Annotated in this window: 95 protein-coding genes (2 of these 95 running past the window's edge); 73 read left to right on the forward strand and 22 right to left on the reverse strand. The window is 36.4% G+C overall.

Annotation, left to right across the window (positions count from 1 at the left end; genetic code table 11):
* From dnaK to BUA71_RS06590, 4 genes are all read left to right on the forward strand, one after another.
* Positions 1–784, forward strand: the final stretch of a protein-coding gene (gene dnaK / locus BUA71_RS06575) for a molecular chaperone DnaK (protein ID WP_072877935.1). It extends 1,148 nt beyond the left edge of the window; the window shows 784 of its 1,932 coding nt (coding positions 1,149–1,932); its start codon lies off the left edge, out of view; the stop codon is at positions 782–784.
* A gap of 239 nt (positions 785–1,023) precedes the next feature.
* The gene (locus BUA71_RS06580) at positions 1,024–2,589 is read left to right on the forward strand and encodes a hypothetical protein (protein ID WP_072877937.1); all 1,566 of its coding nucleotides are present in this window, start codon (positions 1,024–1,026) and stop codon (positions 2,587–2,589) included.
* A gap of 344 nt (positions 2,590–2,933) precedes the next feature.
* The gene (locus tag BUA71_RS06585; protein WP_072877938.1) at positions 2,934–3,323 is read left to right on the forward strand and encodes a hypothetical protein; all 390 of its coding nucleotides are present in this window, start codon (positions 2,934–2,936) and stop codon (positions 3,321–3,323) included.
* Positions 3,324–3,396: 73 nt separating this feature from the next.
* Positions 3,397–4,029 (forward strand): hypothetical protein, encoded by a 633-nt coding sequence (locus tag BUA71_RS06590; RefSeq protein ID WP_072877940.1) that lies wholly within the window; start codon positions 3,397–3,399, stop codon positions 4,027–4,029.
* Between the two features lie 197 nt (positions 4,030–4,226).
* Here BUA71_RS06590 and BUA71_RS06595 read toward each other — a convergent pair whose 3' ends face one another.
* A complete protein-coding gene (locus BUA71_RS06595; protein ID WP_072877942.1) occupies positions 4,227–4,862 on the reverse strand; it encodes an alpha/beta hydrolase in 636 nt (211 codons plus the stop codon).
* A gap of 131 nt (positions 4,863–4,993) precedes the next feature.
* On the opposite strand from BUA71_RS06595, the gene BUA71_RS06600 reads away from it, so the two are divergent.
* From BUA71_RS06600 to BUA71_RS06620, 5 genes are all read left to right on the forward strand, one after another.
* Positions 4,994–5,413: a PaaI family thioesterase gene (locus BUA71_RS06600; protein WP_072877944.1), complete on the forward strand. Its 420-nt coding sequence runs from the start codon at positions 4,994–4,996 to the stop codon at positions 5,411–5,413.
* A 3-nt stretch (positions 5,414–5,416) separates the two neighbouring features.
* On the forward strand, positions 5,417–6,562 hold the full coding sequence (locus BUA71_RS06605; RefSeq protein WP_072877946.1) for a chorismate-binding protein: 1,146 nt from the start codon (positions 5,417–5,419) through the stop codon (positions 6,560–6,562).
* 107 nt (positions 6,563–6,669) lie between these two features.
* Positions 6,670–8,403: a 2-succinyl-5-enolpyruvyl-6-hydroxy-3-cyclohexene-1-carboxylic-acid synthase gene (gene menD, locus BUA71_RS06610; RefSeq protein ID WP_072877948.1), complete on the forward strand. Its 1,734-nt coding sequence runs from the start codon at positions 6,670–6,672 to the stop codon at positions 8,401–8,403.
* A 66-nt stretch (positions 8,404–8,469) separates the two neighbouring features.
* Positions 8,470–8,814: a DUF2853 family protein gene (locus BUA71_RS06615; RefSeq protein ID WP_072877950.1), complete on the forward strand. Its 345-nt coding sequence runs from the start codon at positions 8,470–8,472 to the stop codon at positions 8,812–8,814.
* Positions 8,815–9,090: 276 nt separating this feature from the next.
* The gene (locus BUA71_RS06620; protein ID WP_072877952.1) at positions 9,091–9,927 is read left to right on the forward strand and encodes a CvfB family protein; all 837 of its coding nucleotides are present in this window, start codon (positions 9,091–9,093) and stop codon (positions 9,925–9,927) included.
* Between the two features lie 318 nt (positions 9,928–10,245).
* Here the strand turns inward: BUA71_RS06620 and BUA71_RS06625 are convergent, their stop codons facing one another.
* Positions 10,246–10,734, reverse strand: coding sequence for a hypothetical protein (locus BUA71_RS06625; protein ID WP_072877954.1), 489 nt, complete (start codon positions 10,732–10,734; stop codon positions 10,246–10,248).
* Positions 10,735–10,840: 106 nt separating this feature from the next.
* On the opposite strand from BUA71_RS06625, the gene BUA71_RS06630 reads away from it, so the two are divergent.
* From BUA71_RS06630 to BUA71_RS06640, 3 genes are read left to right on the forward strand one after another with little or no spacing between them, the layout of a single operon-like run.
* Complete coding sequence (locus tag BUA71_RS06630; protein ID WP_072877956.1) at positions 10,841–11,680, forward strand: 1,4-dihydroxy-2-naphthoyl-CoA synthase; 840 nt, start codon at positions 10,841–10,843, stop codon at positions 11,678–11,680.
* The gene (locus tag BUA71_RS06635) at positions 11,668–12,195 is read left to right on the forward strand and encodes a PH domain-containing protein (protein WP_072877958.1); all 528 of its coding nucleotides are present in this window, start codon (positions 11,668–11,670) and stop codon (positions 12,193–12,195) included. The genes BUA71_RS06630 and BUA71_RS06635 overlap by 13 nt, the downstream gene beginning before the upstream one ends.
* Entirely contained in the window at positions 12,185–13,696 is a 1,512-nt protein-coding gene (locus BUA71_RS06640) for a PH domain-containing protein (protein ID WP_072877960.1), read from the forward strand. Before BUA71_RS06635 ends, BUA71_RS06640 begins: the two co-directional genes overlap by 11 nt.
* Positions 13,697–13,794: 98 nt before the next feature.
* Here the strand turns inward: BUA71_RS06640 and BUA71_RS06645 are convergent, their stop codons facing one another.
* The 4 genes from BUA71_RS06645 to uvrA all read right to left on the reverse strand — a co-directional run bounded on the left by BUA71_RS06645 (position 13,795) and on the right by uvrA (position 22,941).
* Complete coding sequence (locus tag BUA71_RS06645; protein ID WP_072877962.1) at positions 13,795–16,197, reverse strand: alpha-ketoacid dehydrogenase subunit alpha/beta; 2,403 nt, start codon at positions 16,195–16,197, stop codon at positions 13,795–13,797.
* 203 nt (positions 16,198–16,400) lie between these two features.
* A complete protein-coding gene (locus BUA71_RS06650; protein ID WP_072877964.1) occupies positions 16,401–19,214 on the reverse strand; it encodes a gluzincin family metallopeptidase in 2,814 nt (937 codons plus the stop codon).
* A 75-nt stretch (positions 19,215–19,289) separates the two neighbouring features.
* Positions 19,290–19,979, reverse strand: a complete 690-nt coding sequence (locus BUA71_RS06655) for an LOG family protein (protein ID WP_072877966.1) — start codon at positions 19,977–19,979, stop codon at positions 19,290–19,292.
* Positions 19,980–20,109: 130 nt separating this feature from the next.
* The gene (uvrA, locus tag BUA71_RS06660; protein WP_072877968.1) at positions 20,110–22,941 is read right to left on the reverse strand and encodes an excinuclease ABC subunit UvrA; all 2,832 of its coding nucleotides are present in this window, start codon (positions 22,939–22,941) and stop codon (positions 20,110–20,112) included.
* A 351-nt stretch (positions 22,942–23,292) separates the two neighbouring features.
* Between uvrA and BUA71_RS06665 the strand changes: the two genes are divergently transcribed.
* The 12 genes from BUA71_RS06665 (at position 23,293) to BUA71_RS06720 (ending at position 39,748) form a co-directional block, all read left to right on the forward strand.
* Positions 23,293–24,117, forward strand: coding sequence for an outer membrane protein assembly factor BamD (locus BUA71_RS06665; protein ID WP_072878400.1), 825 nt, complete (start codon positions 23,293–23,295; stop codon positions 24,115–24,117).
* A 10-nt stretch (positions 24,118–24,127) separates the two neighbouring features.
* Positions 24,128–24,460, forward strand: coding sequence for a DNA-directed RNA polymerase subunit omega (locus tag BUA71_RS06670; RefSeq protein ID WP_072877970.1), 333 nt, complete (start codon positions 24,128–24,130; stop codon positions 24,458–24,460).
* A gap of 3 nt (positions 24,461–24,463) precedes the next feature.
* Positions 24,464–25,669 (forward strand): bifunctional phosphopantothenoylcysteine decarboxylase/phosphopantothenate--cysteine ligase CoaBC, encoded by a 1,206-nt coding sequence (gene coaBC, locus BUA71_RS06675; protein ID WP_072877972.1) that lies wholly within the window; start codon positions 24,464–24,466, stop codon positions 25,667–25,669.
* The gene (porD, locus tag BUA71_RS06680; protein WP_072877974.1) at positions 25,662–26,549 is read left to right on the forward strand and encodes a type IX secretion system protein PorD; all 888 of its coding nucleotides are present in this window, start codon (positions 25,662–25,664) and stop codon (positions 26,547–26,549) included. Before coaBC ends, porD begins: the two co-directional genes overlap by 8 nt.
* Before the next feature lie 63 nt (positions 26,550–26,612).
* The gene (recN, locus tag BUA71_RS06685; protein ID WP_072877976.1) at positions 26,613–28,265 is read left to right on the forward strand and encodes a DNA repair protein RecN; all 1,653 of its coding nucleotides are present in this window, start codon (positions 26,613–26,615) and stop codon (positions 28,263–28,265) included.
* Positions 28,266–28,423: 158 nt separating this feature from the next.
* Positions 28,424–29,251, forward strand: coding sequence for an enoyl-ACP reductase FabI (locus BUA71_RS06690; RefSeq protein ID WP_072877978.1), 828 nt, complete (start codon positions 28,424–28,426; stop codon positions 29,249–29,251).
* Positions 29,252–29,386: 135 nt separating this feature from the next.
* The gene (locus tag BUA71_RS06695; RefSeq protein WP_072877980.1) at positions 29,387–30,388 is read left to right on the forward strand and encodes a glycosyltransferase family 2 protein; all 1,002 of its coding nucleotides are present in this window, start codon (positions 29,387–29,389) and stop codon (positions 30,386–30,388) included.
* Positions 30,388–31,344 (forward strand): YbbR-like domain-containing protein, encoded by a 957-nt coding sequence (locus BUA71_RS06700; RefSeq protein ID WP_072877986.1) that lies wholly within the window; start codon positions 30,388–30,390, stop codon positions 31,342–31,344. Before BUA71_RS06695 ends, BUA71_RS06700 begins: the two co-directional genes overlap by 1 nt.
* On the forward strand, positions 31,341–31,931 hold the full coding sequence (gene coaE / locus BUA71_RS06705) for a dephospho-CoA kinase (RefSeq protein ID WP_072877988.1): 591 nt from the start codon (positions 31,341–31,343) through the stop codon (positions 31,929–31,931). The genes BUA71_RS06700 and coaE overlap by 4 nt, the downstream gene beginning before the upstream one ends.
* Positions 31,932–31,998: 67 nt before the next feature.
* Positions 31,999–33,570 carry a sensor histidine kinase gene (locus tag BUA71_RS06710; RefSeq protein WP_072877990.1) on the forward strand — a complete coding sequence of 524 codons (1,572 nt, stop codon included), beginning with the start codon at positions 31,999–32,001 and terminating at the stop codon, positions 33,568–33,570.
* 3 nt (positions 33,571–33,573) lie between these two features.
* Positions 33,574–34,296 (forward strand): response regulator transcription factor, encoded by a 723-nt coding sequence (locus BUA71_RS06715; protein ID WP_072877992.1) that lies wholly within the window; start codon positions 33,574–33,576, stop codon positions 34,294–34,296.
* 493 nt (positions 34,297–34,789) lie between these two features.
* Positions 34,790–39,748: an Ig-like domain-containing protein gene (locus BUA71_RS06720; RefSeq protein WP_175545939.1), complete on the forward strand. Its 4,959-nt coding sequence runs from the start codon at positions 34,790–34,792 to the stop codon at positions 39,746–39,748.
* Positions 39,749–39,795: 47 nt separating this feature from the next.
* Here BUA71_RS06720 and miaA read toward each other — a convergent pair whose 3' ends face one another.
* The 7 genes from miaA to BUA71_RS06755 form a co-directional block, all read right to left on the reverse strand.
* Positions 39,796–40,731: a tRNA (adenosine(37)-N6)-dimethylallyltransferase MiaA gene (gene miaA, locus BUA71_RS06725; RefSeq protein WP_245812548.1), complete on the reverse strand. Its 936-nt coding sequence runs from the start codon at positions 40,729–40,731 to the stop codon at positions 39,796–39,798.
* Positions 40,682–41,515 carry an ion transporter gene (locus tag BUA71_RS06730; protein WP_072877997.1) on the reverse strand — a complete coding sequence of 278 codons (834 nt, stop codon included), beginning with the start codon at positions 41,513–41,515 and terminating at the stop codon, positions 40,682–40,684. The genes miaA and BUA71_RS06730 overlap by 50 nt, the downstream gene beginning before the upstream one ends.
* 65 nt (positions 41,516–41,580) lie before the next feature.
* On the reverse strand, positions 41,581–42,954 hold the full coding sequence (locus BUA71_RS06735) for an exonuclease domain-containing protein (protein WP_072877998.1): 1,374 nt from the start codon (positions 42,952–42,954) through the stop codon (positions 41,581–41,583).
* A 197-nt stretch (positions 42,955–43,151) separates the two neighbouring features.
* Positions 43,152–43,805 (reverse strand): YggS family pyridoxal phosphate-dependent enzyme, encoded by a 654-nt coding sequence (locus BUA71_RS06740; protein WP_072877999.1) that lies wholly within the window; start codon positions 43,803–43,805, stop codon positions 43,152–43,154.
* 14 nt (positions 43,806–43,819) lie between these two features.
* Positions 43,820–45,055, reverse strand: coding sequence for a DUF1015 domain-containing protein (locus BUA71_RS06745; protein ID WP_072878001.1), 1,236 nt, complete (start codon positions 45,053–45,055; stop codon positions 43,820–43,822).
* Between the two features lie 27 nt (positions 45,056–45,082).
* Positions 45,083–45,970: a 3-hydroxyacyl-CoA dehydrogenase family protein gene (locus BUA71_RS06750; RefSeq protein WP_072878005.1), complete on the reverse strand. Its 888-nt coding sequence runs from the start codon at positions 45,968–45,970 to the stop codon at positions 45,083–45,085.
* 55 nt (positions 45,971–46,025) lie between these two features.
* On the reverse strand, positions 46,026–46,991 hold the full coding sequence (locus tag BUA71_RS06755; RefSeq protein ID WP_072878007.1) for a Gfo/Idh/MocA family protein: 966 nt from the start codon (positions 46,989–46,991) through the stop codon (positions 46,026–46,028).
* Between the two features lie 133 nt (positions 46,992–47,124).
* Between BUA71_RS06755 and BUA71_RS06760 the strand changes: the two genes are divergently transcribed.
* From BUA71_RS06760 to BUA71_RS06795, 8 genes are all read left to right on the forward strand, one after another.
* Entirely contained in the window at positions 47,125–47,766 is a 642-nt protein-coding gene (locus BUA71_RS06760) for a protein-L-isoaspartate(D-aspartate) O-methyltransferase (RefSeq protein ID WP_072878402.1), read from the forward strand.
* 538 nt (positions 47,767–48,304) lie between these two features.
* Entirely contained in the window at positions 48,305–49,321 is a 1,017-nt protein-coding gene (locus BUA71_RS06765; RefSeq protein WP_072878008.1) for a response regulator transcription factor, read from the forward strand.
* Between the two features lie 218 nt (positions 49,322–49,539).
* Positions 49,540–50,529 carry a hypothetical protein gene (locus BUA71_RS06770; RefSeq protein WP_072878010.1) on the forward strand — a complete coding sequence of 330 codons (990 nt, stop codon included), beginning with the start codon at positions 49,540–49,542 and terminating at the stop codon, positions 50,527–50,529.
* A 102-nt stretch (positions 50,530–50,631) separates the two neighbouring features.
* Positions 50,632–52,092, forward strand: coding sequence for a hypothetical protein (locus BUA71_RS06775; RefSeq protein WP_072878011.1), 1,461 nt, complete (start codon positions 50,632–50,634; stop codon positions 52,090–52,092).
* 119 nt (positions 52,093–52,211) lie between these two features.
* Positions 52,212–53,837 carry a thrombospondin type 3 repeat-containing protein gene (locus BUA71_RS06780; RefSeq protein ID WP_072878013.1) on the forward strand — a complete coding sequence of 542 codons (1,626 nt, stop codon included), beginning with the start codon at positions 52,212–52,214 and terminating at the stop codon, positions 53,835–53,837.
* Between the two features lie 376 nt (positions 53,838–54,213).
* Entirely contained in the window at positions 54,214–55,245 is a 1,032-nt protein-coding gene (locus tag BUA71_RS06785) for a M12 family metallopeptidase (RefSeq protein ID WP_072878015.1), read from the forward strand.
* Positions 55,246–55,804: 559 nt separating this feature from the next.
* A complete protein-coding gene (locus BUA71_RS06790; protein ID WP_139277069.1) occupies positions 55,805–57,301 on the forward strand; it encodes a hypothetical protein in 1,497 nt (498 codons plus the stop codon).
* Between the two features lie 132 nt (positions 57,302–57,433).
* The gene (locus tag BUA71_RS06795; RefSeq protein WP_139277070.1) at positions 57,434–59,098 is read left to right on the forward strand and encodes a hypothetical protein; all 1,665 of its coding nucleotides are present in this window, start codon (positions 57,434–57,436) and stop codon (positions 59,096–59,098) included.
* Between the two features lie 99 nt (positions 59,099–59,197).
* On the opposite strand, the gene BUA71_RS06800 is transcribed toward BUA71_RS06795, so the two are convergent.
* A complete protein-coding gene (locus tag BUA71_RS06800; RefSeq protein WP_072878023.1) occupies positions 59,198–59,779 on the reverse strand; it encodes an acyl carrier protein phosphodiesterase in 582 nt (193 codons plus the stop codon).
* Between the two features lie 119 nt (positions 59,780–59,898).
* On the opposite strand from BUA71_RS06800, the gene glmM reads away from it, so the two are divergent.
* Positions 59,899–61,284 carry a phosphoglucosamine mutase gene (glmM, locus tag BUA71_RS06805; RefSeq protein ID WP_072878025.1) on the forward strand — a complete coding sequence of 462 codons (1,386 nt, stop codon included), beginning with the start codon at positions 59,899–59,901 and terminating at the stop codon, positions 61,282–61,284.
* Between the two features lie 56 nt (positions 61,285–61,340).
* On the opposite strand, the gene BUA71_RS06810 is transcribed toward glmM, so the two are convergent.
* Positions 61,341–62,222, reverse strand: a complete 882-nt coding sequence (locus tag BUA71_RS06810) for a lysophospholipid acyltransferase family protein (RefSeq protein ID WP_072878026.1) — start codon at positions 62,220–62,222, stop codon at positions 61,341–61,343.
* Between the two features lie 52 nt (positions 62,223–62,274).
* Between BUA71_RS06810 and BUA71_RS06815 the strand changes: the two genes are divergently transcribed.
* The gene (locus BUA71_RS06815) at positions 62,275–62,922 is read left to right on the forward strand and encodes a rhomboid family intramembrane serine protease (RefSeq protein ID WP_072878028.1); all 648 of its coding nucleotides are present in this window, start codon (positions 62,275–62,277) and stop codon (positions 62,920–62,922) included.
* A 55-nt stretch (positions 62,923–62,977) separates the two neighbouring features.
* Positions 62,978–63,673, forward strand: coding sequence for an SIMPL domain-containing protein (locus BUA71_RS06820; protein WP_072878030.1), 696 nt, complete (start codon positions 62,978–62,980; stop codon positions 63,671–63,673).
* A 430-nt stretch (positions 63,674–64,103) separates the two neighbouring features.
* Here BUA71_RS06820 and BUA71_RS06825 read toward each other — a convergent pair whose 3' ends face one another.
* Entirely contained in the window at positions 64,104–65,225 is a 1,122-nt protein-coding gene (locus BUA71_RS06825) for a TlpA disulfide reductase family protein (RefSeq protein ID WP_072878404.1), read from the reverse strand.
* Between the two features lie 136 nt (positions 65,226–65,361).
* On the opposite strand from BUA71_RS06825, the gene BUA71_RS06830 reads away from it, so the two are divergent.
* The gene (locus BUA71_RS06830) at positions 65,362–67,737 is read left to right on the forward strand and encodes a GAF domain-containing protein (RefSeq protein ID WP_072878032.1); all 2,376 of its coding nucleotides are present in this window, start codon (positions 65,362–65,364) and stop codon (positions 67,735–67,737) included.
* Here the strand turns inward: BUA71_RS06830 and BUA71_RS06835 are convergent.
* Entirely contained in the window at positions 67,729–68,913 is a 1,185-nt protein-coding gene (locus tag BUA71_RS06835; RefSeq protein ID WP_072878039.1) for a Pycsar system effector family protein, read from the reverse strand. The two genes, BUA71_RS06830 and BUA71_RS06835, sit on opposite strands and share 9 nt — an antisense overlap.
* Positions 68,914–68,967: 54 nt before the next feature.
* Between BUA71_RS06835 and BUA71_RS06840 the strand changes: the two genes are divergently transcribed.
* Positions 68,968–72,687 (forward strand): metallophosphoesterase, encoded by a 3,720-nt coding sequence (locus BUA71_RS06840; protein ID WP_072878051.1) that lies wholly within the window; start codon positions 68,968–68,970, stop codon positions 72,685–72,687.
* 813 nt (positions 72,688–73,500) lie between these two features.
* Here BUA71_RS06840 and BUA71_RS06845 read toward each other — a convergent pair.
* From BUA71_RS06845 to BUA71_RS17605, 4 genes are all read right to left on the reverse strand, one after another.
* A complete protein-coding gene (locus BUA71_RS06845) occupies positions 73,501–74,379 on the reverse strand; it encodes a mechanosensitive ion channel family protein (RefSeq protein ID WP_072878053.1) in 879 nt (292 codons plus the stop codon).
* Between the two features lie 13 nt (positions 74,380–74,392).
* Entirely contained in the window at positions 74,393–74,884 is a 492-nt protein-coding gene (locus tag BUA71_RS06850) for a Dps family protein (protein ID WP_072878055.1), read from the reverse strand.
* A gap of 99 nt (positions 74,885–74,983) precedes the next feature.
* Positions 74,984–75,304 (reverse strand): phosphoribosylpyrophosphate synthetase, encoded by a 321-nt coding sequence (locus BUA71_RS06855; RefSeq protein ID WP_072878057.1) that lies wholly within the window; start codon positions 75,302–75,304, stop codon positions 74,984–74,986.
* Between the two features lie 262 nt (positions 75,305–75,566).
* The gene (locus tag BUA71_RS17605; RefSeq protein ID WP_175545940.1) at positions 75,567–75,719 is read right to left on the reverse strand and encodes a hypothetical protein; all 153 of its coding nucleotides are present in this window, start codon (positions 75,717–75,719) and stop codon (positions 75,567–75,569) included.
* Between the two features lie 524 nt (positions 75,720–76,243).
* Between BUA71_RS17605 and BUA71_RS06860 the strand changes: the two genes are divergently transcribed.
* The 27 genes from BUA71_RS06860 to BUA71_RS06990 all read left to right on the forward strand — a co-directional run bounded on the left by BUA71_RS06860 (position 76,244) and on the right by BUA71_RS06990 (position 103,186).
* Entirely contained in the window at positions 76,244–77,251 is a 1,008-nt protein-coding gene (locus BUA71_RS06860; RefSeq protein ID WP_072878059.1) for a LacI family DNA-binding transcriptional regulator, read from the forward strand.
* A gap of 256 nt (positions 77,252–77,507) precedes the next feature.
* Positions 77,508–78,587, forward strand: coding sequence for a dTDP-glucose 4,6-dehydratase (rfbB, locus tag BUA71_RS06865; RefSeq protein ID WP_072878061.1), 1,080 nt, complete (start codon positions 77,508–77,510; stop codon positions 78,585–78,587).
* Between the two features lie 33 nt (positions 78,588–78,620).
* Positions 78,621–79,022, forward strand: coding sequence for a GxxExxY protein (locus BUA71_RS06870; RefSeq protein ID WP_072878063.1), 402 nt, complete (start codon positions 78,621–78,623; stop codon positions 79,020–79,022).
* Between the two features lie 12 nt (positions 79,023–79,034).
* Positions 79,035–79,907, forward strand: a complete 873-nt coding sequence (gene rfbA / locus BUA71_RS06875; protein ID WP_072878065.1) for a glucose-1-phosphate thymidylyltransferase RfbA — start codon at positions 79,035–79,037, stop codon at positions 79,905–79,907.
* Between the two features lie 307 nt (positions 79,908–80,214).
* Positions 80,215–81,210: an SDR family oxidoreductase gene (locus BUA71_RS06880; RefSeq protein WP_072878067.1), complete on the forward strand. Its 996-nt coding sequence runs from the start codon at positions 80,215–80,217 to the stop codon at positions 81,208–81,210.
* 4 nt (positions 81,211–81,214) lie between these two features.
* Entirely contained in the window at positions 81,215–81,928 is a 714-nt protein-coding gene (locus tag BUA71_RS06885; protein WP_139277071.1) for a GNAT family N-acetyltransferase, read from the forward strand.
* A gap of 10 nt (positions 81,929–81,938) precedes the next feature.
* The gene (locus tag BUA71_RS06890; protein WP_072878071.1) at positions 81,939–83,222 is read left to right on the forward strand and encodes a nucleotide sugar dehydrogenase; all 1,284 of its coding nucleotides are present in this window, start codon (positions 81,939–81,941) and stop codon (positions 83,220–83,222) included.
* A gap of 456 nt (positions 83,223–83,678) precedes the next feature.
* Positions 83,679–85,073 (forward strand): UDP-glucose 6-dehydrogenase, encoded by a 1,395-nt coding sequence (locus BUA71_RS06895; RefSeq protein WP_072878073.1) that lies wholly within the window; start codon positions 83,679–83,681, stop codon positions 85,071–85,073.
* A 19-nt stretch (positions 85,074–85,092) separates the two neighbouring features.
* Positions 85,093–86,103 carry a UDP-N-acetylglucosamine 4,6-dehydratase (inverting) gene (gene pseB, locus BUA71_RS06900; RefSeq protein WP_072878075.1) on the forward strand — a complete coding sequence of 337 codons (1,011 nt, stop codon included), beginning with the start codon at positions 85,093–85,095 and terminating at the stop codon, positions 86,101–86,103.
* A 270-nt stretch (positions 86,104–86,373) separates the two neighbouring features.
* On the forward strand, positions 86,374–87,648 hold the full coding sequence (gene pseC, locus BUA71_RS06905) for a UDP-4-amino-4,6-dideoxy-N-acetyl-beta-L-altrosamine transaminase (protein ID WP_083572050.1): 1,275 nt from the start codon (positions 86,374–86,376) through the stop codon (positions 87,646–87,648).
* Positions 87,641–88,336 carry a pseudaminic acid cytidylyltransferase gene (gene pseF, locus BUA71_RS06910; RefSeq protein ID WP_072878408.1) on the forward strand — a complete coding sequence of 232 codons (696 nt, stop codon included), beginning with the start codon at positions 87,641–87,643 and terminating at the stop codon, positions 88,334–88,336. Before pseC ends, pseF begins: the two co-directional genes overlap by 8 nt.
* Positions 88,311–88,874 carry a GNAT family N-acetyltransferase gene (locus BUA71_RS06915; RefSeq protein WP_072878077.1) on the forward strand — a complete coding sequence of 188 codons (564 nt, stop codon included), beginning with the start codon at positions 88,311–88,313 and terminating at the stop codon, positions 88,872–88,874. Before pseF ends, BUA71_RS06915 begins: the two co-directional genes overlap by 26 nt.
* A complete protein-coding gene (locus tag BUA71_RS06920; protein WP_072878079.1) occupies positions 88,871–89,458 on the forward strand; it encodes a GNAT family N-acetyltransferase in 588 nt (195 codons plus the stop codon). The genes BUA71_RS06915 and BUA71_RS06920 overlap by 4 nt, the downstream gene beginning before the upstream one ends.
* A gap of 29 nt (positions 89,459–89,487) precedes the next feature.
* On the forward strand, positions 89,488–89,964 hold the full coding sequence (locus tag BUA71_RS06925) for a GNAT family N-acetyltransferase (RefSeq protein WP_072878081.1): 477 nt from the start codon (positions 89,488–89,490) through the stop codon (positions 89,962–89,964).
* A complete protein-coding gene (gene pseI / locus BUA71_RS06930) occupies positions 89,961–91,004 on the forward strand; it encodes a pseudaminic acid synthase (RefSeq protein ID WP_072878083.1) in 1,044 nt (347 codons plus the stop codon). Before BUA71_RS06925 ends, pseI begins: the two co-directional genes overlap by 4 nt.
* 533 nt (positions 91,005–91,537) lie before the next feature.
* Positions 91,538–92,557 carry a hypothetical protein gene (locus tag BUA71_RS06935; protein ID WP_072878085.1) on the forward strand — a complete coding sequence of 340 codons (1,020 nt, stop codon included), beginning with the start codon at positions 91,538–91,540 and terminating at the stop codon, positions 92,555–92,557.
* Between the two features lie 210 nt (positions 92,558–92,767).
* Positions 92,768–93,949, forward strand: a complete 1,182-nt coding sequence (locus BUA71_RS06940) for a polysaccharide biosynthesis protein (RefSeq protein WP_139277072.1) — start codon at positions 92,768–92,770, stop codon at positions 93,947–93,949.
* A gap of 705 nt (positions 93,950–94,654) precedes the next feature.
* Positions 94,655–95,455 carry a 3'(2'),5'-bisphosphate nucleotidase CysQ gene (gene cysQ, locus BUA71_RS06945; RefSeq protein WP_072878410.1) on the forward strand — a complete coding sequence of 267 codons (801 nt, stop codon included), beginning with the start codon at positions 94,655–94,657 and terminating at the stop codon, positions 95,453–95,455.
* Complete coding sequence (locus BUA71_RS06950) at positions 95,448–95,888, forward strand: DUF2061 domain-containing protein (RefSeq protein ID WP_072878089.1); 441 nt, start codon at positions 95,448–95,450, stop codon at positions 95,886–95,888. Before cysQ ends, BUA71_RS06950 begins: the two co-directional genes overlap by 8 nt.
* Positions 95,885–96,487 (forward strand): adenylyl-sulfate kinase, encoded by a 603-nt coding sequence (cysC, locus tag BUA71_RS06955; RefSeq protein WP_072878091.1) that lies wholly within the window; start codon positions 95,885–95,887, stop codon positions 96,485–96,487. The genes BUA71_RS06950 and cysC overlap by 4 nt, the downstream gene beginning before the upstream one ends.
* Positions 96,484–97,389, forward strand: a complete 906-nt coding sequence (cysD, locus tag BUA71_RS06960) for a sulfate adenylyltransferase subunit CysD (RefSeq protein WP_072878093.1) — start codon at positions 96,484–96,486, stop codon at positions 97,387–97,389. The genes cysC and cysD overlap by 4 nt, the downstream gene beginning before the upstream one ends.
* Positions 97,390–97,428: 39 nt before the next feature.
* A complete protein-coding gene (locus BUA71_RS06965) occupies positions 97,429–97,827 on the forward strand; it encodes a GxxExxY protein (RefSeq protein ID WP_072878095.1) in 399 nt (132 codons plus the stop codon).
* A 34-nt stretch (positions 97,828–97,861) separates the two neighbouring features.
* Positions 97,862–99,118 carry a sulfate adenylyltransferase subunit 1 gene (locus BUA71_RS06970; RefSeq protein WP_072878097.1) on the forward strand — a complete coding sequence of 419 codons (1,257 nt, stop codon included), beginning with the start codon at positions 97,862–97,864 and terminating at the stop codon, positions 99,116–99,118.
* 192 nt (positions 99,119–99,310) lie between these two features.
* Positions 99,311–100,321 (forward strand): NAD-dependent epimerase, encoded by a 1,011-nt coding sequence (locus BUA71_RS06975; RefSeq protein ID WP_072878099.1) that lies wholly within the window; start codon positions 99,311–99,313, stop codon positions 100,319–100,321.
* Between the two features lie 18 nt (positions 100,322–100,339).
* Complete coding sequence (rfbA, locus tag BUA71_RS06980) at positions 100,340–101,209, forward strand: glucose-1-phosphate thymidylyltransferase RfbA (protein ID WP_072878101.1); 870 nt, start codon at positions 100,340–100,342, stop codon at positions 101,207–101,209.
* 13 nt (positions 101,210–101,222) lie between these two features.
* Entirely contained in the window at positions 101,223–102,293 is a 1,071-nt protein-coding gene (locus BUA71_RS06985; RefSeq protein ID WP_072878412.1) for a DegT/DnrJ/EryC1/StrS family aminotransferase, read from the forward strand.
* Positions 102,290–103,186 carry a sulfotransferase family protein gene (locus BUA71_RS06990; protein ID WP_072878103.1) on the forward strand — a complete coding sequence of 299 codons (897 nt, stop codon included), beginning with the start codon at positions 102,290–102,292 and terminating at the stop codon, positions 103,184–103,186. Before BUA71_RS06985 ends, BUA71_RS06990 begins: the two co-directional genes overlap by 4 nt.
* 258 nt (positions 103,187–103,444) lie before the next feature.
* On the opposite strand, the gene BUA71_RS06995 is transcribed toward BUA71_RS06990, so the two are convergent.
* Positions 103,445–105,169 (reverse strand): asparagine synthase-related protein, encoded by a 1,725-nt coding sequence (locus tag BUA71_RS06995; protein WP_072878105.1) that lies wholly within the window; start codon positions 105,167–105,169, stop codon positions 103,445–103,447.
* Positions 105,170–105,929: 760 nt separating this feature from the next.
* On the opposite strand from BUA71_RS06995, the gene BUA71_RS07000 reads away from it, so the two are divergent.
* The 9 genes from BUA71_RS07000 to neuC form a co-directional block, all read left to right on the forward strand.
* Positions 105,930–106,751, forward strand: a complete 822-nt coding sequence (locus tag BUA71_RS07000; RefSeq protein WP_072878107.1) for a polysaccharide pyruvyl transferase family protein — start codon at positions 105,930–105,932, stop codon at positions 106,749–106,751.
* Positions 106,752–106,787: 36 nt separating this feature from the next.
* The gene (locus tag BUA71_RS07005; protein ID WP_072878109.1) at positions 106,788–107,714 is read left to right on the forward strand and encodes a glycosyltransferase; all 927 of its coding nucleotides are present in this window, start codon (positions 106,788–106,790) and stop codon (positions 107,712–107,714) included.
* A 46-nt stretch (positions 107,715–107,760) separates the two neighbouring features.
* Complete coding sequence (locus tag BUA71_RS07010) at positions 107,761–108,633, forward strand: lysylphosphatidylglycerol synthase transmembrane domain-containing protein (RefSeq protein WP_072878111.1); 873 nt, start codon at positions 107,761–107,763, stop codon at positions 108,631–108,633.
* A 9-nt stretch (positions 108,634–108,642) separates the two neighbouring features.
* Positions 108,643–110,259 (forward strand): hypothetical protein, encoded by a 1,617-nt coding sequence (locus tag BUA71_RS07015; RefSeq protein ID WP_072878113.1) that lies wholly within the window; start codon positions 108,643–108,645, stop codon positions 110,257–110,259.
* A 131-nt stretch (positions 110,260–110,390) separates the two neighbouring features.
* Positions 110,391–111,578 (forward strand): UDP-N-acetylglucosamine 4,6-dehydratase, encoded by a 1,188-nt coding sequence (locus BUA71_RS07020; RefSeq protein WP_072878114.1) that lies wholly within the window; start codon positions 110,391–110,393, stop codon positions 111,576–111,578.
* On the forward strand, positions 111,578–112,720 hold the full coding sequence (locus BUA71_RS07025; protein ID WP_072878116.1) for a LegC family aminotransferase: 1,143 nt from the start codon (positions 111,578–111,580) through the stop codon (positions 112,718–112,720). The genes BUA71_RS07020 and BUA71_RS07025 overlap by 1 nt, the downstream gene beginning before the upstream one ends.
* Positions 112,710–113,333 carry an acetyltransferase gene (locus tag BUA71_RS07030; protein WP_072878118.1) on the forward strand — a complete coding sequence of 208 codons (624 nt, stop codon included), beginning with the start codon at positions 112,710–112,712 and terminating at the stop codon, positions 113,331–113,333. The genes BUA71_RS07025 and BUA71_RS07030 overlap by 11 nt, the downstream gene beginning before the upstream one ends.
* The gene (neuB, locus tag BUA71_RS07035; protein WP_072878120.1) at positions 113,330–114,343 is read left to right on the forward strand and encodes an N-acetylneuraminate synthase; all 1,014 of its coding nucleotides are present in this window, start codon (positions 113,330–113,332) and stop codon (positions 114,341–114,343) included. Before BUA71_RS07030 ends, neuB begins: the two co-directional genes overlap by 4 nt.
* Positions 114,340–115,343, forward strand: the 5' portion of a protein-coding gene (gene neuC, locus BUA71_RS07040) for a UDP-N-acetylglucosamine 2-epimerase (RefSeq protein WP_072878122.1). It continues 154 nt past the right edge of the window; 1,004 of the gene's 1,158 nt are visible here — the first part of the coding sequence; it begins with the start codon at positions 114,340–114,342; its stop codon lies off the right edge, out of view. Before neuB ends, neuC begins: the two co-directional genes overlap by 4 nt.

The raw sequence follows: 115,343 nt of genomic DNA on the forward strand, positions 1-115,343 counted from the left end.
ATTGTTATTGGATGTGACTCCACTATCCCTTGGTATTGAAACTATGGGTGGTGTAAACACAAAATTAATTGAAGCCAATACAACTATTCCAACCAAGAAATCGCAGACGTTCTCTACCGCGGCCGATAATCAGCCTTCCGTAGAAATTCACGTACTGCAGGGGGAACGTTCTATGGCGACCGATAATAAGACCATTGGTAGGTTCCACTTAGATGGAATTCCACCAGCGCCAAGAGGAACACCTCAAATTGAAGTGACTTTCGATATTGATGCTAACGGTATCATTAAAGTAAGTGCTACAGATAAAGCAACCGGTAAATCTCAGGATATTCGTATCGAAGCTTCTTCAGGCTTAACCGAGGAAGAAATCGAGAAAATGAAGAAAGAGGCAGAAGCTAATGCTGAAACCGATAAGAAAGCCAAAGAAAAAGTAGATAAGCTAAACGAAGCAGATTCTATGATCTTCCAAACTGAAAAGCAGTTGAAAGAATTTGGTGATAAGATTTCTGAAGACAAAAAGAAACCGGTAGAAGAAGCTTTAGAGGAATTGAAAAAAGCTTATGAAACCAAAGAGCTGGAACAAATAACTCCTGCTTTAGACAAATTGAACGAAGCCTGGAAAACAGCTTCCGAAGAAATGTATAAAGCACAGCAAGAAGCTCAGGGCGGCCAGGCTGGAGCACAACAAGGTGCTACCGGAGCAGAAGGCGGACAACAAGCCGGAGGCGGTGATGCCAAAGAAGGAGACGATGTAGAAGATGTTGACTTTGAGGAGGTTAAATAAAAAAGCTCCACCTAAATCCTCCCCTAAGGGAAGGACTTGAAAAAACGCAATCATTAATTTGGTTGCGTTTTTTTTATGCATAATTCTTTGTCAAAAATTTAGTGGTATTTCCCCATAAATTCCTAATGAAGGTTTTCTTAATTTTTACTCATAACATTTTTCTTTTTTATACCCCCTCCTTAGAGTTCAGTAAATTTTTTTAGAAACAATATTATAATTATTAACCAAAAGATGAAATTATGGAGAAAATTAGATGTTATTTGGCTTTTATAGTGGTTTTATTACTGCTAATTGCCGGTTGTAGTGAAGAGCGGGAAGGGTTGGAAAATAAAGATGATTCTGCGGAATATATTACGCTGGAGTTTGGTGCTATGCTAAACGAGCTGGTCAATCAAGAAATGAGCAAAAATTATTTTAGCGAGGTGCCTAATTGTGATAATGGTGCTGCGCCTTTAGTGGCTCGGCTTACTTTAAACATTAATGGTGGTACAAATAAAACGATAGAGGTAACTATTTTATCTAATGGCACTAATTTTTATACAGATTACTCAGAAGAACTTGAAATTCCGGTTGCGGTGAGTGACGATGGTGATGATAGTAATGATTTCTCTACCGTAAATCTTTCAGAATTTTTAATATATGATGGCGATCCAAATACTAATGGTAATTTAATTTGGGTGGCACCAACTGGTGAAGGGGAACTTGCTGGTTATGTAGAGAATCCACTTCCGCTAGATATTATTGTGCGTCCCGGTACTAAAAAATATGTAGAGGTTGAAGTACTTTGTTTTGACAGAAGAATGTTGAAAGAATATGGATACATGTTCTTCGATCTTATTCCAGAAAAATTATATGAGCTTTGCTTTTTTGCTAACTATTGTGACAGCAGCGGTAGGCATTATCCTGGTTCTTATGGTCTCGACTTGTTTTTAGAAGATGAACAGGGCTTTCGTACGCAGTTATATAACAGTAGTCTTACAATGACAGAAGTGGCACAAAATGATGATGGTGATTACTTTGCAAAAGCATTGTGTTTGGTGGTGCCTGGCCCACCAGCCGGTGTAGCCGATGATGAGGAGTATTTGTTCTATTCTGTGGTACCTAAAGATTGGGAAATGGTTTATGGTGATATAGATAATGCAGTCATGGAAGAAGAAGGTTTAAGTTGGAATGATATAAAAGGGTTGTTTAATGATGATGGGGAAACCAGTGAATACATGCATATCTTTATTAATTGTAAGGAAGATACATCGGAATGTGGAGAATTTGAAGCCATTTCAGAAACACCCTATGCCGGTCTAATTCCCAAAGATCCTGTAGATTACTTTGAGATTGTTAATTATCTCGATGGAATTATATATAGTTTTTCCCAGGGAGAATTATGTCTGGAAGCTGAGGACGAGGAAGCTTGTATCGAACAATTCAATAACCTTATTCCAGAAGGTGGTTTTGTTATTAGTTGTCTACCAGCAGGTTGCTATACCTTTATAAGGCACCAAACAGCTGGTGTAAATGAACTGGTTACAACCGATGAGGAATTATTGGAATTTTTAGGAAGTATAGATTCTAAAGCAGATGCTTTATTATTAGCACTTGCCAATGATTATTATTGGACCGAAAATGATATTGAAAATGGAGCTATTAAAGAAACTTGTGATGGTGCTTACGAGTTGATCGCAAGTAAAATAGTAAGCAGCTGTGTGCCTTTACAAATAAGCAGGTTTCATTTAAGAATTACCACTTCTGGTGAGATAATTATTTTAGATGAGCAAGTGATAGAGTATGAGGAAAATTTATGTATTTAATCACTATTGTCCGGTAAAGAAACAAGATCGCTTCTCTGCAAGAAAAAAGAGAAAAGACTAAACTCTAACAAACAGAGCATCCTGCTTTTTCATACGTAATATTCTTTAATTGACTTTTTTCGTGATGATTTCAAATAGCAAAGAAGATAATTATGAAATCGCTTTTAGGCTTTGTAATAAAAGAGAACATGCTAATCAGTTAATTTTCATCGAACATCAATGGTATTTAATAACATGTAATAGCAAAGACGCAATAGCCTTGTTTTATAGGGAATTGCGTTTTTTTATTTTTACACGCAACCTTTTCATAGTTTTATCATCTATTATGTATAAAACCTATCATTATGAAAAAAATTACCATTATTGCGTTATTGTTATCAGTAACTTTAAGTTCTTGTAGTGAAAATGACAACGATTTAGTTGCAAATTCCAAACAGGATTTAGAGAATGCGTGTACTGCAACAAACCCTTTAGAAGTGAAATGGATGCAAGATTTGATTACTGAGTTAAATTGCGGTGAATATGCTTGTAAGGTCTCTATCTTAAAAAGTGAATATGAAGAGGAAACAGTTTTTTATATCCAAATGACAGACCCGTTGTGTAATGGAGTTGATGAAATAATATTATACAACTGTACTGGGAAAAAATTAAAAGAATTTACGATAGAAGAAAGCTGGGAGTTTATAAATAGTCCCGGGCGACAAGTGGAAGAAATGTTTAGTTGTAATGGTTAGATGTAAAACTAAAACTGGATTCTCCATATGTACACTACTAAATTGTAGTCTGTCCAACTTTTAAACTATCAGAATGAAAAAGCTAATATTAATTTTCACATTAATTTTTTTAATTTCCTGCAGTAGCGATGATGCTATTACCACCGATGGCTTTGAGCCGATTTCTGAAAAGTATCCGTTTTACGATCTGGATCCTGCCGTGGCAACCAATTACTGGGAGCTTAATTATGTTATAGCAAATGGAGGTGAGAATAATGAGGAAGAAATAATTGTACAAAAAGGAACTTTATGTGATCAGGCCGAAGAATCAGTATGTGTAAAAGAATTTCAAGAATTGCAACCAGAGTTTGGTTTTGCTTCCGGTTGTCTCCCAGGTTTATGCTACCTTTATTTAAAACACCAGGTAGATTCTCAAAATCAATTGGTTGACTCAAAAGATAAATTATTGGAATTTCTTGGTGCTATAAATACAAAAGAAGAAGCCTTGTTATGGGCCAGGGCAAACGACTATTACTTTCAGGTTGAGAGAATTGATGCTGGTGCTATTAAAACAACCGGTTCCAATTTTGAACTTATTGTATTAAAAACGGTGAGTTACTGTACTCCGGTTCAAAGTAATAGATATCATCTTAAAATTAAGCCCAGTGGCGATATTAAAATCCTAAAAGAAGAAGTGTTTTCTCGTGATGAAAATTCCTGTGTTTAATCGTGGGGCGATAGCTAAGGGTGTAATTCCTCTGGGCTTGCCTCGAAAAAGATTCTTTTTCTGAGACATACCTCGTACTCTTGGATCGAGGTTGTTGATTTGTCGGGTTTCGATCAAAAACTTATAGACATTGATATTCAGAAATGTATTTAATTTTTTGTTTTTGAAAGACTGGGAGCGGAAACCTGTTTATTTAATCAACCAAACTCCGCCATAAGTTCAGCATTAACCTCGTGACCACCCTCGTAAGTTTTTATCTTAAAATTATTGGGGAACAACCTCTTTAAGCGCCTTTCTTCAACTCTAATAATTCCATTTTTAAGGTATTCGTCTTCGGTGCCGTAGATAGAGGTGAAATTGGTGTTTTTTAGGAATTTAAAATCTTCTGCATTTAATTCTGCAGGGACTTTTCCGGAATGCATAATCAACTCATCGCATTTAATTTTTCGTTTGGCAATCCAGCGTGTAGCTACCGAAACCCCTTGGGAATAACCCAGAATGATAAGCTTGGGAGCATTTTTTAGATTCTCAGCCTTGTAAACTTCATCGAGATAATTCAACACATTTTCTGTTTCTTCTTCGCGCCTTTCTTTAGTAAGCCAGGAAGCGCCAACGTGTTTATAATCGTTGTTTAAATAATATTTAGATTGTGCTTGTGGCGCAATAATATAATTTTCTTCAGCATTTAAGTGATAAAAATGCCGAAGGAAATATCGGCTTAAATAGCCAATGCCGTGACAAACAAGCCAAACGGTTTTGGTTTTTTCGGTAAAATCGTTTAAAACGCTGTAGGTATTCGTGATTTGATAAGAAAGCTCTTTTTCAGTACTCATAATCTGTTGCCTGTTTTGTATTTTTACTCGATAATCTAGAATTAAATGACCTGAGGTTTGCGGTGAATCAAAAAATATAAAATGGCTCACTGGATATCTCGAGGTGGTTTACAAAGAAACCAATTATTGCTATGACTCAAGAAGAAATTTTAGCACTTTCCAAAAAAGTATGTAAAAATACCTTAATGGAAACCCTGGAAATCGAATTTACTGAAATAGGAGACGATTTTTTGATTGCAAAAATGCCGGTAACCCCAAAAGTGCATCAACCCGATGGCGTTTTACACGGCGGTGCCAGCGTGGCTTTAGCAGAAAGTGTAGGCAGCATGGCGAGCTATGTTTTCCTGGATACCAATCATTTTACAATTCGTGGGATAGAGATTTCTGCCAATCATGTAAAGAGCGTTGCCGATGGTTTTGTATATGCCAGGGCTTCTTTTATTCACAAAGGACGAACCACTCAATTGATAGAAATTAGAATTACCGATGATGCGCAAAATCTCATTTCTTTAGTAAAACTTACCACTATAGCTTTACCTAAAAAGAGATAAATTATGAAACCTGAACTATTTTTTGAGAAATTAGAAAATCAACTGTTAGATGAAAAACCTTTTGTCGCATATAGCAAACCCGGCTTGAGAGAAAGAGAAACCAAAGCCTGGCTTCAAATTACCAAGCAGTCTTTTAATACAAAGGATTTTACAGAAAGCGGATTTGTATTTTCACCGTTTAATGCTGCCGAAAAAACTTATCTTATTCCTACGGAAGATGCTGAAGAAATTACTACCGAATATTTTGCTGAAGAAAATTCTGAAGAGAATATTTCTGAAGCTACAAATTTTCCACCTGTATTAACGAATGCCAAAACTCAAAAACAACACGAAGAATTAATTCAGCGGGGAATTGAAAGCATTGAAAAAGGAAATTTTGAAAAAGTAGTTTTATCCCGAAGTGAAAAAGTGGAGACCCAACTTAAAGCTATAGAAATCTTTAAAAACCTGCTAAAAAAATACGATTCAGCTTTTGTTTATTTTTGGTATCATCCCGAAACCGGCATTTGGCTGGGTGCAACCCCAGAGCGATTACTTGAAGTAGAGCGCAATAAATTTAAAACTATGGCCCTTGCGGGAACCCAGCCATATAAAGGAACTATAGATGTACACTGGCGGGAAAAGGAAATAGATGAACAACAAATAGTTACTAATGCTATTTTTGAAAATCTAAAGGATAAAGTTTCGGGAAGTATTAAAAAATCTGAATTATATACCAGCAGAGCCGGAAATCTATTGCATTTAAAAACCGATATTCAGGGGGCTTTGGATAAAAGCACCAAATTGAAACAGCTTATTATGGCCTTACATCCTACGCCCGCGGTATGCGGACTTCCAAAAGAAAAAGCTAAAAGTTTTATTTTAGAGAATGAAAATTACAATAGGGAGTTTTACTCGGGCTTTTTAGGAGAGTTAAATATTAAATCTGAGAAAAAACGAAATTCAAATCGGCGTAACCAGGAAAATCAGGCTTACGCCAGTATTTCAAAAAAGACAGATTTATTTGTGAATTTACGTTGTATGAAATTGGAAGCGGGAAAAGCCAATCTTTTTGTAGGTGGCGGTATTACCAAAGATTCCAATCCTACTGAAGAATGGGAAGAAACCGTAAATAAAACGCATACTATAAAATCGGTGCTTGTTAAATAAGGTAAAAACGCCCGTTTAAAATCCATTTGAAATTGTAATTTTGAAATAGTTAGAAAAACCTCACAGGTTTTTGAAACCTGTGAGGTTTGTTTTGAAAAATAAATTCTGTGAAATACTCCAAAATCCCCGTTGCTAGATCTATCGTAGCGCTGTGCGTCGCAAAGAATATAAATCATGTGGTTATTTCGCCAGGCTCCAGAAATGCTCCTTTAACCATTGGCTTTACGCATCACCCCGATATTAAACCGTTTAGTATTGTTGATGAACGCTGTGCTGCTTTTTATGCGCTAGGCATGGCGCAGCAGCTACAGAAACCGGTAGCGCTGGTGTGTACTTCGGGCTCGGCTTTATTGAATTATTATCCGGCTATAGCGGAAGCTTTTTACAGCGATATTCCCCTGGTAATTATCTCGGCCGATCGTCCAATAGAACGCATAGATATTGGCGACGGACAAACAATTAGACAGAAAAATGTCTTTGAAAACCATATTTTATATTCGGCAAATTTACATTCCGAATTAGTGATGGATGCGGAAGCGACGGATAGGAAACTTCAGCAGAAACAATTTGAATCCCAAAAACACAATGAGCGGGAAGTAAATCTCGCGTTAAACAGGGCAATAGAGAAGAAGGGGCCGGTGCATATAAATGTACCATTTTACGAACCTTTGTACGATTTGGTGGAAAATGTGGAAGTGAATCCCTTGCAAATTTTACCGGAAATAAAGGAGCGCACTTATACTAAAAACCAGTTGGAAACTTATGCAGAGCTTTGGAACCGCGCCAAACGAAAAATGGTGATTGTGGGAGTTGCCCAACCCGGGGCAGTAGAACAACGTTTTCTTGAAAAATTAGCCAAAGATGAGTCGGTTATTGTATTAACCGAAACAACTTCAAATTTAGATCATCCTGAGTTTTTTACGCGCATCGATACCTTAATTGGTCCCATAGAAAAGGATAAAAATAGTGAGGAATTATTTCAAGCTTTACAGCCAGATATTTTATTGAGTTTTGGCGGCCTAATCGTTTCCAAGAAAATTAAGGCATTTTTACGCAATTTTCAGCCTCAACAGCACTGGCATATTGACCCCAAAAAAGCCTATAATACTTATTTCTGCCTGAATAAACATTTTGAAACAACGGTCAATTCGTTTTTTAGTAATTTCTTTCCGCTCACAAATACAGTAGAAAGTGATTATGCTGAATTTTGGAAGGATGTTAAAGCTAAAAGACAAGGCAGGCACGAAGAATATATGAATGAGATTCCTTATTCAGATTTAAAGGCGATGCAGGAAATTGTTCCCCGGGTGCCAGAGGATTATATTCTTCAGTTGGGAAACAGTTCTACGATACGTTATGCCCAATTATTCGAGTGGAAAGAAAGTTTGCGTATTTTTTGTAACCGGGGCACTAGCGGAATAGACGGCAGCGTTTCTACCGCAGTTGGTGCTGCTTGTGTAAATGGCGAGCCCACGCTAATGATCACGGGGGATTTGAGTTTTTTCTATGACAGTAATGCTCTTTGGAACAACTATATTCCCAATAACTTTAGAATCATTATTTTGAATAATAATGGAGGCGGGATTTTTAGGATCTTACCCGGAAATAAGGATACCGAAAATTTCGATACTTATTTTGAAACAAAACACGAGCTTAAAGCGAAACCCTTATGTGAGTTGTATGGTTTTGACTATGAAGCCGCAACGAATCCTGAAGAACTTTCAGAAAAGATAAGCAGATTCTTTACAACTTCAGAAAAACCGAGACTTCTGGAAATTTTCACCCCAAGGAAATTAAATGATGAAATAATGCTGGAATATTTTAATTTTATGAAATCTTAAAACATAAAATATAGAAAAATACTTTTATTTAGTTAAATTGGGCATTGATCAATTTAAAATTATATTATGAGTACAAAAACTGATGAAAAAGTAGGGAAATACATCAAAGATGTTAAAGAAAAAATAGGGGAGGAACCAGATGTGGACCTTCTAAGAAAAGTGACCGAAGCTTGCGGCCCCAGCATTTTTAGGAGCGATGCCGAAACTATTTCGAGTTCTTCAGAATCTGAATTGGAAACCGTGAAAAAGAACTTCTTGATTAAAAAATTGGGCTTAAAAGATGACGAAAAACTGGACCAGGGATTAGACGCTGTACTGGAAAAGTACGGTAAATCTAACCGAAATAAATATCGTGCGGTAGTTTATTATTTGCTCACCAAGCATTTTAAAAAGGAAAATGTTTATAGCTAGAAACTAGTTTAAACTTAATTTAAGATCCGTTTTTTCGTAAAAAGAACGGATTTTTTTATGGTGGGATACATCAGGTACTTCTTACAGATTTTTAGGTATGTTTTACCTACCGGGTACTGTGACTGCCTATTGTTCTTTAAAGTTTGTTTTTCTTAAACACTTAGGACGAGTCGAATCCCGAATCTCAATTCCCCATTTCTCATTCCCGGCTCCTAACTTTAAACTTTTTGCAGAAATCTTAAATTATAAAGTATCTTTGTTACCTAAATTTATTTTATGCTGAATATTGGCGAAAATCATACGCTTAACATTGTAAGAGAAACTGAACCCGGGCTCTTTTTAACAGATACTGAAGGGAATGAGGTTTTATTACCTAATAAATATGTTCCCGAGGAATTTGAAATAGGGCAGGAGATAAACGTTTTTGTTTATCTGGATCACGAAGAAAGGCTTATTGCCACTACTTTAGATCCATTGGTTAAACTCGACGAATTTGCTTTTTTAAAATGTGTAGAGGTCACCGAATTTGGTGCTTTTTTAGATTGGGGCCTGGAGAAACATTTATTTGTACCGTTTAAAGAACAGGCTTATCCTATGAAAAAGGGTGGCTGGTATTTGATTTTCTGCAACCTCGATTTGGAAACAAACAGGTTGGTTGCTTCCAGTAAAGTACACGCTTTTTTAGATAATTCAGAGCTTACTGTAGAACCTTTTGAAGAGGTGGATTTAATTATTAGTAATAAAAGTGATCTAGGGTATAACGTGATTATCAATCAGATTCATTTGGGTTTGATTTATCACGATGATATTTTTCAGGAAATCAACGTAGGTGATGAAATGCGTGGCTTTATAACTAAAACCCGACCAGATGGTAAAATAGACGTAAGCTTGCAGCGTCCCGGTTACAGGAGTATTGAGCCAAACGCCGATTTGATTCTGGAGCATTTAAAAAAGAACGATGGTTACCTTCAATTAACCGATAAATCTTCTCCCGAAGCTATAAAAAGTCAGTTGGGTATTAGTAAAAAGAGCTTTAAACGCGCGGCAGGAAACCTCTATAAACAACGAAAAATAGACATTAAAAACGACGGACTCTATTTGAAAATTACGTAATCAAAACTGGAGATGATATTTATTATCTTGAGGTTGATTTACGCAAAGGTCGCAAAAATTAAGTTCAAGTTCCAAGGTCCAAGGCTGAAATCACCTCGATACCAAAACCCAAACGAGTTCACAGTCACAATAATCAGTAGACAGAATTGCCAACCGATGTAAACTCACAATCGAATACCGACAACTGTTTTTTTACTTAAAGTTGGCAAAGAGAATCAATTCAAGGTCTTAATGACAACCCACAACCGATAACTGACTTTTCCGTGCAAAGTTCATAAAAAATGGAGCCTGGAAATATCTCCAACTTTCTATTTAGTATTAGTAATAACGCCTTCCGGGGACGTAATAAGAAGAACCGTAATACCTGTTTCTATAGCTTTGTCTATGTAATGCGTTCTGATAAGCACGTTGATTTTGGTAGTAAGGATTTGAATTTAGGGCGTCATTATAAGGTTTATCGGTGTCTCTAATTTCATAATTTCCGGAAACCTCAAAAGTTTTTTTCTCTCGTTCCACTTTAGGTAGGGGCGAGCCAATATCTACTGTGCGTTTTTTCATATTTCGCCGCTCTTCCAGGATAGCAATCATATCTACGCTAGCCGGTTTATCCCTATCTACATCAATAAATTTCCCACTGGGTAGATTAAAATCACCAGAAAAAAACTCCTGCCCAAAGCTAAGGTCGCTCCAGGAAGGTTCAACACTATAGTTGCTTATCTCAAAATCTTCCATATCCCAAAATTCCTGCGCCTGTAGATTGGTTAGAAAGAAGCTGAATAATAGTAAACTAAGAAAGCGGAATTTCATTTTAATGCTTTTTGCTTAGAGTATATCAAAAACAATGCAAATCTAATCTTATTTCTATTTTAATAAGATTAAACTAAAACCTTATTTTTACACTAAAATAAGAGTTATGAGTAAAATAGACTGGAAAACAGCCAAGAAATACGAAGATATCACTTACAAAAAAGCAAATGGTGTGGCAAGGATCGCTTTTAACCGACCCGAAGTGCGTAATGCTTTTAGACCTAAAACCACCTCAGAATTGTTAGATGCCTTTAACGATGCGCACGAAGATATTTCCATAGGTTGTGTGTTGCTGTCTGCGGAAGGGCCTTCATCCAAAGATGGGAAATGGGCATTTTGTAGCGGAGGCGATCAGAAAGCACGTGGCCATCAAGGTTATGTGGGTGAAGATGGTTATCACCGTTTGAATATTCTGGAAGTACAACGTTTAATTCGGTTTATGCCAAAGGCAGTAATTTGCGTAGTTCCCGGCTGGGCCGTGGGCGGGGGCCATAGCTTGCACGTGGTGTGCGACCTTACTTTGGCCAGTGAAGAACATGCAATATTTAAACAAACTGATGCCGATGTAACCAGTTTCGATGCCGGTTATGGCTCGGCATATTTAGCGAAAATGGTAGGTCAGAAAAAAGCACGGGAGATCTTTTTCCTCGGAAGAAATTATTCTGCACAGGAAGCTTACGAAATGGGCATGGTAAATGCTGTAATTCCGCACGCAGAATTGGAAGATACCGCTTACGATTGGGCAAAGGAAATTATGGCGAAATCCCCAACTTCTATAAAAATGCTTAAATATGCCATGAACCTTACCGATGACGGGATGGTTGGGCAACAGGTTTTTGCCGGGGAAGTTACCAGGCTGGCTTATATGACAGATGAAGCAAAAGAAGGAAGGGACGCCTTTTTAGAAAAAAGAAAACCAAATTTTGAGAAAAAATGGATCCCTTAGGCGACAGTTTTAGAAATAGACAAATAGATATTGCAAGTTTACCAGATTATGAAGCGGTAGATTTCACCATCGTTTCTGAAAATTATTTGCAAAAAATAAACATACAAACCGGCATTTTTATGCTTGTTTGTATGTTTATAACGGGAATATTATGGTTTTTCTTTTTAGATCCTACCCAATCCATATTGCTTTTATGCGTAATTAGCCTGTATTTTATGTTTAGGTTTTGGAACAATTATAAGCTTTATAAAAGCCTTGGTTTTGCCATAAGGGAACGGGACGTTATTTATAAACGAGGTTATATCTTCAACAAAACTACCGTTATCCCTTTTAACCGTGTGCAGCATGCCTCTATTTCGAGGGATATATGGGATAAGCTTTTAGGCATTTCCAGTCTTAAAATTTTTACTGCGGGTGGCAGTGGAAGCGATATTGGTATTCCGGGCCTGCTACCAGAAACAGCTTTAAAGCTAAAAGAAGCACTCGCCCACAAGATCGTTCAGGATGACTTCTAAAGATAATTATCAGAATCCGCAACGGCAATCTATTTTAGGAGTTGTCCTCATTTTTCTCGCTACACTTTACAAATTGGTAAAGATGTTTTGGGCCATGGCTGCCTACCTGTTATTAAGCAATCCATCTGGTCTTATGTTGAGTTATATTGGATTGGGATCGGTCATTGTTTTGTTGCTTATTTTGGGGTATAGTTATCTGTATTATCTCAAATTTACATTTTATATAGATTATGAGCGGGAAGAATTTATCCTGCAAAAAGGCGTATTTTCTACAGAAAACATTGCCATTCCTTTTGAAAAAATTCAGCAGGTAAATTTTAAAAGATCCATTCTACAGCGGTTTATAAATGTGTATAGTCTGGTAATCGATACCGCCGGAAGCAACCAAAAAGAAGTTGAAATAAATGCGATCTCTAAAACCAAAGCCAATGAACTTTCTGAAATTCTTTTACGGGTAAAAGCTGAAGCAAAGAAAAATTTTGATTCAGAAGAAATTATTGCTGAAGAAAAAGAAGAGAAAGCCTGGACCTTTCAGTTAAGCATTTCAGAATTATTGAAAATTGGGATTAGTACCAATTATTTACGCGGGTTTAGTTTGATTATAGCTTTTCTGGCGAGTATTTACAATCGCTTAAATTCCTATTTCAAAGAAGAAATACAGGAATATGAAACTTATTTCAGTCAATTTTCTGATGTTTTACAGTCTATTGGATTCCTATTTGTGCTTTTTATCTTATTACTGTTCTTAAGTGTAAGTATTACCATAATTGAAGTATTTATAAAGTATTATGGGCTAAAAATCGTACAAAGCAAGGAACGCCTGGAGTTGGAAATGGGCTTAAAGACAAATACAAAAGTAGCCATACAACCAAGAAGAGTACAACGGTTTAAAGTTAAGACTAATCCCATACAAAAACGGATGAATTTGTTTGAAGCGCAAATTTCCTTATCGAGCAGCGAGGACGAATTACAAAAAAATAAGATTAAAATTCCCGGGCTAAAATTAGAAGTCCTGGAAAAAATAAAGAGCTTTCTGTATAAAGATGAAGATATCGCCCTGGTAGATAGCTACAGGCCAGATAAATTGTTACTGTTGCGCAGAATATCTGTAATTGTGGTGCTGGGCTTTATTGCGTTGGGTGTTTGGTTTTATACGACTTTTGTGAGCTTTAACCTTTTTCTACCGCTTTGTATTAGCATATTGGTTCTTGCACTTATCTATCAATATTATGCTTTTAGAACTAAAAAATTAATTATTGGCCAGGATTTTCTTAAAAAACAATATGGGCTATGGACTAAAACCGAAGAAATCCTGGAGCTGTATAAAATTCAGGCGATTAGTGTACAGCAACCTTTGTGGTATAAAAGAAAAAATTTGGTCAACTTGAGCTTTCATACGGCTGGGGGCGATATTAAGTTTTACGCAGTTTCCCGGGAGGTCCTACCGAAAATAAATTTTATTCTTTTCAAAGCCGAAGTTTCCAAAAGAAATTGGATGTAGTGTAGAAATCCTTTAATGATAAATTCCTGAGACTTCAAAACTATAAACCCCAATCTAATTAAAGACCGGGGCTTACCTCTTAAATTATCTAACAAATATTAACTAAGTGCAGGATATTCTTCCGGCTTTACTTCGTTAAAAATACTATATACTTTTTCAAAAATATCCTCTATGGAAGGTTTGCTAAAGTAGTCGCCGTCGCTACCATAAGCAGGCCGGTGTTCTTTCGCAGTTAAGGTTTGTGGTTTACTATCTAGATAGCGCCAGGCGTTTTGTTTGTTTAGGATTTGGTCTAAGATAAAGGCAGATGCCCCACCAGGAACATCTTCATCTATAACCAGTAATCTATTGGTTTTCTCCACACTCTCCACGATCTCATGATCTAGATCGAATGGTAGCAAGGATTGAACATCTATTACTTCCGCATCAATATTAAGTTCTTTTAATTCTTCGGCGGCCTGTCTTACCAGACGCAGCGTAGAGCCATAAGAAACCAGGGTAATATCTTCGCCCTTCCTAACAGTTTCCACCTTTCCAATAGGAGTTCTAATTTCAGCTAAATTGGACGGCATTTTCTCTTTTAAACGGTAGCCGTTAAGACATTCTACCAATATCGCGGGATTGTCCTGCTCCAGAAGTGTATTATAGAATCCTGCGGCTTTGGTCATATTTCTAGGCACCAGCACGTACATACCGCGAACTAGGTTTAAAATTCCGCCCATTAGTGAACCACTATGCCATATTCCCTCTAAGCGGTGACCGCGGGTCCTAACAATTAATGGCGCCTTCTGTTTTCCTTTGGTACGGTATTGTAAAGTAGCCAGATCATCACTCATTCCCTGTATTGCATACAACACATAATCGAGATATTGAATTTCTGCTATGGGGCGTAAACCGCGCATCGCCATTCCTATTCCCTGGCCTAAAATAGTTGCTTCACGTATGCCTACATCGGCAACCCGAAGTTTGCCATATTTTTTCTGAAGTCCTTCCAATCCCTGGTTTACATCACCAATTTCGCCGGCATCTTCTCCAAAAATTAATGTTTCCGGATTATTGCTGAAAATTTGATCGAAGTTGTCCCTTAAAATAATTCTTGCATCTACTTCAGAAGAAGTTTCATCGTATTCTGGTAAAACTTCTTCCGGAAGGGTATTGTTTTCACTGTAAAGGTGACTGCTATAATCTTCTAAAGCAGCAGCATTAAAATCCTCTAACCACGAAAGTAACTCTGCTTTCTCTTCAGAAGTTTCTTTGCGGATATGTCGTAAGGTTATTCGTGCGATTTGAGCGAGATCCTTTTTTGAGGCTTCTTTTATACTCTTTAATTTTTTCGCCAGGGCAATGACTGCATCTTTTTCTTCAGTGTTTTTCGCTAACTTAGAAAGCGTAGCCAGCAATTCTTTTTGTTTTTCCCGGGTGGGTGCTAAAAAGTTATTCCAGGCAGTTTTCTTACCTTCTCTAACTCTTTTCTTTATTTCTTTTTCAATTTGCTGAAGCTCTTCATCATTGCTAATATTATTTTCAATGATCCAGTCCCGCAACTTTACATTGCAGTCATATTCCCGTTCCCAGGTGAGTCGTTGTTTATCTTTATAACGTTCGTGAGAACCTGAAGTAGAGTGACCCTGCGGTTGGGTAAGTTCTACTACGTGAATTAGTACCGGACAATGTTCTTTTCTGGCAATTTTTTCAGCCTTCTCATAAGCTTCTATAAGCGCTACATAATCCCAACCTTTAACAACAATAATTTCGAAACCTTTGTGCTCTTCATCGCGTTGAAAACCTTTAACGACTTCAGAAATACTCTCTTTAGTGGTTTGGTGCCTGGCGTGTACAGAGATACCATATTCGTCATCCCAAACGCTTAACACCATTGGCACTTGCATCACACCTGCGGCATTTAAGGTTTCCCAAAAATGTCCTTCGCTGGTACTGGCATTTCCAATGGTTCCCCAGGCAATCTCATTCCCGTTATTAGAAAATTTATCGGCTTCAATTCCCTCTACCTTTCTATAGATTTTTGACGCTTGTGCCAGGCCTAGAAGACGTGGCATTTGGCCCGCGGTAGGCGAGATATCTGCACTGGAATTTTTTTGTTCCATAAGATTTTTCCAGCTGCCATCTTCGTTAAGATTATGCGTAGTAAAATGCCCCCCCATTTGTCTTCCGCCAGACATGGGTTCGTTCTCTATATTAGTATCGGCATATAGGCCGGCAAAAAAGTTTTCTATAGTAAATTGATCAATAGCCATCATAAAGGTTTGATCCCTGTAATAGCCAGATCTAAAATCTCCGTTCTTAAATGCTTTTGCCATGGCAAGTTGAGGAACTTCCTTTCCATCTCCAAAAATTCCGAATTTAGCTTTTCCGGTTAAGACCTCGCGTCTTCCCAAAAGGCTACACTCCCTGCTAGTCACAGCTATCTTGTAATCTGCCAGGACTTCGGCTTTAAAATCTTCAAAAGAAATTGAATCTTTAGTTTTTGTTTCGCTTTGCATGAACATTGTTTTGAATAGTAACAAATGTAACGAAAACTTAGATTATATACAATTCATTAAAAACTGCATTTTTTAAGAATTAAATAACAAAACGCATTTTAATAATTGTTTTAATAATAAATCTATAAAAAAATTAGATTAAAATAAGTCTTAGATAATTCAGTTGAAGAAAGCTAAGAATTAATTATCTCTATAAATATTCGTTAATACCATCTTCGGGTAAAGAGTCTAATTAAAGTATTTAGGTCTAAGGATACAATAAACCTAATTTTTTGATCGTAATTATCTTGAGCAACTTCCCAACCTAGATTAGAATACACGGGAAAGAACACTTCAAAATAATCATCTACCAAACTAACCCTTAAGCCTGCATCATATAAAAATTTAGCCTCTCTGTGTTCGTTTTTTACCAAACCCGCATCGCCATAAACAAAGAATAATTTCCAAATATTTGTGCTGGCGTTAATTGTGGTGAGCCATTGGTTGGCATACTCGGGCTCTAACTGAGATTTAAAGCCGCCTTCGGCTACAATAATCTGCTGACTAAAAAGTCCGCTGCCCTGGCTTCTTCCGTAGTAATTATAATCAAAAAGGTAATCTGTAGGCCGGTCTAAAGCAAAGCTAAAGTAATTGGAGTCCATTTTATCGCTGTACAGAAAGGTACCAGCGAACAATCTAAGATTAAGTTGACGGTTATTCTTAAATAATTTACGGTACTCTAAACTTACTGCAAGTTTGCTGAATTTTTCTGCCAGTTGAAAGTCTAAAGAAGCGGCATAATAATCTACTAAATGTGGTTTACTGTACCGGTAATTGATATTAAAGACATTGTAGTTTGGCTGATCTAACGGCTTCATAGGATCTTTATCCCTTCTCACATTCACGTTTCTAATAAGCAGACTTTGTCGCTCATTATTTCTAAGATTTTTATCCCGAAATGAAAAACTTAAAAATGGAGTGTATTTTGTATAAAACAGATCATAACCGTAAGAATAGCGAGTTCCTCCAATTCCATATCTTATAGAATAAAGTTCTTTGTTTTCAAATTGATGCTTGTTGTACACTGAAGCAGAACCAACCAGGGTTTTACTCGTAAAACCATATTTTGGCGCAATATTAAAGTTAAAAGTCTTAGATAATACGGTTTTATTGTAAATTTTTGGACCCATAGAAAAACCATCATAAAGGTTATAGCTAAATTCTGGCATAAAAAATAACTGGGAATACCGCGGGTCTTCAATATCCTGTAACAACCTAAATTGAATGGGCTTATTTAGCAAGGTTGTTACCGCTTTATAATTGTCTCGCTGGTTGAATTCCGGTATTTTTTTCTCATAATTTAAAGCGAGCCTGTCCACATCCTGCCGGGGGATAGTAAGCGTTTTGGTGTCGTGAACATTGTCTATCCATTGCTTAAAAACCACTTCGCCATCCTTTAGACCATAAAGGGAAACAGGGAAGTTATTTTTTCTTTTATTTTTTATGGTCACACGAAGAGTCTTTTCGCGTTTTTCTAATCTTTTAATCGTAAAATCTATCTTTTGGTTGGTATCGAGGTAATCTTTAAAGAACCAGGAAATATCTTTGCCGGCATTTTGTTTCAGAATTTTTTCAAATGTTTCAGCCGAGGTCGGTTTTAAGCTGTTTGCCAAATAAAAGTCACTTATGGATTTATCTACGCTTTTATTTCCCAGGTAATCTTGCAAATATTTAAGTCCTATCCCGGCTTTGTAGGAACTTGCGATATTTTTATTGAATTTTACCAGGGAATCTTGCGGGATGGTAAGCGGTTGGTCCAGGTTAAGCCGCGCCATATTCATATATAAAAATTGATATTGGTCGTTAAATTCCAAATCGGCAGCGTGGAACCAGCGAATACCAATAATATCGCTTAGACTTCCCAATAGCTTCATTTTTGGGTAATATTCATCTACATAATCTATCATAAGAGAAACGAGAATAGCGTTATGTACCCACTTTTCTTTCCGCGGATTTATATGAATGGAATTTTTTAATAAATTATTAGTAATGGTTTTAAACTGCTTGATGTCATATTGAAATCCATCTGGAAATGGTCTTATAAATCCCGGTAATTGGTTCAATCCATAAATGGGACTATTTAAATAATCATCACGCGTTACAAAAATGCTCTCTTGCGGAAATGGCCCCAGGCGATCCTGAAAAAAATTTACAATCCTATCTAAAATTAGTCGTTTAACTTCCGGTTGCAGCTCATCATCGGCCACATTGGTGAGCACTTCGTGATTTGCAGTCCTTAAAGATTCAAATAGAAAAGAGCTGGTGAGGTAAAGTTTGGAATGTAATTGATTATTACCTGCTAATTTTACTGTTTTATTATCTTTTGATGTGGAAACTCCTTCAAAATTTAAGGCTGAAGTTGCATAATATTTTGGTGGCGTGGTAAGATTAATTTCAATATCATACATCGCGTTATATTGATCATCCAGATTTTTATGGCTGTAAACCTGCCACCTGCCATCGTCGTAAACAGCCGGGGTAATGTACCAATAGCGAAGTTTATAATTGTTTTCTGAATCTACACCATACCGCGTAAAATCATCTAAAGGAATCCTCACTTTATACTGAAGATCAATACTAGTTTTTGCACCGGGAAGCAATGGTTTTACGAGTTGAATCTTAATAAGATCCTGAGCATTTTCTGGTCTTCGCCATTGCAGGTTTTCCTTTTTATTATTGGCGATATTTATAATATGGGTGCCGCCACGATCTGATTCTTTTGAAAATTGGAACCGTCGGGAAAATTCTTCGGCAAAACGTTTAGCAAGTGGAGTAGAGGTGCTTCTAAAAGCATTAGCCCAGTCATTTAGGTATATGTGGTTTAAAGTATCTTTACTGGTATTGGCATACACCAGGTTTTGGGTAATGGAAAAAGTGCGCGTGCTATCGTTTAAACTAGCATCTAATCGGATGGAATTTTGGGCAAAACCCGATCCCGGTAATGCTAATAGCAATAAAAAGAAAAAAAAACACCTCAAGTGGGAATATCGTTTAGCTTATATTAAAAATTCAGCTAAATATAAACAAACTTTTCATCCCAACTTAACTATTCATTAAAAGTTAGGACTAAGATTGTATTCTCCATAAAATTTATTGAGTATTTCAATCACTTCATCTTCAGTATCTACTACCTGCACCAAATCCATGTCGGGGCCGCTTATATTCTGAAAAGTGTCTAAAAGTGTCTTTTGAATCCAATCTACCAAACCGCTCCAAAAATCACTTCCTACCAGAATTATTGGGAATTTATCTATTTTGTGTGTTTGGATAAGGGTTATGGCTTCAAAAAGTTCATCTAAAGTGCCAAAACCTCCTGGCATAACCACAAAACCCTGGGAATATTTTACGAACATTACCTTTCTCACAAAAAAATAGTCAAAATCCAGGCTTTTATCGTTATCAATATATGGATTGTCATGTTGCTCAAATGGCAGGTCTATGTTCAATCCTACCGAAGTACCACCGCCAAGATGTGCTCCTTTATTTCCCGCTTCCATAATCCCGGGTCCACCGCCGGTAATCACACCATAGCCGTTTTCAACAATTCTTTTTGAAATTTTTTCAGCCAGTTTATAATATTTTTGATCTGGTTTGGTACGTGCCGATCCAAATACTGATACACAGGGACCTATTTGGCTAAGTTTTTCATAGCCATTTACAAATTCGCCCATAATTTTAAAGATCGCCCAGGAGTCGTTGCTTTTTATTTCATTCCAGGTTTTATTCTTAAGATTGTTCGTCATATTGTTTTTGTCTTATTACTTGTTAACCGAGATTCGTCCTATTGATTCCGATAGCCACCGGGAATTGGATTTTCACGATCAACACAATTTTATTATTAAATGCCTCGTGGGGTTGTCTCGAGATCCTTTATTATTTTAATTCTTTTTTTAAGAAGCCGGCAGTATATCCTTTTTTAGATTTAGCCACTTCTTCAGGGGTTCCTTTGGCGATAACCTTACCGCCATTTTTACCACCTTCAGGGCCAATATCTATAATATAATCGGCCATTTTTATTACATCCATATTATGTTCTATAATAAGGACGGTATTTCCTTTATTGGTTAATTTATTGAGTACTTCCATTAACACGCGAATATCTTCAAAATGCAGGCCGGTGGTTGGCTCGTCTAATATATAGAAAGTGTTCCCGGTATCTCTTTTAGAAAGCTCGGTAGCTAATTTAATGCGCTGGGCTTCCCCACCAGAAAGCGTGGTACTCTGTTGTCCCAGCGTGATATAACCCAAACCAACATCTTTTATGGTTTTTAATTTTCGGTATATCTTAGGAATAGGTTCAAAGAAGTTAGTCGCTTCATTTATAGTCATTTCCAAAACATCTGCGATAGATTTCCCTTTGTAACGAATTTCTAAAGTTTCTCTGTTAAAACGCTTCCCGTGGCAGGTTTCACATTCAACGTGCACATCTGGGAGAAAGTTCATTTCTATTACACGTAATCCGCCGCCCCTGCATGTTTCACATCTTCCTCCTTTTACATTAAAACTGAATCTTCCGGGTTTATAACCCCTAATTAATGACTCGGGCGTTTTGGCAAAAAGACTCCTTATTTCAGAAAAAACTCCCGTGTAAGTTGCAGGGTTGGAACGCGGAGTCCTTCCAATAGGAGATTGGTTAATATCAATAACCTTATCTAAATGCTCTAAACCTTTAATTTTAGTGTAAGGCTTTGGTTCTTTTACGCCATTAAAATAATGAGCATTCATTATAGGGTAAAGCGTTTCATTGATAAGGGTAGATTTTCCACTTCCAGAAACCCCGGTCACCGCAATCATTTTTCCCAAAGGAATCTTCACTGAAACATTTTTTAAGTTATTTCCGGTGGCTCCTTTTAGTTCTATACTTTTCCCGTTTCCTTTTCTTCTCTCCTCCGGAATAGCAATTTCTTTATTTCCGTTAAGATATGAAGCGGTAAGGGTGTTTTGTTTTTTTAATGCTGAAGGTGGTCCCTCGCTAATAATTTCACCGCCATGGTTTCCGGCTCTTGGTCCTATGTCTATAACATAATCGGCACGTTCTATCATGTCCTTATCGTGTTCTACTACAATAACAGAGTTGCCAATATCCCTTAAAGAAGTAAGGGAATTAATGAGTTTTTCGTTGTCTCGCTGATGCAAACCAATACTTGGCTCATCTAAAATATAAAGCACCCCAACCAGCTGTGAACCAATTTGAGTTGCTAGTCTAATTCTTTGAGCTTCCCCGCCAGATAAGGATTTAGACCCGCGATTTAGTGATAAATAAGTAAGTCCCACATCTACTAAAAACCCAATCCTGGTCCTAATCTCTTTTATAACTTCAGAAGCAATTTTATTCTGCTTCTCACTTAGTTTTTTCTCAAGACCGTCAAACCAAAGTGCCAGGTCTTCAATATCCATTAAAGCCAGTTCGGCTATATTTTTATCGTGAATTCTAAAATATAGCGACTCCTTTCGCAACCTGGTGCCTTCACATTTAGCACAGCTTACATTGTCCATATATTCTTTGGCCCAACGTCTAAGTGAAGTGGAATCGTTATTTTTAAAGGTAGTTTCAATAAAATTAGCTACTCCTTCAAAATTTATTTTATAATCCCGGGTAACGCCAATTTCTTTAGATTCCTTGCTAAAAGTTTCTTTCCCGCCATAGAGGATAAACTTCATAGCTTCCTCTGGGATTTTAGAAACGGGATCTGTCAATTTAAAATCCCACCTTTGGGCAATTAATTCTAACTGTGAGAAAACCCAGTTCTTTTTTTGTGGACCGTGTGGTGCTAGAGCTCCATTTTTTATGGATTTAGAAGAATCTGGAATAATTTTATCGAGGTTCACCTGGTATAAAGTGCCAATTCCATTACATTTTGGGCAAGCTCCTTTGGGTGAATTAAAAGAAAATGTATTCGGCTCTGGGTTAGGGTAGGAGATGCCCGTGGTAGGGCACATAAGGTTTCTGCTGAAGTAGCGGGTTTTTCCACTGTCCTTATCTAAAATCATAAGCGAATCCCCGCCGTGGTACATGGCCGTGGTAATACTTTCGTCGAGACGTTTTTGCGCATCTGTTTTATCGTCTATTTTTAAACGGTCAATTACAATTTCAATATCGTGGGTTTTATACCTGTCTATTTTCATGCCTTTTACCAGGTCACGAACTTCCCCATCTACCCGCGCTTTTAAAAACCCCTGTTTGGCGATTTGTTCAAATAATTCACGGTAGTGTCCTTTTCTGGACTTAATTACCGGAGCTAAAACAGATACTTTTTGACCTTTAAACTCTTTTAAAATGAGCTCTTTAATCTGGCTATCGGTATAACTCACCATTTTCTCCCCGGTTTTATAGCTGTAAGCTTCTCCAGCCCGGGCATAAAGCAAACGCAAAAAATCGTAGATTTCGGTGATCGTTCCTACGGTACTTCGCGGATTCTTACTGGTGGTTTTTTGTTCTATGGAAATTACCGGCGAAAGGCCTTCAATTTTATCAACATCGGGACGTTCCAGGCCGCCTAAAAATTGACGGGCATAAGCAGAAAAAGTTTCGATATAACGGCGTTGGCCTTCCGCATAAATAGTATCGAAAGCCAGTGAAGATTTTCCCGAGCCCGAAAGTCCTGTAATTACTACTAACTTTTCTCTAGGAATGCGAACATCTATATTCTTGAGGTTGTGTACACGTGCACCCAATACCTCTATATATTCTTCGGTTTTAGCCATATTTTTTGTCAAAGGTGGCAAAGATACTTAAAGTGTTGCTAACTAAAAAGAAAGCTAGTTTTAACCAATGTTAATAATGGTTTAAAGTTTTACCGGTTTTCGGTTTTCGGTTGTCGGTTGTGAAGTTGTCTGTTCTCAGTTGTCAGCCGTAGTCAAATTGCTTTATCGCGAGGACGGAGGACGTGGTCATCTTTTGTTGTTTGTGGTTTTTACTGAATACTTTCAACTGAATATTGCTACTGCTCACTGAAACTGCTCACTGAACACTGCCAACTACTTTCCGCAACCTTGTTCACAAAGTTTTTTTTATATTGGAGAAAAATGTACTTTTGCCAGATGTTTTTACAAAAAATGAAGAAAGCACTTTTAATCGTAGGAGTTTTACTGTTAACCGTTTCTTGCGGGGAGTACCAGAAGTTACTAAAAAGTGACGAAACCGGTAAGAAATATACCGCTGCAGAGCAGCTTTATGATGAAGGTAAAGCTGAAGATAGTAATAAGAAATTTAGAAAAGCCCTTAGGTTATTTGAACAAATAGTGCCAAAATATCGAGGCAAGCCACAAGGTGAGAAATTAAGTTTTTTATTCGCAGATACTTATTTTGAATTGGGAGACTATTACAATGCTTCATATCAATTTGAGCGTTTTTCGCAGTCTTATCCTAAAAGTCAGAAGTTAGAAGAGGCGGCCTATAAAAAAGCAAAAAGTTTTTACGAGCTTTCTCCGCGCTATGATATAGATCAAACCGACACGCGAAAGGCAATAACAGAATTACAAAGTTATTTAAATGCTTTTCCGCAGGGAGATCATGTTGAGCAGGCTAACGAGATGGCCACAGAGTTGCGGGTTAAACTGGAAAAGAAAGAGTTTGAAATTGCCAAACAATATCATTTAACCGGTGAAGCAAGATCTGGTAACTACCGGGCGGCAATTACCTCTTTCAATAACTTTTTGTCAGAGAATCCCGGGTCACCTTTTAGAGAAGGAGCTTATTATTACCGGTTCGACTCGGCTTACAGATTAGCCATAAATAGTTTTAGGGATTTAATGGAAGAACGCCTTAAAACGGCAATGGAATATTATAAAGATTACAAGAAGTATTATCCGGAAGGAGAATATACGGAGCCAATTGAGGCTTCGGTAGAAGAAATACAATCACGCTTACAAAATTTTTAATAGTAAAAAGATGGATATTAAAAACTCAGACGCACCAATAAACACTATTACCATAGATAAAAATAAGGTAGATGCCCCAACAGATAATATCTATGAGGCAATCTCGGTAGTAGCAAAAAGAGCAACGCAAATCAATACCGAAATCAAAAAGGAATTGCTGGAAAAGCTCGATGAATTTGCGACTTATAACGATAGTCTGGACGAGATTTTTGAAAATAAAGAACAAATAGAGGTATCTAAGTTTTACGAAAGACTACCAAAACCACATTCTTTGGCAATTCAGGAGTGGTTAGATGGTAAGATCTACTATCGTAATACTAAAGACGTAGAATCTGAAGCTTAAAAAATGTCTGTACTAAAAGACAAAAATGTCCTGCTGGGAATAAGCGCTGGTATCGCTGCTTATAAATCGGCATTTTTAGTACGATTGCTAATTAAAGCCGGGGCGAATGTTAAAGTCGTGATGACCCCGGCGGCTAAAGAGTTTGTGACTCCGCTTACGCTTTCCACTTTATCTAAAAACGAAGTTTTTTCTGGCTTTACCCAGGAGGAAGAAAATGAGGTGTGGAATAATCACGTAGAACTCGGTCTTTGGACCGATTTTTTTATTTTGGCCCCGGCCACGGCTAACACTTTGTCGAAAATGGCAAGCGGCAACAGCGATAATTTTTTACTCGCTACTTATCTTTCAGCTAAATGCCCCGTGTTCTTTGCGCCGGCTATGGATTTGGATATGTACAAGCATCCTTCTACCAAAAAAAGCTTTGAAACATTAAAATCCTTCGGAAATATAATGATTCCCGCAGGAACAGGCGAACTGGCTAGTGGTTTAAAAGGAGAAGGTAGAATGGCAGAACCTGAAGAAATAGTTGAATTTTTGGAGGATCATTTTACAAAAAACCTACCTTTAAAAAACAAAAAAATCCTTATAACTGCCGGGCCTACTTATGAAGCTATAGACCCCGTGAGGTTTATAGGGAATCACTCCAGTGGAAAAATGGGCTTCGAGCTGGCTAAAAAAGCAGCGGCACTGGGGGCAGATGTTATTTTAATTTCAGGCCCTACCAATCTCGAACTGGAAGATAAACAGGTAAAACTTGTTCCTGTAGTAAGCACACAAGATATGTTTGAAGCTGTGCACAAACATTTTGAAACGGTAGATGTAGCTATTGCAGCAGCAGCGGTTTCAGATTATACCCCAAAAACTACAGCGACAGAAAAAATAAAGAAGGCAGAAGAACATTTAAGCTTGGAACTTACCAAAACCAAAGATATTTTACTTTCCATGGGAGAAAAAAAATCCCATCAAAAATTAATTGGTTTTGCTTTAGAAACCAATAATGAAATGGAAAACGCCCGGGGTAAATTAGAGCAAAAAAATCTCGATTTTATTGTTTTAAACTCCTTGCAGGACAAAGGAGCCGGTTTTAAGGGTGATACTAATAAGGTTACATTGGTATTTAAAGATTCTGAAAAGCAGTTTGAGTTAAAAAGCAAAACAGAAGTAGCTGCCGATATACTTCATGAAATTATACATTTATTAGATGCGTAAACTGCTGATATTTATTTTTTTGCTAAGTAGCTTCTTGAGTGTAAACGCCCAGGAGCTTAATTGCGAGGTTGTGATAAATACCGAGCAAACGGGGCAAAGTAACCTCTCGGTTTTTAGAACGCTGGAAAATTCCCTAAGAGAATTTGTAAACCAAACCACCTGGACAAGTAAAGAATTTGAGCCCGGGGAGCGCATTAATTGCAGTATGTTTATTACCATAAAGGAATTTGAAGGTGAATCCTTTAGCGGCACTATCCAGGTGCAGTCTTCACGACCTGTTTATGGCTCTGGGATGATCACCCCGGTTTTTAATTTTAACGATGAGCAATTTACCTTTAATTATAGAGAGTACGAACCTTTAAATTACAGTCAGAATTCATTTTCCAATAATCTGGTGTCTGTTGTTTCATTTTATGTTTACACCATTCTAGGCCTCGATGCCGATACTTTTGAATTAGAAGGGGGCACCGATTATTTTGAGGAGGCTAGTAAAATTGTAAATACCGCGCAACAAAGTGGAAGGGCCGGCTGGAGCGGATCTGATGGGCAGGCCTCCCGCTACCGCCTAAATACCGATTTACTTTCTAATATGTTTACGGAATATCGCAACACGCTGTATAATTATCATCGTTTGGGATTAGACGTGATGCACAAGGAACCGAAAGCCGGAAAAGAAACTATAGCTAATGCCCTGGAAGGTTTAAAGTCTATGAATTCACGAAGAAACAATTCTTTGCTATTGCGTACTTTTTTTGACGCAAAAGCAGAAGAAATTTCTCAAATTTTTAGTGACGGGCCGCAAATTGAGAGTCCGCGTTTAGAGCAAACCCTAAACGGACTGGCACCACGTTATTCCAGGAATTGGAAAAACCTGCAATAAAGGAACTTTTCCTGTTGATTGAGAATTATTTCTCCCTTATATTTATCGCAAATTAAGTACACATTGCTCACAGCTTTATCCATAAAAAACTACGCCTTAATTGAAGATATTAATATTAAACTTCAAGAGGGTTTTACTATTATTACCGGGGAAACCGGTGCCGGAAAATCAATTATGCTGGGCGCCCTGGGGTTGCTTTTGGGAAATCGTGCCGATTATGGAAGTATTCGCGACACTGCTAGAAAGTGTGTGATAGAAGGTAATTTTAATATTAGTAATTATCATTTAAAAGATTTTTTTGCTGCGGAAGATCTGGATTATGAGGAAACCACGATTATTCGTCGGGAGATCTTAGCTTCCGGGAAATCACGGGCATTTGTGAATGATACTCCGGTGAAACTAGGATCGCTCAATAGATTAGGGCAATACCTTATCGATATTCACAGCCAGCACGAAACACTTTCCCTGGGGAATAACGACTATCAATTTCAGGTGATAGATACCATTGCCAAGAGTGATAGTTTGCTTCTGGAATATAAAACAGAATTAAAAGCTTATAAAGATTTAAAAAAGCGCCTGTCTAACCTTAAAGAAGAACAGGCCCAGGCGACCAAAGAATACGATTACAACCTTTTTTTGCTTAACGAACTGGAAGAAGCAAAACTCAAAGAAGGCATGCAGGAAGACCTGGAAACGCGCTATGAAGAGTTGAGCAATGTAGAAGAGCTCACCGAAAACCTAAGTGCAACTTTAAATGCTTTAGAACAGGAAGAGATAGGAAGCTTAGAGAGCTTAAAGCAGGCGCGAACCTCGCTGGCTAAAATTTCGCAATTGGCTTCAAATTACGAGAATTTTCACGAGCGTATTGAAAGCGTGATTATAGAATTGGACGATCTTTCTGCTGAAGTTGCCAATGCCTTAGAAAAAGTAGAAGCCAATCCCGAAGAGTTAGAAGCTATCAACGAAAAGCTTCAGCTAATTTACAATTTGCAGAAAAAACATTCCGCAGAAAATATTTCAGCATTGCTAAGGATTCAGGAAGAACTTCAAGAGAAAGTTTCTGTGAGTGAAAATGCCGAAAATGCCCTGGCAGAGCTGGAAGCCGGTATTGTAAAACAGGAAACAAAATTGAATACGGTTGCTAAGAAATTACATAGCAGTCGAAAATCAATTATTCCGGCTTTTATCAAAGAAGCAGAAAATTTGCTATCTGATTTGGGAATGCCCAATGCTAAATTAAAAATAGAACTTAAGGAAGCTCCTAACTTCCTGGCCAATGGACGGGATGAATTATTCTGGTATTTGGCAGCGAATAAGGGTGGCGATTTTAAAGAGATTAAAAAAGCGGCTTCCGGGGGAGAACTTTCCAGGATTATGCTAGCGGTAAAAAGTATTTTGGCAGCCCAAAGTAAATTACCTACCATTATTTTTGATGAAATTGACACCGGGGTATCGGGGGATATTGCACAAAAAATGGCGGGAATTTTACAGCGCATGGGGAATGCCATGCAGGTAATTGCCATTACCCATTTACCGCAAATTGCCGGAAAAGGTAACAGTCATTTTAAAATTTTTAAAGAGGACTCGGCAAGTCATACTACCACAAAAATTATAGAATTAGCGGAAAATGAACGAGTAGAAGAACTCGCGATGATGCTAGGCGGAAAGAACATAGGAGATTCGGCTTTGGCACACGCCCGGGCCTTGCTCGAATAATACTATGGCCTGAAGGTATTTTTGCTATCTTTACGGCCTTAACAATTAATCAAAAACCTTGGAGAGAGGCTACAAGCTTAGAGTAAGACAGAAATTTTATAGTTTCCAAACATGCTTTGAGTGCGCTAATCTTTGATGAGGAATAAAAATTAGAGACCATGTCATATAACCTGTTAAAAGGAAAAAAAGGAATTATTTTTGGCGCATTAGATGAGAATTCTATCGCCTGGAAAACTGCCGAACGTGTAAAAGAAGAGGGCGGGGAGTTTGTACTCACCAACGCGCCAATTGCCATGCGAATGGGAAGCATTCAGGAGTTGGCCAAAAAAACCAATTCTGAAATCATTCCTGCCGATGCTACAAAAATAGATGACCTGGAAAATTTGGTAGAGAAATCTATGGAGATTTTAGGTGGCAAAATCGATTTTGTGCTCCACGCTATCGGGATGTCTGTAAATGTGCGAAAAGGAAAACACTACACCGAGCAGAATTATGACTTTACCCAAAAAGGTTGGGATATTTCTGCCGTTTCTTTTCACAAAACCATGCAGGTATTGTACAAAAAAGAGGCGATGAACGAATGGGGCAGCATCGTAGCCCTTAGTTATATGGCAGCACAGCGCGTGTTTCCAGATTATAATGATATGGCCGATAATAAGGCATTTTTGGAATCTATAGCGCGTAGCTTTGGTTATTTCTTCGGAAAAGATCATAAGGTAAGGGTGAATACTATTTCTCAATCGCCAACGCCAACTACCGCGGGACAGGGAGTAAAAGGCTTTGATGGGTTTATCGCTTATGCCGATAAAATGTCGCCGCTGGGTAATGCAAGTGCTTTAGAATGTGCTGATTACACAGTGAGTTTATTTTCAGACTTAACTAAAAAAGTTACTTTACAAAACCTTTTTCACGATGGTGGATTCTCCAACATGGGGGTTAGCCTGGAAGTAATGAATTCTTTTATAAAAGGACAGGAAGAACAATAAATAAGCATTTATTTGCCCGTCTGTTTAAGCAGACGGGTTTTTTTAGCTCTATAAATTCGACGCTTATGTTTTATTGAAATAAACGAGCGTTAAACCTTCAATGTAAACAATAGAAATTCAAACTTTAGCGATGCCATGGATTTGGAATATTCTTTTGTAATTCCGGTTTTTAACCGGCCCGGGGAAGTTAGAGAGTTATTGCAAAGTATGTCGCGTTTGCAATTCTCAAAGCCATTTGAAGTTGTAATTGTAGAAGACGGTTCCAGTATTCGGGCTAAAGAAGTGATTTCTGCATTTGAGGATAAGCTTCAGATTAGTTATTATTTTAAGGAAAATTCAGGGCCTGGAAATTCCCGAAATTTCGGAATGCAAAAAGCAAAAGGAAACTACTTTCTTATCCTGGATTCAGATGTTTTGTTGCCCGAAGATTATTTACAGCAGGTAGATGATTACTTGCAACATAATTACCTGGATTGTTTTGGTGGCCCAGATGCGTCTCATCCATCTTTTAGTAAGACGCAAAAAGCCATAGACTATACCATGACTTCTTTTTTAACCACGGGAGGAATAAGAGGTAAAAAAGCTTCGGTGGGGGATTTTCAACCAAGAAGTTTCAATATGGGGATTTCTAAAGAAGCTTTTGAAGCTTCCGGCGGATTTGGAAAAATTCATCCCGGGGAAGACCCCGATCTTTCACTGCGTTTAAAGGCACAGGGGTTTAAATTAGGACTTATTTCAGAAGCAGTCGTCTTTCATAAACGTCGCATAGATTGGGGTAAGTTTTATACCCAGGTTAGAAAATTTGGTTTGGTAAGGCCTATTTTAAATAGCTGGCATCCCGGCTCTGCAAAAATCACCTATTGGTTTCCTTCGGTCTTCTCGCTGGGATTTCTTTTAGCCATCCTGTTATTAAGGTTTGGTTTTTGGGGTTTATTTGATTTATATATCTTATATTTTGTGATTATTGGAATAGATGCGGGTATTAAAAATAAAAGCCTGAAAATTGGGTTCCTGGCGATTTATGCTACCCTGGTGCAATTTTTTGGTTATGGTTATGGTTTTTTAGTAAGTGTATGGGAAATACAAATTTTAAAGAAAGATCCCGAGCAGGAGTTTCCAAAATTATTCTTTAAATAATGTTTAGTAATATTAGGTTTAAACGTCCCAAAATTAAAAGATCCAGCTTAAAAACATTTAGTTTTTTTCTGCTGTTTTCTTCCATTATATGGTTTTTAGTACAAATCTCTAAAGAATACACCCAGGTAATCCAGATACCTATTAAGTATGAAAATAAACCATTAGATAAAAGCCTTAGTGAAGAAAAACCAAAGCATTTGGCATTGCGAATCGCCGATAAAGGTTTTACAATATGGTATTATAAAATTATACGTCCCCAGGTAATTATAGATCTTGGTAAAGCCAAAGAAAAAGACGGTACCCTGGTTTATAATTTTGAAATTAACAGGGAGCTTTTAGAGGAACAGGTAGATATAGACCTGGAGAATGCTACCTTTCTGGAAGAAGAAGTGGTTGTAAAATTTCAGCCTAAGGCAAAGACATATGTAAAATTACAGCCGCAGTTCTCGCTAAACTATGCTATTGGTTATTCTGCAACCGAGCCTGTAACGCTTAAGCCAGATTCTGTGATGGTGAGCGGTCCCCAGGATATCATAGATACCTTAAAATCTATAAATACCGTAAAAAAGAAGATTAACAATATAAACAGCAATATCAACGGGAAGATTAAAATTGATACTACCGGCCTGGGAATGCTCGGTTTTTATCAAAATGAGGTTTTCTATTCGCAAAAAGTAGAAAAATTTACCGAAGGAAAAGTAGAGGTGCCGGTGGAGATTCTTAATTTACCTGACGGGGTGGATATGACGATTTTTCCTAAAGAAGTACTAATTTACTTTCAAGTGAATTTAGAACAGTATGAGATGGTAAAAGCTTCAGATTTTAGGGTTGTTGTAGATTATAATGTAGTGGACTCGGGTGAGGATTATATGATTGCTAATATTTCAAAGAAACCAAAATTTGTAAATAATTTGCGCATTAATGAGCGTAAAATTCAATTTGTGATAAAGAAATGATGGTAGTAGGACTTACCGGTGGTATTGGAAGTGGGAAAACCAGCATTTCTAAATTTTTTAAGGAGCTGGGGATTCCGGTTTATATTGCCGATGATGCCGGGAAACGACTTATGGAAACTTCAGTAGAAATTAAAGCTGAAATAATTAAGCTCCTGGGCGATAAAGCTTATCAAAATAACCGGCCTAACAGGAAATATATAGCGGGCCTTGTTTTTAAGGATGCTGAAAAACTGAATGCTCTTAACGAGATAATCCATCCTGCAGTAGCTACTGATTTCGATTCCTGGAAAGTAAAACAAACAGCGGCTTATGTAATTTATGAAGCGGCTATTTTATTTGAAACCAAAGGTGCTAAAAATTGTGACTTTACAATTTTGGTTACTGCCAATAAAGAAGAGCGTATTACTCGTTTGCAAAAACGAGATAAAAGTACCAGGGAGGAAATTGAAGCCCGAATGGCCAAACAATGGCCCGATGAAAAAAAACGAAAACTGGCCGATTTTGAAATAGAAAATCACGATTTGCGTCTTGCCAAAGTACAGGTTATCGAATTACATGAGAATCTCTTAAAACAAGTTGAAAATTAGCAGAAGTTTTGTTAACATTTGGTTAAACGCTTGAAGCCCTAAATGTTAAAATCTTACTTTTGGTGACATGAAAAAGAAGCTTTTTTTACTTCTCGTAATTCTGATGAGTCTTTCCCTTATCGGTATTATTTTCGTACAGGGATACTGGATTAAAAGTACTGTAGATGATAAAGAGGCTCAATTTACCTACGATGTAAAACAGGTATTGTTAAAGGTAGCCGACAGGATACAAAACCAGGAGATTGAAAACTATTGGATTAAATTTAAAGATGCCGATAGTACCAATAGCCGGCTGAAATCTGCTACGCTTACCGAATATTCTTATATCAATGAGAATAAATTACGCAATCAAACCCTTTTTCACTCCGACGCTATTTTAGAAGAAGATTATAAAATCTCTTCCGGTTTTATCGAGTCTGCCCGGGATAGTATTCCTTTTACCAAGCTCATTAACAAAAAGGTCACCAATATAATTACCAATAGAAAGGATATTGACGGTGTTAATCGTAGCTCCGAGCAGCAAATTCAACGAATCATTAGAATGGATGAGTATGAAAAAAATCTGCTTCGGGAATCTATTGCCGGTCATACCAGTAAGTTGCCATTACATCAAAGGGTAAGCGGGAAGGAAATAAAAAGACTACTGGAGCGGGAGATGGAAAAGCGCGATATAAAATCGGAATTTGAATTTGGTGTTTACAGCAACGGTATTTCTACCAATTTGCACAGTGATAATTTTTCGATAAGTCAATCGGCCACTTATAGCGTGCCTTTGTTTGCAGACGGGATGGGCAACAGTAACTACCAACTGCTGGTTAATTTTACTGAAAAAAAGAAAGTTGTTTTATCTTCTATAGTGCTTATGGCCGCATTATCTATAATATTCACATTAATTATAGTGATCGCCTATTCCAGCGCACTTTCACAGTTGATAAAACAGCGGCAAATCTCCCAAATAAAGACCGATTTTATCAATAATATGACGCACGAGTTTAAGACTCCCATAGCAACGATAAACCTGGCTTTAGATGCGATTAAAAATCCGAAGATATCGCAGGATGAAGAAAAAAAGAAGCGGTATCTTAAAATGATAAGAGACGAGAATAAGCGTATGCACGCCCAGGTGGAAAACGTTTTGAGAATTTCAAAATTAGAAAAGAACGAATTAGATCTTAGAAAAGAGCGGTTACAGCTGCACGAACTGGTAGAAGATGCCATTACACACATAGAGCTTATTGTAGAGGATCGTGGCGGTTATGTACAAACCCATTTTGGGGCCTTAAGATCTTCGGTATTGGCCAATGAAGACCACTTTACCAATGTAGTGGTGAACATGCTGGATAACGCGGTTAAATATTCAGAAGAAGCACCAAAAATTGATATTTATACCGAAAACGTAAAGAATTATATCATTTTAAAAATACGCGACCAGGGCTCTGGAATGACCAAGCTGGCGCAAAAGAAAATATTTGATAAATTTTATCGCGAACATACCGGTGATATCCATAACGTAAAGGGTCATGGCTTAGGTTTGGCCTATGCGAAACGGATTATAGACGACCATCACGGGCAGGTATCGGTAGAAAGCGAAAAAGGAAAAGGAAGCACATTTATAATTAAATTACCACTAATATCTTAATATATGGAAACTGAAGACAAGAAAATTTTGTTAGTAGAAGACGATCCAAATTTTGGAACGGTCTTAAAAGATTATTTGGCGATGAACGACTATGAAGTAACCCACGCCAAAAATGGAATGGAAGGTTTTGAAAAGTTTAAAAAAGACGATTTCGACCTTTGTATCCTGGATGTAATGATGCCGTACAAAGACGGTTTTACCCTTGCGAAAGAGATAAGGGAGAAAAATGAAGAAATTCCTATCATCTTTTTAACCGCGAAGGCGATGAAAGAAGATGTATTAAAAGGTTATAAAGTAGGAGCAGACGATTACTTAAACAAGCCTTTTGACAGTGAAGTATTGCTTATGAAGATCAAGGCCATTATGCAGCGTAAAGCGACAGACAGCGTGGCAGATTCTAAGCAATTTGAATTTATAATTGGAGATTTCCACCTAAACTCTAAATTAAGGTTTTTAACCTTTAGGGAAGAAGAGCCACAAAAGCTGTCTCCAAAAGAGAATGAATTACTGCGTTTATTGGCTTTACATGAAAATGATCTAATGCCAAGGGAACTGGCGTTAACCAAGATTTGGAGGGACGATAACTATTTCACTTCCAGAAGTATGGATGTTTATATCGCCAAATTGCGTAAATACCTTAAGAAAGACGAGAATGTTGAAATCCTTAACATTCACGGCGAAGGCTTTAGGCTAGTGATTAAAAACAAAGAAAATGCCGATGCTTAGCATAAGGTGATTTTCAGTTTCCGGGAATAATGAGAATGTCCCAAATAAGTTTGCTGAACAGGTAAGTTTTAAGCTGCCAATATTTTAGGCTGAAAGAAAACCTACTGGAAGGCAAGGTATGTATTGCGCTGTAAGAAAAGCAGGACATTCTCATTAATTTCTCCCCGGAATTTTCACAAAACTTACCCTGGCGCAACCTGAAGTGCTGTGATTCTGCGTTTTAAAATTACGGAAAACCGTATAATTAACGTTAATTTTAAAACTTTCTCACTACAAGTTTTATCTTTGCCGTTGGATACCCCAAAATCCAACGATGAATAAGTATCATTCTTTACCTACAGGACCTAACTTTCGGTACCTTCCGAAGGGCTTATATCCCCTGCTTTTTATTTTCTTTTTTTTGTTGAAAAGTGGAGTGGGGTTTGGGCAAGAAAACTGTATAATTACCAGCACAGCAACTGACCCTACGGAAACGAGCCCTATCCCTCTTAACATGAAGTTTGAAGGCTCAATAAATCGTCAGTTGGATGAAGATGATTTTATAGTATCTAATGGAAATATTGGAAATTTTGAAAGGGGAGTTCCTGAGTTTACGAAAAGTAGAGAAGATATTGAAATTGAAAATTTTCAAGTGGAAGGGAGTGCTTTTGAAATTTTCATAAAGGGGATTTCTGAATTTTTAGCGGAGGAATTTGGTGATGCAGTAATTTCTATAGCACATTACACAAAGGATAATCTTTTTTATTTATCATATAGCAATGGAGTGAAATCTCTAAACTTAGTTACGGAAAATAAACAATCTACTTCTATAACTGGTGATGATTTGAACTCACCCTTAGATATAGAAGCAAGCCTTTCTGGAGTTGATCAACGTTTATACTTGGCAGACAAGAATAAACAACAGGTTAATGTTTATAACAATGCTACTGTGAAATTGGATGATTTCAAGGTTCCTAATTATGATTCAAGTAATGATGTTGGGCCAACTGGTATAGTGACGGATGATGATGGAAACATTTATGTTACTGTAGCATTTACTCCTGACGGTACTTATGATGTGGAATATGATAAAGTCGCCGTATATAAACCGGGTAATTATAACAACCCTACAGTTATCCCAGCTGATAATTCCGGACTTCAATTAGATAGACCATATCGAATTGCCGTAGATAAAAATGGAAGGATTTACATAGCAGATGGTGGAGGTTCAACTCCTAATGGAAGAGTTTTGGTTTTTGATGAAAACTATAATCACATTCATACTATAGAGGGGACTCAAGATAAGATAGGAGCACCTGGTAGTATTATAGTAGATGATTTTGGGTACATCTATATAATTGATTATCAAAACGACATCACTTTTAATGGAATTTTTCAAAACCCCGAGGATTTATTAGGGGAGTACGATAAGATAATCTCTACAAGTTATTCTGTAAATGTTTATGACTCCAATGCTAATTTCGAATATGTAACCGAATTTAATCAGGGATTAAATTTACCTATCGATTTGGAAATTGATTACTGCGGTAACATTCTTGTCAATAATCTGAAGTTATCTGGTCCAGCTCCAGAAGTGCTTACAGGGATTGATATAAACTTTGATTTCCAACTTAAAACGTTTACTCGTCACGATAATTTTACCGCAGAAGTTACTCCCAATGGAGAAGGATTAGTGGAAGTATCTTTAAATCCTGAAAATGAGTTTTTTCCTTGTGATCCACAGCCGGAATGTAGTTTTTCTATTGAGTATAAAACTGAAGCTGCACCAGATCCAACTTTCGATTGTCCGATAGAAAGTGAGATAGATCCCTTGTTTTATGGAAATAATTGTTCAGTTTCTGTTCCAGACTATGAAATCTCAAATCCTCAACATTTTGAATCTGATCCATTTTTAGTCCAAACCTATACTGAAAATGAGAATTCAGTAAGCGTGCTTCTGAAAGTTTACGATGGCGAAAATGGAGATTTGGTAGATGAATGTAATTTTGAGGTTGATTTGATAGATAATAAAGCTCCGGTTATTTCAGATTGTCCGCCAGAAAACATTCAATACACAATTCAAGAAGGGGAAACTCATATTTTAGACGATTACACCGATCAGATTTCAGTAAATGACAATTGTGATAGCAATCCCACAATTGTTCAGGACCCTCCGGCCGGCACAGAAATTACCGCAGATCAGTCGGTAACGCTAATCGTAACCGATGAAGCCGATAATGAAACTGAATGTAATTTTAAGGTTGAGATTACTGAGGTAGCTGTACCAGATCCAACTTTCGATTGTCCGGTAGAAAACAATTTGGATACTATTTACTATGATGATAACTGTTCGTATAATGTCCCTAAATATAAAATTTCCAATCCACAGCATTTCGATCCAGAGCCATATTTAATCCAGTCCCATACCGAAAATGGAGATTCTGTAAGCGTGACCATAAAAGTTTATAATGGCGAAGGTGGGGAATTGGTGGATATATGTGATTTTGAGGTTGCTTTGGAAGATAACCAAGCTCCTGTAATTTCAGGCTGCCCGCCTGAAAACATTCAATTTACGATCCAGGAAGGGGAAACTCATATTTTAGACGATTACACCGGTCAAATTTCAGTAAATGACAATTGTGATAGCAATCCTTCAATTGTTCAGGATCCTCCTGCCGGCACAGAAATTACTGCAGATCGATTGGTAACGTTTACTGTAACCGATAAAGCTGGTAATGAAACTGAATGTAATTTTATGGTTGAGATTACTGAAGAAGAACCCAATACCGCACCGGTAGCCGCGGATAATACTTATAGTATAGATCAGAATGAGGTTTTGACAATTCCCGCACCTGGAATTTTACAAAACGATACCGATTCGGAAGACGATAATTTAACTGCGAGCCTCGTTACCAATGTTTCCAACGGAACCTTAACTTTCAATGCAGACGGTTCTTTTACCTACACTCCAAATACCGGTTTTATCGGCTCTGATTCGTTCACTTACAAAGCCAATGATGGAGAACTCGATTCAAATATAGCCACGGTTACCATCAATGTAAACAGTATTACTGCGCCTAATACCGCACCGGTAGCCGCGGATAATACTTACAGTATAGATCAGAATGAGGTTTTGACAATTCCCGCACCTGGAATTTTACAAAACGATACCGATTCCGAGGAGGATAATTTAACAGCTAGTCTGGATTCTGATGTTTCCAATGGAACCTTAACTTTCAATGCAGACGGTTCTTTTACCTACATTCCAAATTCCGACTTTAAGGGTCAGGATTCGTTCACTTATAGAGCAAACGATGGAAAACTCTATTCAAACATAGCCACGGTTACCATCACGGTAAACAGTACTACTGCACCCAATACCGCTCCGGTAGCCGTGGATAATACTTACAGTATAGATCAGAATGAGGTTTTGACAATTCCCGCACCTGGAATTTTACAAAACGATACCGATTCCGAGGAGGATAATTTAACAGCTAGTCTGGATTCTGATGTTTCCAATGGAACCTTAACTTTAAATGCTGATGGTTCTTTTACTTACGAGCCAGATTTGGGTTATACCGGTCAGGATTCATTCACTTATACCGCGAACGATGGTACCGACGATTCTAATGTGGCTACGGTTACCATCACGGTAAACAGTACTACTGCACCCAATACCGCTCCGGTCGCTGAAAATGACACTTATGCGGTAGATCAGGATGAGGTTCTGCCCATTTCATCACCGGGAATATTACAAAACGATACCGATGCCGATGGCGATAATTTAACGGCCAGCCTGGTTTCCGACGTTTCCAACGGAACGCTAATTTTAAATGCAGACGGTTCTTTTACTTACACTCCAAATTCTGGTTATGTCGGTCAGGATTCATTCACTTATACCGCGAACGATGGTACCGACGATTCTAATGTGGCTACGGTTACCATCACGGTAAACAGTACTACTGCACCCAATACCGCTCCGGTCGCTGAAAATGACACTTATGCGGTAGATCAGGATGAGGTTCTGCCCATTTCATCACCGGGAATATTACAAAATGATACCGATTCCGAGGGGGATAATTTAACGGCCAGCCTGGTTTCTGACGTTTTCAACGGAACGCTAACTTTCAATGCTGACGGTTCTTTTATCTATGAGCCATCTTCCGGCTTTACGGGTCAGGATTCGTTCACTTATAGAGCAAACGATGGAAAACTCGATTCAAACATAGCTACGGTTACAATTACTGTAACTAAAAACGACCCAGCCGCGCCAGAAATAAATTGTCTAAACCACGTAATATTCCTCGATAAAAACGGAAAAGCCAGTTTGGAACCAAAAACTATCTATAATGGAGATAGGGCTGATTTAGAGTTAAAATTGAGTCAAACAAATTTTGATTGCTCTAATTTAGGGTCAAATACAGTTACACTAATAGCTACAGACCCGGAAACCGGTTTGAGCAGTTTGTGTACAGCACATATTGAAGTTCTTGATGTCATTTCGCCCGAGGCCAGTTGCATTTCCGGTTATGTTTTAGAGCTTGGTGAAGACGGTACCGCAAGTTTAGCTGCGGCTGCAATAGACAATAATTCCACAGATAATTGTAGCATTGTTTCCCGATCTGTAAGTCGGCAGAATTTTACCAGGGATGATATTGGAGATGTTTCGGTTAGACTCACCGTGCGCGATGCAGCCGGGAATGAGGGGTCGTGTGAAAGTGTAATAAAAGTGATTGATAAACAAACTTCAGATTTTCAATGCAAAGAGAAAGTCAGCGTTTCCTTAAATGAGAATGGAAATGCCACACTTGCTGTAGAAGAGCTATATACCGGGGATGCAAGCGGAATTAATTTTGATAAAAATAATTATCAATTTAGCTGTGCAGATTTAGGTACGAAGACAATTCAGTTTAATTATTCAGGGAGAATTGAAGGAAGTTGTTCCATTAAAGTGGAAGTAAAAGATGAATTGGCGCCGACTATAAATACAAATTTGATTAACGCAAGCCTGGATGAGGACGGATTTTTCTATTTAGATGAAAACAGGGTTGAGGCGGAAGATAATTGTAATACACCACTTCAAATTACTTTGGAGAAAACGGTTTTCACCTGTGAAGATGTGGGGCAAAACTCAATTTTGGTAGAAGCTGAAGATGCTTCCGGCATCAAAACTTCAAAAGAAATTACGGTAATTGTAAGTGGCGCCCCCTGTGAGCCATCAATTGAATTCAACGATATTAGGATATCTCCAAACCCCTCTGCTGGAATTTTTAAGATTGGTACACCCACAGATATAAAGATAAACGAAGTTAAGGTTTTCGATTCCCGTGGTAGGTTTATAACGCAAAAGGATTACAACATGAATTTCCGTTTTTATAAATTAAACCTGGAAAGCCTTCAGGAGTCGGTTTATACACTACAAATTTTTACCAATAATGGAGAATTTGTAAAACGAATAATTATAAAACGCTAGTACATTTTCAAATTACCATATCTTCAAATTTTCAAATTAACACATCATCACATCACCTCATCAACAATCTCTTCAACCTGCGTTTTATAATCAAACCAATGGATGTTGGGGTCTTTTCTAAACCAGGTGAGTTGTCTTTTGGCAAATCTACGGGTGTTTTTCTTAATTTCAGCTACTGCGGTTTCCAGACTACAGTTGCCTTTTAGAAACTCAAAAAGCTCTTTATAGCCCACGGTATTTAAAGCATTTAAATGGCGCTTTGGAAACAAGGCTTTTGCTTCCTCCAGCAAACCCGCCTGCATCATAAGATCTACCCGATAGTTGATCCTGCTGTAAATCACTTCCCTTTCAGCGGTAAGTCCTATGCTAATAGCCTTGAATTTTCTTTCTTCTTTTGGCTGATCTAAATAGGAAGAATAAGGGTGACCCGCACTCATGGAAACGGCCAAAGCGCGAATAACGCGTTGCGGATTTTGAATATCGGCGTCCTTAAAATAACTGGGATCTAAAGTTCTTAATTGCTCTTGCAATGGTTTTAAGCCTTCTTCTTCAAATTGTTTATTGAGTTGCGATTTAATTTCTGGGGGAACCTGCGGAAAATGATCTAAGCCCTGCAGCACAGATTTTGTGTAGAGTCCGCTGCCCCCCACCATAACGGCAACATCATTTTTCGTAAAAATCTCATTTAATTTTGCAAGGGCTTCAGTTTCAAAATCGCCTACGGTATATGGGTCTTCTATAGAACGTTGCTGAATAAAATGATGTGTGGCTGCAGCTAATTCTTTTTTAGAAGGAACTGCGGTACCCAGGTTCATTTCTTTAAAAAACTGCCGGGAGTCTGCCGAAATTATTTCAGTTTTAAAATGCTGGGCAAGGGCAATGGCAAGCGAGGTTTTTCCTATTGCGGTAGGTCCCACTACATTAAGTAGATGTTTATTTTTCATCGAGTCTTCTTCCGCAGTTATGACAAAATTCGGCATCATCTAAATGTTCTGTTTCATTGCAAAATCGACAGGCCTGGGTATTTTTTGGAATACTATCTTTTTCAGATTTAGTGAATTCTGAAGAGACAATCCCGGTAGGCACCGCAATAATTCCATAACCTACTATCATAATAAATGAGGCAATAAACTGGCCTAGCGGGGTAATGGGGTGAATATCTCCAAATCCTACGGTAGTGAGCGTTACAATACTCCAGTAAATGCTTACGGGAATATTATCGAAACCGCCGGCTTCGCCTTCAATAAGATGCATTAAAGTTCCTGCGATGATGCAAATAATTATAACGGCAAATAAAAAAACGGTAATTTTTGGTCCGCTGCTTTTTAAGGCATTCTTTAACCGATTGGATTCTCCAATATAGCGGGTAACCTTTAAGATCCTAAAAATTCTTAATAAACGTAGCGCCCGCACGGCAAATAACAAGTTGTGGCCACCAAAAATAAAGACTATATAGGTGGGCAGGGTAGAGAGTAAATCTACAATTCCGTAAAAACTAAAAATATAATGTTTGGGTTTTTTTATCGAAATAATGCGTAAAATATACTCTATGGTAAAAATAATGGTGATTACCCATTCTGCGATATAGAATTCCCAATAATATTTAAGGTTGAGATGACCAACACTCTCCAGCATCACTAGCGCAATACTAATCACAATAACAATTAGGATGCCGACATCAAAAACTTTCCCCGATGGGGTATCTGCCTCATAAATAATCTCATGCAGCTTATGTCTCCAGGCAGATTTTGGTTTAGTTTTACTCAAGGTAAAGGCGTTTAAGTACTATTCAAATTTAAGTAATTTCGTGATGATTTATAGTTTTATGACCCTTATTTGGTTTGCGGGTCTAACTGCAGGATCTTAATTCTCCTGTTTCTTCTCAAATAACTCTGGATGATATGCTGTGCATCGCGATCATTTTTCATGGGAGTAATTATAGATTTTATAATCTCCATATTCTTGATTTGATGATTTAAATTATAATACCCAATTCCTTTAAATTCCCCGTCTTCAATGAAAAGGGCACACTTTTCATCGATCTCCCGGCCGGGTGCTATTAACAGCATATTTTGGTTTTTGTAAGAGTGGCTGTCAATTAACTCCCTAACATGTTCGTTATAGGTAGAGGCCGGTTCTTTTTCTATACAGGCACCGTGACAATTTTCTATGGTGTATTGAAAACAAGGACCCTCCGTCTTCTCTAAGTGACATAGCTTTTTGCACAATTTATATTCTTCTACCCATTTTTCCAGGACATTTTTCCCTCTTTTAGCTGAAGAAAAAGTGGTAACACTACCTTTTCGTCCGGCTTTACCTATTTTTAGATGAATATATCCATTATCATCGGTTGTATGATACAAAGCATGGCTAAAGATATTTCCTTTTAGCGCTTTGTTGTATTTGGGTTTATTCTGTTTTATCTCCTGGTTTTCCTTTAATAATGCAGCAAGCTCATTACCCGTGGCTTCATAGCTCACCGAAGTAACTTCCTTCTGCATTTGCCGGGCTTTATGTTGCTCACTGGTAAAATGTTGCGTTACGCGTTTTTTAATATTCTTACTTTTACCTATGTAAATAATTTCCCCGTCTTTATCGTGAAAATAATAAACCCCGGTAGTACCCGGTAGATCTTCTAAAATATAAATAAGTTTAGTGTCTAATCTACGTTTTGGTTCCAGTCTTACCGCATCTTTAAGAATGTTTTTTTCTACATCTTTAGCCATTAACATTTTAAAGAGCTTAACGGTCGCCTGGGCATCACCACTGGCTCGATGCCTGTCGCTTAATGGAATTCCCAACGCTCTTACCAGTTTCCCCAAGCTGTAGGATTTCTGTCCCGGCATAAGCTTTTGGGAAAGTTCTACCGTACAAAGCGATTTCTTTTCAAAATTAAAGCCCAAACGTCTAAACTCGGTGCGTAAAATTCGGTAATCGAATTTAGCATTATGGGCTACCAGGATACAATCTGAAGTAATCTCTACGATACGCCTGGCAACCTCATAAAACTTAGGTGCATTGCGAAGCATATCATTACTTATCCCTGTGAGTTTAACTACAAACGGCTGAATTGGTCTTTCGGGATTAACGAGACTTATAAATTGATCTATTACTTTATGCCCATCGAATTTATAAATGGCAATTTCAGTAATTCCTTCTTCATTAAATTTACCACCCGTGGTTTCTATGTCTAATACTGCGTACAAAAATTTCCTGCTTCTGTTGTTTCTACTCGATGATGGGGATCAGTCCCGGTAACTATCGGGATTTCTGAGGTTTATCTCAAGATAAATATTCCTTTTGTATAGTGAGATTGTTTAAAAAGTTAGAGATTGCTTCCTGACCCGCAGTGACGAATCACAATACTTTTAGCCTCAGTTTATTTCCAAATAATTGGGGGGAATTAATCCCTGGCGCCAAAAAGACTACTGCCTATGCGTAGCATATTGCTACCACATTCCAGGGCAATTTTATAATCCCCACTCATTCCCATGGAAAGGATGCTCATTTCTGAATATTTCTCTTTAAAATCATCAAAAACCGATTTTAAATGTTGAAATTCCTTTTTCACCTGTTCTTTATCGTCTGTAAAGGTAGCCATGCCCATAAGGCCTTTTACCTTAACGTTCTCAAATTCTTTAAATTTATCTGAATTTAATATCTCTTCGGCTTCTTCAGCAGAAATCCCGTATTTACTGTCTTCTTCAGCAATTTTTATTTGTAAAAGGCAGTCTATGCTGCGGGAACATTTTTTGGCTTGCTTATTTATTTCTTTAAGTAACTTAAGACTATCTACCGCGTGCACTAAGTGAACAAAAGGCGCCATGTATTTTACCTTATTACGCTGTACATGTCCCACCATATGCCATTTTATGTCATTGGGTAACTGTTTGTATTTTTCGGTCATTTCCTGTATCTTATTTTCACCAAAATGCCTAATTGGGGTATCGTAAGCTTCCAGTAGATCTTCTACCGGTTTGGTTTTTGAAATAGCTACAAGGGTGACATCCTCTGGGATTTCATTTTTAAATTGCCTTACATTCTCTTTAATATCCATATAAAACCTGTTCTTTAAAATTCGTAAATCGTTAATCCGCTTCTCAATTTAGGCTCAATATAAGTGCTTTTTGGGGGCATTGTTAAACCTTCATCTGCAGTCTCCTTAATCTCTTCTATACTTAAGGGAAGCATTCCAAAACCTACTGCAAACTCGCCACTATCAATGCGGGATTTAATTTCAATAAGATCATACTTGCCGTGAATATAAGAAATACGCCTGTCATTTCTAAGATCTTCAATTCCTAAAATGGGTTGCAGTACTTTTTTATATAAAATATAAGGGTCTAATTTACTTAGCGAATCGCTAAATTTATAATTGGTTTTTCTTAAATACAACGAGTAAAATTCCCCGTCTAAATACATATTGAAGTGATGTTTCTCTAGCGGAGCCAAAAATTTATTGCCGTGATTTTCTATTCTAAAGTGTTCATCTAATTTTATAAGAAACTCTTCTTTGCTGTAATTATTAAGGTCTCTAATGAGCCTACTATATTCGTGGATTTTAAGATTACTTTCTGAAATAAGGTAACTCATAAAGTAGTTGTATGACTCGCGGCCATTGTGTCCCGGGTTTCCATTTTCAGTTTCTTTAGAAAGCATATAAGAAGAAGCACTGCGATGGTGCCCATCTGCAATATACAAATGTGACATTTTCTCAAATTCCTCTTTTATGGTTTCCACTAAAGGTGTTTTGTCTATCTTCCACAAATAATGTACCTCTTTGTCTGTTGTGGCAAATTCATACTCAGCACGGGTTTGCATAACCTGCTTCAACAACTCATTAAGCCTGGGACTATCGGGATAAGTGAGCAGTACCGGCTCTGTATTAAAACCAACCGTTTTTAAATAATCTTTAAAAAGTATTTCCCTGTTGGCAATGGTATCCTCGTGTTTTTTAATGAGGTTGTTCTCGTAATCTTTTACACTGGCTGCCGCGATAATGCCAAAACAGCTAGTCTCCCTGCTTACTATTTTATAGAGGTAATAAGCCGGTTTTTTGTCTTTTATAAACGAGTTTTCTTCTTTAAACTCCAGGTACCGGTTTCTAACCATTTCAAATTTATGGCTCCCGGTAATTTGATGCTGAAATTTAAACCCCGGGTTTAAAATATGTAGAAAAGAATACGGGTTATACTGGAGTATCGCCTTAATCTCTGCTTCACTATAATCATCGTAAGAGCGGGTGGCCACCAGGCCAGCTTTAGCCCGCAAAGGCCTAACCGCTTTAAAAGGAAGTATTTGTGTCAAAAAACTGTAATTAAGTTTTAATGAGGATTAACTAAATTGTTCAGAAACTTTTTCAGCTTTCTTACTTTCAGAATAATCATAGAAACCTTCACCAGATTTTACGCCTAGTTTTCCTGCTGTTACCATATTAGTGAGTAGGGGACAGGGTGCGTATTTAGGATTCTTAAAGCCGTTGTACATAACTTCCAGAATAGAATGACAAACATCTAAACCAATAAAATCGGCTAATTGAAGTGGTCCCATGGGATGGGCCATTCCCAATTTCATTACCGTATCTATTTCTTTAACTCCGGCCACGCCGTTGTAAAAACTTTCAATAGCTTCATTAATCATAGGCATTAAAATCCTGTTGGCAACAAAACCGGGATAGTCATTTGCCTCCACCGGAACTTTTTTTAAACTTTCTGAAAGTTCCATGGTCTTATTAGTGATCTCATCACTGGTATTGTAACCTCGAATAATTTCTACCAATTTCATTATAGGCACGGGATTCATAAAGTGCATGCCAATTACACGTTCGGGATTTGAAACAACCGAAGCAATTTTAGTGATAGAAATAGAAGAAGTATTACTGGCCAACACCGTTTCTTTAGAGCAGGTCTCGTCTAATTGTTTAAAGATCTTTAATTTTAGTTCTTCATTTTCGGTGGCAGCTTCAACCACAACCTCTGCATTTTTAACTCCTTCAGGAATATCGGTGAACGTGGTGATATTGTTTAAGGTGGCTTCCTTATCGGCCTCGCTTATTTTTTCTTTGGAAACCATTCTATCCAGGTTTCCCGAGATGGTTTTCATGCCATTATTCAGGCTTTCTTCAGAAATATCAATGAGGTTTACCTGGTATCCAAACTGGGCAAAAGTATGGGCAATTCCGTTTCCCATAGTTCCTGCTCCTATAACTGCTATATTTTTCATTTTGTGTGGTTTTAATTTCTTCGGAAGGTTTACTTCCTGTGATTTTATTGATTAATTAATCGCTAAAACTTGCTATTACCGCGTTGGCTACACGCAAGGCTTCGGCGCCCTGCTCTAAACTCACAATAGGTGTGGTATCGTTGTTTATGGCATCTGCAAAAGTTTCCAGTTCATCTAAAATAGCGTTGTTTGGGGAAACTTCAGGATTATCAAAATAAATTTGTTTTTTAACCCCTTCAGCATTTTGCAGGATCATGGCATAATCATCAGGATTTTCTGGGACATCTTTCATTTTTACCACCTCACATTTTTTCTCCAGAAAATCTACCGAAATATAAGCATCCCGCTGAAAAAACCTCGATTTACGCATATTTTTCATGGAAATTCGGCTGGCGGTAAGATTTGCAACACAGCCATTTTCAAACTTGATCCTGGCATTCGCAATATCGGGAGTGTCACTTATTACAGCTACTCCGCTGGCACTAATATCTTTTACTTTAGAATCTACCACGCTAAGCACGGCATCAATATCGTGTATCATTAGGTCTAAAACCACCGGCACATCGGTACCCCGCGGATTAAACTCTGCAAGCCGGTGCGCCTCAATAAACATGGGGTTTTCTATGCGAGAAGCAACTGCCCTAAAAGCGGGATTAAAACGTTCTACATGCCCAACCTGGCCTTTTACTTTATGTTTCTCGGTTAGGGCAATAAGTTCTTCTGCCTCGGCAAAAGTATTGGTAATTGGTTTTTCAATAAAAAGATGCTTTCCTTTTTTTATGGCAATTTTGGCAACTTCGAAGTGGGAAAGGGTAGGGGTAACTACATCTATTACATCTACAGCATCTAAAAGTTCATCTATAGATTTAAAAGAAGTATAACCAAATTCTTCCTGCACCTGTTCTGAATTCTCTAAACTAGCATCATAAAAGCCTACCAGTTCATATTTTGAAGATTGATTAAGTAATTTTAGGTGAATCTTCCCCAGGTGCCCGGCACCCAATACGCCAACTTTCAACATATTTTAGCATTTTCCACAAAAATAGCATTTTGATTGTAAATAGTTTAGAAATTAGTACAGGAATCTCCCCGGTTTTCACTTTGAAACTTTGCAAACGAATGAGTACTTTTACAGTTTAAATGGTGTAAAAGTGATTAAGGACAACTATAGACATAAAGGCAAGAGGCAGCAATTGGTAAATATTGTAAAAAAGAAAGGAATTACCAGCCAATCGGTAATTGAGGCTATTGGTAAAATTCCCAGGCACCTTTTTATGGATAGCAGTTTTGAAGATCACGCTTACCAGGATAAGGCTTTCCCCATTGCGGCAGATCAAACTATTTCCCAACCTTATACTGTAGCTTTCCAAACAGAAAAATTGGAAGTAGAAAAAGGAGACAAGGTGCTGGAGATTGGAACCGGGAGTGGTTATCAAACTGCGGTTCTATGTGAGTTGGGCGCAAAAGTATATAGTATAGAGAGACAGCGGGAACTATATAAAAAAACTAAATCTTTCTTGAATAAAATAGGCTACCGTCCCAAGCACCTTAGTTTTGGAGATGGTTATAAAGGTATGCCAAATTATGCACCTTTTGATAAAATTGTAGTTACTGCGGGAGCGCCTTATGTTCCTAAAGCTTTGTTGGGCCAATTGGCTGTTGGCGGAAGAATGGTTATTCCCGTTGGCGACGAATCTCAAACCATGACGTTGTTTATTAGAAAATCCCTTCACGAATTTGATAAAACCGAGTTTGGAGAATTTCGGTTTGTTCCTTTATTGGAGGATAAGAATTAGGTTCTCGGTTCTCGGTTTTCAGTTATGGGGTCTGAGTTTTAATTAATGTCATTTCTAAACCTGCTGGTTTCTGGCTTTTTTTTGGTTTGTTTTTTGACATTAGTTGCGGGGTGCAAGTTGCGAGTTGCATGTTGGCCCACTGCCTACTGGTACTGCCTACTGAACACCGCTGCCTAATTTTTTCTCTTATCGATCTTTCTTGGGCTACACTATACAATCTACATTCTACATCCCCCATATTTCCTACTCACTACGACTGCCAACTGGATATTGCAACTGCCAATTGATTTTCCTTTATCGAATAAATAATGCATTTTATCTATTTCTTATTTCACTGATTGTCAGTATAATATTACGAAATTTTTTTGTCAAAGTTAAGTGGATTCCCCTATATTTGATTATCCCAAATTACTTACGCTACTGGTTTTTCCATTCCCCCCGGAAAAAAGATTATTGATTGTTTTTAAGTTTATTTCCCTACATCATTGCCCCAAGCAATTTTTATTAATTGGCTTTTACAGCTATAAACTAATTTATTATGATTTCAGAAAAGAAACATTTATTGGTGGTTACCAATAAGCAGAGTATGCTGGACTGCATTGAGGAGGGAACAAGTATGCAATTTGAAATAGCTCACGCTAGTTCATTGCACGTAGGATTTAATATGGCACTTAATCTCCTTCCCGATATTATTCTTTTGGACTATTCCTCGTTTAGATCTGGAAGAAATTTTAAAAACATTGCCAACTTCAAATCTAACCATTTTTTAACCAAAGCCTGGTTAGTAGTTTATGTCGATGAGTGTTATCGTGCTGAGGCTGAAAGTAGGTTTAGAAAAGTTGTAGATGAATTTGTTTATTCCTCAAGCGTGGAAGCATTATGTGGAAAAATCATAAAGATGGTTTATTCTAACCCCTCTCTTTCAAATTTTTGGAAAGACTCTTTTATGGGAATGTTTCACCTTCTCTCCAAACCTGTATTGCTATTGGATCAAAACGAAATCATTGAGATGAACGATGCTTTTAAACAGAATTTTAGGATAACTAAAAAAGAGGGGCTGCAGCTTACAGATTTTGTAAGATGTGAGAATGTACAAAAAGTAAAGGAAAGCTTAAGGAATTTTGCCCGTGGTAAACATATAAAAGCAGTCACTAAAGCTCCTTTATTACTTAGAAATGATAAAATAAGAAACGCGCGCATTAACTTTTCCAAACTAAACAGGAATTGCAATCATTATTTTATTATGATAATTGATTTTATGGAGGGTGAGGAGATGATTAATTCTAATATTGGCACCACCTCGAATGCTGTAGAAGAATGTTTTAATGAGAATAAACAAATAGCCGACTTTAAATTCACTAAAAGAGAAAAGGAAATTATAGAGCTGTTAATTAAAGGTTATCGCACTAAAGATATCTCTAAGACGCTCTTTATTTCTGCTAAGACCATAGAAAAACATAGATCCAACATCATTAAAAGAACTAATTCTGATACGATTTTAGAGAGTATTATTTACGCTATAAATCATAAATTACTCGACCTTCAAAAAGTATAACCAACCTGAAAATCAAAATACGCGGGAATTCCCCCATTGATTTAAAGAAGGTTTTGCTACTATATTTACATCAACAAAAGTAGTCACCCCAATTCCACTACTTTAAAGTAAATTGATCAATTACACTTCCCCGAGGTAATTGTTGTGTGTAGCCAGAAATACCTACAAATAAGGCTACAAGTATTAAAAACTAAGTATTAACCAAACGCTTTAAAGATATGAAAAGCTTTAAACTCCATTCAATAGGTATTGCAATCTGTGCGTTGTTTTGTTTATCCTGCAGTAAGGAACAAGCGAATTATATAGATACTGAAGAAATGAAAATGGGATTTATAGCGATGGAAACGGTATTTGGGGGATCTAATAAGGCTGGAGATTTTAGGCAAGCTATCCCGCAGTGCTCTGAAGAGACCCCGACTTTTGCCAGGGTAGTTTTAACCCACGATCTTGGAGAAGTGGATGCGATAGTTCCAATACTTTCAGATGATAATGATTTTTTTACAGATTATGATGATGAGTTGGCTATTCCAATTCCTTCCGGTCAAAATAGTACCAATGTTAGTCTCACAGATTTTATGGTTTATGCAGGTAATCCTGAAAATAACAGTCAGTTACCCCCTATTTGGGTGGCACCGAAAGAAGGTAGTGAGTATGCTGTTTTTGTAAATAACCCCCTGGCAATAAATTTTAAACTAGGCGCCGGTACGAAGAAATATGTACCTATAGAAGTTTTGTGCTTCGACGATAGGGAAGTAAATCAATATGGATATCAATTTTTTGATGTAAAACCTTTATCGCTAATTAAATTCTGCCTGTTTGGGAATTACTGTGCCCCAGATACTGGAAAACACTATGTAGCTGGTTATCAGGTAAACGTTTGGCAGGGTACAGATGCCAGCGGCGATTTACTCTATGATGAGTTAACAAGTGAGGTACATTTCAAGGAAAATGGTGAGATATATTATGCAAAACCTTTATGTCTATGGCTGCCAGACAGATCGGGAGTGGATAATTACTATTTTGAAATTAGTATAAACAATACAGCAGAGTATAATACTGTTGATGCTGGTAAAGTTGTGCTCTCGGGTGCGATTACCGATGCAGGAATTAAGATGTATTACAACGAAGATAATACTATGGATTATTACCATTTTAGGTATGGATGTGAATCTGAGAATGCGCCGCCATTTGTGGTGCCAAATCAATAAAAACAAAGAAAACCCCGGTTTAAAACTCAATTGTTGACTTTAAATCCTGGAAATATTAACCATTCTAAATTTTTAATTATTAACCTTTAAATACTTTTAACTATGAAAAATTTTAAAAATTACTTTATGTATTTCGCAGTATTAGCGTTATGCTTTACTTCCTGTAGTAAGGAGGAATCGGGCAGTTTGCCAGATGATGGTGAAAAAGCTCAATTGTCTTTTGGCACCACTTTGAATGATTTGCTCAATAATGGAGCGAAGAATCAAACCAAAGCACATTTTTCTGACATTCCAGAATGTTCAGACGAAGCTCCTGCAACTGTGGATGTAGTAATATCCCAATCCAGCGGTGCTGATATAGAGTTAACATTAGATGTTTTGTCTGATGATCTTGACGGAGATGGGGATATGGATTATTACACAGATTATTCCAGTGATCTTGAACTTTCTCCCGGTATTTATACTTTAGAGGAATTTATCGTGAGGGATTCTGATGGTGATATGATTTGGATTGCTCCTATCGATGATGGTTCTGGAGACTTTGACGGTTATGTTACCAATCCATTACCAATGGATATTGACCTTAAAGCAGGTGTTAAAAAGTATGTTGACGTAGAAGTATTGTGCTACGATGATCGTATGGCCAATCTTTATGGATACCTTTTCTTTGATATTGAAGGAAAAGAACTTATTGAATATTGCATATTTGGTAACTACTGTACACCTAATGGAAGACACTATACTGCATCTTACAGTGTAGATGTATGGAACTATGAAGACGGTGAAAAAACCGATCAACTTTATGATGACCTTACTGCTGGAGTAAGCCAGAACAATGATGGCGACTATGCTGCAGATCCATTATGTATTGTATTACCAGATGGTGAAGGTGATGATGAATACTGGATTGAAATCACTATTCTTAGTACAGATGAATACAATGTAACCGAAGAAATTATTCGTGCCGGTGCAATTACCGATACAGAAGTTAGAACTTTATTCGATGGAGATGACAACTTAGAATATTACCATTTCTTTGAAGGAGATTGTGGTGAAGACGATATGATGATTCCAGATCCTCGCGAAGACAAAGAGTACTATAAAGCTTGTTTGAAATCTTTAAACGGTTCAGAAGTGGTAGCTTTTTCATATTTAGCTTTAACAGAGAATTCTTCTGGAACAACTTTATATACTCAGGTAGTTGCTAATAACACAGAAGCTAATCAACCGCACCCACAACATATACATGGGTTTACCGATGGTACTATTTCTACCTGCCCAGATATGTCTCAGGATAGTAATGGAGATGGTTTAATTCAACTTGGAGAAGGAGCGGCAACCTATGGTGGAGTTTTATTGGCCTTAGAGAATGCAGATTCAAGCTTCCCTACAGCTGACGGTACTGGAATGTACTTCTACCAGAGAACATTTAATCTTTCTGGAAGTCTTTCTGGTGATCTAGATCCATTAGATGAGAAAACAGCGGTACTACACGGTATGACAGTAGGCGGATCTTATGAAGCCACATTGCCAATCGCTTGTGGACCTTATGTTCAGCAATAAGCATGTGTGTGAGTGATTCTTAATAAAGAATAGAAACAAAGACACCTCTTGTTTCTCAGGAGGTGTCTTTATTTTAAAATCAGATTTTTAGTAAGGCTAAAATCTTAAATTTTTAAATGATGAAAAAATATAAAATACTAATGGCTTGCATTGCTATTTTTGCATTGCTATTTTCTTCCTGTAGTAAGGAAGAAGATCCCATGCAAAATACGAGTGCAGATAAAGCTACATTGTCATTTGGGGTAAGCCTAAATGATCTCTTAAACAAACAACCGACAACCAAATCCCATTTTTCCGATGTTCCAGAATGTTCAGATGCTGAACCGGCAACTGTAACCATATCTGGTAGACGAGCGGGTTCAAGTGGATCATCCACTTTTACTTTAGATGTACTATCAGATGATCTTGATGGAGATGGGAATATGGATTATTATACAGATTATTCCGAAGATCTGGAATTAGAACCAGGTCAATATATACTTGAAGAATTCATTGTTTATGATGATGATGGAAATGTTATTTGGGTGGCTCCTATAGATGATGATGATAGTGGAGAATATGATGGTTATGTTGATAATGCATTACCAATGGAAATAGACCTTAAGGCTGGAGTGAAGAAATATGTGGATGTAGAAGTGCTTTGCTTCGATGATAGGGAAGTAAATCAATATGGCTACCTTTTCTTCGATTTAATTCCGAAGAAACTTCACGAGCTTTGTTTCTTCGTTAACTATTGTGCAGATAATGGCCGTCACTACACCGCAAACTATAGCTTAGATCTATGGTACGTTAATGACGACGACGATGATAATAATATGCAAATAATTGATGGGGATATGCCGAATACCGGTATGAACAATGACGGAGATTATTTTGCAAACCCTTTATGTGTTGCGGTTCCAGAACCAATTTATGGTGAGGCTGCAGAGGATGATTACCTGTATTACGAACTTACCTTAGAAGATTGGGACGGTAATTATGGCGATGTTGACAATAGTGCCACGATCTCTGGTTATTTAAGCTGGGCTGATGTTCAGGAAATGCTAGATAGAGATGGAGATGATACCACTGTAGATTACCTGCATTTATCTTTTAATTGTGGTGACGATGATGGTAATGGAAATGGAAATGGTGGAGAATGTGATCTTGAAGATCCTAACGCCGATTGTGATAATGACAATGTGCCAAATGGCCAGGACCAATGTGAAGGTTTTGATGATAATATGGATTATGACGGTGATGGAGTACCAGACGGTTGTGATGATGATATAGATGGTGACGGTGTACCAAACGATGTAGATGAATGTCCTGAAACTCCACTTGGAGTAGAAGTTGACGAATTTGGATGTGAGGTAGATGATTCTACGGAATGTGAATTCACAATAACTGTAGATTGTACAAATTACTATCTCAATGGAAATGTTTCAGAACCCACTGTTATTGATGATCCTGCCTTCTTTTTAGGAGATAATTTTAATGAAAGAGTTGCTACGATAACTATAGATTGGTCCATAGGAGGAGATATTTTTTATGTGATAAATATGATAGATGGTTATACACTGCAGGACTATCAAATTAAAATTTATTCAGACGCGGCACTATCAAATGAAATTTGTCGTACCGAATCTGGACTTGATGCTGAGGGAGAAGGAGCTGCAGAGGGAACATTTAATGTTTCAGGCGCTTTTTCTGATGTCTTCTATGCAAGCATTGTAGCTAATGTTTGTGGTGATGAAGTAGAATAGATAATGAAATATCCAGTGAACTTATATTACCGGGGGGTGACTAATTCACTGGATTGGTTTTTGTATCTCGATTTCTATTGACAGATATAGAGACAGGGCTGTGCGATTTTATCGCACAGCTTTTTTGTTTTATTAAAGCGGCAATATGGAAAAATCCTAATTACGGGTTTTCTCTTAGATCTTACTTTCATGAAAATAAATTTTCTTTTTTTTCGTTATTGTGAAATTATCGACAACAAAATTAGTCCGCGATAGATTCTTGTAGGAATCTGACTATTAAAATGTTATAATTGGTTTTTTGTTTTTTTTGGAACGAAGCTTGCCATTTCAGCGGAAACTATATTTAATTAAATTTTAAAAAAGTAATACCCTACTTATGAAAAAAAGTAAATTTTTATTATTACCTGTTTTAGCGATTTTAGCTTGTAGTAAAGACGAAATTTCAGAAAATGTTGAAACAGAAGCTCAAATTAAACCCGAAGAAATTGCTAACCAGGGCTCTGAAGTAGCCTACCCCGAAAACACCGGATCTATCTCTAATATTTATTATGCTGGTCAAAAAATGCCGGTAGAACAACATAACGAAGATTATGTTTACCAGGGAGACATCCTTATTCCGGCCAATAAATCCAGCAAATCACCCCAAACCATTATCTATAAGAATAAGGAAGCGATCCCGCAAACAAAGAGTACCGGTAAAACATCTGGAAGATGGCCTAATAATACCGTATATTATTCAATTAGTTCTAATTTGCCTGAAAAAAGTCGTGTTTATGATGCCATAAAACATTGGGAGAGTAAAACCTCTTTAAAATTCAAAAAGCGTTCAGGTCAATCTAATTATATCTATTTTACTCCCGGTTCCGGCTGTGCTTCCTATGTTGGGATGATAGGAGGTAAACAGAAGATTACCCTGGCCTCCAATTGTAGTACGGGTAATACTATTCACGAAATAGGTCACGCCGTAGGATTATGGCACGAACAAAGCAGGGTAGATAGGAATGATGTAATTAGCGTACATTTAGAAAATGTAAGAAAAGGTACCGAGCATAACTTTCATACCTACGAGACCAATGGTTTTGATGGGGACGAATATACCAGTAACTTAGATTTAGGCTCTATAATGATGTATGGTCCATATTCTTTCTCAACTAATCGTAAACCCACTATTACTAAAAAAGACGGTAGTCTTTATAAGATTCAGCGTAACGCTCTTTCTACCGGTGATATAGCAGGTATCAACAAGATGTATCCTAAAAATGATAAAGAAAAACCTACCTACGAAAATGGGGAGTATTATACGATAAATGGAATTACAGCTTTAAGAATGTATGATGCCTGGCTACATTATTCGAAATATGGATGGTTGGAAATAAAATTCTACAAGAATTACTGGTATTACGTTTAACCTAATTCAGTAATTACCAGGAATTTTAAATTTATATTTTAACAAAACCCGAATTTTTATTCGGGTTTTTACATTTGTTTAAATTAGAAATTTCCAGCACTTAAAGGTCATATTCCATTCTCAATTAAGATTGAAATAGATATAATATATTAATGTTAAATTAAAGAGAAATGTTCTTTAGACAGGAATAGCAATTTATGCTCAATTACCCCTCAGTTTAACTTTTTCCTAACTTTGCGTGATCGGTTTTTCTACAAAGATGTGGAATAAATACACAGTTTCCTGGTGTTATATATCAATCGAATTACCACGCTGAAATTTTAACAAATTTATTTTCAATCGATGATTTAATATGCTTCCCAATTAATTTTTGATTTAGAACATTTTTTAAGGGTTTTCCCTTATAATAAAATGTGAAAGTATCTCATATCTTAGTTTTATTAAACGAGCTGTTTCCTACCTACTAAAGCTCAATACTAAACTCCCCATTTCGTTTACCTACAATTGAAATTATTAAGAATTGACTCCTTTTAGAGACATTAATTTAATGAGTTTTAAAATGAAAAAAATAATACGCCTAAGTTTATTCGTGTTCATCGTTTCTTTTGGTTTTTATTCCTGTACCAAAGAAGAAACAGGATTAGAAAATGAAGAATCCAGAAATGTGGGAAAATTATCCTTTGGAAGTGTTTTAAGTGATTTAGCGAATCGAAAATCGATCACTAAACAGGTGGAGGATGTATATGAAATTCCAGAATGTTCCAGCGACTCGCCTTTGTATGTTAGGGTTGCACTCAAAGTGAAAAATGAAAACGATATTTGGGAGTGGTTTAAAAATTCCAATGAAAATAAAATTGAAATTGAAGTAAACCCCAACGGCTCAGATATGGATGAAGATGGCACTTTAGATGCCTGGTTTACTCAGGAATCTTCAGATTTAGAACTGGAGGAAGGCTTATACTCACTGGAATACTTTGCCGTGGCCAGTGCCCCGGGAAATGATCCTGCCGATATTATTTATATGGCTCCCAGGCGACCACAAGGAGAGTTAGACTATACAGAAACTATCCAATACCATAATTTTGTTAAAAAGCCGCTACCCATAACTGTAAAAATTCGACCCGGGGTAAAATACTACCAACCGGTAGAAGTACTTTGCTATGAAGAGCATTATGCTTTTGCTTTTGGGTACCTTTTCTTTGACTTCAACAGTACCGCTTTAGAATACTTATGCGTTTTTGGTAATGTGTGTGATGAGTCACAACAACATCTTCCGGCCTCATTTAAAATTAAAGTCTGGAAAGAATCTGAAGCCGGTGATCTACTGGTCGTAGCACAAAATTCCAGAAAGTCGTTTACCGATGATAACGGCACGCACTACTATGCCGATGCCTTATGTTTCCCACTTCCTAAATTAAAACAAACTGAAAGCTTTTATGCCAAAATATGGCTAGTGGAAGATGATACCGAAACATTAATAAGAGAAGGAAATTTTGATAGTTATAATTTATCTCAAATATATAGGGCAGAACAGGAGCATTACTATTACCACTTTCGTGAAGGCTGTTGCGATACCGAAGATGAGGTTGCTTTGCTAAATGATCTTACCCAAAACGAAGGGGAATGTGAGGAAGAACCTCAGGATCCGGAAGAACCAGAAGATTGTGGGGTATGTGATGATGAAGATGATGATGGGAAAGTAAACGAGCTTAAGCTTAAATATATAGGACAAAATTCGATCACTTTAACAGTAATGAATAAAATTACAGGTAATAATGAAGCCATTATTGAGAATATAACAGTAATTGATGGTGATATTATAGATATCCCGGCCGAATGGAATCACGATGGCCACGGTAATATTATTGGTAATAATTTGGAATTTTTAATTGACGGACAAACCAATGAATTTATACACGTAAGTTGTTCTGAAGTGCTGTTTTTAGGAAAAAAGACTAGCCTGGAAGGGTCTGAAAAAAGTACGGAAAATGGAAATTTTGAAATTAACTATATAAAAACAAGCAGAGGAGGGGAATGTCCACTCCCACCGGAATAAAAATATTAAACCCATAAACCTGTCATTGGGTGGTTCTTTTACAGGTTTATATTCAAACCAATTATTAATTAATCTAAATTTTTTATTATGAAAAGAATTAAAATTTATTTAGCATTTGTAGCGATGGCGGCAATGCTGGTAACCTCTTGTAGCAAAGAGGACAATGGAGATGGTCCCGATGGGCCAAAAGGGGGCGATGAAATGGCTGCCCTTGGTTTTAACGCGCTTTTGCAAGGTTTCAATAAGTCAGTCTTAACAAAACAACAAACACCGGGAACACAAAATAATGGCTTGCCGGAATGTCCAGAAGATAGTGAAGAGGATTTATTTGTAAGAGTCCAATTATTAACAGGTGCTACTGGAGATAATGTTTACGAAAAAGACGGTGACTCTCATTTCGATGTGCCAATTATTCCTCAAAGCGATGGTACTTGGTTAACAGGAGAGGGCTCCAATGATGAATTGGAACTGCCTGAAGGAGTTTATAGACTTAATTACTTTGGTGTTTATGCATCGGGGGGCGATGATAATGATGACAACGATGACACACTTCTTTATCTTGCACCTCGTGATGATGATAATTATGGTCCTGCGCAATATCAAAATTTTGTTGACGACGCTTTGCCCAGTAATCCATTCTCTGTGAATAATGGACAAAAGAAATATGTTGATGTGCAAGTGCTTTGTTATGATGAACATTTTGTGAACAAGTATGGATATTTGTTCTTCGATTTTGAAGAAGTAGATATTCTTTACCTATGTCTTTTCGGCAACGTATGTGATGAAGAAACTGGAAGGCACACTCCCGCAGTATTTGAATTTGAAGTATGGAATTATAGTGGGGATAGTACAAACCCAAAAGGTTCTCCTTTATTCGTTGCCGGTAATGAATTGAAAGAAGGAACCGATGAATATGGAACCTATGAATATGCAGAACCCGTTTGTGTACAGTTACCAGATGCTCCAGGAGAAATTGACACCTATTATGGAGAAGTTTATTTGCTTAATAGTGATGGTACCCGTGGCGATCTCATTAGGTTTGGAATGTTTGATGAAACTGGTGTAAGGGCTCAAGATTATAGTGTAGATGGCAATGGTGATTCCACCAGTAACTATTACCACTTTAGAGAAGGGAATTGCTCAAATCAAGATGATTCAGATCCATGTTTGTTCTCAGCTCCAGTTGAATACAGTAATGACTTTGATGGAGATGATGATAAAGCTTTCCTTCCTGGTATAACTGGTATTGCTGGTAATTATGTGGATAAAACTACTGCTACACCTTCTAACACTGCAAATAGCGGTACAATGCAAGATGAAGGTACCTATGGTTTCTTTACCAGTCCAAGCCAGGTACATAGTAATTGGATTAACTTAACTGGTAGTGGTAATATGCTAATTATTAATGGAGAAGATGATGAGGCTAATACTTCTCCTTATTTTGTGATATCAGAAGAACAAATATGTCCAGATTCCGAGTACTTTATAAGCTTTGACATTGTGAATGTTCTAAAAAATGACAATGGAGGAGGGAATAACAATGTTGACCTTGCAGTAAGGGTTAACGGTACTCTTATTCCAGGCGCAAATATAGTTGCGCCTTATTCTAGTGGCTCCCAATCATGGATGTCAGTTGGCTTAAAGCTTAGAGCCGATGGCAATGGCGATATCAACTGCGTTTTTGAAAATGCAGAAACAGCTGCCAACGGTAACGATTTTGCTATAGACAATATCGTAATATCCAATGATCAAAATACACTTGATGGTTCTGAAGATGTTACTATAATTCAACCTTAAGCTGAATTAAATTTTTAGTTCAATTTTTAGAAGGGCCTATACGGGCCCTTCTTTTTTGCTTTTATTCCTTTAAAACTTTCAGGAAAATGAGAGACGGATTTACCTATTTATTTCTGCTTTCACAAAATTTATTAACTCTTCAAAAAAAGCGTTAAATTCTTCTTCGAATTCACTATAAAATTCGCGTAATTCATTTACCGCTAAGTTCATGGCTACCGGATGCGTAATCCTTCGGCCCATCTGACTTAGAATTTTTTCAATTCCATCTATAGTACGATAGCTATATAACCAATTTTGAGAAACCATATAAGGCAGAAAATTCTGTACCTTTTTGGGTAAAACTTTATAATTATCCTGTAAGAGTTTATAAAAATCTTCGGTGTAGGTTTTTAACCAGATGTCACTGTAGTTTTTCCAGTTGGCTGCCAGGAAGTGATCGTAGAGCACATCCATAATCACCCGACTATAATGTCCGTATTTATCGAATAGTTTAGAAACACTTTGGCTAACTATAGGATGGGTATCTGTAAAACTATCTATAGCCCGGTGCAGAATAATACCTTTCTGAATTCTTTCGGGATACTTTAAATACTGTTTTCCTTTTACAGAGTCTGCAATAAAATTTCCAATTTTTAATTCATCGTCGTCACCCGAAAGATAGATGTGTGCAAGAAAATTCATTCCCGAAAGTTACATAATTTACAAGGTTTGTTGCTTAATTTTTGTTAAGTTTTGGTGCTACTGGTTTACAGCTTATATTTGTTAATGTTTGAAACTAACTAAATTGAAAATATATAATTATGAGTTTAATAAAATCTATTTCGGGAATTCGGGGAACCATTGGAGGTAAACCCGGTGATAACCTCACGCCTATAGACACTGTAAAATTTGCAGCTGCTTATGGCACCTGGCTTAAAAATACTTCCGAAGATAAAAAGCTAACGGTAGTGGTGGGGCGTGATGCCAGGATTTCTGGAAAAATGGTTCAGGATCTAACTATGAATACCCTAACGGGACTGGGGATTAATGTAATAGATATTGATCTTTCTACTACGCCTACTGTAGAAGTGGCTGTTCCTTTAGAAAAAGCCGATGGCGGGATTATTCTTACCGCCAGCCATAATCCCAAGCAATGGAATGCTTTAAAATTATTAAATAACAAAGGGGAATTCCTCAACGGTGCCGATGGAGCAAAAATCCTGGAACTGGTTGAAGCCGATAATTTCAATTTTGCTGATGTTGATAGTTTAGGCGCAATTACCCGCAAAGAAGGTTATATCGATAAGCATATTGAAGAAGTGCTTAAGCTAAAACTAGTCGATGCTGAAAAGATAAAAAAAGCTAATTTTAAGGTCGTCGTAGATGCAGTAAATTCTACCGGGGGAATTGCAATTCCTGCGCTTTTAAAGAAATTTGGGGTAGAAGTTATAGAGCTCTATTGCGAACCAAATGGTCATTTCCCGCATAACCCGGAGCCTTTAAAAGAGCACCTTACCGATATTTCCAATTTAGTGAAAAAAGAAAAAGCCGATTTAGGAATTGTTGTGGATCCAGATGTAGATAGGCTTGCCATTGTTGATGAAAACGGAGAGATGTTTGGCGAAGAATATACCCTGGTAGCATGTGCCGACTATGTATTATCTAAAACTCCCGGTAACACGGTTAGTAATTTATCTTCTTCTCGAGCGCTTAGCGACGTGACTAAGAAGCATGGTGGTAGTTATAAAGCCAGTGCGGTTGGCGAAGTAAATGTGGTGCAACTTATGAAAAAAGAAAATGCAGTAATAGGTGGGGAAGGAAATGGTGGAATTATATATCCCGATGCCCATTATGGTCGTGATAGCCTGGTAGGGGTAGGGCTGTTTTTAACCCATCTTGCCGAGAAAAATATTAGCGTTTCAGCCTTAAGAAAGGAATATCCTGCTTATTTTATGAGTAAAAATAAAATTCAATTAACTCCGGAAATTGATGTAGATAATATTTTGAAAAAGATGGAAGAAAAATATAGTAAAGAGCAAATCTCTACTGTAGATGGCGTAAAGATTGATTTTCCTGAAAATTGGGTACACCTAAGAAAATCTAACACCGAACCAATTATTAGAATTTACACCGAAGCAAAAAGCCAAGAAAAAGCAGATCAATTAGCTGAAAATATGATCAAAGAAATTAAAGCGGTAATAGCTTAGGAATAGTTGAGTAGCACGTAGATGGAAGCGAAATCTCAATTATCATGAAAAATGCTTCAAATTTTATTTTTGCGATGTTTCCAGCGTTTATGTGTCCAAAGATAAAATTGAGGATCGTTTTTTATTTGCGTTTCTAATTCGGTAATATAATTTTGAGTTATCTCACCCGGTTCTTTTTGTTGCGGGTGATCTGCAAGATTAATAAAAGAGGCTTCATAATAGCCTCTTTTTGTTTTCTCTACTTTTAAATAAAGTACAGCCATATCAAATTGCCTTGCCATTTTTTCTGTACCAATAAAAAAAGGAACATCAATCCCCATAAAATTCATCCAGTTTTTATACCTGGGGGTTTTTGGTGACTGGTCTGCGATCATGGCATAAATACCCAGAAGGTTTTGTTGTTCGTTTCTTGTAATGGTTCGGGTGGCTTTGGCATTTCGAATAAGGATAGTTCCAAACCTACCGCGAATATCATTAACCAATTTATCAAAATTCCTATTTCTAATTTTTTTATAAATCCCAAAAGCTTTATGCTTTAAGTTGTGATTCTGCAAGGCAATTAGCCATTCATAACTGGCGTAATGCCCACACATAAGCATGATACTTTTATCGAGTTTCTCAATTCTTCTCAACTCATCTAAATTGGTAAAGGTGAAGCGTTTTTCTAATTCTTTTTCGCTTATGGAAATACTTTTAATCATCTCCAGAAACATATCTACCATGTGCGCATAAAAAGCTTTCCGAATTTTATTAATTTCCTCGGAAGATTTATTGGGGAAAACCAGACTTAGGTTTTCGGTGACTGTTTTTTTACGATAGCCTACCAAATAATAGACTATAAAATAGACCCCATCTGAAACACGGTAGAACAACCAAAATGGAAGTATTGAAATGAGCCAAAGCAGTGGGTAAACCAACCAGAAAACTACAGCTTGCATAAAATTAATTTCCGCAAATATATGGTATATTTGGCACTAAATTAAAGCAGCTATGGGAGATTTAAATCTGGTAACCCTTATAATTATTGGTATTAACGTCTTGGTTTCCTTTAAGGGATTTAATGATCAATCTTTTTTTCAGAAATATAAATTTAATATTGCAGCTATAAATAACGGGGCGCAGTATCAAATTTTCACTTCGGGGTTTTTACACGTTAATACCACGCATCTCTTTGTAAACATGCTTACGCTTTATTTTTTTGCAAATTCAGTCATTTATTTCTTAGGTAACACAGGGTTTGTATTAGTCTATTTGGCAAGTCTTGTTTTGGGGAATTTACTATCTTATTTTTTTCATAAAAAAGATAATCATTATACGGCTGTCGGAGCCAGCGGCGCGGTAATGGGGGTTTTGTATTCTGCAATCTTGTTAAGGCCAGATATGATGTTAGGCTTATTTTTCATCATTCCTATCCCGGCTTATCTTTTTGGAATCGGGTACTTGTTTTATACTATCTACGGTATGAAACGCCAGGTAGGAAATATAGGGCACGATGCGCACTTTGGTGGTGCCGTGGGGGGTTATTTGCTTACTCTTGTTTTAGCTTCCTGGGTTTTCGAACAACATTTATTAATGGTTATTCTGCTGGCGCTGCCCATTATATTCCTTTTCGTGCTTCAAAAGATGGGCAAAATTTAGTTTGGTATCTTTCTTGTTTAAATTGAATGAACTATTACTAATTAAATCTAAATTTATGAAGAAAATAATTCTTTTAATGGCTGTAATTACTGGCTTGGGAATGCAGGCGCAATCTGAAAACTCCAAGCCGGGGATTCACGTAACTGGTGAGGGTAAAGTAAATGTAACCCCAGATAAGGTAACCATAAAATCTCAAATTGAGCACGAAGGAAATAGTGCTACTTCGGTAAAGCAACAAAATGATGAGGTGGTTAATAAAGTGATAAAGTTTTTAAAGGCAGAAGGACTCGCTGAAAAAAATATAAATACAGATTATATCAACTTGAATAAACGATATAATTATAAGGATAAAACTTATACTTATGTGGCGAGCCAGGCAATTTCAATTACTTTAGAAGATATTGCCAAATATGAAATGATTATGAAAGGCCTCCTTGAAAACGGTCTAAATGGAATAAATGGGGTGACTTTTGAATCTTCAGAAATAGAAAAACATAAAGCTGAAGCCAGAAGAAAAGCAGTTTTAAATGCTAAATCACGCGCTGAAACCCTAGCGGCTCCTTTAAATCAAAAGGTAGGTAAAGCTTATATAATAAGTGAAGTAGGAAATAACTACCACCAACCGGTTTATAGAATGATGGAAATGAAAGCCAGTAGCGATAGCTCTGGGCAGCAACAGCAAACCATTGCCCCCGGGGAAATGGAAATAAGTGTAAAGGTTAATATTACTTTTCAATTATTGATGGAATAGGAGGGATGTTACTTAAGGTTTTAAGATTTGGTACCGCAATCGTTAAATATTAGATTAAGAGACAAGAGACAAGAGACAAGAGACAAGGTCTCGACTGCGCTTGACCTGATCTATAATTATTTGGACGTTATGGTTTTCTTAGATAACCAATTGGAAAAATGTTAATAAAAAAAGCGCCAATGGGCGCTTTTTTTGATTTAAGGATTTCATTTAGGTCTGATTCAAGATAGCCCAATTAGCAAGCATTCTTTTATCGAAAGTCTTAGAACCGATTTTATTTATCCTGTTTGCAATTTAAGATCTTCATCAAAAAATAGTTATTTGAGAATTATTACTTCTAAAAAGCAAGATTCTCAGTTAGAACTTAGTCTTTTCTCTTTTTTCTTGCAACATAGCGATCTTGTCTCTATAAATCCAGATAGGAATACGATTACTTATTATTCAGCAATTCTCCAATTTTATTGTCTAAGGCATCTCCTCTAAGATCACGAGCCACAATAGTACCCTCTTCATTTAAAATAAACGCGGCGGGAATTGCTTTAATACCATATAATTGGGCAACCGGGTCCTGCCAGAATTCCAGGTTAGAAACCTGGTGCCATGGTAACCCGTCATCTTCAATAGCTTGCAGCCATTTGTCTTTTTGCCCGGGACGATCTAAAGAAACACCAATAATACTTAATCCGTCATCCTTATATTTATTATATGTTTTAACCAAGTTTGGGTTTTCTACACGACAGGGTTTACACCAGGCAGCCCAAAAATCTATGACAGTAACTTTCCCCATAACATCTTTTAAGGCAAGTTCTTCTCCTTCAGGAGTAGGAGCGGTAAATTCTGGAGCTTTACTGCCCACGGCTACTTTTCCTCTTTCTTCCAATGCCTGACCTATTTGTTGCCCAAGACCGGTGTTTCTAATATCTTTAGACAAGTTATCAAACATTTCTTTAATATCTTTAATAGGATAAGATTTCATTCTAAGCATATCGCTTATAATCATCACAGAAACAAAAGAACCGGGATTTTCTTCAACAATTTTCTTTTTAAAGACTTTATCGTTATCCAGAATTTCTTTCTCTGTCTCTTTTAAAGTGGTAAATTTAGCACTGTCTTTAGATTGCTGGGCAGCGCGCATTTCGCCACGACCTTTCATCACTTTGGTGTTGATACCTTCAAGATGATCTAAATATTTAGCAAGCAATCGGTTTTCTTTTCCGCCGGTAACTTTAGAAGATCTAAGGCTGTCTTTGTGGATTTTGAATTTAATATTTTCATTTTCAGAAATAAAAATAACATTCCCCTGCGCACCTTCAAATTCTAAGAAACTTAGATTAGGATCTTCTACATTCTTTAAATCCAATTCAAAACTCTCGTCTTTAATTGTTGTAGAGTCTATGATCACCGGTCGGTTACTGGAATCATCAATTTCAGAAACATAAACTTTTTTCCCATTATCTAAACCGGGGGCATTACCAGAAATAAAATAACCTTTATCCTCCTGGCAGGACATAAATGCTGTAACTACAGCTAACATCACAACTATTTTACGCATAATATTTTTATATTTAATCGCAAAAATAAGCATCTATAACGGCTTTTCATTTCTTATTTTATAAAAAATTGTTAATTTAAACTAGCTGTATTTTTAAGCTGTGTGGAATATGTATTTTAGCGCACATTGATTTTTTATGAAAAAACAAATTGAAGATTTCCCATTTAATATAAAAATCAGCTTCCATAAGGTTGTAGAGCAATATAAACAGCAATTGGAAGAAGAGGATAATAAGGTTGCGCGCGAATATATACAAAGCATTCTTAAGCACATAAAGGCTTATCCCGCTATTACCAATGGAATAGAAGATTTTGAGAAGCTAAAAGAATATAAAGAACCTATTAGGATATTACTGGATGATCTTTTTCCCAGTGTTTTATCCAACAATGAGATAAAAGCAGCCTCTATCCCATTCCATAATTTCCTTTTTAACAGATCTTCCCGCTTAAAAAAAATAATGGAGGTTACTCCAAATAATTTTGAGTTAAAAATGCGAAACCTGAGTACAGATATGCACTATATTCAGGCTTGTATTAATATCTTGAATGATTATTATGGCTACGAAATTGATTTTTCCAGGCCGTTATTTTATGATATCCCAAATGAACAGGGAATCAATAGACATTATCGCGTTGCTATAAACGGTAATTTTGTGGAAATTTATCCAACAGATAAGGCTATAGAAATTACAGATGAAGATGTAGATGAATTGCTTCAGAACGTGGAGAATATCGATCTCTGGAAAAAGAAATTTCCCCCAAAGAGCTGGGTATTTAAGGGCTTTACCATTATAAACCTTACAGATGTAACCATAGACGATGCGATTTCTGAATTAAAGACTGCACTACTTTTTAAACAAAGTTCAGAAAACGAAGAATTGCAGAAGCTGGAAGAAATTTTCCGTTCTATTTATAGGATACCAGATCTAAGAGTTGGTTTCACCGTCTATAATTCACAAGATGGGGTATTTGAAAAAATGGAAAATGAAGATACTCATAGTTTTGTACTAAATGAAGATTTGGAGTGCAAATGTAGAAAAGCAATTTGTGAAGAAGGTTTTACCGCTCTTTTTGAAAATCATAGTTTTTTTAGTATTGCTAATGTAGATGAATATGCCAGGAAAACGCAAGATAATTTGCTGTCAAAAAAACTTAAAGAGAATGGTATCAACAGTTGTATTCTTGCCCCGGTAGTTAAGAATAATAATATGCTGGGCGTGCTTGAGCTTGTTGCTAAAAACAAAAACGAGTTAAATAGCATTAATAGCACTAAGTTAGATGAGATATTACCATATATCGCTACTGCGGTGGGTAGAAATCGCACCGATTTTGAAAATAGGGTAAAAGCGGTTATACAGAGTGAATGTACCTCTATACATCCTAGCGTTTTATGGGTTTTTGAAAAAGAAGCTAAAAAGTTTATTAAAGATTATGATCACGATGGCCTGGCTTCTTTTAAAGATATCGTTTTTAAAGATATTTACCCGCTTTATGGCCAAATTGATGTGGTGGCATCTTCAGATTCGAGAAATGAGGCTATAAAAAAAGATCTTTTAAATCAATTAAAAGATATTCAATCCATAATAGACAAAGCTTACGAAACAGAAGAGATTCCTATTTATGAACAGGTGAAATTTAGGATCATGGATTTCATGGACGACCTAAAGAACAGCTTGAATGCTTCTAGTGAACAAAAAGTTTTTAATTTGCTTCAGAAGGAAGTGAACCCCATTATGAACCACCTAAAAAAGCAGTCGTCAGAACTTAAAAAATTAGTAGAGGAATATCAGCATAAATTAAATCCTGAAACCGGCATTATTTATAATCATCGTAAAGATTATGATGAAACTGTGCAGCAAATAAATAGAACGATGTCCCGCTTCCTGGATCGTAGACAGGTGGAAGCACAAAAGATTTATCCACATTATTTTGAGCGGTATAAAACCGATGGGGTGGATCATAATATATATATTGGTGCAGAAATGGTGAAAGACAAGCCTTTTAACAAGGTGTACCTATATAATTTAAGGTTATGGCAATTAAGGACCATGTGCGAAATGGAAAATAGGTTTTATCAATTGCAACAAACCACACCTATGCAACTGGATGCTGCTTCCTTAATCCTGGTGTACAATTCTACGATGTCGATTCGGTACCGTATGGATGAGAAAAAATTTGATGTAGATGGGACATACAATGCTCGTTATGAAATCATTAAAAAGAGAATAGATAAGTCCTTTATAAAAGATACAGAAGAGCGCATTACCAAAAAAGGTACCATCGCGATAGTTTACAGTCAGCGGTCAGATGAGCGGGAGTATTTAAGATATATAAATTACCTGCAAACCAAGGACTATCTTGGTGAAGACATAGAGCTTTTAGAATTAGAGGACGTGCAGGGTGTAGTAGGCCTTAAAGCAATAAGGGTAAATGTACTTTACACGCCAGATAGCAACGAACCAGACCGAACCATTACTTATGAAAACCTTATGGATGAATTAGAATTACATTAGGTAAAAAGCCACTACAAAAGCAATAACCGAAATAATAATCCCTATCATAAAAACGGTATAGGTAACTCTTAGAATTTTATATTTCCTGTGTAAGACTTTCCCCAGTAGGTGTAAATCCAGCATTAAAGATTCATAAACATAATCTTTATCTTTAATAATTTCTTTCATTCCCCATTTAAAATCTTCGAAAGACATTTTATGGCTGTTCCCAAAAAATAAGAGGTTTACCTCCCTGTTTTTAATCTGCTCTTTGGTAAACTCACCACCGGTAACCTGGGGTCTTGTAGAAAGTATAGAGAGAATAATTGAAGCCACACTAAAAAGTACAAGGATTAAAGTAGGTATCAATAAATGTTTGTTGCTGGCGGCATCTAATTTTGGAATGATATTAGCCAGGGCCAGGGAGATGATTATCGCATTTACCGAAAGTAGTATATTGGCCTTAGTATCGGCAATATCACTTAGTTTAATGTGATTTCTTAGGGTAATTCTAAAGAGAGTTTGAATACTACGCTCTGGATTGTCATTTTTATATTGCGCTTTCATTCGCGCTTTAGCCTCCTCTTTTTTTAATTTTTTCTGCTGTTTATTTTGATCTTCAATTAATCCCAGCAGGTTCTGCTCTTTTACAGGTGCCCACTCAGCAATGGCCGGCTCGGTATAAAATTGATGTTTTTGAGTAATTACTCTTATATTCTCCTGGATCCACTCTGAAGAAGTGAAATTCTTAATATTATGCAGCTCTAATTCCTGTCGTAATAATTCACTGGTTTCTCTAAAATACTCTTTTCCAAAATGAGAACAATCGGCATCTTTTATTATTTCTTCGGAAAGATCCTGGGGTTTTCTATCAAATTTTGTAGCTTTTATATTCTTAGATACCTCTTCAATAAGCTCTGGAGTCGCATTGTTTTCTTCTAGAAATTCTGAAGCAATTTTTATGCTTTCTTCTTCGTGTCCTTTATATACTCTGGTGTACCCGGTATCGTGAAACCAGGCGGCAAGTATTAATGCCTCTTCTTGTTTAACATTAATTTGAGATTTGTCAATTAATTCTTTAGTACTTTTAACAACGCGTTGCGTATGCTTAAGATTATGGTATATATAGGTGTTAGGAAGTTTTTCTTTAAAAAGCTTTAATACAAATTCATCTGCTTTCTCAATGAGATTGTTCATATATATAATGGTTAATTTGTTGCGCCAAAGTACAAAAAATGTCCAATAACTTTTATGAAAAAAACTAACTTCTTTATATCACTAATAACCATCTTAGTGATTTCTGCCTGTGCTTCTACAGATCCAAAATATCGTGACGGGGAACCTACTTCAAACTTTAATTACCCGAAAAATAAAGAGATCGAGAAGACTTTTTATTTACTTGGTGATGGCGGATTCTCGCCTGTTGGTGGAAGTTCAAAAGGCTTAACCGCTTTTAAGGATTATTTGAAAACAGTAGAAGAAAGTGACAATTATACCATTTTTCTTGGCGACAATATTTATCCTGTGGGAATGCCAAAAAAGGAAGACCCAGATAGGAAAGCCGCTGAATATCGTTTAGATGCCCAATTGGACGCGCTGGATGGTCACGGTGGAAAGGTGATATTTATTCCCGGCAATCACGATTGGTATAGTAATAAGCTTGAGGGTTTAGAGCGGGAAGAAAAGTATTTAAAAGAACAGTATGGTGATAAACTTATTTGGAGTCCAAAGACCGGGTGCGGATTGGAAATTAAAGACATAGGCGATGAGATTACCTTAATTATGGTAGATTCTCAATGGTACCTGGAAGATTGGGATAAAAGCCCGACCATTAATGATAATTGTGCCGAGATTAAAACCCGGGAAGCTTTACTCCTGGAAATAGAGACCGAATTAAAGAAAAGTCAGAATAAAACCATCATTTTTGCATTGCACCATCCCCTTTTTACCAACGGTGTACATGGTGGGCAGTATAATTTAGATAAACATGTTTTCCCTTCACAAAGTGAAATCCCCATTCCAATCTTAGGTTCCCTGGCAACCTTAATTAGAACCACCGGTGGAGTTTCCATTCAGGATAAGCAAAATTTACGTTACAAATCTTTTGTAACTCGTCTGGAAACACTTGCCCAAAAATCGGAGCGCTTAATTTTTGTAAGTGGGCACGAACATAGCCTACAATTTATAGAAAACGGAAATATTAAACAGATAGTCTCAGGCTCAAGTTCAAAGGCGAGCTACGCAACCTTAAGTCATGATGGTCTTTTTGCCTATCCCGAGCAGGGTTTTGCGGTTTATGATGTTTTTAAAGACGGTTCTTCCTGGGTGAGTTTCTACGGAAATGAAGATGGAAAATCAAAACTATTATACCAAAAAGAAGTTTTTCCTGCGCCAAAGGAATATGACACCTCTCAACTTCCCAGGCAATTTAACGAGACTGTTACAACTTCAGTTTATCCCAAAGACGAGACCGAGAAAGGAGCTGTACATAGAACTGTATGGGGTGAGCGTTACCGGGAATTATACGGTACCAATATTCAATTAAAGGTGGCAGATTTAGATACACTTTATGGTGGATTGGAACCTATGCGGGCCGGGGGAGGACACCAAACCATATCTATACGTGTGCAGGATTCTATGGGCAGACAATATAATTTTAGACGTATAAAGAAGAAAGCAGTTCAGTTTTTACAAACTGTAGCTTTTAAAAATACACCTATAGAACAACAATTAGAAAATACTGTAGCCGAAGATGTGATTACCGATTTTTATACCGCGGCACATCCTTATGCTTTCCTAACTATTCCTACTTTAGCAGATGCTATAGGAGTGTATCATACAAATCCCGAGCTCTATTATTTACCCAAACAACCCAGGTTGGGAAAATATAATGAAGAGCACGGCGATGCCATCTATATGATAGAAGAGCGGCCCGAGGAGCATTGGCTTGGCGCAGAGTTTTTTGGGGCACCAAATCACGATATACAAAGTACAGCGGGTATGTTCGATAGGTTAAGAAGAGACGAAAAATACAACCTGGATGAGCCGGCTTATGTAAAAGCCAGGATTTTTGATATGTTAATAGGAGACTGGGACCGTCACCAGGATCAATGGCGTTGGGCAGAGATTGAGGATGAAGAAGGTAATCGTAGGTTTGAGCAGATTCCGCGCGATAGGGACCAGGTGTTTTCTAATTTTGACGGAGCTTTCTTTGGAACCTTAAGGGCGCTAACGGGATTTGCTTCTCAATTTGCCGTGTATGGGGAAGATATTAATGATATTGAATGGTTTAATATTTCGGCTACCGGTTTAGACCGTTCCTTATTGCAAAATGTAGGAAAAGAAACCTGGAAGGAACAAGCAGAATACGTTCAGGAAAACATTACCGATGAGATTATTGAAAAAGCTTTTGCAAAACTTCCGCAGGAAACTCAGGATGAAACGACAGAAGCTTTAATTGAGAACGTAAAAGCCAGGCGGGATAATATTGTGAAAATTGCCATGCGCTATTATGATTATATGGCCGATTTGGCGATTGTCACAGGTACCGATAAAGATGATTTTGTAGATGTTACCCGAATGAAAGACGGACAGACCCGGGTAAAAATTTCCAGGAATAAAAAGGGGAAACGAGCCGAGGTAGTAAGTGATAAGATTTATAAGAAAGACGAAACCAAAGAGATTTGGATCTATGCTTTAGACGATGATGATGAAATCACGGTAGAAGGAGAAGGCGACACCTATATTTTTACAAGGATTATTGGTGGCCAGAACAATGACATTTATAAAATAAGAAATGGAAAACGTTTAAAAATTTACGATCACAAGTCTAAACCAAATACGGTAAAAGAAGCCAAAAATGCAAAATTGAGGTTTACTGATGATTATGAGATCAATACTTATGATAAGGACAAGAAAAACTTTAGGACCGGGGCTATAATTCCGGCATTTGGCTATAACCCAGATGATGGTTTTAAAATTGGGCTGGAAACAGTAGCAACAATCAATTTCTTTAAGCGAAATCCATTTTCTGCGCAGCACACTTTTGGTGGCGGGTATTATTTTGCAACCCAGGGTTTCGATCTATATTATAAAGGAGAGTTTGCGCATATTCTTGGCGAATACAATCTTAAGGTAGGAGCTAATTATACCAGCCCAAATTTTGCAAGAAACTTTTTTGGCTTCGGAAATGAAACCCCAAACCTTGATGACGATCGCACTTTCGATTATAACAGGGTGAAAATAAGTCGGTTTGGTGTAACAGCAGGTTTTGAAAATAAAACTCCCTTCGGAAGTCTGTTTAGATATATGGCAAGTTTTGAAGGTTATGAGGTAGAGGCTACCGAAAATAGGTTTATTACGGAAGATTTTGAAACTGGAGATCCAGATTTCTTCGATAGAAAATATTTTGCAGGTCTTGATGCGCTTTATCGTTATGAAAGTTATGATGATGTGCTTAATCCAAGCAGGGGGATGAAGTTTGAACTAAACCTTGGTGGCCAGATGAATACTGCAGAAACCAGCCAAACTTACGCCTATTTTAAACCTTATCTCGGGTTTTACAATGCACTCACTACCAATAGAAAACTGGTATTAAAAACTAAAGTGGAGGCACATTTAAATATGGGAGACGACTATGAGTTTTATCAGGCAGCACAACTTGGCGGAAACACGGGCTTAAGAGGTTATCGTTTACAGCGGTTTACTGGAAAATCGGCTTTTGCCACCGGCGCCGACCTTAGATATGGCTTCGATCAATTTACTACTCGTTTTTTACCACTTCAAATTGGGGTCTTCGCCGGTTACGATTTAGGTAGGGTTTGGAATGATTTTGAAGACAGCAATAAGTGGCACGATAGCTACGGAATTGGTTTTTGGATAAATAGTGCCCAGGCAGTTAATGGAACTTTTAATTTGTTTAAAGGCAGCGAAGGTTATAGGTTCTCTTTTGGTTTCGGATTTGAATTTTGATAATTCGTTAATGTGTTAATGTGCTAATGTGCTAATGTGCTAATGTGGTGATTCGTTAATACGTGAATGGGATAAATCGTTAATTTGTAAAAGGGTTAATTCGTTAGCTCGTGGTTCAACAACAGACCAGAAACACCAAACTATAAACAAAACCAACAGTTACCAGGTATCGAAATGACGCATCGATTCAAACCGATAACCCACAACTGGCACCTCACCGCTTACAACCGGTAAACTAAAGCCTAATTGCTCCTCCCATTTTTTCAAGGGATGGCTTTTTTGCTATTTTCGGCAGGATAGACGGAGGGGTCTTATGTTGATGTGGTAATTCGTTAGTTGGTGATTTATTCAACACCAAACACCAACAATAAACAAATCCAACAGATACCAAATATCAAAATGGCGCATCGATTCAAGCCGATAACTGTCAACTAACACCTCACAGCTAACCACCGGTAAACTAAAGCCTAAATGCTCTTTCCATTTTTCAAGGAGAGGTAGCTTTTTCGCTATTTTCGGCCGGAAAGAAGGGGGGTATGTTTATGTGATAATTCGTTAGTTCGTGCTTCGACGATTCAAACCACAAACACCAAACTATAAACAAAACCAACAGTTTCAGTTACCAGATATTGAAATGACGCATCGAATCCAGCCGATAGCTGATAACCCAGAACAACAAACTCCAAAGACTAAACACCAACAATAAACAAATCCAACAGATACCAAATATCAAAATGGCGCATCGATTCAAACCGATAACTGATAACCCAGAACTGATAAACTGATAACCCACAACGGATATCAGACAACAGACTATTCTTTCTCCGTTTTGAGTGTATTGGAGAAATCTATTGTGCGAATTGGGAAAGGAATATTAATACCGTTTTTGTCGAAAGTCTTTTTAATTTCAATAATCGCAATATCTTTAGCGATTAAAATATCCCGATTTTTCTGTACATCGGTCCAAAAGCGGACTACAAAATTGATGGAACTTCCTCCAAATTCGGTAAACATAAATTCTACCTCTTCGTTCTCTTTTTGTTTAAAATGTGCACCAATCGTTTCTATGGTCATCTTCTTAACCTCTTCCAGGTTTGAAGAATAACCTACGCCACATTCTAACATAACCCGGGAACGGCTGGTGTGTGAGAAGTTTTTAAAAGGTTCTTCCAGTATTTTGGAGTTTGGGATTACTACATAATTATTATCAGATTGCTTAATAACTATATTCCTTAAATTAATTTCATAGACTGCACCCGCATAGGAGTTTGATTCTATCCAATCTCCAATTTGAATTTCCGGAAGAAAGCTCAAAAGGATTCCAGAAAAGGTGTTGTTGAGCGTTCCTTGTACGGCAAAGCCAATGGCTAATCCTAAAACGCCTGCTCCTGCAAGCACAGAGGTAAGGACTTTATTAAGATCTAAAATCCCCAGGGCAATAAAAAAACCGATAAGGATCACAATTGCTTTGATCACCTTAACGGTTATCTGTCTAATAGAAGCTTGTTTTACTGAACGCTTTAAAAGTTTATTCGCTAACTTACCGGTATATTTTGCGATAAAGTAGAATAAAATAAAGACGATTACCGCCAGCAAAAAATTTGGCAGATTTAAAATTATGGAATCTAACCAACTAATTAATTTTGTGGTAATACCTTCAAGCGATTCTTTTAAATTAAAACTCTCTTCCAATAGTTCTTAGATTTTAAATTGATTTATGTGTATCTGTGGTTTTCATTTTCCAGGCATCTAGCATCCAGCTGGTTTTCTCCAGTTCTCTAATGTAAGCACCAATTAAATCTATAGTTCCTTCGTCATTAGCTTTATCTGCCACTTCAACTACACTGCGCATTTGCTTCAGTAAAAGTCCGTGGTCTTTTAATAAAGTCTCAATCATTTCATAATCACTAAGATCAGATTTTGACTCTTCGAGACTGGAAGCTTTTAAATATTCACTCAAATTACTGGTGGGCTCATATCTAAGGGTAAGAATCCGTTCAGCAATCTCATCTACCTTTACCTTAGCGTCGTTGTATAATTCTTCAAATTTTTCGTGTAAGTCGAAGAAATTCTTACCAATCACATTCCAGTGGAAATTTCTAAGTTTTTGGTAATAAAGATGATAATCTGCCAATAGCACATTTAGCTCATCTACTGTTTTACCCGTTTTTTCTTTATCAAGTCCTAAATAACTCATAGTTTAAATTTATAGTTTTTAAAATTTTCATTCAAAAATACAATAGTTTGTGTTTAAAACCAATATTTCAAAATGCTTTAATAGAAATTTAACGGAGATTTAGTTTATGGGTCGGTTTTCCTTAAGATCTAGTTTTTTAATCATTTTTTTTGAAACCTGTCCGCTAGAAATACCATAACCGTCAACCAAAACACCTTTTTGTCCTTTGCTGGTAGTTATGGCATATATTATAGCGTTATCATCTGGATTACTCATACCTTCAAAACGCAAAACTTTATCGACGTCGAAATCTTCCACGCCAAAAGTTTTATTTTCAGATTTAAGTTCTATTTCCTCATCAAGAAGGTTGAAATCATTTTCATAACCCTCTTCAAGTTTTAATTTATTAAGTGCCTGGGAGAGTGTTCCGTAATCTTTCATCTTAAATTTATTTGATTGATTAATGATTTCAAATTACAGTTACCTGTACTCAAATACAAATATCGAATCTTGTTTAGGATAAATTTAACGCCGAAGTGCTGTCATATCATAGTTTTCAGACATTTTAAAATCTTCACGAAGAAGAGTTAAGAGAAGAATTTCAAATATAAAAGATTGAGATCATTAAATAGCTACAATTTAGTCTTTTCTATTTTTTCTTATAAAAAAGGATATTGCTTCTTTTTCAGATAATAGTAGTGCTTTATGAATTGTCTTCATCATCTTTTTTCTTTCCGAAGTTGAAGCTGGTGAGCGGAAAGACTAATAGCAGGAAGAAATACCATCCCGTGACCAAACCTATAATAGTAATGATAGCGGCCAGAATGTACAACCAATAAGAATTGCTGAATTTCATTACTGAAGTTTAATTGTTTTGTACAAAGGTAAAATAAGATTTTTTCCTTCAGCAGAATACCGAAATCAGTATATCAGATATGAATCTAAAACCTGGAATGCTTTCAGGAAATAGTTTATAATAAATTTGCAAGTTTACAACCTCGACCCAGGGAAGCGAGGTATATTATCAAAAAAAACTTTTATTTCGAGGTGAACCCCGGTGATTTAATCCCTTTGCTAGCGTCCGCAATTAAAATTAATATTTAGACTGTTTATACTATTTGATAACCGCTGTTTCTAATTTTTTAAATTTTAATCAGCTATTTATTCATTAACCTCTTAAGTAATTATTGAATATTTATCTCAAGGTTTTAAGCTTCTATAAAAATTTTATGAATCTGAAATTTTTCAATTCGTAAAAATATTGGATATTTGCTACGTTTTAATTATAGGTAATTTAGATTAAATCATTTTGTTTAAAGAATTCTAAATTGTGCGGTATAAAATTTCGAAGAATCTATCCTTGTAAGCAACTAGCGTATTATGAAAAATAAAATCACCTTAAAAGAGCTTGCGAAACTATTAAATGTTTCGGTATCTACCGTGTCCAAAGCACTTCATGATAGTTCAGAGATAAGTCCCAAAACTGCCGAACGCGTAAAAGAACTCGCCAAGCTGCATAATTATAGGCCTAACCCCATTGCGGTAAATTTAAAGAGTAGTAAGAGTGGTACTATTGGGGTGATAATCCCAAATATTGCCAATTCTTTTTTTGCGAGTGTGCTTTGGGGGATAGAGGCAAAGGCTCAAAAAGCGGGATTACAGGTGATTACTTATATCTCTGATGAAAGCCTGGAGCGCGAGCAACAAATTACCGATATGTTAACTTCCGGTTTTGTAGATGGTGTGCTCATTGCAGTTTCTGAAGAGACGAATCACAAAAAACAATACGATCATCTTTTTGGCCTAATAGATTACAATATCCCGGTGGTTTTATATGACAGGGTGAGCTTCGATTTTCCGGCCGATAAGATAGGTATAGACGATGAGCAAACCTTTGAAGATGCTACCAATTTACTGCAGGCAAAAGGATTAAAAAAGATTGGTGTTGCTATTTCCATTCATCATCTTGGGGTAGGTAAATTAAGAATTAAGGGCTATAGAAATGCACTAGCCAGTATGGACGATTTTTATATTGCCAATTCTTCCAAGCCAGAGACTTTAAAAACCAAAATTAAAAAATTGCTTTTAGAAGATAAGGTTGAAGCCATACTTTGTGCCGATTTTGAGAGTACCATGCTCGTGTACAGACTCGCCTATGAAAACGGAATTAGAATCCCTGAAGATATTAAAGTAATAGGGTTTATTCAGGGTGGGGTAGCTAAGCTATTAACTCCTTCTATAAGCTACGTGGAGCAATTCCCTGAACAAATTGGCGAAGAAGCAGTAGATCTATTGGTAGATAGAATAGAAAAGAAACTTACCGACGAAAAGCCGATAAATAAAACGGTTTTTACTAAATTAATGCATTTAGAATCTACGGTGTTTTAGAAAGCTTATAATACGTTTTATTATTCATGTCTATAGTTTTTTCAAGCTATTACTGCTGGAATGAGCTGTCATTCCGACGTAGGAGGAATCTATTCTCTTTTCATTATTACACAAGGCTAAAGACGAAGGATTCTGATGACAAACTAAGATTATCAACGCAATGCTAAACTTGAGCCTTATTCATTTAAACTTAAGCTGATCTAATTTTCCTATTTAGATAGATCAATTATCTTTGATTCTATTAATTGTAAAAAAAATGGAAGATAAAATTACTAAAAAAAAGGTCTTAATCACCGGAGGCGCCGGGTTCATTGGCTCTCATGTTGTTAGATTATTCGTGACGAAATATCCAAACTATCAAATTTATAACCTGGATGCATTAACTTATGCCGGGAATCTTGAAAACCTTAAGGATATTGAGAATCATAATAATTATCATTTTATAAAAGCAGATATAAATGAAGAAGATGAACTTCATAGGCTTTTTTCAAAATACCAATTTGACAGTGTAATTCATCTTGCGGCCGAGTCACACGTAGATCGCTCTATAGAAGATCCTAAGATTTTTATTAAAACCAACGTTTCCGGTACCATAAATTTAATGGACGCAGCCTTAAGTACCTGGAAAAGTGATTTTAATAATAAGCTCTTTTACCATATTAGTACAGATGAAGTTTATGGTAGTTTAGGTGAAGAAGGTTTCTTTACCGAAACGACTTCTTACGCCCCAAATTCTCCTTATTCGGCTTCAAAAGCGGCATCAGATCATTTTGTGCGGGCTTATGGCGAAACTTATAATTTGCCTTACGTTATTTCCAATTGCTCCAATAATTATGGCTTCAATCAATTTCCGGAGAAATTAATTCCACTTTTTATCAATAATATTATTGAAAATAAAAGCTTGCCGGTCTATGGCGACGGGAAATACACTCGCGATTGGCTGTATGTCCTGGATCACGCCAGGGCAATCGATAAGGTTTTTCACGAAGGCAGGAAAACTGAGACTTATAATATTGGAGGCTTTAATGAATGGCAAAATATAGCGCTTATTCAGCTGCTTTGTAAGCTTATGGATAAGAAGTTAGATAGGGCAGAAGGGACTTCAGAAAAATTAATCAGTTTTGTAAAAGACCGGCCCGGGCACGATAAGCGATACGCCATTGATGCCTCTAAAATAAAAAGAGAGTTAGGTTGGGAACCCTCGGTTAATTTTGAAGAAGGCCTGGAAAAAACAATCACCTGGTATTTGGAAAACGCAGATTGGATTAAAGGAGTGACTTCGGGAGATTACCGGGAGTATTATAAAAAGCAGTATAATGTAGATGACGCGGATTAAAACAGATTAAACGGATTAATACGAATTGAACGAATGGGGAAAGATGTTGAAATATTGTTTAAAGATGAGAGCTACAAGATTATTGGTGCTTGTATGAGAGTTCATCGCATTTTAGGCCCAGGATTTCTGGAAGCTGTATATCAGGAAGCTCTATCTAAAGAATTTAATAAAGAGAATATCCCTTTTCAAGAGCAAGTTAAACTTAATGTTTTTTATGGAGAAGAAAAATTGAAGTATTATAAGGCAGACTATATTTGCTACGATTCTATTGTGATTGAAATAAAAGCTTTAAATTTTATGCATTCTAATTTGTCTTATCAGCTTAAAAATTATCTTACGGCGACTAAAAAAGAACTAGGCATGCTCGTTAATTTTGGCGAACCTTCATTAAGCTATAAACGAATAATTAACCCAAGTAATTCGAATAATTCGTAAAATTAGTATCGCATGAAAGGAATTATCCTCGCCGGTGGCACCGGCTCTAGACTATACCCGCTTACGCATAGTGTTTCAAAACAGTTACTGGCGGTATATGATAAACCTATGATCTATTATCCGCTATCGGTCTTAATGCTTGCCGGGATTAGAGATATTTTGATTATTTCTACGCCTAAAGATTTACCTAATTTTAAAAAATTGTTTGGGGATGGAAGTTCTTTGGGAATAAAACTGTCCTATGCAGCGCAACCAGAACCTAATGGTTTGGCAGAAGCTTTTATTATAGGAGAAGATTTTATGAATGATGATGATGTATGCCTGGTGTTGGGTGATAATATTTTTTACGGGCAGGGATTTAGTGACCTTTTAAAAAATGCGGTAGATAATCTTAGCAATGAAAACCTTGCTACTGTTTTTGGATATTATGTAAAAGAGCCTGAGCGCTATGGCGTGGTTGAATTTGATGTAGAAGGAAAAGCATTGCGTATTGAAGAAAAGCCAGAGCAGCCAAAAAGTAACTTTGCCGTTACCGGACTATACTTTTACCCGAACTCAGTAATAGAAATAGCAAAATCCTGCACCCCCAGTGCCCGTGGTGAATTGGAGATTACCAGTATTAATCAGGAGTATTTACATAGAGAGCAACTTAAAGTAGAATTAATGGGGAGGGGCTACGCCTGGTTAGATACCGGTACCCCCGAGGCGATGTTAGAAGCTTCTAACTTTGTACATACTATAGAGAAGCGGCAAGGGTTAAAAATTGCCTGCCCCGAAGAAATTGCCTTTCGTAAAAAGTACATCTCTGAAGAACAATTGAAAAAATTAGCGATGCCATTAAGAAAAAGTGATTACGGTAATTATTTGCTCCAACTTTTAAAATAATTAGGAAATTGTTTATATAATTTTTTCCTTTAATATCGCATCATCGCATCATCGCATCATCGCATCATCGCATCATCGCATCATCGCATCATCGCATCATCGCATCATCGCATCATCGCATCATCGCATCATCGCATCATCGCATCATCGCATCATCGCATCATCACATCATCACATCATCGCATCATCGCATCATCGCATCATCGCATCATCACATCATCACATCATCACATCATCTTTAAGACTTCTTTAGTAATGGACTCAAAAAGAAATTATATCTTTGCCGCTTAATAATTATTACTCTTGAATGACTGACTTTCAATCAAAACTACAAAACAAAAAAGTCCTGGTTACGGGAGGCGCTGGGTTCATCGGTTCCAATCTTTGTGAAACCTTAATCGATCTCAATGCACAAGTTGTTTGTTTGGACAACTTTGCTACCGGCCACAAACATAACCTTGATAAAATTATTGAAAACAAAAACTTTCAACTTATTGAAGGCGATATTAGGGATTTAGAAACCTGTCATAAGGCTTGTAATGGAGTGGATTATGTCTTGCACGAAGCAGCGCTGGGTTCTGTACCCAGGTCGCTTGCCGATCCTATTACCAGTAATGAAGTGAATATTTCTGGATTTCTGAATATGCTGGTCGCAGCTCGAGATGCTGAGGTGAAAAGGTTCGTTTACGCAGCAAGCTCTTCAACTTATGGGGATTCAGAAAAATTACCGAAAGTTGAAGATGAGATAGGAAAACCACTCTCACCTTATGCTATTACGAAATATGTAAATGAATTATATGCCGATATCTTTCAGGATGCTTATCAACTGGATACTATAGGACTAAGGTATTTTAATGTTTTTGGAAGAAAACAGGATCCTAACGGAGCCTATGCGGCGGTAATTCCAAAGTTTGTAATGCAGTTTATGGAACACGAGAGTCCGGTAATTAATGGGGACGGTACCTATTCCCGGGATTTTACGTATATAGACAATGTGGTTCAAATGAATTTACGTGCTTTGACTTCAGAAAATAAGGAAGCAGTAAATGAAATTTATAACACGGCTGTTGGGGATAGGACCAATTTGGTGGAGCTTACTCAATTACTGAAAAAACATCTTTCTAAATTTGATTCCAAAATAGCTGAGGTTGAAGTAAAACATGGGCCAAACCGGGCTGGTGATATTCCACATTCTCTAGCCTCGGTAGATAAAGCTAAAGATTTACTGGGTTATGACCCCTCGCATAAAATAGATGCGGGCTTAAAGGAAGCAGTTGAATGGTATTGGGAAAACCTTAAATAGTATTATGTTAGAGAATTTTCAAATCCAGGAATGGGATTCTGATTTCTTTGGTTTTAAAGTGGTAAAAGTTTTAGATGATTTTTTAGCTGAAGAAACTGAACTTAAATTGGAGTCTTTACACAAAAAGGAAGCAGCGCTTATTTACTATACTTCTAAAGAATCGAAATTTGCTGAGTTTGATAATTCTTTTTATGATGTAAAATTGGTTTCTACCCGGGTGCCTATCATTAAAAAAATGACCAATTTAACCGAAATTCATCCTAATATTTCCTTGTACGATAAACTTCCGCCTGATGAGAAATTAATTTCTTTAGCTCGTTCAGCTGGTAAACATGGTCGTTTTGGTACGGATTCACGTATCCCTAAAGAAGCCTTTAATGAGATATTTCATCATTGGATTATTAATTCAATAAAAAAGGTATTAGCGGAAGAGGTGCTCGTGTATAAAGAAGAGGGAGTTATAGTTGGTTTTGCCACATTAAAAACTAAGGGTAATAAAGGTTATGCTCCTTTATTAGCTGTCGATAGAGAATATGAAGGAAAAGGAGTGTCTTTTGCTTTGATGCGAGCTATCGAAACTCGTCTTGTACAGTATGGTTGTGATTATGTGATGAGTGGTACCCAGAACATAAATAAAAAAGCGATAGCAATATTCAAACGTTTCGGCACGGAAATTCAGCCGCCCGAATATATTTATCATCTCTGGAAAAAGAATTAAATTTAAAAAAATGGAAAAAAAAATAGCAACTATTGGTCTCGGTTATGTGGGGCTTCCTTTGGCAAGACTCTTTGCTACAAGGTATCCGGTAGTAGGTTTCGATATAAATCGCTCGCGTGTACAGGAATTAATGACAGGTCATGATTCTACTATGGAGGTGGAAGATGAGGTTTTGCAATCTGCCCTGGTAAAAAAAGACGAATTAAAAAATGGCAATGGCCTTTATTGTTCGGCCGATCTTGAAGATATTGCAGACTGTAATTATTACATTATTACGGTTCCCACGCCTATAGATAAAAACAACCGTCCAGATCTTACCCCCCTTTATAAAAGTAGCGAGACCGTGGCAAAGGTTCTTAAAAAAGGAGATATCGTTATTTATGAATCTACCGTTTATCCCGGGGTAACCGAAGATGAATGCGTGCCGGTATTGGAAAAACACAGCGGACTTAAATTTAACGAAGATTTCTTTGTGGGCTATTCTCCAGAAAGGATTAATCCGGGAGATAAAGAACATACCGTTGATAAGATTTTAAAAGTTACCGCTGGTTCCACTCCTGAAATTGGTAAAAAAGTAAATGAGCTTTATGCTGAAGTCATCACAGCCGGAACTCATTTGGCGCCCACTATTAAAGTGGCTGAGGCCGCTAAGGTGATAGAAAATTCACAACGGGATATTAATATTGCTTTTGTAAACGAGCTGGCCAAGATTTTTAATATGATGAAAATCGACACCCAGGCAGTATTGGAAGCAGCCGGAACAAAATGGAATTTTTTACCATTTAAACCGGGGCTTGTTGGTGGTCATTGTATTGGTGTAGATCCTTATTATTTAGCACAAAAAGCACAGGAAATTGGTTACCATCCAGAAATTATTCTAGCTGGAAGAAGAATGAACGATTCTATGGGGCAATATGTTGCCTCAGAAGTTGTGAAATTGATGCTGCAAAATGACCAAAAAGTAAAAGGCGCGAATATTTTGATTATGGGAATCACTTTTAAAGAAAATTGTCCCGATGTGCGCAATACTAAGGTAGTAGATGTCATTAAAAACTTAAAAGAATATGGCGTAAATCTAACAATTTACGATCCATTGGCGAATCCGGAAGAGGTGAAGCACGAATATGGCTTAGAAACAACCAGGGCCCTTCCGGAGACTAAGTTTGATGCAATTGTACTTTCGGTGGCGCATAAAGAATTTTTGGAAACAGATTTTGAAGCCCTTAAAAATGAAAATGCTGTGGTGTATGATGTGAAAGGAGTGCTTGGAGATAGGTGTGATAAGAAACTTTAAAAGCCCCCTAACCCCCGAAGGGGGAACTTGTGATGTTTGAATTAAAGTTGTGATGTTGTGAAAAAGTGATGGAGTGGAGTGACGCTGAAAAGGAGTGATGCTGTGACCATGTGATGAAGTAAAAATCAAAATATTATTAAATCGTCATGCTGAACTTGTTTCAGCATCTAACATAAATGGGACTTAATGTCGATCTTAGACCCTGAAAGCCGTTCAGGATGACGTCTAAAACATGAAATATGGTTGATTATAGATACCTAATAAAATAATATATTTCAGAAGATTTGCTGAAAACACTTCGGAATAAGGTAGAATCTTGTCTCAGATTAATAAATGGCTATATCAAATATTTAAGAAATAGGAGTAAGGAATAAATGTAGGTTGATTGTAATTAGTTTGGGAGACGGATTCCAATTAACTATTTAACCAATTAACCAATTAACCAATTAACAAACAATGAAGATTAAGAATATATGCTGCATCGGTGCCGGTTACGTAGGTGGACCCACCATGGCGGTTATCGCCCAAAAATGTCCCGAGATTAATGTAACCGTTGTCGATATTAATGCAGACCGAATAGCAGCCTGGAATGACGAGGATGTGGAAAATATTCCAATCTACGAACCTGGCTTATCTGAAGTTGTTAAAGAAGCACGGGGTAGGAATTTATTTTTCTCTACCAACGTAGATTCCGCTATAGATAAAGCCGATATGATTTTTATTTCGGTAAATACCCCTACCAAAACTTACGGAATTGGAAAAGGGATGGCTGCCGACTTAAAATTTATAGAGCTTTGTGCCCGTCAAATCGCGAGGGTTTCGAAAAACGATAAAATTGTGGTAGAGAAATCTACTTTACCGGTGCGTACGGCAGAAGCTTTAAAAAACATTTTGGATAATACCGGAAATGGGGTGAATTATCAAATTCTCTCCAATCCTGAATTTCTTGCCGAAGGAACAGCCGTAGATGATTTAATGAATCCCGACAGGGTCTTGATTGGTGGGGATATAGAAAATCCCGAAGGAAAGGAAGCGGTAGAAGCTTTAGTGGATATATATGCACATTGGATTCCCAGGGAACGTTTACTGACCACCAATGTTTGGTCTTCAGAATTATCTAAGCTTACCGCCAACGCTTTCCTGGCGCAACGGGTTTCCAGTATTAATGCGATGAGTGAACTTTGCGAAAAGTCTGGTGCTGACGTGAAAGAAGTTTCTAAAGCAATAGGCATGGATTCTAGGATAGGACCTAAATTTTTACAAGCTTCGGTTGGATTTGGAGGCTCATGTTTTCAAAAAGATATCTTGAATTTAGTATATATTTCAAAATCATTGGGATTAAACGAAGTAGCCGATTATTGGGAGCAGGTAATTATAATGAACGATTATCAGAAAAAACGTTTCGCCTATAAAATTGTGCAAACCCTTTTCAATACTGTTTCCGGAAAGAAAATTGCAGTACTTGGTTGGGCGTTTAAAAAAGATACTAACGATACCCGGGAATCTGCTGCGATTTATGTGGCAGACTATTTATTAAATGAACAGGCCGAAATCGTAGTGTACGATCCCAAAGTAAAGACCGAACAAATTTATGCCGACCTGGATTATTTAAATACCCGTTCTTCCGAAGAAAATAGGGCACAGGTAAGCGTGGTAGATACGCCTTATGAGGCAACTAAAGAAGCGCATGCCATAGCTGTTTTAACCGAATGGGATGAATTTAAAGAGCTGGATTGGGAAAAAATCTATAACGAAATGCTTAAACCTGCATTTCTGTTTGATGGCCGTAGGTTATTGGAAAGGGCTACTAAAGAAAAAATGGGATTTGAGTTTTACGCAATTGGGAGTTAAACCACAATAAATTAAGATAATGTTAGACAATAAATCAATATTAATAACCGGTGGTACCGGTTCATTAGGGAAAGCTTTAACCGCTCATATTTTTAAAACCTACCCTAATATAAAGAAGCTGGTTATTTTTTCCCGCGATGAACAAAAGCAGTTTGAAATGGCGCAGGAGTACCCTAGGTCTGAATTTCCACAACTTCGGTTTTTTATTGGGGATGTGAGAGATGAGGCCAGGGTAAAGAGAGCCTTAAAAGGAATAGACTATGTGATTCACGCGGCAGCAATGAAACATGTACCCATTGCAGAATACAATCCCATGGAATGTGTAAAGACCAATATTATGGGAGCCGAAAATATAATAAACGCCTGTTTGGAGGCACAGGTGGAAAGAGTGGTAGCTCTCTCTACCGATAAGGCTGCTGCACCTATAAATCTTTATGGCGCTACTAAATTGGCTTCAGATAAATTATTTGTGGCCGCCAATAATATTACGGGTTGGAACCCTATTAAATTTTCTGTAGTGCGTTATGGAAATGTTATGGGTTCTAATGGCTCTGTAATACCTTTTTTCTTAAAAAAGAGAAAAGAAGGGGTGCTACCCATTACAGACCCTACCATGACCAGATTTAATATTTCCCTGCAGGGAGGTGTAGATATGGTAATACACGCTTTGGAACACGCCTGGGGTGGGGAAATTTTTGTCCCTAAAATTCCTTCTTACAAAATCACCGATATAGCAGAAGCTATTGGTCCCAACTGCGAAAAACCAGTGGTAGGAATTCGTCCTGGCGAAAAAATTCACGAAGAAATGATCACCGATTCAGATTCGTATTATACTTATGACCTTGGTAAATATTACACTATTCTTCCGGCAACCCATAAATGGAAATTAGAAGAGTTTGTGGAGAAATTTGATGCGAAAAAAGTAACTCCCGGTTTTGAGTATAATTCAGGAGAAAATGAAGAATGGGAAACAGTTGAAAATCTAAGGAATTTAATTAAAGAACATGTAGATTCAACCTTTGAAGCATAAATCGAAGGCAGAGGTTAGAAGTTGGAAATTAGAAGTTATGGTTAATAGCTAATAGTAAGCAGTATTCAGGAAATCATAATCAATAAATAGGCTGTAGTCCAGAATAGTGTTGATAATATTTTTTATTTGTCATTCAGAGCGCAGGCACGGAGCGAAGAATCTTCAGTTTAAGAGAAAAGATTCCTCCTACGTCGGAATGACAGTTTTATAAAGCAATATTATCTATTTTAAACTAGAGCCAAGAAAATTTATAAAGATTTAAACAAAGTAATGAGCCAAAAAAATAAAGATAAAATATCCGATTCCAGTTCTAGTTCATCATTGACGGGTAACCATGCTGCAATACCTTATGGACGTCAAAATATTACGGAGGAAGATATAGCGGCAGTGGTAAGCACCTTAAAATCTGATTACCTTACACAGGGGCCGAAGATTGGAAGTTTTGAAAATGCTTTTGCTGAGTATGTGGGCAGTGAATATGCCGTGGCGGTTTCCAATGGTACTGCGGCCTTACATCTCTGTGCGCTTGCTTTAAATGTTAAGCCCGGGGATAAGGTAATAACCACACCAATTACTTTTGCGGCTTCGGCCAATTGTGTGCGCTATGCCGGCGGAGAAGTGGTTTTTGCCGATATTGATCCTGAAACTTATTTACTAGATATTAATAAAGTTCAGGAATTATTGGAAGCTGCGCCAAAAGGAACTTATAAAGGAGTGATTCCCGTTGACTTTGCCGGAAGGGCCGTAGATATGGAAGCTTTTAGAAAACTTGCCGATGAGTATGGGCTGTGGATTATTGAAGATTCCTGCCATGCGCCCGGTGGTTCTTTTAAAGATCAATCTGGTGAAAAACAAACCTGCGGAAATGGTAATTTTGCCGATCTGGCTATTTTCTCGTTCCATCCCGTTAAACACATCGCCAGCGGAGAAGGCGGAATGATCACCACAAATAATAAGGAACTTTACGAAAAACTCCTTCAATTAAGGACCCATGGAATCGTAAAAGATGATGAAAAATATAAGAATTCCATAGCTTTTGCAACAGGTAGTGACGAATCCCGGATCCCGAATCCCGAATTAACGGGTTATCCAAACTGGTACATGGAAATGCAGGAACTCGGCTATAATTACAGGTTAACCGACTTCCAGGCTGCACTGGGGGAAAGCCAGTTAAAAAGAGCTGATGATGGCTTGAATCGGCGAAGGGAAATTGCCAAAGTATATTTTGAAGCTTTTAAAGGGAACGATTTTGTAAAAGGCCAATCTGGAGTGATTGAAGGTCACGCTTATCATTTATATATCCTCGAAGTAGAAGACCGGTTAGAACTATATAATTATTTACGGGAACATAAAATCTTTGCCCAAATCCATTATATTCCATGTCATCTAATGCCTTATTACCGGGATTTGGGTTGGAACGAAGGCGATATGCCAAATGCAGAAAAATATTACAGGCACTGTATAAGTTTGCCTATGTTTCCCACACTTTCCAATAAAGAACAGGAATTTGTGATAAATAGAATAAATGCTTTTTATAATGAGTAAAAATTTATGTATTATCCCGGCTCGTGGCGGAAGCAAACGTATTCCGAGAAAAAATATAAAGAATTTTCTAGGGAAACCTATTATTGCTTATTCTATAACGGCAGCCTTAGAAAGTAAGCTTTTTGATGAAGTAATGGTTTCTACTGATGATGAAGAAATTGCGGAAGTAGCTAAAAAATATGGAGCAAAAGTGCCCTTTATGCGTTCTCAAAAGAATGCAGATGATTTTGCAACAACTGTAGATGTCTTACTTGAGGTTACCCAAAAATATGAAGCCTCAGATCAAACTTTTGATAATATTTGCTGCATATATCCAACAGCCCCTTTTACAACTTCAGTTAAATTAAAAGAGGCTTTTCATAAATTACAACAGGAAGATTTAGATTCTGTTTTTCCCATTATGGCTTATAGCTACCCTATTCAAAGATCTCTGAGATTAAAAGATGATAAAATAACATTTTTCTATCCTGAATTTGAAGAAGCCAGGTCTCAGGATTTAGAGGATGCTTTTCACGATGCGGGACAGTTTTATTTCTTTAAAACAAAGTCTTTATTAGAAAACAAAACTATTTTCTCAGTTAAAACCGGAGGAATTGTAATAAATGAATTGGAAGCCCAGGATATAGATAGTAAAACCGATTGGAAAATTGCAGAAATTAAATATGAATTCATACAAAGTTCTAAATAAACAGTCTTTTTCTTCGGGCGAATACAAAATCGTACCAATTCGTATGGAAGATCGCTATGCAATTATGCAATGGCGTAATGAGCAAATGTATCATTTGAGACAAAATGAAGTCCTTACGAAAGAAAAACAGGATTATTACTTCGATACGGTGGTTTCTAAATTATTCGAACAGGAAAAACCAGATCAAATTTTGTTTTCTTATTTAAAGGAGGAAGAATGTATTGGTTATGGAGGTTTAGTGCATATAAACTGGATTGATAGAAATGCGGAAATTTCATTTATAATGAATACTGAATTAGAGGAAAGACATTTTGAATTTCACTGGAATAATTTTTTTAAGCTACTGGAAGAAGTTGCCTGGAAAGCGTTAAATCTCCATAAAATCTTTACGTATGCATTTGATTTAAGACCAAAATTATATACTATATTCGAAAAACAAGGCTTCCATAAAGAAGCGAGATTAAGAGAGCATATTCTCTCTCACGAAAAGGCTTATCTAGATGTTGTAATTCATTCAAAAATAAATAAAAAATTATGAAAATTTTTAAAGGAGAGCGAATCTATTTACGGAAAATAGAACTTAGTGATATTACTGATTCAGTTATGGAATGGTTTAGGGATGAGGAACTTATGGAATTTTATACAACGTCGAAAAAAACCATAACCAAGGATTCTTTATTAAAATCGATAGAGGAAGGTGAAAGAAAAGGTAATCTAATAACTTATGGCATATTTACAAGAGAATTAAATGCTTTGATAGGAACCATCAAATTAGGACCTATAAATTTCGCCCATAGAATATCAGATTTAGTAATTCTTATTGGGGATCGTAATTACCTGGGAAAAGGCTTAGCAGTAGAAGCGATTGAGGTAGGCAATCAATTAGCTTTCGAAGAATTTGATATTCGTAAATTGTATGGCGGAATGTATGAATCAAACATCGCTTCAATTAAAGCATATACTAGGGCTGGCTGGTTAATAGAAGGGAGACTTAAAGGTTTTTATCATAAGGATGGTGCAAATGAAGATAGAATCCTGGTAAGTTACTTCAATCCCAAATACTTTTCGAAAGATGAAATTGATGAAACCGCTTCTTTACAAAGTAGGTATTTTCAATTGTGATTAAAAATCACATAAATTTCTCAGCGTATATGAAACACGCTAAATTAAATAATTTAAAATTACGTTATGCAGAAAAGGCAGATATTGCATCAACACTTACTTGGGCCAATAATCCTCAAGTAAGAGCTTTCGCATATAACCAAAATAAAATCTCTCATGAGGTACATACAGATTGGTTTTATTCAAAACTGGAATCCATAGATTGTGAATATTATATTCTTGAAGTTCAAGATAAACCAGCTGGTTCTATTAGGTTCGATATTGAAAAAAATGGAAGTGCAAAGATCAATTATTTAATAGATCCCAATTATACTGGGAAAGGATTAGGTACCTATATACTAGATAATGGTATAAAGTTCCTTCATAAAAATAGACCTTCCATTAAAAAGGTTTATGGATATGTCTTAAAGGAAAATATTGCGTCTATAAAAATTTTTAATAAATTATCATATAATAAAGTTTCTGACAACGGTTCAGAATTAAAGTACGAAAAACCAATAAAATGAAGTTAGGAAATAATGAAATAGGAGGAAATTCTTCAGTTTTTATAATTGCAGAACTTTCAGCCAATCATAACGGTAGTCTGGAAACGGCTTTAGAAACCATTAGAGCTGCAAAAAGAGCAGGTGCCGATGCTATTAAATTACAAACCTATACCGCAGATACCATGACCTTAGATGTAAAATCTTCAGATTTTATGTTGAGTCAGGGAACTATTTGGGATGGTGCATATTTACATGACCTATACAAAAAAGCTTATACGCCCTGGGAGTGGCACGAACAACTTTTTAAAGTTGCAGAAGAAGAGGGCTTAATTTGTTTTTCTTCACCATTTGATGCTACCGCAGTTGAGTTTTTAGAAAAGCTTGGCGCTCCTGCTTATAAAATTGCTTCATTTGAAATCACCGATATTCCATTAATAGAACTTGTAGCTTCAAAAGGGAAACCGGTAATTATTTCTACCGGCATAGCAGGGAAGGAAGATATTGAACTGGCGTTGGAAGCTTGTAAAAGGAGTGGGAATAATGATATTGCACTATTAAAATGCACCTCTTCCTACCCCGCGCCAATTGAGGAGGCAAATATGATTATGGTTAAAGATTTAGCCGAAAGATATAACGTGATAACTGGTTTATCAGACCATACTATGGGTAGTACCGTACCTGTGGTCGCAACCTGCTTTGGCGCCAGGATCATAGAAAAACACTTTATTTTAGATAAAAGTATTGGCGGGCCAGATGCTTCATTTTCTATGGATGAAAAAGAATTTACCGAAATGGTGAAAGCAGTACGGGAAGCAGAAAAGGCTATTGGAAAAGTAGATTATACGCTAACAGAAAAACAAAAGAAAGGAAGGGATTTTAGCCGTTCATTGTATGTCGCAGAAGACATTAAAGCGGGAGAAGAATTAACCAGTGAAAATATAAGAAGTGTTAGGCCTGGGTTTGGGATGCATCCTAAGTACTATAATAATGTGCTTGGCACCAAGGCTGTGAAAGATCTAAAAAAAGGAGAAAGATTAGCAGAAGAAAAATATGCTAAGTAATAAAAGTCGAAAATTTTTTATGGATCTGGAAAAGTTTAATGTGAAATTCTAATGTTTATTTTGAAGATTTATACGCTCTATTAATATAAAAGGAGCAGAAATTGAATTTGGAAGTAAATTTAATTGTATATATCTACGAAAAGTAATAATTGTTAGAGTATCCTTAGTTGAAAGATGTAGATTGCGAAGTCAAAGACCTTCCAGAATAATCGGAGACCGTGAATTAGAATGGTTTTAGTGGATTTTATTTTATGAGAACGGTCTGAATTTTACATATAAATTTATTAAGCCTCTAATCTTCTTCTTATAATGGTTTTGAATTAATTGTAACAGTGAACTCGTTTAAACTTTCTCCATCAGCCGAAAAATTTCTCTTATTACGCCCATTTTTTATCTTTTTATCCTTCCAAAGTGGTGCTTTGCAGGTTAGAAGAGTCTTCAAATGATCACAAATCACTGATTTTGGCTTCAAAGTGAAAAGTCTAAATGAATTTAGTAAAAGCTTTTTTTATTTGTTAAAAAATATTTAGTATATGAAAATTTTAAAGGAAAAAAGGTTATTTATACTATCTAATAATATTCATTACATAAATGCTAAAAATTATATTAGAACACATAAAGAAGGAGAAAATCATCTAATATTCCTTAATAAATTTTCAAAGGGACATCAAGAATTTATCGATGAAATTAAAAAAGATAGAGATTTTAAGAGTATTAAAATTATAGCTAATAATCAAAATCAAAAATTCCCCAAAGGCTTCTTAAAGACAATTTCCTTTATTAAGAATGTAAGAGGTTTAAAAGGTCATTTTGGTAATAATATTGAAAAAATTTTTATTTCTAATTATTTATCATGGCAGCAACATTATATTCTCAAACAATTTCATACGAATCAAATTATTTTAATTAACGACGGGACTGCAATTTTTAAAACAATTGAGCTTAGGGAAACTTCGAAGATTATTAATTTTTCTCATATTAATTTCCTGATAAAATCTTTTTTAGGTACTACGAAGATTAACAATTTACACTTTTACAGTCCTATAAAAGTTCCTGTAGCGCAATATGATTCTATCGAAATATTTAATTTTGAAGCATCAAAAAGTTCGCAGGTAAATTCAAAAAAAGTATATTTTATTGGGTCTCCACTTGTTGAGCTAAACTACTTAAAACTTAATCATCATTTATCATATTTAACGACTATAAAGAATATTTTTCCCGATGCCCAGATTACTTACTTTGCTCATAGAGGTGAAAAAGATAGGTTTTTAGAAAAATACGATTATTTTGGTAAAGTTGTTAAGGACACTATTTCGTTTGAAGAGAGATTGCGACAGGAAAAGGTATTACCGGGTTATATACTTTCTTATGCTTCTTCAATTTTAATAAATTTACCCCAGGTTTATCCACAAATTAATTTTTCTTATTTCCCTTTAGAAGAGGACGGTATACCTGATAATTCATCTTTTAAAAGTATTTATCCTCCTTTAATAGATAATTTTGAGCGTATGAAAAGCTCCAATTTTGATATTTTACAAGTAAAAAAAACTTAATAAATTATCTAAAAAAAGAAGATTAGAGTTTTGTTCAGAAAAACCTTCTGGAAAAACTTTAAATAGAAAGTTTAGAATCTTAGCAATGTATTGGCATTGAAATCTATAATTAGAATTTAACTATTTAGGTATATGAATTTTTTTGGTACAAAGATACCAGCGACCGCCCTTAGTTTTACTGGAGGTTCTTTATTCAAAACTTTTACTACAATGGCTGTAAGTATAATAGCCATAAAATTAATTGGTCCCGAAAAACTGGGTATGTGGCAGGCTGCATTATTAATAAAACCTTATGTGGCGTTTCTACAACTTGGGTTAACACAAGGTCTTGGAAGACAAATTCCATTTTTATTGGGCCAAAAGAATGACTACAGAGTAAGACAATATGCTTCTAATGCCCAGTTTGTTACAACACTCTACACCTTGACTTGTGCAATTATAGCTGTAGCACTAACCTTTTTTTTAGCGGAAGGCATTAATGAAAAATTAATTTATATAACGGCCGGCATTTTTATCGCCACTATGTTTGTAGATAATTACCTATCATCTACTTACAGGTCTTCCAAGAGTTTTGCTAATCTTGCGAAAGTTTATTTTGTAGCATCGATTTTCGAAATTCTATTACTTCCATTAATATACTATTATGGATTTAACGGGTATATGATTATTTTACTTTTACACAGTATATTTTCGACAAGTCTTTTAATTTATTTCCGACCTATTAAGGTTGCAAGTAAGTTTAATAAGGATATTTTCTTTGAAAATATAAAAATTGGATTTCCAATGGTTTCTCTAGATTTTTTAAGGAGCATTCCAGATACCTATCCTAAAATCTTTATTTTATATTTTTTATCTACAACGGCTTTAGGTTTGACTTCTCCAGCGAATGCTGCTTTGGCAGCCTTTGCCGTTTTACCAGCATCATTAGCTAAGTATGTATATCCCAATATGACGTTTAATTTTGGTAAAACAGCTAATAAATTAAAATTGTGGCAAACAAGTAAAAAATTAAGTGGTTTGCTTACGGGAATTGGTTTAGTTGGCCTATTTTCCATATTTATAATTCCCTATGCAGTAGAAAATTTTTTCCCGAAATACGTAGAAGCTATTAGCATCACTAAAATTGCTTTATTCATAGCATTTTTTAGAATGTTCACTATCCTGTTCACTGTATTCAATACCTTAAAAGCTTATAAAATACAGTTTATTGTATCTTTAATAAGAAATATCTGTTATCTTATATTTCCTCTTTTATTTTATTATTTTGCCTCAACCTCACAGCAATTGGAATTTATTTTTTTGGGAGTATTGGTTGCTGAATTTCTGTATGTCGTAGCTTTATTTTATTTTATTTTTAGAGTAACACATAATAAGCTTTCATATGATGATTAATATTTAAGCCCTTAATTGTATTAATTATTTGCTGTTGTTTTTTTCCATCGAAAATTTTAAAATTAGCGATAAAAACCTTAGGGAGTAGCTATGTATGGTTAAACTTCAATTTAATCTGCTGGGAGAAATAAGTCCGGGGTCTTCTTTAGCCGCAATTATTCGTGAATCAATATAAAGAACAATGTTTCGGCGGGTAAGTCCGGCTTAGTTGCACCCATTCTTGGATATCTAAAATGTTGGTAACTTAGTCGTTGTGTAGCATTGAGATTAATCCCGTGAATATAGCGGTTTAGAATGGAGTTTTGTTTATCGTCGTATTCTTTTCGTTCCTTTCTCTATAGTATTACAGACATAGTTGAGGGCAAGGCAAAAAAATAAACCAATCTTCATTTTCTTCTAAAAACCGCAAAGTGTATGTTCTTTTTTGCTATTGTCCAAACGATTTAGAGCAGCAAATAAGTTAAGTGTATGAGATATACCTGCGACTTCTTTATTTTTTAACATTTGTATATTATGAAAAGTTATAAAAGGAACATGTCGTTTTTTAACTATCATAAAAAATGTAAATTTGCTGTTTAGATGGTTCCAATCTTATTTATAAGCTAGTGGTATGTTCAAATCTGCATATTACTAATTGGAAGAGTGCTTAATGGAAAAACCAAAGTTTTGAATTTAAGCGATAGAAATTTATTTAAAAGATTTATATTGAGAAAAGAACTTGAAATTGCGATTAAGGCGGCAATTGCCGGGGGAGAAGAAATTTTACAGGTTTATAATTCTGAAGAATTTCACGTAGAAATTAAAAATGACTCTTCTCCTTTAACGATTGCAGATACAAAGGCGAATAGTAAAATAATGGAATTTTTAGCTCCAACAGCTATTAAAATAATTAGCGAAGAGAACAGGCAAATTGCATACACACATCGAAAGAATTGGGATGCCTGCTGGATAGTAGATCCTTTAGATGGCACCAAAGAATTTATTAAAAAAAATGGGGAATTTACGGTTAATATCGCGTTAATTAAAAATGGCGCACCGTTTTTGGGGGTGATTTATGTACCTGCTACGGGCGTGTTGTACTATGCCGATGTAGAGAAAGCTAAAGCATATAAAACCAGTATTACAAATATTGAAAATTTCAATTCAGCCATAAATAATAGTGAAGTGATTAGACCGGGGGCGGGAGGTAAGAACTTAAGAGTAGTTGGCAGTAAGTCTCATATGAATGATGATACTTTAAATTATATAAAATCTTTAAAAGAATTTCATAGTAAAACTGTTGAAATTGTTCCTGTGGGAAGCTCGCTGAAGTTTTGTCTGGTTGCAGAAGGTTTAGCAGATGTTTATCCAAGATTTGCCCCTACTATGGAGTGGGACACCGCAGCGGGTCACGCAATTTGTAATGCAGTTGGTCTAAATGTTGTAGATAAAGAAACAGGGAAGGAAATGCGGTACAATCGGGAAAACTTATTAAATAATAGTTTTTTAGTTTCAGCAATTGGCTAAAACTTATAAGAGACATATCGCTAAAACCATAACCTGGCGTTGTATTGGGACTATAGATACTATTCTATTGTCCTGGTTTATCACAGGGAACTCCTTTACCGGTTTAAAACTTGGTTTGGCAGAGGTTCTTACCAAAATGTTGTTATATTACCTACATGAAAGAGCCTGGTTTAAAGTAAAAGCGGGTATTACTAAAAATGGGGATAGCAAAAAAAGGCATTTGGCAAAAACTATCACCTGGCGTATTGTAGGAACATTGGATACTATGATGCTGGCCTGGTGGATATCGGGAAACCCATTAACGGGTTTAAAAATTGGAATGGTAGAAGTAGTGACCAAAATGATTTTATATTATCTCCACGAACGGGCCTGGTACAAATTTGATTACGGCTTGCAACAAAGAAGAATCAAAAAAATAAAATACAGAAAGTGAGTACGAATATCATTCAACATAATTTTAAAATTAGCCGGGAAGACCATAACCGGCTAAATGGACATAAATCTTTTGTGGTGTGGTTTACCGGGCTTTCCGGGTCTGGAAAATCTACGATTGCCAATAATGTAGAGCAGAAATTATTTGCAAAACGTATCCATACTTTTTCCTTAGATGGTGATAATATTCGCAGAGGGCTTAATGCAGACTTAGGCTTTTCCAGAAAAAATCGAGAAGAAAACCTTAGGAGAATTGCCGAGGTCGCTAAATTAAGTATTGAATCTGGTAAGCTGGTGATAGCTTCTTTTATCTCCCCGTTGAGAAAAGACAGGGAGTTTCTAAAGAAAATTATAGGAGAAGACGATTTTGTAGAAATTTTTATTAATACGCCCCTTCGGGTGTGTGAGGAAAGGGATGTAAAAGGCCTTTATAAAAAAGCACGTGCAGGAGAGATAAAAAATTTTACCGGTATTTCAGCGCCTTACGAAAACCCGGTGAACCCGAATATTGAAATTAAAACAGAAGAGGAGAGTATTAAGGCAGCAACTGATAGAATAATTATATATTTGACGAATAAATTGGAAACCAAAAATCAATGAGTAAATACTACCTAAATTATCTGGACGAGCTCGAATCTGAAGCAATTTATATTTTACGCGAAGTATGGGCCCAATTTGAAAATCCCGTAATCCTTTTTTCGGGAGGTAAAGATTCTATTTTAGTGACTCATTTGGCAAAAAAAGCTTTTTATCCCAATAAAATTCCTTTTCCCTTACTTCATGTAGATACCGGTCACAATTTCCCTGAAACTATTGAATTCAGAAATAATTTAATTGAAGATCTTAAGCTGCAATTAATAGTAGGCTCGGTGCAGGAAGCCATAGACAAAGGTAGGGTAGCTGAGGAAAAAGGGAAAAATGCAACCAGAAATTCACTTCAAATAACAACTTTATTGGATGCTATAGAAGACCATAAAATAGATTGTGCCATAGGTGGCGGGAGAAGGGATGAGGAAAAGGCCAGGGCTAAAGAACGCTTTTTCTCACATAGGGACGATTTTGGCCAATGGGATCCAAAAAATCAACGTGCAGAATTATGGAACCTTTTAAATGGTAAACATTTTGAGGGCGAACATTTTAGGGCTTTCCCAATTAGTAACTGGACAGAAATGGATGTTTGGAATTATATAAAAAGAGAAAATATTGCAATTCCTTCTTTATATTTTGCCCACGAGCGGGAAGTGGTTTTCAGAAATAAATCCTGGATTCCGAATTCTAAATATTTAAAGCTGGAAGAAGAGGAAGAAGTGGTTTTAAAGAAAATTAGGTTTAGAACCCTGGGTGATATCACCATTACCGGCGGGATTGAATCTGAAGCAGATACGCTGGAAAAAATCGCAATCGAAGTTTCCGGGATGAGAAAGACCGAAAGGGGAGATCGCTCAGACGATAAACGCTCTGAAAGTGCAATGGAAGACCGGAAGAAGCAGGGGTATTTTTAGAATGCGAATTTCTACGAATTGGGTGCGAATTTAACGCGAATGGGGGTTGAGAATAAAATACTGTTTAAAGAAGAAAGTTACCAAATTATTGGAGCTTGTATGAAAGTACATTCTAATCTTGGGCCTGGTTTTATTGAAACGGTTTACGAAGAGGCTTTGGAAAAAGAGTTCATGAAATTGTCTATTCCGTTTGAGCGTCAGAAAAAGTTAGAGATATATTACGACAATGAAAAAATGAACAAATATTTTCGTGCCGATTTTATTTGTTACGATAAAATTATTGTTGAAATTAAAACAGTAAGCCATATGCCTGCGCAATATTTTGCTCAATTAAAGAATTATTTAACGGCAACTAAAATAGAGCTGGGAATACTTATTAATTTTGGAAAAGGTTCCTTAGAATATAAAAGAATTATAAATACAAAACATTCGCGATAATTCGGTTTCGAAATTCGCGACAATTAGGGAGAAGATGGAGATAAACAACAACCAACTACTAAGATTTACAACGGCGGGAAGCGTAGATGATGGGAAGAGTACCTTAATTGGAAGACTGCTCTACGATTCTAAATCTATTTTTGAAGATCAATTGCAGTCTGTTAGTGATACCAGTGCTAAAAAAGGACATGATAACTTAGATTTAGCATTGTTTACAGATGGCTTAAGAGACGAGAGGGAGCAAGGTATTACAATAGATGTAGCTTATCGTTATTTTACTACCCCAAAGCGTAAATTTATTATCGCAGATACCCCAGGACATATTCAATATACCCGTAATATGGTGACTGGTGCATCTACTGCCAATGCGGCGGTTATTCTAATTGATGCACGTCATGGAGTTATTGAACAAACTAAACGGCACTCTTTTATTGCTTCTTTATTGAATATTCCGCATTTAATTGTTTGTATCAATAAAATGGATCTGGTAGATTTTGCAGAGGAACGTTTCAATCAGATTATTACCGAATTTGAAAGTTTTTCTTCTAAATTATTAATAAAAGATGTACGTTATATTCCTATAAGTGCGCTTTTGGGCGATAATGTTGTAAACCGTTCTTCTAATTTAGATTGGTATCAAGGTGGCACCTTGTTGAACATTCTGGAAACACTTCATATAAGTAGTGACATCAATAAAATAGATGCCCGTTTTCCCGTTCAAACCGTATTAAGACCTCAAAACGGTAAACATCTTGACTTTAGGGGGTATGCAGGCAGGATAGCTAGTGGTATTTACAGGGTAGGTGATGAAGTTGCAGTATTACCATCTGGGTTTACTTCTAAGATTAAAACCATAGTAAAAGGAGAGGAAGAAATAATGGAGGCATACGCTCCCATGTCTATAGCGATAACCCTTGAGAACGATATTGATATTGGAAGAGGGGATATGATTGTAAAGAAAAACAACCAACCTGAAACCGAACAGGAGTTTGATGTTATGTTGTGTTGGCTAAGCAATGAGCCGGCCAAACCCAGGGCTAAATACACTATTATGCAAGCCACCAACGAGCAACGGGCCATGATAAAGGAAGTGATATATAAAATAGATATCGATTCTTACAATAGAAATATGGAGGACAAAACTCTTAATATGAACGACATTGCGAGAATTAAAATTAGAGCTACTCATAGATTGATGTTAGATTCCTACCGCGATAACAGAAATACCGGTAGCATTATTCTAATTGATGAAAATACTAATGAAACCGTGGCGGCAGGAATGATTGTTTGAAGTTTCAGGGTTTGATTAATTGATATAAATTCTCACCATCTAACTAATACCTACGCTTAAAGATTAAAATAGATGGAAACTCTAAGACCTCACAGGTTTTAAAAACCTGTGAGGTCTGAGTTAATAGGGCTTACTTAATATTATGAATGAAAACGGATATACTAAAAAAATTAAAATTAAAATAAATATAATATGAAAATTCTGGTTACAGGGGCAGCAGGATTTATAGGATTTCATTTATGTATTAAATTATTGAATAAAGGCTTTGAAGTAGTTGGGCTGGACAATATTAATAAGTATTATGATATCGATTTGAAATATGACAGACTTGCAGAGCTGGGTATAAAAAGGGGGGCTGCACAAAAGTTTCAGGAATTTGTACAAAGTAAAAAATATAAAAATTTCAAATTTATAAGAATGAATCTGGAAGACCGGGAAAGCTTACCCGGTTTATTTGAGGAAGAGAAATTTGAGAAGGTTTATAATTTGGCTGCCCAGGTTGGGGTTCGTTATAGTTTAGAAAATCCTACAGCTTATATTGATAGTAATATTGTTGGTTTTTCCAACCTTTTAGAGTGTTGTAGAAACTATGATATTCAACATTTGATATTTGCAAGTAGTTCGAGTGTATATGGTCAAAATAAAAAAGTTCCGTTTGCAGAGAATGATGTGGTAGATCATCCTATAAGTTTGTATGCCGCTACAAAAAAGAGCAATGAGCTTATGGCCTATACGTATAGTCACTTATATGGGTTCAAAACTACAGGTTTACGGTTTTTCACCGTCTATGGACCCTGGGGCAGGCCAGATATGGCGATGTTCTTGTTTGTGAAAGCCATTATGGAAGGGAAGGAAATCAAAACTTTTAATAGGGGGAAATTATCCAGGGATTTCACTTATATAGATGATATTGTTGAAGGGGTTTATAAAGCCGGCGAAAAAGATTCGGTAAACGATGAAAAGTATAAAATTTATAATATTGGTAACGGCAACCCGGTTAAGCTATTGGATTTTATTTCAGAAATTGAAAAACAATTGAACATTCCCGCAAAGAAAAAAATGATGCCGATGCAGCCGGGAGATGTATTTGAAACCTGGGCCGATTGCACTAATTTGAAAAATGATTTAGATTATAACCCTAATACTTCGATTAGTGAGGGGATTAGTAAATTCTTAACCTGGTTTAAATCCTATTATTATTAAAATTAAAGCAATAAACTTATGAAAGGAATAGTTTTGGCGGGAGGCTCTGGAACAAGATTACACCCTTTAACAATTGCTGTGAGTAAACAAATGTTGCCCGTTTATGATAAACCGATGATTTATTACCCGTTATCGGTGCTATTACTGGCAGATATTCGGGAAATTCTCATTATTACCACTCCGCACGATCAACTTGCGTTTAAAAAATTATTAGGTGATGGTTCTCAAATTGGGTGTAATTTCACTTATAAAGTACAGGATAAACCTAACGGATTGGCCGAAGCATTTATAATTGGGGAAAAATTTATAGGAAAGGATAAAGTAGCCTTGGTACTTGGTGACAATATTTTTTATGGGAATGGCCTTGGAAATTTACTAAGAAGTAAAACACAGGTAGATGGAGCTACTGTTTTCGCCTATCCCGTAAAAGACCCCGAAAGGTATGGTGTGGTTGCCTTTAACGAAAATAAAAAAGCAATAAATATTGAAGAAAAACCAAAGCAACCAAAATCTAAATATGCGGTACCGGGTCTCTATTTCTATGACAATGATGTAGTAGAGTACGCTAAAAAAGTAGAGCCTTCAAAAAGGGGCGAGAAAGAAATTTCGAGTATAAATAATATGTATTTGGAGCGGGGCAAATTGGAAGTTGGAGTTATGACAAGAGGAATGAGTTGGTTTGATACAGGTACCGTAGAATCCTTAGATGATGCGACAGAATTTATTAGGGTATTACAAAATAGACAGAGTACTATGATAGGTTGTATTGAAGAAGTTGCTTATCAAAGAAAATTTATTGGAAAAGAAGACTTGGAAAGGCTGGCCAATAAATATGGAAAATCTAAGTATGGTGTTTATTTAAAAGAGATAGTTAATGCAATCGTTTGATGCAAAGAAAAGTATGGTTCCAGTTACAAAAGCTTTTTTTCCTCCTATAGACGAATATCAAAAGCACTTACAAAGAATATGGGATAACCAGTGGCTTACTAATCGTGGAGAACTTGTGGAGGAGCTGGAACACCGGCTTAAGGATTATTTACATATTTCTAATATAACCTTAACCACAAACGGGACGTTACCAATTCAAATGGCATTGAATATTATGGCCAACCAGGGAGAAGTAATTACTACTCCCTTTAGTTATGTTGCAACTGCATCTGCCATTGTATGGGAACATTGTAAACCTGTTTTTGTTGATATTCATCCTGAATATCTTACTATTGATGAAAATTTAATCGAGGCTGCCATTACTTCAAAAACCACAGCCATATTGGCCACCCATGTATTTGGTAACCCGTGTAACGTAGAGATAATTGAAAATATAGCCAATAAGCATAATTTAAAAGTTATTTACGATGCCGCTCATTGCTTTGGCGTTAAGTATAAAAACGAATCCATTTTTAACCATGGGGACGTTAGCACTTGTAGTTTTCACGCCACAAAGCTATTTCATACAGCAGAAGGGGGGGCATTTATTTGTAATGACAAAGATTTAAACCATAGGCTTTTTTACAGCCATAAATTTGGACACAACGGCCCTATAGATTTCCATGGGGTTGGCATTAATGCAAAAATGAGCGAGCTTCAGGCTGCGATGGGGCTTTCGGTTTTTCCTTATATAGATGAAATAATAAAGAAGAGAAAAAAAATTGTTGACTGGTACAATAAGTATTTGGATCCCGCCCAGTTTCAGAAATTAAAAATAAGAGAACATACCGAGTGGAACTATAGCTATTATCCCATTATTTTAGAGCATGAAAATGCGCTACTTGAAAAGGTGGAAATCCTAAACAAGGAGCAAATTTATCCACGTAGGTATTTTTACCCGTCGCTAAATAAATTAAATTATGTAGCATCTAAAAAGAAAGAAATTTCTGAATCTATCGCTTCAAGAATTCTATGCCTGCCATTATTTGCAGAAATTGAAGAAAAAACAGTAATGAGAATTGCAAAATTAATGAATAACTTATGACAGCTGCCCAACCTTTATTTATTCTTGGTAATCCCCGTTCTGGAACATCATTATTTAGAATTATGCTTACCAGTCATGAACTCATCTCGATTCCCCCCGAGTGTGGTTTTATTCAGTGGTGGCATGAGAAATATAAAAATTGGTCTTTAGCAGATGCTCAATCTACAACCAGTATTAAATCTTATTTAAACGACCTTGCAACTTCAAAAAAAATAGAGACCTGGAATTTGGATTACCAATCCTTGGAGGAGTTAATTTTTACAGAAAAACCAGCCACCTATTCAGATTTATGTTTGGTGGTTATGAAACAATTTTCTTTACAAACAAGAAATAGTACTCCGCGGTATTTTGGTGATAAGAATAATTACTATTTAAAACATTTAGATTTGTTGGAAACGCTTTTTCCAGATGCCAAATATGTGCTGATTATTCGGGATGGAAGAGATGTTGCCTGCTCCTATTTAAAGATAGATGAAATAAAAACCACCTCTCTCTATAAGCCCCAATTATCAAATGATATTCAGGAAATTGCTGAAGAATGGACAAGAAATAATACCAGGGTTTTAGAGTTTTTTGAGAATAAGAAAGAAAATTCCATTAGTCTTCGTTTTGAAGATTTGTTAATTGATCCCGAAAAGGAGCTGCTGAAGATTTGTGACTTTTTATCTCTTCCTTTTGATGCAGGAATGCTGAATTATGCTGAATTAAACCGAAATAAGAGGTTGGAACCCTCCCAGTTAATGGATTGGAAAAAGAAAACACTGGAAAAGCCTGATGTTTCCAACATTTCCAAGTATAAAGATCAACTAAACAGCAATCAAATTAAAAGTTTTGAAGAATATGCAGGCAAAAAGCTTTTAAAATTTGGCTACGAATTGGAAAATAAGCTTTGAACAAAATTTCCTTAAATACGCCTTTTCAAATTAATCCACGCTTACTTAAAGAACTCGTTTAAACTTTCTCAGTGGGCTGAAAAACTGCGTTTTTTATTCATTTTTTATCTTTTTTTCGTTCAGTAGCCCCGCAGTTTGGGACTATGCAACTGAAGAAAATCTTGAATTGGGCAAAATATGTCTAATTTTCGCTACAATTCAAAAAGTTTAAATGAGTTCAGTAAAAAACATGGAGCCATTTATAGAAGAAACCGTTTTTCAGCTCTTAAAAACGGAAGCATCATTTTCTAATATTTTATTCATATTAATAATTATATAAATTCTAAAAGCCAGTAAATTATCATCCATGATTAAAGAATCATTTCTCTGAGCTATTCTTTTTTTAATGGAACTTGGGATTAAGTTCTTAAATTTAGAAAGCGGGGAGGTAGTTTTAAGTGCTTTGTTATTTGATGACTTCATATTCCCTAAGATTTCATCCAGGAAATTTTTAGGGAAAATCAATTCTGCATTTTTCGAATTTAATCCTCTTTTTATCTCTGCAACTATATCTTCTCTGCGCAAAAGCTGTACAAACGGTGTTTGCGAAGCAGTAGGATTAGAATATGGTATGCGAGGTCCCAGGGGTTCAACAATTTCCCGGAATAATTTTTTGTCCCTTCTTAGATTATCCGGTAAATCCCTAACCTGATACACGATTTCCCTGGAAAGAAACGGATTGATTTGTTCGACAAAACCATATTTTAAATCGGCTAAAGAAGCTTGTACTGTAGGAATCCTGTGGAGATGGAATAACCTATCCTTCCAGGTATTTAAACTCTCAGACTCTAACCTCAAATATTCCCTGGGAAGCTTTTGTTTTAACTTAGTGATATATCTATATTTGGATAAGTTAGAAAAATCTGAACATAAGGTTATCCCAATAAAATCTTTTACCGTAATGGCTGAATAAATTTTATTATACCCAAAAACTTCATCTCCCCTCACCACACCCTGTACCTCATTTTCATAAAGTGTTTTCCAGATTTTAAAGCCATCCATATATGCTGGGATATGATCATTTCTGCCTTCCCCGTTTAAGAGAAATAATTCAATTATATTTTTAAAATTTTTAGAAGAAGTATTAGTACTTGTATCATAAAAAGAATGGTTTAAAGCAAGAGTTTTCGCTATTCTTTTTGCAATACTTGCATCGCTGTCTTTTTCCTTCAGGTATTCTGAAGCGCCCCAGGTTACCGTTTTTAAATTTTGGGTTTTAGGTCTATTTAAGGTTAAAAGGTTTATTATAGCCCGGCTGTCATAACCTCCGGAAAGGCTAATAGCCCAGTTAGAAAAATCTAAGGAAAGAGATTGAAATGTTTCCGTAAGGCTTTTTTGAAGTTTCTTTTTTAAACGCTGTTTTGAGCTCTTAGTGGCATTGAAAATAACTGGTTTCCTATTTATGTTTAGCTCCCAGGATTTCCTGTCTAAACGTAAAATGCCATCTGCCGGCAACTTGCGAATTCTTTTGTCCCATGCCTCTTCCGGACCTAGGGAGCCTGAAGAAATCATCCAGGGAATTGCTGCTTCATTAAATTCAAAATCACCAAGATATTGCACAATCGCACGTTGGGAAGTAGCTGCAATAAAAATCTTATCATTTTTATAGTACCAAACTGTTCTTGTGCCCAAAACATCGGTTAAGATTTGCAATTCTTTAGTGTTTATCCTAAAAATAGAATAATTCCCATCGTAGTTGGTGGCATCAAAATCTTCCCAATCTTTCTCTTTAAACAAACCACCCAATAGGACGTTGCCCCGGTTGCTTATAATTGTTTTTGTGGGATTTATTATGGAATAAATAAGTTGCTTCTCGCTATATATTACCGGTTTTTTGGAGCTTATATTGTTAGGGGAAATCCTTTTGGAAATATTCTGTAATTTTTTTTTCGAAACTTCAACATTAATTTCCTCTCGTGTTAATACATATAAAATTTTAGACATTGTAATTTATTATCTTTTTAACCCCTTCAAAGGATTCAATTCCTTGAGACCTGCCTCGAATTTTATTTTTTTTGTTTCCGGCTTCGTGGGCTTTCCCCAGGGGTTCTAATTTATTGTTGTTCAGTAATTTTTATGCTATGGCTTCTCTACTTTTTCCGTTTACTCGATAATCGAGATTTATCTCGATAACTATCGGGAGCTCCGAGGCTTGCCTCGAAATTAAATTATTACTCCTTTATAATACCTCGTGGGCTTGCCCAGATGTAGTTTATTTTGAGAAGAGTGGCTACATATTTTCGTAATTTAAAATCTTTATCAGAAAAAATAATACTTAACAGATCGAATTTAGGCTTTTTCTTGCAGCTTTTTTATATTTCCTAAAGCCCTGAGAGAATAGGGTTTGGGTGTACTAATTTTTAACTGATTGATTTTAGTTTTATTTCTATATTCTTGCGCTATCGAAGATGTAAAGTTGCAATAAAAATTTATATTTGCGCCCTCTTAAATCTAATGATCTTTTACATTGCAGCAGAAGAGTTGTTATAAAGTGGCGGAACAACGAAGCTTTTTTTAGCTAAAGAAATACCTCAAAGGTCTCGAATCCTGCATAGCTATCGGGATGGTGAGGTCTGGTTAACTTAACGAATTCAACTTTATGATTAAAAGCAAACATACAGTAAAAAAGTTGATAGGATTATTATATGATCCCATTTTCCAGAAATAAAAAACTGAAGAGGACTAAGATAAATCACATTCGTAAATGGTAAAAATAATTAATAATCTTAAAATACTTTTAAACGGGAATAAATGTGCCTTAAAATATTCGGCGGGTGAATTTACCCACAAAAATATAGGAGATGCATTGAATGTTTACCTGTTTGAAAAAGTTTTTGGGAAAGAAGTTGAGAGTTATAAAAATTTACTCAATGTAGGAGTTCCTCAAGTTTATTCATTTATTGGGAGTGTTTTAGATAATACTGCCGTTAGAAATCTGGTAGTAATGGGGTCTGGCTTTAAAAGCGCAACCTCTAAAGTGCCGGTTGTGCCTAAAAAAGTAATTGCCTGTAGAGGACCTTTAACCAGAAAAAAACTGATGGATCACCAATTGGAAGTGCCAGAGGTTTATGGTGATCCCGCAATATTACTTCCCTTTTTTTATAATCCTGAAGTAACAAAAAAATACCGCATTGGTTTTATTCCGCATTATTCAGAAATGGATCTGGAGATTGTGAAATACTGGAAGGAGAAACCAGACGTAAAATATATTGACGTTTTTTCAAAAATGGAAGATTTTATTCAGGATATAAAATCCTGTGACTTTACGATTTCCAGTTCGCTTCACGGGGTTATTTTAAGTCATGCTTATGGAGTCCCTTCGGGCTGGATTAAATTGAGCGATACTCTTGTGGGGGGCAGTTTTAAATTTGATGATTACTTTAATTCCTTAAATACCTCCTTTAAACCTATGAGTTTAGAAAGATCTTCAAAAATAGTAGATTTGCAGCCACAAACAACCCTGCCCGAAACCAATAGTTTAGCCGAAAATTTACTGGAGACTTTTAATAGTGCAAAAGTTTTTTGAGCAAATTATAAATTACAACCAACTTAAATTGAATTGATGCCACTTTATTCTGTTATTATTCCTGTATATAAAAGTACTCAAAGCTTAGAGACCATAGCGGTCCAAATTAATGAGCTTCAAAAACAAAAAGATTATAAATTCGAAATTATCTTTGTAAACGATAGTCCTTTTTTTCTGGATACCGTGAGGACCATGGAGCAGTTGGAGAAGAAATATGAGAATGTGCGCACCTTCACCTTAAGGAGGAATTTAGGACAACAATTTGCAGTTTTATGTGGCATACAGCAAGCATCTGGAGATTACATCATGACGATGGATGACGATTTGCAGCATCCCGTAAAGGAAATTCCAAAATTAATTAATGCGTTTCATAAAAAAGATAAGTTGGAGGCTATTTTTGCTATTCCAAATTTTAAAGATAGAAGACACGATCGCTGGAGGAATGTTGGGAGTTATGTAATGAACAAAATTGATACCGTTTTTTTAAAAAAACCAAAAGGACTTTACAAATCTTCATTTAGAATCATGACCCTTAGTCTGGCTAAAGCCATTGTAAACAATTATAATGCTACCCCCGCTGTCTCCAGTCTTATTATTTATACTACCGATAAAATTGAAAATATTGAAATTGAGCATAATAGCAGGCAATTTGGGAAAAGTAATTTTACTTTACGCAAATTAATTAACCATTCCCTAAATAATCTTCTACATTATAGCTCGGCGCCCCTTAAGGCTTTGGGTTTAATTGGGGTTATCGTTTTTCTGGCATCGGTACTTTTTATTATTTATATTGTCCTTAAAAAACTTTTTTTTGGTAGCGATTTTCCAGGTTATGCATCTACAGTCTCTTTAATAAGCTTTTTTGGTGGCTTAAACCTATTTGGGATTGGCCTACTTGGGGAATATTTGATAAGAATTCTTAGAGAGCAACAAAAACCTAAATTAGAAGATTTATTAAAATAAGTTATTTGGATACTTTTAACTATGAGGAACTCGTAATGCTTTTTCTATGAAGAGGATAGGGTATAAAACTGTTTTAAAGATAGTTTTGTCTATAGGACTGGTTGCATATCTAATTTTTAATATAGACCTTAGTAAGGTTTACCTTATAGAAATAGATGTTCTTCCTCCTTTTTTGGTCGCCATTTTAATTACCCTTTTATCTTTAGGCTTAATGAGTCTTAGATGGAAAATTTTAATTGCAAATTTCCTGACTCCTGCTTTTTCAATTAAAAAATTATTCAATTTCTATATGATTGGGGCGTTCTTTAATATATTTCTTCCCGGCTCTATTGGTGGGGATGTGGTGCGTACCCAGAGAATATCTAAAAATAAAAGTATATCTATAAAAGCTGCTACGGGTGTCACCCTTTTAGAAAGAATATGTGGAATTTATGGTTTGCTTATTCTTATTTCTTTTAGTTTGTTTTTTATGACCTATCCAAAAGGTTTAAACTTTCATGAATTTTTACCTATTTGGATTTTTAAGTCTTCTCCGGTAATAATTTTAAGTTGTATCCCCTTATTTAAATGGTTGTTAGTAAAGTTTAATTTTCATACCACCTATCCATTTATTATAAAAGTAATTGGGATTTCATTAATGGCGCAAATGGGCGATATTAGTATAGCCTATATCCTGAATCAATACTTTAATTTAGGCATTCCTTTTTCAGCGTTTATTTTTATTATGCCATTGGTTTATATAGCCACGGTTTTGCCAATTTCTTTTGGAGGTTTAGGGGTTAGAGAAGGGGTGTTTTCTGGGATATTGATGTTATATGGTGTAGATGTTTCCATAGCTATTTTAATTTCATTGCTTATGTATTTAATAAAAGTAGTAGTAGGTATTATTGGATACATCATTTATCTGGGAGAGCGATAATTTAAAATTATGATAAAAAATAATATTTCAGCTAAAGATAAGCATAGTCAATTGGAACTATGGGCTTATGTCATTTTTGGCATCAGTAATTTTTTAATGTTGTTTAATCCGGGAGTGTTTTGGGACGATTGGACAATTTATAACATGGATCCAGTAGGTTTGATGAACCAATACTATGGCAATGGTAATTTAATGTTTGGCTATATCCACCTATTTTTAAAACATTTATCGGGTTCTCCCTTGCTTTATCACGCACTTACCTTTATTTGCCAATTGCTCAATATTTTTATACTGTTTAGAATTGTTAAAGAGGTTTCTCTTAAAGCGAATGAAAAATCATACTTTGCATTTGCAGTGCTCATTTTTGCTGCTTTCCCCATACACGATGCAAAGGCAACCATTATTATATTCCCTCATATTCTATGTCTAACTTCTTTTATTGCAGGTTCATATTTTTTATTGAGTTATACTAACAAAAAGAAGCTTTTACATCGTGTTCTCGGTCTTTTTTTCTTTTTGTTCTCTTTTCTAATTAATTCATTTTTAGTTTTTTACTTGTTCCCTGTTTTTTTCTTTTTGTTTCATGAGTATTGGATTTTATTTTTCGGTAAAAATTATGGAAAATTACAGGATTTGGTTAAATCTTTAGGACATCGCATACTCTCTTACATAGATTTCCTGGTTTTACCTTTTGTTTTTTGGATAATTAAACTTAGTTTTTTTCAGCCTTCCATGCAATACAAAAGCATAGGTTATAATACTGTAAAATTAGAATCCCTCCTGGAGATTCCTTACAGAGTAATAGTATTTCTCTATCTCTTTGTCGTAGATTTAGTTCCTATAGTTATTGAGGCAATCCAACATTATGAAATGTGGATTTTTTTCATTCTCGCAAATGCAATTCTTTACCGCCAGCTTCAGAAATTAAAACTTGGCTTTACCGTACCTTGGAAATTTATTATTTGGGGTTTACTTGTGCTTATTATAGGTGCATTCCCTTATCTAATGGTAAACAAATACCCATCTTATTTAGATTATTTGTCGAGGCATCAGCTATTATTAGGTTTGGGCGCATCGCTAAGTTTTTGTGCAGCGGTGTTTCTTCTAAAATCTGAATTAATTAAACGCATTATCCTCACAATTAGCGTCTCAGCTTTTATGGCTATTACCATTTTTCTGCACTTTAATTATTTTAAAGGCTACGTTAAACAAGAGGTTTTTAAGCAGTATTTTTTTTCTAACCCCCATTTTCCGGCTGCTTCTCCACAAACTATAGTGTTAGAGGATGATACAGAAAATTTTACCCGAAAAGGAAATCCTACTAAATTTTACGCTTTTGCCGGAATGATGAAAATGTACTATCCCAATGAAAATACCTTATTGGTTAGGCCGGAAGATTTAAAAGGGTACCAAAACTTAAACATTTTTCCCAAGCTCGCACCCTATTATTTTCAATACAACCTGACTAATTATAAATACGTAGCCCCAAAAATTAGCTTAGAAGTAAAATATGGGGAAAAACGCCCTTTGTTCCCTATTTGGACCTACTATTCAGATTTGGCTTTGGGAAATCAAAAGGATTGGTCAAAGTATTTTAAATTTACCTTACAGCCTCTTGGCAATTAAAAGAGACTGGGGAAGCAGGCTAAGCTTGCTTCTTTTAGCTAACATTTAGTAAATTGAAGTAAGGTGAAGTGTGCAGAATACTTAGCTTTGCACTATATTTAAAATAAAGATTTTTAATTCTGAAAATATCCATGGATATATTAAAACTTATTGGAAGGGACAGAAATTTATTTTTCGAAGATATTCAAAATCGGGAAAAAGAGCTGGAAGAAATTATCTCGAGTTCTTCTTTCCTGGTTTTGGGCGGAGCTGGCTCAATAGGGCAGGCGGTAACCAAAGAAATCTTTAAAAGAAACCCCAAAAAGCTCCATGTAGTAGATATTAGTGAAAATAATATGGTGGAATTGGTTCGGGATCTTCGCAGTTCTTTTGGTTATATAGCGGGAGATTTTAAAACCTTTGCTTTAGATATAGGCTCTTTGGAATATGATGCTTTTATAAATCATGACGGGGAGTATGAATACGTTTTAAATCTCTCTGCTTTAAAACATGTGCGAAGTGAAAAAGACCCATTTACATTAATGAGGATGATTGATGTAAATATTTTTAATACCGATAAAACTATTCATCAGGCTATAGACAAGAATACCAAAAAATATTTTTGTGTCTCTACAGATAAGGCGGCGAACCCGGTAAATATGATGGGAGCTTCCAAAAAAATTATGGAAATGTTTTTAATGCAAAGGAGTAGGAACATTACTATTTCTACAGCTCGTTTTGCAAATGTTGCTTTTTCCGATGGCTCACTACTTCATGGTTTTAATCAAAGAATCCAGAAAAGACAGCCACTTGTAGCGCCAAATGATGTAAAACGCTATTTTGTGACCCCACAGGAAAGCGGTGAACTTTGTCTTATGTCCTGTATTTTTGGAGAAAACAGGGATGTGTTTTTTCCTAAGCTAAGCGAAAAACTACATCTTATCTCTTTTGCCGATGTAGCGGTGAAATACTTAAAAGAGCTTGGTTACACCCCCTATCTTTGTGAAACAGAAAACGAAGCCCGGGATTTGGTACATAGTTTACCAGAACAAGGAAAATGGCCCTGTTTGTTTACCGGGAGCGATACTACAGGAGAGAAAGATTTCGAAGAATTCTTTACCGAAGATGAGGTTTTGGATTTAGAACAATTTAATAATCTGGGGATTATTAAAAATGAACTCGATATAGAAGAAGATAAATTAACATTTTTTAAAAAGGAAATTGCAGAAATGCGAAAAAATAAAGTCTGGAACAAGCAGGAAATTGTAGCTTTATTCTTCAAAATGATTCCGGACTTTGGGCATAAAGAAACCGGTAAATATTTAGATTCTAAAATGTAATGAGAGAATTTAATGAGACCATATCATTTATTCGGGACTATTATAATACTAAAGAATTTATACCCTTACATGAACCAAAGTTTGGGGGAAATGAAAAAAAGTATGTATTAGACACCATAGCATCTACTTTTGTTTCTTCTGTTGGTGCTTATGTTGATAAATTTGAGGAAAGGATGCAGCGAATTAGCCAAACAAAAAATGCGGTAGCGGTGGTTAATGGAACTGCTGCAATTCAGGTTGCTCTGCGTTTGGTGGGGGTGCAGAAAGGAGATGAAGTTTTAACCCAGGCTCTTACATTTGTGGCGACGGCAAATGCTATTGCTTATAATAATGCAAAACCGGTTTTTCTGGATGTAGATTTAGACACGATGGGGTTATCTCCAATTGCGGTTCAAAATTTTCTGGAAGAATATGCAGAACTAAGAGAAGAAGGCTGCTATAATAAAAAAACCGGAAATAAAATAGCAGCGTGTTTGCCAATGCACACATTCGGTTTTCCGGTACATCTTCACAAATTACTAAAAATTTGCAATGAGTGGAAAATCCCGGTTGTGGAAGACGCCGCAGAATCTCTGGGAAGTGAATATAATGGGAAACCTACCGGCGGTTATGGAGAGGTGGGCGCTTTCTCCTTTAACGGGAATAAAATAGTGACCAGTGGGGGCGGGGGAGCCCTGGTTACAAATAATAACGCCTTGGGAAAAAAGGCTAAATTTTTAACTACCACGGCTAAAAAGCCCCACACGTATGAATATGTTCACGAGGAGTTGGGGTACAATTATAGAATGCCAAACCTCAACGCCGCTTTAGCATGTGCACAATTAGAAAATCTAAATAATTTTATAGAAAATAAAAGGAATTTAGCTGAAAAGTATGCTCATTTTTTTGAAAAACAACAATTGAAATTCCGTACGGAAACGCCTAATACAAAAGCTAATTACTGGTTGATGTGTGTGGAACTGAAAGACAGGCAGCAGCGGGATCTTTTTTTGGAGAAAACCAATGCTGTGAATGTAATGACACGACCTATATGGCAATTAATGTACAAATTACCCATGTATAAAGAATGTCTTCGCGATAAACAGGTAAATGCAGAGTTTCTGGAAGACCGAATTGTAAATATTCCCAGTAGTGTTAAATAAAGAAGCTATATTAATAGGATATTCAGGGCACGGTGCGGTAGTAGCAGAAGCGGCAGAATTGGCTCGTATAAAAATCTATGGATATACGGAAACCGGGAAAGTCACCTCCAATCCTTTTAATCTTGAGTATTTGGGCTTTGAAAAGGACCCGCAGTTTAAGGGCTGGGCTACAGATAAAAGTTATATTTTAGGAATAGGGGACAATCATCTTCGGGAAAAGGCCGGGAATTTAATTATTTCAAAAGAAAGAGAACTTTTAAATGTTATTCACCCCTGCGCCTCGGTGACTAAAGAGCTTAGCCTGGGAACAGGAAATTTTATAGCCAGAAATGCTGCTGTAAATCCCCGGGTTAGCATAGGAGATTTTTGCATTATTAATACCGGTGCCATCGTAGAACACGACTGTGCTGTTGATGATGCAGTACATATAGCCCCCGGTGCTGTACTAACCGGAAATGTGCGGGTGGGACACTGTACATTTATTGGTGCCAATGCGGTAATAAAACAGGGCGTTAAAATTGGAAAAAACGTTATAATTGGAGCTGGTTCGGTGGTGATAAAAGATGTGGGTGATAATCAAAAAGTAATAGGAAATCCAGGTAGGCTAATATGAAAAATAAGGTAATTATAATAGCAGAAGCTGGGGTAAACCATAATGGGGAGGTCCAGCAGGCTAAAAAACTAATAGCGGCGGCGGCAAATGCCGGGGTAGATTATGTGAAATTCCAAACATTTAAAGCTTCTAAATTGGTAACTAAATCTGCAGAACGTGCAAATTATCAAAATGATAACACGGGAGATGGAGATTCTCAGTACGAAATGCTTAAGAAATTAGAACTTTCAGAAGATGTTCACAAAGAATTAATGGAATATTGCGCTGCAAGGGGCGTAAAGTTTTTATCTACCGGGTTCGATTTAGATAGCCTGGAATTTCTGAATAATATAGGAATCAATCTTTTTAAAATTCCATCGGGAGAAATTACAAACCTACCCTATCTTCGTAAAATAGCTGGTTTTGGAAAGCAGGTAGTAATGTCCACGGGAATGGCCAACATGCAGGAAGTTAAAGATGCCTTTAATGTACTAATTACAGAGGGACTTTCACGCCAGGATATTAGTATTGTACACTGCAATACTGAATATCCAACCCCTATGAAAGACGTTAATTTAAAAGCCATGCTTCATATTGGGGACGAGCTAAACACAAAAATTGGCTATTCAGACCATACTTTGGGAATAGAGGTTCCCATAGCGGCAGTAGCTTTGGGGGCAAAAGTGATAGAAAAACATTTTACTTTAGACAGGGATTTGCCGGGCCCAGATCACAGGGCGTCGTTAGTACCCGAAGAATTAAAGGCAATGGTCACTTCTATTCGTAATATAGAAATGGCGATTTCGGGCTCTGGGGTAAAAGAACCTTCGCCTTCAGAATTAAAAAATAAACCTATAGCGCGAAAAAGTATAATTGCTTCTCAAAATATTAAAAAAGGTGATGTATTTTCAGAAATAAATCTCACTATAAAACGCCCGGGAACGGGAATTAATCCAATGAGATGGAACGATATTCTGGGACAGCGAGCGATAAAAGATTTTAAGGAAGACGATTTAATAGAATTAATTTGAAAAAAATAGCGATTGTAACAGGAACCCGGGCAGAGTTTGGGTTATTGAGTCCATTAATGGATAAAATTCAAGAAGATAAGGAAATGCAATTGCAACTTATTGTAACTGCGATGCATCTGTCTCCTGAATTTGGATATACCGTTGATGAAATTGAAGAGAAAGGTTATAAAATAGATAGTAAAGTAGAATGTTTGCTTTCTTCAGATACAGCAGTAGGAGTAACAAAATCTGTTGGCTTGGCGACAATTGGATTTGCTGATGCTTTCACTAATTTATCTCCAGATGTAGTTGTTATATTAGGAGATCGTACAGAAATGCTGGCTGCGGCGACTTCAGCCCTGTTGGCCAATATTCCAATAGCCCATATTCATGGCGGTGAAACTACTGAAGGGGCTTATGATGAAAATATAAGGCACGCAATTACAAAAATGAGTTATTTGCATTTTGCTTCTGCCAAAATATATAGGCAAAGAATAATCCAGCTGGGAGAACATCCCGACCGTGTTTTTAATGTAGGGGCTATTGGTCTGGATTCGATTAAAAATATGGATATTTTAAATAAAGAAGAGTTTGAACAATCCATTAACTTTAAACTTGGCAGGAAGAACATTCTAATTACTTTTCATCCTGTTACTTTAGAAGATGACTCTGCCAAAGATCAGTTTAATGCTATTTTAGAAGCCTTAGATGCCCTGGAAGAAACACATTTTATTTTTACCCACGCCAATTCTGATAAGAGTGGACGGGTAATAAACCAGATGATAGAACAATTTGTAAACAAAAATCGAGAACGGGCGGTTGCTTTTAAATCTTTAGGTCACCTACGTTATCTCTCTGCTTTAGAGCATATTGATATGGTGTTGGGAAACTCATCGAGCGGAATTATAGAAGTACCCTATTTTAATATCCCGACGGTTAACATAGGGGACAGGCAAAAAGGACGTATCTTATCGGAAAGTATTATTCAGTCTGAAACAACAGTAGATGCTATCACTTTAGC

The organism is Salegentibacter echinorum (genome assembly GCF_900129445.1).
Classification (GTDB): Bacteria; Bacteroidota; Bacteroidia; order Flavobacteriales; family Flavobacteriaceae; genus Salegentibacter; species Salegentibacter echinorum.

What these genes read in the sequence shown, in the direction of transcription:
- BUA71_RS06935 (WP_072878085.1), top strand. Translation starts at nt 91,538, where the DNA reads ATGAAAATTTTAAAGGAAAAAAGGTTATTTATACTATCTAATAATATT.
- BUA71_RS06655 (WP_072877966.1), bottom strand. Translation starts at nt 19,979, where the DNA reads ATGACGAACAATCTTAAGAATAAAACCTGGAATGAAATAAAAAGCAAC.
- BUA71_RS06840 (WP_072878051.1), top strand. Translation starts at nt 68,968, where the DNA reads ATGAAAAAAACTAACTTCTTTATATCACTAATAACCATCTTAGTGATT.
- BUA71_RS17605 (WP_175545940.1), bottom strand. Translation starts at nt 75,719, where the DNA reads ATGAAATTCAGCAATTCTTATTGGTTGTACATTCTGGCCGCTATCATT.
- BUA71_RS06825 (WP_072878404.1), bottom strand. Translation starts at nt 65,225, where the DNA reads ATGCGTAAAATAGTTGTGATGTTAGCTGTAGTTACAGCATTTATGTCC.
- rfbB (WP_072878061.1), top strand. Translation starts at nt 77,508, where the DNA reads ATGGAAGATAAAATTACTAAAAAAAAGGTCTTAATCACCGGAGGCGCC.
- BUA71_RS06800 (WP_072878023.1), bottom strand. Translation starts at nt 59,779, where the DNA reads ATGAATTTTCTTGCACACATCTATCTTTCGGGTGACGACGATGAATTA.
- BUA71_RS06920 (WP_072878079.1), top strand. Translation starts at nt 88,871, where the DNA reads ATGAAAATTTTTAAAGGAGAGCGAATCTATTTACGGAAAATAGAACTT.
- BUA71_RS06810 (WP_072878026.1), bottom strand. Translation starts at nt 62,222, where the DNA reads ATGCAAGCTGTAGTTTTCTGGTTGGTTTACCCACTGCTTTGGCTCATT.
- pseF (WP_072878408.1), top strand. Translation starts at nt 87,641, where the DNA reads ATGAGTAAAAATTTATGTATTATCCCGGCTCGTGGCGGAAGCAAACGT.
- BUA71_RS06695 (WP_072877980.1), top strand. Translation starts at nt 29,387, where the DNA reads ATGGATTTGGAATATTCTTTTGTAATTCCGGTTTTTAACCGGCCCGGG.
- BUA71_RS06780 (WP_072878013.1), top strand. Translation starts at nt 52,212, where the DNA reads ATGAAAAAATATAAAATACTAATGGCTTGCATTGCTATTTTTGCATTG.
- BUA71_RS06830 (WP_072878032.1), top strand. Translation starts at nt 65,362, where the DNA reads ATGAAAAAACAAATTGAAGATTTCCCATTTAATATAAAAATCAGCTTC.
- BUA71_RS06855 (WP_072878057.1), bottom strand. Translation starts at nt 75,304, where the DNA reads ATGAAAGATTACGGAACACTCTCCCAGGCACTTAATAAATTAAAACTT.
- rfbA (WP_072878101.1), top strand. Translation starts at nt 100,340, where the DNA reads ATGAAAGGAATAGTTTTGGCGGGAGGCTCTGGAACAAGATTACACCCT.
- miaA (WP_245812548.1), bottom strand. Translation starts at nt 40,731, where the DNA reads ATGATGCCGAATTTTGTCATAACTGCGGAAGAAGACTCGATGAAAAAT.
- BUA71_RS07010 (WP_072878111.1), top strand. Translation starts at nt 107,761, where the DNA reads ATGAAGAGGATAGGGTATAAAACTGTTTTAAAGATAGTTTTGTCTATA.
- BUA71_RS06850 (WP_072878055.1), bottom strand. Translation starts at nt 74,884, where the DNA reads ATGAGTTATTTAGGACTTGATAAAGAAAAAACGGGTAAAACAGTAGAT.
- pseB (WP_072878075.1), top strand. Translation starts at nt 85,093, where the DNA reads ATGTTAGACAATAAATCAATATTAATAACCGGTGGTACCGGTTCATTA.
- BUA71_RS06690 (WP_072877978.1), top strand. Translation starts at nt 28,424, where the DNA reads ATGTCATATAACCTGTTAAAAGGAAAAAAAGGAATTATTTTTGGCGCA.
- BUA71_RS06605 (WP_072877946.1), top strand. Translation starts at nt 5,417, where the DNA reads ATGAAACCTGAACTATTTTTTGAGAAATTAGAAAATCAACTGTTAGAT.
- BUA71_RS06835 (WP_072878039.1), bottom strand. Translation starts at nt 68,913, where the DNA reads ATGAACAATCTCATTGAGAAAGCAGATGAATTTGTATTAAAGCTTTTT.
- uvrA (WP_072877968.1), bottom strand. Translation starts at nt 22,941, where the DNA reads ATGGCTAAAACCGAAGAATATATAGAGGTATTGGGTGCACGTGTACAC.
- BUA71_RS06940 (WP_139277072.1), top strand. Translation starts at nt 92,768, where the DNA reads ATGGCTGTAAGTATAATAGCCATAAAATTAATTGGTCCCGAAAAACTG.
- BUA71_RS06820 (WP_072878030.1), top strand. Translation starts at nt 62,978, where the DNA reads ATGAAGAAAATAATTCTTTTAATGGCTGTAATTACTGGCTTGGGAATG.
- BUA71_RS06710 (WP_072877990.1), top strand. Translation starts at nt 31,999, where the DNA reads ATGAAAAAGAAGCTTTTTTTACTTCTCGTAATTCTGATGAGTCTTTCC.
- BUA71_RS06925 (WP_072878081.1), top strand. Translation starts at nt 89,488, where the DNA reads ATGAAACACGCTAAATTAAATAATTTAAAATTACGTTATGCAGAAAAG.
- BUA71_RS06870 (WP_072878063.1), top strand. Translation starts at nt 78,621, where the DNA reads ATGGGGAAAGATGTTGAAATATTGTTTAAAGATGAGAGCTACAAGATT.
- BUA71_RS07015 (WP_072878113.1), top strand. Translation starts at nt 108,643, where the DNA reads ATGATAAAAAATAATATTTCAGCTAAAGATAAGCATAGTCAATTGGAA.
- BUA71_RS06645 (WP_072877962.1), bottom strand. Translation starts at nt 16,197, where the DNA reads ATGCAAAGCGAAACAAAAACTAAAGATTCAATTTCTTTTGAAGATTTT.
- BUA71_RS06700 (WP_072877986.1), top strand. Translation starts at nt 30,388, where the DNA reads ATGTTTAGTAATATTAGGTTTAAACGTCCCAAAATTAAAAGATCCAGC.
- BUA71_RS06755 (WP_072878007.1), bottom strand. Translation starts at nt 46,991, where the DNA reads ATGTTGAAAGTTGGCGTATTGGGTGCCGGGCACCTGGGGAAGATTCAC.
- BUA71_RS06620 (WP_072877952.1), top strand. Translation starts at nt 9,091, where the DNA reads ATGCTGAATATTGGCGAAAATCATACGCTTAACATTGTAAGAGAAACT.
- neuB (WP_072878120.1), top strand. Translation starts at nt 113,330, where the DNA reads ATGAAAAATAAGGTAATTATAATAGCAGAAGCTGGGGTAAACCATAAT.
- BUA71_RS06595 (WP_072877942.1), bottom strand. Translation starts at nt 4,862, where the DNA reads ATGAGTACTGAAAAAGAGCTTTCTTATCAAATCACGAATACCTACAGC.
- BUA71_RS06715 (WP_072877992.1), top strand. Translation starts at nt 33,574, where the DNA reads ATGGAAACTGAAGACAAGAAAATTTTGTTAGTAGAAGACGATCCAAAT.
- BUA71_RS07025 (WP_072878116.1), top strand. Translation starts at nt 111,578, where the DNA reads ATGAGAGAATTTAATGAGACCATATCATTTATTCGGGACTATTATAAT.
- pseC (WP_083572050.1), top strand. Translation starts at nt 86,374, where the DNA reads ATGAGCCAAAAAAATAAAGATAAAATATCCGATTCCAGTTCTAGTTCA.
- BUA71_RS06740 (WP_072877999.1), bottom strand. Translation starts at nt 43,805, where the DNA reads ATGGATATTAAAGAGAATGTAAGGCAATTTAAAAATGAAATCCCAGAG.
- BUA71_RS06790 (WP_139277069.1), top strand. Translation starts at nt 55,805, where the DNA reads ATGAAAAAAATAATACGCCTAAGTTTATTCGTGTTCATCGTTTCTTTT.
- BUA71_RS07000 (WP_072878107.1), top strand. Translation starts at nt 105,930, where the DNA reads ATGGTAAAAATAATTAATAATCTTAAAATACTTTTAAACGGGAATAAA.
- cysD (WP_072878093.1), top strand. Translation starts at nt 96,484, where the DNA reads ATGAGTAAATACTACCTAAATTATCTGGACGAGCTCGAATCTGAAGCA.
- rfbA (WP_072878065.1), top strand. Translation starts at nt 79,035, where the DNA reads ATGAAAGGAATTATCCTCGCCGGTGGCACCGGCTCTAGACTATACCCG.
- BUA71_RS06720 (WP_175545939.1), top strand. Translation starts at nt 34,790, where the DNA reads ATGAAGTTTGAAGGCTCAATAAATCGTCAGTTGGATGAAGATGATTTT.
- BUA71_RS06585 (WP_072877938.1), top strand. Translation starts at nt 2,934, where the DNA reads ATGAAAAAAATTACCATTATTGCGTTATTGTTATCAGTAACTTTAAGT.
- BUA71_RS06765 (WP_072878008.1), top strand. Translation starts at nt 48,305, where the DNA reads ATGATTTCAGAAAAGAAACATTTATTGGTGGTTACCAATAAGCAGAGT.
- BUA71_RS06970 (WP_072878097.1), top strand. Translation starts at nt 97,862, where the DNA reads ATGGAGATAAACAACAACCAACTACTAAGATTTACAACGGCGGGAAGC.
- BUA71_RS06635 (WP_072877958.1), top strand. Translation starts at nt 11,668, where the DNA reads ATGGATCCCTTAGGCGACAGTTTTAGAAATAGACAAATAGATATTGCA.
- BUA71_RS06670 (WP_072877970.1), top strand. Translation starts at nt 24,128, where the DNA reads ATGGATATTAAAAACTCAGACGCACCAATAAACACTATTACCATAGAT.
- pseI (WP_072878083.1), top strand. Translation starts at nt 89,961, where the DNA reads ATGAAGTTAGGAAATAATGAAATAGGAGGAAATTCTTCAGTTTTTATA.
- BUA71_RS06775 (WP_072878011.1), top strand. Translation starts at nt 50,632, where the DNA reads ATGAAAAATTTTAAAAATTACTTTATGTATTTCGCAGTATTAGCGTTA.
- BUA71_RS06985 (WP_072878412.1), top strand. Translation starts at nt 101,223, where the DNA reads ATGGTTCCAGTTACAAAAGCTTTTTTTCCTCCTATAGACGAATATCAA.
- BUA71_RS06615 (WP_072877950.1), top strand. Translation starts at nt 8,470, where the DNA reads ATGAGTACAAAAACTGATGAAAAAGTAGGGAAATACATCAAAGATGTT.
- BUA71_RS06860 (WP_072878059.1), top strand. Translation starts at nt 76,244, where the DNA reads ATGAAAAATAAAATCACCTTAAAAGAGCTTGCGAAACTATTAAATGTT.
- BUA71_RS06895 (WP_072878073.1), top strand. Translation starts at nt 83,679, where the DNA reads ATGAAGATTAAGAATATATGCTGCATCGGTGCCGGTTACGTAGGTGGA.
- BUA71_RS06750 (WP_072878005.1), bottom strand. Translation starts at nt 45,970, where the DNA reads ATGAAAAATATAGCAGTTATAGGAGCAGGAACTATGGGAAACGGAATT.
- glmM (WP_072878025.1), top strand. Translation starts at nt 59,899, where the DNA reads ATGAGTTTAATAAAATCTATTTCGGGAATTCGGGGAACCATTGGAGGT.
- BUA71_RS06630 (WP_072877956.1), top strand. Translation starts at nt 10,841, where the DNA reads ATGAGTAAAATAGACTGGAAAACAGCCAAGAAATACGAAGATATCACT.
- BUA71_RS06815 (WP_072878028.1), top strand. Translation starts at nt 62,275, where the DNA reads ATGGGAGATTTAAATCTGGTAACCCTTATAATTATTGGTATTAACGTC.
- BUA71_RS06665 (WP_072878400.1), top strand. Translation starts at nt 23,293, where the DNA reads ATGAAGAAAGCACTTTTAATCGTAGGAGTTTTACTGTTAACCGTTTCT.
- BUA71_RS06990 (WP_072878103.1), top strand. Translation starts at nt 102,290, where the DNA reads ATGACAGCTGCCCAACCTTTATTTATTCTTGGTAATCCCCGTTCTGGA.
- BUA71_RS06625 (WP_072877954.1), bottom strand. Translation starts at nt 10,734, where the DNA reads ATGAAATTCCGCTTTCTTAGTTTACTATTATTCAGCTTCTTTCTAACC.
- BUA71_RS06995 (WP_072878105.1), bottom strand. Translation starts at nt 105,169, where the DNA reads ATGTCTAAAATTTTATATGTATTAACACGAGAGGAAATTAATGTTGAA.
- BUA71_RS07020 (WP_072878114.1), top strand. Translation starts at nt 110,391, where the DNA reads ATGGATATATTAAAACTTATTGGAAGGGACAGAAATTTATTTTTCGAA.
- BUA71_RS06965 (WP_072878095.1), top strand. Translation starts at nt 97,429, where the DNA reads ATGGGGGTTGAGAATAAAATACTGTTTAAAGAAGAAAGTTACCAAATT.
- BUA71_RS06880 (WP_072878067.1), top strand. Translation starts at nt 80,215, where the DNA reads ATGACTGACTTTCAATCAAAACTACAAAACAAAAAAGTCCTGGTTACG.
- BUA71_RS06890 (WP_072878071.1), top strand. Translation starts at nt 81,939, where the DNA reads ATGGAAAAAAAAATAGCAACTATTGGTCTCGGTTATGTGGGGCTTCCT.
- BUA71_RS06590 (WP_072877940.1), top strand. Translation starts at nt 3,397, where the DNA reads ATGAAAAAGCTAATATTAATTTTCACATTAATTTTTTTAATTTCCTGC.
- BUA71_RS06785 (WP_072878015.1), top strand. Translation starts at nt 54,214, where the DNA reads ATGAAAAAAAGTAAATTTTTATTATTACCTGTTTTAGCGATTTTAGCT.
- BUA71_RS06915 (WP_072878077.1), top strand. Translation starts at nt 88,311, where the DNA reads ATGAATTCATACAAAGTTCTAAATAAACAGTCTTTTTCTTCGGGCGAA.
- BUA71_RS06600 (WP_072877944.1), top strand. Translation starts at nt 4,994, where the DNA reads ATGACTCAAGAAGAAATTTTAGCACTTTCCAAAAAAGTATGTAAAAAT.
- porD (WP_072877974.1), top strand. Translation starts at nt 25,662, where the DNA reads ATGCGTAAACTGCTGATATTTATTTTTTTGCTAAGTAGCTTCTTGAGT.
- BUA71_RS06885 (WP_139277071.1), top strand. Translation starts at nt 81,215, where the DNA reads ATGTTAGAGAATTTTCAAATCCAGGAATGGGATTCTGATTTCTTTGGT.
- BUA71_RS06975 (WP_072878099.1), top strand. Translation starts at nt 99,311, where the DNA reads ATGAAAATTCTGGTTACAGGGGCAGCAGGATTTATAGGATTTCATTTA.
- BUA71_RS06770 (WP_072878010.1), top strand. Translation starts at nt 49,540, where the DNA reads ATGAAAAGCTTTAAACTCCATTCAATAGGTATTGCAATCTGTGCGTTG.
- BUA71_RS06640 (WP_072877960.1), top strand. Translation starts at nt 12,185, where the DNA reads ATGACTTCTAAAGATAATTATCAGAATCCGCAACGGCAATCTATTTTA.
- BUA71_RS06580 (WP_072877937.1), top strand. Translation starts at nt 1,024, where the DNA reads ATGGAGAAAATTAGATGTTATTTGGCTTTTATAGTGGTTTTATTACTG.
- coaE (WP_072877988.1), top strand. Translation starts at nt 31,341, where the DNA reads ATGATGGTAGTAGGACTTACCGGTGGTATTGGAAGTGGGAAAACCAGC.
- BUA71_RS06795 (WP_139277070.1), top strand. Translation starts at nt 57,434, where the DNA reads ATGCTGGTAACCTCTTGTAGCAAAGAGGACAATGGAGATGGTCCCGAT.
- coaBC (WP_072877972.1), top strand. Translation starts at nt 24,464, where the DNA reads ATGTCTGTACTAAAAGACAAAAATGTCCTGCTGGGAATAAGCGCTGGT.
- BUA71_RS07005 (WP_072878109.1), top strand. Translation starts at nt 106,788, where the DNA reads ATGCCACTTTATTCTGTTATTATTCCTGTATATAAAAGTACTCAAAGC.